Genomic DNA, 115,343 nt, shown 5'->3' on the forward strand with positions numbered 1-115,343 from the left:
AGGTCATGAACACGCTGTCCGCGACGTTCAATAAAGACGTCGTCATCGCGGAGACATCCTACGGCTTCACGACCGAAGACGCGGCGAACAACGGCCCGCCCGGCCAAGTATTCAACGCGGAGCTGGCTGAAGCGGGGGGCTATATCGCCAGCGTAACGGGGCAAGCGTCGGCCGTTCGCGACGTTATCGCCGCCGTCGCCGAAGTGCCGAACGGCAAAGGGCTCGGCATCTTCTACTGGGAGCCGGCCTGGCTGCCGGGCGTCGACACCGGCTGGGCGACGAAATACGCGTCGTCTTACAGCAGCCAGGAGATCGCCGAAGACGGCGGCAGCGGCTGGGCCAATCAAGGCATGTTCAATTACTTCGGCGAAGCGCTTCCGTCCATTCAGGTATTCCATCTCGTGCGGGCTTCCGACGAATCCTACCATCAACCTGCGATCGTTGAAGTGCCGGACGTGACGATCACGACCAGCGAAGGCACGAATGTTCCGCTCCCGGCGACGGCGAGGGTGTTAATGGCGGACGATGCATACCGGCCCGTCCCGGTAACCGCTTGGACGCCAAATACTTACGATTACACTAAAGCAGGAACGTACGAAGCGGTCGGTACGCTGCAAGGCGGGGCAACGGTTAAGGCGATCATTGCGGTCGGCCCGAAAAACTATGTCGTTAACCCGAGCATCGAAAGCGCCGACATGAGTGCGTGGATGCTGCAGAACGGCAATCGAAGCCCCGAGGCGGCGAGCGCGGGAACGTACGCGATTCATTTCTGGAATCAAGCGTCGGTATCGGTCAAGCAGACCGTATCGAACTTGCCGGAGGGCAAATACCGGTTGTCGATGCATTCCCGCATCGGCGCCAACGCCGATCCGATCGGCGAAATCTATATGTACGCCGCCGCGGACGGAACACGCAAGCAAACGGACTTGACGGCCTCGGGCTGGAGCGCGTGGAACTTAAACGTAATTCCCGACATCGAGGTGCGGAACGGCACGGCGGAGATCGGCGTCGTCGTGAAGGATGCCTTTGAAGCGGGCGGCGACTTCGACGAATGGGAACTGGTCCGGACAGGCGACCTGCCGAACACCGATACGCCGGGCAACCCGGACTCGGGTCAGACGTCGCCTTATCCGGCGCAGCAGCCGGATCGAAAAATCGTAACGAATCCGCAGGCGAATGCGGAAGGCAAGATCGCCGTCTCGATCGAGAACGGCGAGAAACAAGTATGGCTTCCGGCGAACGCGGCGGCGATTGACGGGAAGAACGCGCTCCTCGTGGCGTACAAAGACGTTGCTGTCGAAATTCCGGGCGTCCTACTTGCGAAGCTGAAGACGCTCGCAGGCGGCAACCTCGAAGGTGCGCAGATCGCGCTCAGCGTGTCTGCGCTCTCGCCGGAGCAATCCGCGGCCTTGCTTAATGAGGCGAAGCGCAAAAGCGGCGCGGAATTGACGGCTGCCGGCGATACGTTCAATTTCGAACTGGCGCTTGTGGACAAGAACGGCAAGTCGACCCCGCTGCGGCAGTTCGACACGCCGATTACGCTTCGGTTGAACGTCGGCAAGGCTACAAATCCGGATTTGCTCGGCTTGTACTACATCGCGGACGACGGGGCGCTGGAATACGTCGGCGGCACGCTCGCGGACGGCGCGCTGAAGGCGCAAGTCGGCCACTTCAGTACGTATGCGGTATTGGAATACGACAGGTCGTTCGACGACGTGGCCGCGAACCATTGGGCTTATGAGGCCATCAGATCGTTAGCGGCGAAGCTCGTCGTGAAAGGGGACGACGGCGCATTATTCGCTCCGGAACGGGAAGTGACGCGTGCCGAATTCACCGCGCTGCTCGTTCGGTCGCTCGGCTTGAAGGCGGCGGGAACGTCGCCGTTCAAGGATGTGGATCCGAACGCTTGGTACGCCGGAGAAGTAACGGCGGGTAACGAAGCGGGTATTGCTAAAGGACGCGGCGAGGACCGGTTTGCGCCGAACGCTCCCATCACCCGGCAAGAGATGGCTGCGATGATCGTTAGGGCTTACGAACTTCACGCCGGGAAAACAGCCTCTTCTGCCGGAGCGGCGGGGTTCGTAGACGCGTACGCGATCGATGCGTGGGCACTGCCGGCCGTACAGGCGGCACAGGCGCTTGGTCTAGTCAACGGCAAAACGCAAGGCAAGTTCGACCCGCATGGCATGGCGACTCGCGCGGAATGCGCAAAGGTCGTCGCGCTCATGCTGAAGCGTTAAACCTTCTTGGGCCAGCCGATTAGTTACGAATAATCTCCGCGATATGGCGACCACGTTAGAAAAAAAACGAAAAGCCTCGCCCTTGCGCTATGGGCGAGGCTATTTCTATTCGGCGAACTGTCCGTTATCCATCTTGGTGAACAATCCTTTGGCTTGCGAAGAATAGGCGAAAAGCGGAAGTCCGGTCTCCGCAAGAAGACGGTACATCGACTCGTCCAATACGACGATGGTCGGGTCTCCGATATGCGCCGGACCGGCCTTGCGAGACTTCCAGCTTGGCGCCCCATTTTCCCGCGACGACGCCGATGTACAGCTTAGAAGCGCGGACGGCCATGTCCGAATAATACCGCATCCCCCTCGTCAAGTGCTTCTAATCGGAAGCACTTTGGGAAGGCGGCAGCCCAAGTGCGCCCATGTGCTTCTAATCGAAAGCACTTTCAGCCCGCAGCAACTTAAGTGCGTTCACGCGGCCATGGGACTTCCCACTCTTTTCTTCGCCAGCGCGCAGCGCAAAGCGTAAATTGATTTTGGAAAGCGTTCTCAACTTAAGGAGGTCATACCATGAGAAAAAAGACACCGTTCCTTCTAGGCCTGTCGGCAACGTTTTTCGTTTTCTCCGCTTTTTCTTCCGCGCAAGCCGCGATCCCCGATCCGAAGGTCGCTCCGTTTCCCATCGGAATCTTTTGGTCCCTGGGCCCTCAAGACACGACGTTTAATCATTACAAACAGATCAAGGACATGAACGCGACTTACGTACTCTTAACGAATGGCGTCATCAACCAAACCCTGAACGATGCCGCATTGACGCAGTGCGCCGCGAACGGCTTAAAATGCGTCGTGCAGGAAGAAAGACTGGACTCGTATAAGTTTAACGAATTGCAAAACCTGGGCGACCGGGGGAGATTTCCTCAACTACGGCCATTCGTTCGGGCAAACGTTCACGACGCCGAATACGCCGGATATCGCGATCGACACCGTGGAGCTGTTCATGGATCAGAATCTGCCGGCGAGCGGTCAGAAGATGACGTTGAAGCTCTACGATTCGCCAAGTAAAACGACCCTGATCGGGAGCTCGTCGATTACCGGACCGGCGGGTACGATCCATCCCGTCTTCTATTTTTATAAATGGCTCACGCCGAACACGACATATTACATGGAGCTGACCGCCGACGGGCCATCGGCGCAAAGCTACGTGATCTATCATAATTCCGACGCGTATAGCGGGGGAACGGCTTACACGAGCCATAATCAGGGAGCGCGAATAAAAGAGAGGAAGAGACGGCGGCCGAAGAGGTCCGCCGTCTTCGCGCCGAAGCTTTGCGTGGTCTAGAATCCGCCGTCGTCCCCCTCGTTCCGGTAGGCGACCGGCGTTTTCCCCGTTTTTTTGCGGAACAGCTCATGGAAAAACTTCAAATCGCGATAGCCCGACCGCGCGGCGACCTCCTTGACGGGCAGCGCCGTCCGGCGCAATAGTTCGCAGCTCTTGCGGATGCGCAGGTTTTGCACGTACTCGGTGAACGATTGTCCCGTCGCTCGTTTCAGCATGCGCTGCAAGTAGCTCGCGCTTACCGGGAGAAGGGCGGCGGCTTCGGCGAGCGTCACCGGGCGTTCGATATGGCGTTCGAGAAAATCGAGCACGACGGTCATGCGCGAGCCTGTCGTAGCGGAAGCGCCTCCTGCCGTCTCCAGGCGGTGCAGGCAGACGAGAAGCTCGGTCAGGCGCGCATACACAACGGCTTCGTAGCCGGGCAATTGCGAGCTATATTCCCGGTAGAGCGCCTCCATGCACATTTTTCCCTCATGATAGAGATCCTTGAACCGGCGGTAAGGCCGGTCATCCCCCTTTAGCAGCAATGCTGACTCCGGCAGCGGGTACGCGGACGCAAGAATATTCGGCACGGAAGGATCGAACAGGCAGTTGTAGACGATCAGCTCGTCCTTGGGCGCTTCCGATGCGGGGCGATAGACGTGACGGGTGCCGACCGGAATGATGAACAGATCGCCCTTCTCTACGTAAATCCGTTCGTCCGCGATATAATGGAAGCCTTTGCCCTCGGCAACGAATTGAATTTCCACAAAATCGTGAATATGGATCGGCAGCGTGAATCGCTCGCGCTCCCGCGTGACCGCAATCGGAAATTCGGGCTGCCAGAAGATCTTGCCTTCGAGCATAAACGGAGTAGCGGGCACAAAGGGCAACCCCTTTCAATCAGGATGCGATTGCCCTATTCATATCATATGCCCCCCTCTACAAGCAACCGGTTTGCTCTTGTATGCTAGGAACAAAGAAACGGAGAGGATGGCGGCATCGTGAACGTACGCGATCAAGAGCCGGGAACGGCAACGAGGCATCGGCCGGATCTGGAGGTCGAATGGGAGGCGGATTGGATATGGCGCTCGCGCCGTGTCCGGTTCAACGATTTCGCTTATTTCCGCAAGGAATTCACGGTGCGCGGGGCGCTCGCCTCGGCGAAGCTATTTTACTCCGCGCACCATACGGCAAAAGTCTACGTGAACGGGACGAAATTGGGGGGATTCGTCTCTCCCGCGCCTACGAATCCGGACAAAAGAAAAGCATACCTGGCCTACGACGTAACGGAGCTGGTGGCGAACGGTACGAACTGTCTGACGGCGGACGCCCATTACCTCGGCGGCAGCGGCCAGAACTATTGCGACGGATTGCCGGGTTTCAGGCTGCAGCTCCATCTGGCCTACGCGGACGGCACGGAAGCAGTCGTCGGGACCGACGCCTCTTGGCGGGTTCTGAAGGAAATGCCCCACGAGACGGGGACGCCGTATCAGCAAAATCGCCGGATATCCGCGATCGAGAAGTACGATGCGCGCAAGCTGGATTCCAAATGGCGCATCGCAGGCTATTTGGCAGGGGTGACGCTGAAAGCGAAGGTCGCCAAGATCGATCGCGATCAGTGGCCGATGGCGGTCCAGCAGATTCCGGAGGGCGCGATCGAGGAGGACATCGTCTGCGAGAAGCTGCCACCGCCTGCGGGGAGCGACGTCGACGGGGAGCGGCCGCAGGTGTTCGATCCCGGGCGCATTGTCTCGGGCTGGCCGAAGTTCAAGCTCAAGGGAATCGCTGGCGCGACGGTCCGGCTCCGGATGTCGGAGGATCTCGACGAGAACGGCCGGGTCAAGCATAACGTGACGAACGAGCATTCGGATCACTATTACGACGAATATACGATGTGCGGTGAGGGGACGGAGACCTGGCAGCCGGATTTTTCCTTCAAGGCGTTCCGGTACGTCGAGGTGACCGGATACCCGGATGAGATTACGCCCGGCGAAGTGACCGTCTGCTGGGCGCATACCGATATGGCGTACGTCGGCCGGTTCTCCTCCTCGGACGGGCATCTGAACGCGCTGTACGAAGCGGCCATCCGGACGCAGAAGAACAACACGCTGGGCCAGACGGTCGATTGTCCGCACCGCGAGCAAGCTCAATATACGGCGGATACGGATTTGCAGGCGGAGACGCTGCTCTACAACTTCGAGGCGATCGACATTGTCGACAAGACGCTCTCTGACTTCACGGACGCGCAGCTGGCCGACGGCACGTTCCCTTTCGTTGCGCCGGTCAACTACGAACACAAGGACTTCCGCATCCAGATTCCGGAGTGGGATTTGCACTACGCGACGCTGATGTGGAAGTTATACGAAGCTTCGGGCCATACCGAGGTGCTAGAGAAGCATTATGAGACGGCGCGCCGGATGGCCGACTACTTCGTCGGCATCCGCGACCCGAAGACGGGACTCGTGCCGCTCGACAAAGGCTGGCATATCAGCGACTGGCCGTATCCGACGGTCGAACACGCCGGATCGCACTTGACCGTGCAGCAGATCAAGCTTGTTCTGGCGCTCCGGATCGTGAGCCGCTCGGCGGAGTTGCTCGGACGGAAAGAAGAGGCGGGCGCCTATGCGAGCCTTGCTTCCGAAATGTCGGGAGCGATCGTCGGACAATTGTACGACCCGAAGGCCAAGCGATTCCGGGACAGCTCGGACGCGTCCGCGACCCATCAGGGCGTGACGGCCATCGCGCTGCTGGCGGACCTCGTGCCGGCCGAAGACCGCGAGGCGGCGATCGATTCCGTGGCGCGTCAGCCCTGGGAATGCCGCACCGTGCTCTCGCTGCCGCTGCTGCGCATGCTGTTCGAGAACGGACGGGAGGCCGCAGCGTTCGCGCTGCTGGACCGGCGGGCGTATCCCGGCTGGGGATATATGCTTGCCCAAGGGGCGAAAACGATGTGGGAGGGCTGGGAGGATATCGAGAGCCACTCTCATGCGTGGAACGGTTATCCGGCCCGGCTGCTGCAAGAGTTCGTCGTCGGCATCCGGTCGGAAGCGCCGGGCTTCGCGAAGGCGGTCATCCGTCCGTACCTGCCGGACGGGCTTACGTTCGCCGAAGCCGACGTCCGCACGCCGCTCGGCGTCATCCAGGCGGGCTGGTACCGGGAAGAAAGCGGAGCCATCCGCGTGCGTGCCCGAATTCCGGCGGGCATGGAAGCCCGACTGTCGCTTCGCGCGGGCGGAAGGACGCTCGATCGCGAGCTTAAGCCGGGAGACAACGAATGGTCGACGGACGACTGACGGCGGGACGAAGGCGTTCTCCCCATTTATGCAAGTAAACAAGCTCTCGCGAAAGACCGCGAGGGCTTGTTTTTCTTAAAAGATAGGAAAGTATAAATTTAGGCGGCCATTTGCGGAAAGGTAAGCGCGATTTCAAAGTACCGGAGCTTTATGGATGTTTGGCGGGCAAAAAAACCTGCATTTATACAGGTGTTTTCTGCCGACATGCGCCGCTGGATAAAATGCCTGCAAATATGCAGGTAAATGCAAAGCGCAAGCCGGAAATGGGGCCGATGAAGGAAAATAACTGCACTTTAGCAGCTATCCTGCTGAAAAGGACCGACATCGGCATAAAAAGATGTATATTTGCAGGCATTGCGGGGCATTACGGCGAAAGAACGACGCAGGCGATCGCGGCCGTTTATTTCACTTGTTGTTCAAGTGCGTGCGGTAATAGGCTCTGCGGAATTCCGTCGGCGTCAGGCCTTGGAGCCGCTTGAACAGCTTCATGAAATATTTCTCGTCCTGAAAGCCCAGCGCAAAGGCGATTTCCTTAATGCTTGCGGAGGACTGGTACAGCATATTTTTGGCTTTGGCGATTTTCAGGCTGTGAATATACTCCTGCATGCTCATGCCCATATGTTTTTTGAAAAAACGAATCAAGTAGTCTTTATTGTAAGTGAAGTGCATGGCGACATCCTGGACCGATATATTCTCCGCGCTGTGGATGCGAATCCACTCCAGCATCTTCATCAGCTTCTTTTCCGCCGGATCGGCCGCTTCGTCCGTCCGGGATTGGCTCTTCAGCTGCGAGAGCGTCTGCTCGGACAATTCGATCAACAAGAGCGTAACGAGGTAGTTCAGGCTGTGTCCGGTGTAATAGCCGGATTCCATGGTGTGCAGAAGCTGATGGAACAAAATATTCACGCGCTCGATCTCCGGCGGGCAAGAGAAGACGGGGATATACACATAATCGGCCAGTCGGTGGAGATACGGGTTGTTGTCCAGCATGATAAGGTCGGCGTACAATTCCTTTTCGTCTATAAGCTCGTAATCGCTCTCGCATTGAAAATGAAACCAGTGGAAGGAGCAGTTCTTGTTCGACCAGTCATAGCCGCAATGCGGTTGATTGGGCAGGATAAGCAAGGTTTCCTTTGGCTGCAGCGCGTATGGCTCATGGCCGAGCTCCAGGTAGACGGTATCGCGCACAACGATGATGAGCTCAAAACTCGTGATGGTTCGCTTCGTATGAATCCAGGGCTCGTCGGCCACGAAATTGCCGGCGGACACGAAGGAGAGCGGGCGACTAATGTTCAATTTGAGAAATTTCAAGTCAGTATTCACCACCTAATCTACCGGAATTTTCCCTTCGCACGTTTACATGCCGCGAATAAGCCCGGCTATCGCCGATACGAGTGAATTTATCTGGCGTACGATAGAATCAGCTTCAGTTTATCAGAAAATATAAAGCGTTTACAGAAGGTCGGTTTCAGCCACCTATTCTGTTTTTTCGTATACCGACAAGGCCATGCCCGGATGTTATTCTGGGCGTAGGTCACATTCCATACGAAAAAGACGGAGGGCTGGGAAATGGTCAAAACGAGAAAGAAATCAATCGCGTGGATCGCCATGCTGCTGCTTCTGGCAATGGCCGCAGGCTGCGCGAACGGGGAAAAGAAGGGTGACACCGCCCAAAGTCCCGAAGGGAGCGCGAAGGCGAACGACGAGGTGGTCAAGCTCAAGTTTTCCTTCTGGGGAGGACCGGAGGAGAAGGCGTCGATGCTGGCGCAGCTGGATCAGTTCAACAAGCTCCATCCGAACATTCAGGTGGAAGGCATGCACGTCGCGGACGATTATATGGCGAAGATGAACACAATGGCGTCCTCGAATACGCTGCCGGATCTCGGCTACTTTCCTTCCGGCGCCGTGGCGTCATGGACGCAAAACGGCAAGTTGGCGGATCTGACCGAGCTGTATGAGAGCGACCGGATCGGCAAGAAGCTGGAGTCCGTCATTTTTCGGAATAGCGGCGGTTCCATCATCGGAGCGGGCGTCGCGAACGAAATTCTGGTGCTCAATTACAACAAGGAACTGTTCGACGAAGCGAACGTGCCTTATCCGCCGGCTTCCGCGGACGAGGCCTGGACCTGGGCGCAGTTCGTGGATGCGGCCAAGAAGCTGACGAAGGACCGCGCCGGCAAGCATCCGGGGGAAGCGGGCTTCGACGCTAACAACGTGCAGACGTTCGGCGTCAATATTCAAAGTCTCGGGCAGTATTATCCGGCAGCGCTGTTCAGCAACGGAACCGGGATCGTGAGCGACGACGCCACCGCCTTCACGATCGGCAGCGACGCATCCGTGGAAGCGCTTCAGTCGATCGCCGATCTGATGTACGTGGACAAAGTCATGCCCAAGCCGTCTCAAATGTCCACCATCCCCGCAGAGGATACGGCGCTGCTCACCAAACGGATCGCCATGTCGATCAGCGGTCAATGGTCGCTGCAGACGCTCGGAAAAGCCAAAAACGAGAAAAACCTGCAGCTTGGCATCGGTGTGCTGCCCAAGTTCAAGACGCCGCTGACGACCAACTTCGGCGAACCGGTCATCATATTCAACACCGAGCGGACGCAGAAATACAAGGCGCAGGTCGAGACGGTCTATGCCTATATCATGAACCCCGAAAATAGCATCAGTCTGATCAACAGCGGCTTGTGGATGCCCAACGAGGAGCAATGGTACACGGACGAAGCGTTAATCAAAAAGTGGACCGATACGCCGGTGCATCCGCCGGAATACCGCAAGGCCGTCGTCGAGTACGCATTAAATCACACGAAGCAGAACCCTTCCTACTACTGGGAGGACACCGAGGCGTTCGTCATCATCAATCCGGAGCTCGACCAGCTGTGGCAGGGCAAAAAGACGGCCGAGGATGTCGTGCGCAACGATATATTGCCGAAGCTGAAGGCCAAATACGGGGACAAGTACCGGTATGAGTAAGCCTGCATCGAAAAGAAAGCTGCTAAAAACGAAGGAAGAGATCGCCGGTTATCTGTTCGCGCTGCCTGCGATTCTGGGCCTGCTGATCTGGACGATCGGGCCGATGGTGGCGAGCCTTGGCATCAGCTTGACCGATTGGCAAATTCTGAGCGCGGCAAAATGGGTCGGCTTCGATAATTACCGAACCATTTTCGCCGAAGACCTGTTTTTTAAAAAATCGCTGCTGGTTACCTTTTATTTCGCCATCGGGAGTGTCGTGTTTACGATGCTGGCCTCCATCGTCGTGGCGTTGTTCATGAATTACGGCGTCAAGGGACAAGCGGCGTTCCGCACGGTATTTTACCTGCCGACAATCGTGCCGGTCGTGGCCTCGAGCATGCTGTGGGTGTGGCTGTTCAATCCCGACTTCGGGTTGCTTAACACCGTGCTGAAGAGCGTGGGCCTTCCGACCTTGATGTGGATTTACGATGAAGCGACCGTGATTCCGTCGCTGATCCTGATGAGCATGTGGGGCTGCGGAAGCGCGGCCCTCATCATCCTTGCGGGGCTGCAGGACGTGCCCAAGCATCTGCTCGAAGCGGTGGAGATCGACGGCGGGAACGGCTGGCACAAATTCCGGTATGTGACGATACCGCTGATTACGCCGGTTATTTTCTTTAATCTGGTCATGGGGCTGATCGGGTCGCTGCAGGCGTTCGCCCAGGCTTATGTCATGACCGGCGGAGGACCGAACAACGGGACGCTGTTCTATGTATATCTCATCTACCGGGAAGCGTTCCAGTTCAATCACTTCGGCTATGCCAGCGCGTTGTCGTGGATTTTGTTCGTATTGATCGCGGCATTGACGGCAGGGGTCTTCAAGAGCTCGAGCGCTTGGGTGCATTACGGAGGTGGCAAGTAACATGCGAATTCGCAAGACGGCCAGCTTCGCGGTTCTGCTCGTTTGCGCGGCGCTTGCGGCCGTGCCTTTCCTGTGGCTCGTCCGCAGCTCGCTGATGCGAACCGACGAGCTGTTCATTTTCCCGCCCCGCATCTGGCCGGAGAAGCTGCTCTGGCAAAATTACGCGGACGTGTTCGACATCATTCCGTTTGCCCGTTATTTGTTCAACACCTTGCTGATCCTGATCCCGGTCCTGATCGGCGTGGTCCTGACGAGCAGCATGTGCGGATACGCGTTTGCGAGATTGCGGTTCCGGTTCCGCAACGCCTGGTTCGCGCTGATTCTGTCGACGATGATGCTGCCCTCGGCCGTAACGCTCATTCCGACCTTCATCATGTGGTCGGAGCTGCGGGCCGTCAATACGTTCTGGCCGCTCATTCTGCCGGCCTGGTTCGGCGGCGGCGCGTTCAACATCTTTCTGATGCGCCAGTTTTTCATGAACATTCCGCGGGACCTGGACGAGTCCGCCGTCATCGACGGCGCAAGCTTTCTGCAGATTTATATACGCATTATGCTGCCGCTGGTCAAGCCGGCCCTGACGGTAGTCGCCTTCTTTACCTTTATGAACGTCTGGAACGATTTCTTCGGGCCGCTCATTTTTCTTAACGAGGATTCCAAGTTTACGCTGGCGCTCGGATTGCTTCAGCTAAAAGGCATGTACGCCACGGACTGGAACCTGCTGATGGCCGGCTCCGCCATCATGGTGCTGCCCGCCATCGCCATGTTCTTCGCAGGCCAAAAATACTTTATTGAAGGCATCAGTCTGACGGGCATCAAAGGCTAGCGCGGGTCGGCGATAAAATTCGCGGATCGCAGCGACGGCGATTCAGGAGGAAGATGCGGTTGTATACGATTGGTTACGATTTTAAAGACACCTTTGTCCGGTTGGACGAATTGCAGTTCGCCGTCCGTTTGTTCACGGTGAATAATGTATACGCACCCGATCCGCAGCGCGTCGAAGTGCGCAGGGAAGCGGACCGCGTATCGCTTACGGCGAGCGGGTTGTCCTGGGCGGGCAACCAGCGGCGGGCGGAAGGCGCGATCGGGCTTGAAATCGCACGTGGAGCGGATGGGCGTTACATCGTAACGGCCAGAGGGAGTCATGCCTCTGAGGTATGTAAATCGATCATGCTCGAGGTGCTGGGACTGGAAGTAACGGCGCTCACCTACGATCAGAACAGGCGCGAGACGCTTGGGTCCGGCGGCTGCATCGCAGCCAAGCCATATCCCGGCTTTATCATGAAAATGCCGCTGGTTTTCGTCGAGAACGGAAAGGGACAAACCTGGTACGCCTTGTCGAAGGATCGCGCCGTCCGGGGCAAAAGCTTCGCCGTGCATGAAGATCCGTACCTGGAAGGCAACGTGCTCGACTTGGTCCATCAGGAAGACGCCAGACGCCATACGTTCGAGATCGATGCGCCGCCCTGGCACATCGGGCGCTGCGAGGAGCCGGCCGACATCGTGCGGGAGCGATGCGCCGACCTGGAGTCGCACTTTAATATCGTGCCGTACGGGCGGCGGTCCGACGTCCCGGCTTGGCTGGACGAGATCAAGCTGGTGACGATCCTGCACGGCGAGCACTGGACAGGGCATGTATACCAGACGTTCGCGGAGATGGAAGGCAGTCTGGAATGGATTGCGGAGCGGATGCCTGCCCGTCAGGCAATGGCTTTTCTCCCGGCTTGGGACGGCCGCTACTATCATCGTTATCCGATTTACGAGCCGAGCGAGGCGATGGGCGGAGCCGAGGGGTTCGCGAATTTAGTCGCGACGGCGCATCGCCTCGGCTTCCGGATCGTGCCGATGCTCGGCGCCAACGGACTGAACCTGCAATATGCCGAACAGCTCGGTTTGCAGGACGTTGCGGCGCGAGACCGTTGGGGAACGGAGAGCCGCATCAATTGGGTGGATTGGGATTACGACCTGTCCGTGGAAAGCAACAGCGTGCTGGCTAATCTTGGCCATCCGGCCTTTCGCGAGCATATGATCGAGCGGGCGGCGCATCTGGTGGACACCTACCGGGTGGACGGCATTTTCCTGGACGTGTCGAGCTACTGGATCAACGACCCGATCCATTCGCCGTACGAAGGCACGTTGGCGTGGACGGCGGCCATGAAGAGCCGTTATCCCGACCTGCTGCTGTTCGGCGAGAATAGCTATGATGCGCTATGGGGCGCATTCAGCCTGTTCCATGAAGGACGCGCCCCGGGTGCATACGAATACGCGCTATACCGTTATGCCAGGCAAACGCATTATTTGGCCCATCCGGCGCCGGGCCGAGGCTCGGGCGGCGTGCACGAATGGGCGTGGCCTTCCGGCGGGCAGCTCCCGTCCGGCGATACGCCGGAGGTGATTCCGACGCTGTCGATCGTGGCGGATACGCTGACTCGGCACGCGGACGAGGCGGAAGCGCAAATCGCCAAGGCCAAGGCGTGGCGCATGCATTTGCCGGGCCTCGCAGGCGTATCATTTTGACCATTGGAGGGATGGGAATGACAGCTGCGACTAGGGCGCCGAATGAGGCGGGGATCGGCATCGGACTGACGTTTCGTCCAAATCCGGACAACGGAGAGATCGCTTTTCTGGGCTATGCCGGCGATCCAAGGCAGGAAAATTATGTAGCCGGACCTATGGAACTGCCGTTGATCGGATCCGACGCCCCGAACAAAGTAGAAGGCTACTCGGCCATCCTGCTCGGTTACCGATTGCCGGAGGACCGTCCGCCGGAAGCGCCTGCTTATTACCGGCAGTGGCTGGCTTTCCGGCGGGAGCCGGGAGAGGCGGAAACCTACGCATACGAAAACGAGCATGTTAGGGTCGTCAAGTCGTTCCGCATCGAGGCCGATACCTTGACGATCGAACTAGCCGTAACGGCCGGCGAACGCGGGCTCGAAGCCGCCGAGCTGGCGCTGTCGGCGCCGATTAACAATTACTATTGTCCATGGCGCTACGACCAGCGCTACCTGTACGGGCACTTGCACTACGAGCATGTCCATCCTGGCGGCGCGCACGGCTATCAGCTGGTGGAAAGCCTGAGCGGAAACGAACCGTTGCTGTACTGCATCCCGCTCGGGGATACCCGATTCGAGCACGTCTCCCGGTTCCCGGGCACGATCGATCTCGAAAGGCCGGGCATTCCCAACCACGCCTGGCCGGGCAGCAGCCTGCTGTTCCTTCACGCCGAAGGCTATTTGGCCGCGAACGGATTGAAGCCCCTGCTGCCCGGCCTGACAGCAAGCGGGATTCGTCTGGGGCCGGGAGAGACCGCCGTCCGGCGTCTCCGGCTGGGCTTCGTCGAGCGGCGGAGCGGCCTGGCCGAGGTGCTGGTCAACAGCGGCAAAATCGATGCGTACGCGGTGCCCGCAATGACCGGGCCGATCGACGCCGAGTTCCGGATCGTCGCCAAGGGCCGCGGCAAGCTCTCGCTCCTGGACGCGAACAAGCTTGACGCAGTGTCCGAACGGGAGAGCACGGATGGCCGCGTCTGGACGTTCAAATTCCGCGAGCCGGGCGAGCAGCTGGTGCGGATTGCCGGCGACGGCGCAGCCGAGCCCGCGGCGCTGCTTTTTCGCGTGACCGCGCCGCTGCCCGAGTTGTTCGAGCGCCGCGCGGACTTTATTGTCGATCGTCAAGTACTGCACGACGCGAGCAGCGTCCTGAACGGTGCCATTCTCCTGTATTCGCTCGGCGACTTCGAGGCATTCAAGGGCGAAGGACTGTATGCCAAGGAGGACAGCCTGTGGGGCAACGGTTCCTATGAAGGCGGCATCACCGACGGCATGTTCGTCGCGGAGAAAAACGCGTTGTATCCGAATCGGGGACAAATCGCCAAATTGGAGCGGTATATCGTCGATTATGTCCGCCGCTACCTGCAAAATCCGGACAACGATGAAGTGAAGTGGTGGCTTTTCCAATTCGATACGACCCGCTCCTACAATTACATGCACGTCGCCAATCTTTACTATTCGATGTACCGCATCGCCAAGCGATACGGCATGACGGAAGCGTACACAGCCGAGCAATACCTGGACTTCGCATACCGGACGCTGATGAAAATGTTCGACGCTTCGCGTCCGATGGACCTGATCACCGGGTTGATGGGCGGACAGCGGATATTCGACTTGCTTAGCAGCTTGCAAGAGGAAGAAAAGGTGGAGATGTACTACAACCTGCTCATCCGGGTTCGTCGGCACGCGGACGAGCTGTTCCGGGGCGATGTGTCCTACGGCTCGGAATGCCCGTACGACAATACCGGCTACGAATGTATCGCTTATTACGCCGACTATTTTAAGGAAGTGGAATGCCTTGGGGCGATTGGCAAAGCGATGCAGGCCGTGCGCGGCGAACAGCCGGTCTGGTGGTGGCAGGGCAGCGACATCCGCTGGTGGGATGCGGGGACCGACTTTGCGGAGGTATGCCATCATTATACCAGCCCGCTCAATTCCAGCGCGCTTCTGATGATGGTCCGGCAAGGCGTTCTGCAGCCCGATCCGGCGCTGCTGTCCCTCATCTATGGCGGCTTGCTCGGCTCCACGGCCAAGATTCACGGGGACGGGCGGGCCAGCATGAGCTATTGCTGGGAGCAGGAATCTCCCAACTTCGGCGATCATGTATGCACGGGCGATGTCGGGCTGAGCCTGTACGGAACGCTTCTGGGCCTGCAGGCCTTCGCCTACGCCTCGCCCCGGCACGGAGAAATCGGGTATCTTGGCGAGCTGGCGCGGCAGCCGTCCGGCGCCGGCCTTCGGTTCGTGCCGCTTGCAGGCGCGGGGAGACGGGTGTCCTGGCATTTCGAGGGCGAGAACGGGCGTGTCGAGCGGGGCGATGCGCGCTGCTCGTCCGGCACCATCGGCGAGATCGTCTTCGACGGCGAGACAGGGGGACTGCGGATCGTGATCCGAGGCAGCGGAAAGAACGGCGTTCGCATCGGCATGGGCGAAGACGTCGGCTGCAGCGTCTCGGCCGGCGAACTGCGGCTTCGGCTGCCCGTCAAGCCGAGCGGTGCCGCCGTCGACGGAACGGCCGTCCGGCTCCGACCGGTTGCAGAGGAGGAATATGCCGTCGACTATCCGACCGTCTTATCAGTCGGCGGCGAATTCGGCATCGATATCGCGATGGCCCATTCACTTTAGAACGGCTAACGTTTGAATCGATGATTACTTTACAGCTTATCCTGGAAATCGAGGTTTTCAGGATAAGTTTATTTAGCGATCCCCTTTCATTTTTGGAATGACGCTTTTAAATGCTTTTAAATCGATGAATCGAGAGGAATGAGAATGATAAATGAGTCCCAAAAAAGCGATAGGCATCCTTCTGCTAGCGTTATTATTGGTCGCGTACTCCGGCCTCGGCACCCATGGAATGCTTGCGCCTCAAGTCGCTTTCGCCTCCAGCCCGAATCTGGCCTTGAACAAATCCGTAACCGCTTCGGCCGGCAGCATTACCCCCGAACTGGCCGTCGACGGCAGCTACGGAACGGGCTGGTACAACACCGGTACCGGGGATCGTTGGCTCCGTATCGATTTAGGTGCGGCATCGACGTTTAACCGTTGGCGAATCAAGCATGCCCAGGCCAGCAACGATAATCCGGCCTACAATACGAAGGACTTCGTTCTTCAGATCAGCAATGACGGAAGCGTCTTCACGAACGTCGATACCGTCTCCGGGAATACGCAGGGAATCACGAACAGACTCCTTTCGCCGCAGACGGCCCGGTATGTACGAATACTTATTACCGCCCCCAATCAGGGAATGGACTCAATCGTAAGAATACTGGAAGTGGAACTGTTTAACGATACGCATCCAAGCTCCAACAATTATTACTATTTCGATATGCAAAGCTATATCAACAGCGACCCGAAATCCTTTTATCCCGGCAGGGCCACGGAATATTTGGCGGAATCCGCCATCCCTTCCGGTCGTTACATTAAATTAAATATTAGCAGACCTTCAAGCGACGCGTTCAACACGACGGCGAGGGTGCCCGAATTCGAGCTCTATTACAATCTGGCGCAGGCCAAAAGCGTCGCGGCATCGAGCTATCTGAATGCAACGACAAGGCCGGAGGCCGCGGTGGACGGCGGATCGTCCATCGTCGGCGCGCCCGAGACCAAATGGGTGAGCAGCGGCGCGTCGGCAAACAGCAATCTCACGGTGGATCTGGGGCAAACGAAAACGATCAAGAGATGGGCGGTCAGACATGCTGAGGCGGGGGGAGAGCCGGCTTCGTTAAATACGCGGGATTTCGCACTTCAAGTCAGCACGGACGGGGTGAACTTTACGAATGCGGACAGCGTGTCCGGGAATACCGGCGCGGTAACCGAAAGATCGATAACCGGCGCAACCGGCAGGTACTTCAGACTGAATATAACGACGCCCAGCCAGAACGGGGACTTGCATGCGAATATTTACGAGTTTGAACTGTACGACCAGGGAAATCTCCTGACGAACAAAACGGTCATCGCAAGCTCGGGTCACGACGGGGCGAATGTTCCGGGAAGAGCGATCGACGGGAATGCCGCGACAAGCTGGGTGAGCACCGGCACGCCTGCAAGCTGGCTCAAGATCGATCTGGGCAGCGTGATGAAATTCAACAGGGTCGTTTTAAAGAACGACGGATATACAGGAGGAGTGCAAACCAACAACACCGTGGCCTTCGAAGTGCTGGCGAGCGCTGCGGATGTCGATGCGAGCTATAAAGGATTTATCGGCGCAGGCAGTTATACGAACACCACGTATCCGAACGCCTTCGACAGGTCGTTCAGTACGCAGCTCTACAAGAAATACGCTTACGATATGATTACATTGCTAACGGCCTTGCAAGGCGTCGTTAACAGGGATACCGGGGGCCCAAAAGTTTTATATAAATATTTCTCGACGAACCTTGAATATCTGTCCGGCTATAATTCGGCCGATTACTGGCTGGACGACCTGACGGACCCGGGCAATCTGTTAGCCGGCAAGACCAAAATAACCGTTACCGATCCGTTCGTGCTGATCGATGCCTTCGCCTACAAGTTCGGCGGGCTTGTATTGTGGGACGAAGCCGTACCTTCGACCTCGAACGTAGCGAACACGATTGCAGGCATCGAGGATCTGCTGCCGGTCAGATACGATGCGTCCGCCAACAGCCTCTATAGCGATATCATAGGCAGAAGCTCGTTCGGACTCACCCCGTCGGTCTATTTGAACGGCAAATTTACAGGGAGCGGCACGATCTGGAATTCATCCGCGCCGTCTACCGGAAGCAAAAAAAATGATGCCTATATATGGGCCAAAGAGAAGTATATCGACACCGGCAAGGCGAACGCCCGGCTGCTGGCCTACTATATCGATGCCTGGACGACAAACACGGATAAAAGCGGGAATATCGCCTATCCCAACAGTACCGAGGGCGAGGGCGAACTCAACGACCGCGGGCTGATCGTCAAGGATTATTTCATCCGAAATAAAGCCTTTTTCCTGGACCTGCAGCCCGAGCGCAATCCCGGCACCGTCTTGCATAAGCCGAACGATGACCCCAATCAGCCGTTGGGGACCGATTATAACACGTTATCCGCGATACTCGATGCTGCGAGAGCACAGTCGGGCACCGACCCGATAACGGCCGGCGGCTACTTGCCCTGGAAATATAAATATACCGATTTCGTCGATGCGTCTGCGGATACGGTAAGCTCCGTGGAAATCGCCCAAGGCCATATGTTTTCCCAAAGACTCATCCAGTTCGATGCGGATGCGATCGGAATGGAATCGTTAGCCAATGCATCCGTGTACCAGGACATACTGCTGGACGGCAATTTGCATCAGTCGAACGACGGGGATTCGAGCGTGACATACGATCCCGCCAAAAAATATATCATGCTCTATATGGGAGATTACGATAACGCCGCATGGGCCGGCAGTCTGCTGCCGGGCATCTGGGACAAGACGAACGGAAGAGGCAGAATTCCTCTCTCGTGGCCCGTATCGCCCGTCGTCTCCAAACGGGTGCCTATGGTATTTAATAAGCTGTATGCAGAAGCGACGCAAAAGGACTATTTTACGGGCAGCGATTCAAGCGGCGCCTATATTTATCTGCAGAAGATACCAAGCGCCTATTTGCAATCCTATAAGACGTATCTTGCGGGCGAATTAAACAAGTTCGACATCGATAGTACGGGGCTTTTGTTTGTTACCGAAGACGCGCCTATGACTACGGAAACGTATGACGCTCTGAGCGAGCTTGTTCCAAACGGCGCAGGCTGGACAAGCGCTGAAAAAAAGCTCGTACAGGGCGTACCCTACGTGCCGGTCATCAGTCCTTTTATTAATGAGTCCGCCAGCTTCGTGGAAAAAACCTTTCACGACTACATGTCCGCCATTCTTCCGAACGAACAATTTTATTTCTTCCGAACGGTGATCCAGGACCCCAAGCAGCTTGCGGATGCCATTGACGCCCTGCATGCCGATTTTCCGGCGTTAAATTTCGAGGTCGTCGACCAATACGCTTTTTTCAGATTATACAGGCAGTCCCTGATTGCGAACTTGTCCAACTTGAGCTTCCCCGCAAACGGCAAAGGAACGGAGGGCTCCGTGCTGTTCGAGGACCATGGGAGCGCCGTCATGGACGGCAATTCCAGATATGCAAGCGCGGCAAATTCCTGGACCTACAAGTTCGACCTGGACGATGCCGTATCCGATGCGACCGCCTATCTGGATATCGGCGGGGATTATATCGTGAGCGGCTCCCGCGACAACGCGACTTGGACGGTGCTGGCCGACCCGGGGAACGTTATGCCGAGAGCGGACGTCACTGTGGATCTGAACGCTTTGTTGTCCAACAATCCAGGCAAGCAGATCTACTTGAAATTTACGGACGGAGCGGCGGATAGTAATATGGGGGCGAGGTTGTACCATGCGGAGATCGATACGAACAGGCACAATATCGTATTGAACAAGCCGGCGACGGCGAGCGGCCAGGTGAATGCCGAATCTGCGGCGGCAAAGGCTGTGGACGGGTCTATAGACAATCAATGGTGCAGTATCGACAACGCGCCGCACTGGCTGACAGTGGACCTGGGCCAAAATTACAGCATTTCGAGATGGGTGGTCAAGCATGCGCATTCGGCCGGGGATAATGCCCTATTTAATACGAGGGATTTTAAGCTGCAGGTAAGCAGCGACGGCGTAAATTTTACGGATGCGGATACCGTAACCGGCAATGCGGCGGATATAACGGACAGGAATGTCGCCGTTAGCGGAAGGTACGTAAGGCTCTATATTACCCAAGGCGCGCAGAACGGACAGTCGAATTTCGCGAGAATAAGGGACTTTGAGGTTTACGGTGCTATCCAGAAAAATGTGACTTTAGGCAAAACGGCGACGGCGAGCGGGCAAGTGGACGCGAGCAGCGGTCCCGCGAATGCGGTAGACGGCTTGCTGACCAATCACTGGTGCAGCATCGACGCAGCCCCGCATTGGTTAAGCGTTGATCTTGGCCGGGTATACAATCTTTCCAGATGGGTGGTCAAGCATGCCCATTCGGGAGGCGATGCGGCGGCATACAATACGAAAAACTTCAAACTCCAGGTGAGCAATGACGGAACCAACTTTACGGACGTGGATTCGGTGACAGGGAACACCGCGGACATCACCAATCGAAACATCGCGGCCAGCGGACGGTATGTAAGGCTGTATATAACGCAGGGGGCGCAGGACGGGCAAGCGAATTATGCGAGAATCAGAGATTTTGAGGTTTACGGGAAGTAGGAGGGAGGAAGTAGGACGGCGCACCTGCCGACCGGGAACCGCGTCCAACCGAACGAAGACCAATTATTTCCTTTGCTTCAGCTTCGAGCGAGGCGTATAATCCGTTCAGACATCGGAGAGAGAAGCGGGGAAATCGGTTATGAACAACGGGTTGGTCAACGCCGTAATCGCATATATCATGTGGGGCGTTCTCCCGCTTTATTGGAAGCTGTTTAACGACGTGCCGGCGGGGGAGATTTTGTCTCATCGCGTGGTCTGGTCGTTCGTATTTATGGGCATTCTCGTTGCCTTTCAGCGCCGCTGGGGCGATATCAAGCGAATTGCGACCAGCCGCGCGCTCTTGCTTCCACTCGCTGCAAGCGGACTGTTGATCGCCGCGAATTGGCTTATTTTCATATGGGCGGTTAACAACGGCCACGTCGTCGAGACCAGTCTCGGCTACTATTTGAATCCGCTGCTGAACGTGCTGCTGGCTGTCGCCTTCCTTCGCGAGAAGCCGAACCGCGGCCAGTGGCTCGCCATTGCCATCGCCGGCGCCGCAGTGCTCATCATCGCGATCGATTACGGGCGGTTCCCTTGGGTCGCTATCTCGCTGGCCGCGTCGTTCGGTTTGTACGGCTTCGCGAAGAAAAAAATCCGGCAAGACGCTTCGGTAGGCTTGCTGTCGGAGACGGCCGTCGTCCTGCCCGTAGCGCTCGGCTATTGGATCTACTTAGCCGCGGCGGGCAAGACGACGGCCTGGACGCTGCCTGCGGCTACATTCGTCGAGCTGCTATTGTCCGGCGTGGTCACTGCATTGCCGCTGCTCTTCTTTGCGCGGGCAGCCGCCCGGATGTCGCTGTCCACGCTAGGCTTCGTCCAATACATCGGACCGACGATCATGCTGCTGCTGAGCGTGTCCGTATTTAAGGAATCGGTCTCGCCGGTGCTGCTCGTCGGCTTCGCGTTGATCTGGACGGCGCTATTCGTTTACGCTGCGGCGTCGATGCGCGGCGCAAGGCTTGCGAAGGCGAGCTAGGGGGCTGATTTATTCCGGTTTCATGAAAACGGCCATTTCCATTTTACGGGTGATGGTCGTTTTCGTTTGCTGCGGTAACTTTGAAATACGACGGAGCGGTTTAGCGGAGACAAGCATTATTAGCTTCCGAGAACAATGAGCCTATAGCATGATCATTTGTTACCTCATGCGCCGTCAATTGTATTTTGTTTATGAATTGAAGTGGAAGTAGGATACACCGACCATTTTCTGTTATGGAAAAATTTTTAATCATGCAACTATTTTGCCAGTTGATAAGTCTTCTATATTTGGGGACACATCCCAAATATTTCGAAAGAGGTGCGCAAATTGAAAAAGAGAAGAATTGTACTTTTGATGGCAACTTGTATGATGGCTTTCGGCGCACAATCGGCATTCGCTACATCAGGGCAATACGACACGCCGCAGACGGCCAATCCGATTGCTAAAGGAGCGGTATTATCAGGGTATATTGATGCCGGAAGCGACCAAGATTGGTATGTTGTCCAAAACAACACATCAAGCGGTCAAATTGTTACCCCAAGGCTCCTAAGCCCTATTAGTGTTAATCTAGATTTTGATGTAATCAGAATTTCGTCTTCCGGGACTTATAGCAATGAGAGATTTGCCGATCAAGGTGCTGGTGGTTTGGAAGGTGGATTTTTCGGTTTTACACTAAACCCGGGGGATCTCGTATATATAAGAGTATTCCCCCACACCTCCTCGGACTACAGTTCCACCAACTCATATATTCTACAAGTAAATTAATAGGATAAACCCGCGGCCAAAACTGCGGGTTTTTATATTAAATAGCATTTATTGAATCCCCCGCCAACCTCTTCCGATACTGCCCCGGTGTCACTCCTTCAATGCGCTTGAACACGCTCGTGAACGACTGGGTGTCCCGATAACCGACCATGCCCGAGATGGCGTCGAGCTTCAGGCGCGCATCGCGAAGCAGTTGGCATGCGGTCATGACGCGCTGACGCTGAACGAACGTATGGAAGGTCTGCCCGGTATGACGTACGAACAGACGCTGGAAGTGCCGTTCGCTCAGTCCGAATCGCTCGGCGGCCTGTCGCTGCGTCAAGGGCTCGAGCGCCTGCTCGCGGACGTAAGCGACCGCTTCGCCGAAGTCAAAGGCGGCGGCCGCAGGGGAACCGGCGCCGTTCGCCATTTCGCGCAGCCGCGTCCATTCGATCAAGATCTGCGTCAGCAACGCGGTCAGCATCGCGGAGGCGCCGGGACGAAGGGCGGCGTGCTCCTCGTGGATCCGCTCGAAGAGCGGCTCGAGTCCGAGCCGTTTATCCCTTGCAATGCCCGCTTCGGTCGTATCCTCGGACAGCGCTGCCAGGATGTCGTCGAGCATGAGCTCGGGGGCGGTCCGGGCGATCTCCAACAATAGGGAAGTCGAAAACACGACATTGTAGACGACTAGCTTGCTTCGCTTGTCCGCGGAGTAGGGGCGAAATACGTGCGAGCAGCCGACGGGGAGGACGAACAGATCGCCGCGTGTCGCGGGCAGCGCCTGCTCGCCGATATACTGATACCCCGTGCCTTCGGCAACGTAGTTCAGTTCGATAAAATCGTGTTCGTGCAATTGAGAATCGAAAAAGTTTTCCTCGATACGATTCACGAATATGCGCAGGCCGCCGCGGAACAGATTTTTGCCCTTCAACGTATATTGCGACTTCTTCATTACACGCCCCCGTTTTACGTTCTAATGTCCATTTTACCATGGGAAATTGTCCGATTCACCAATGTATTTGCCGACTGAAGCGCTTTAAACTGCAATCAGGATCGGTAATTCATCGACGGTATGGGGGCATGAACGAATGGCGGAGATCGAAGTTTACGGACTGTCTTGCAACACCAGGTTGAACCCGTTGGGCATAGACGACAAGGCGCCGCGGCTGGGCTGGAAGCTGCGTTCGGAACGGCGCGGGATCGCTCAGGAGGCGTACCGCATTCAGGTCGCGGAGGATGGCTCGTTTGAAGGCGGGCTCGCATGGGATACAGGGCGGGTGACCGACGGGCGTTCGGTCGCGATAACTTATGAAGGCGAGACGCTGCGTTCGCGCACGCGGTATTTTTATCGTGTGAAAGTATGGGTTAATCAGGGCGAAGCATCCGAGTGGAGCCCAGCCGCTTATTTTGAGACGGGGCTGTTGTCCGAGGAGGAATGGGCGGGAGCCGATTGGATCTCTCACGCGCTGCCCGCGATTGAAGACGGACATGAACCTGTCGCTTATTTGCGCAAGGCTTTTAGCCTGGACCGTCCGGTTGCCTCCGCCCGCATATACGCAACGGCGCTCGGCATGTACCGGCTGTTCGTCAACGGCGAGGCTGCAGACGACTCCTGCCTGAACCCCGGATGGACCAGTTATACGAAGCGCTTGCAGTATCAGACCTATGATGTCACGGCCTTGCTGAACGAAGGGGATAATGCGATCGGCTTCATGCTTGGCAACGGCTGGTACCGGGGCGGACTGGGCTGGGAGAAAAAGAGATACTACGGCGATACCAGAGCCGCGCTTGTCTTGCTGCAGGTGCGTTATACCGACGGCACCGAGTCCATCGTCGGCTCGGACGGAAGCTGGCGGGGCAGTGACGGCGCGCTTCGCTGGTCCGAGCTTTATGACGGCGAGCACTACGACGCCAGGCTGGAGTGCAAATCGTGGTCGCAGCCGGCATTCGACGATTCGGAATGGGGAAGCGTCTCGCCGTATTCGCATCCGAAGTCGGCGCTTGTCGCGCAGGAGAGCGAGCCGGTACGAATCGTGAATACGATCGTGCCGATCTCCGTGGTGACGACGCCGAGCGGAGAGACGCTGCTCGACATGGGGCAGAACATGGTCGGCTGGGTCCGGTTCACTGTACAGGCCAAGGCGGGAACGGTCGTGACCGTGCGCCATGCGGAGGTGCTGGACAAGCACGGCAACTTCTACACGGGCAATCTGCGCGCCGCCAAGCAAACCGTCACCTACGTTTGCTCGGGCGAAGGCGAGGAGACGTTCGAGCCGTCCTTATCGTTCCAGGGGTTCCGTTACGTCAAGATTGAAGGCATTCCACCCGAGCAGCTGCCGGGCCGATTCGTCGGCTGCGTGCTGACCAGCGATCTGCAGGCTGCGGGGCAATTCCGCTGCTCCGATCCGCTTATTAACAAGCTGGCGGACAATATCGTATGGGGCCAGATCGGCAACTTCGTCGACGTGCCGACGGACTGCCCGCAGCGGGACGAGCGGCTCGGCTGGACTGGGGACGCGCAGGCGTTCGTGCGGGCATCGACGTATAACCGCAATGTCCAGACCTTTTTTGCGAAATGGCTCCGCGATCTGGCCGCCGACCAGCAGCCGGACGGCGGCGTACCGCACGTCATTCCGGACGTCCCGATTGCCGGCGCGAATTCGACGGCTTGGGGCGATGCCGCTACGATCGTTCCGTGGGTGCTGTACGAGCGCTATGGCGACGAGCGCGTGCTGCGGGAGCAGTACGCGAGCATGAAGGGCTGGGTCGAATACATCCGTGCCCAAGGCGAGAGCGAATTTTTGTGGGACACGGGCTTCCACTTCGGCGACTGGCTCGGCCTCGATGCCAAGGAAAACAGCTATATCGGCGCGACGCCGCGGGAGCTGATCGCGACGGCCTTTTATGCGCACTCGGCGGGGCTGCTGGCGAAGTCCGCGGGCGTGCTCGGATTCGCGGACGACGCGGCCAAGTACGCGGAGCTGCGCGACAACGTCGCGCGCGCCTTCCGCGCGGAATACGTTACGCCTAGCGGGCGGCTCGCTTCTCCGACGCAGACCGCCTATGCGGTGGCGCTCATGTTCGACCTCCTGGAGGAGGGCACGCGGCATCAAGCGGCTGACCGGCTTGCCAAGCTCATTGAGGAAGCGGGCAGCCAGCTGACCACGGGATTCGTCGGCACGCCTTACCTTTGTCATGTGCTGTCTAGGTTCGGACACGCCGACCTGGCTTACAAGCTGCTCGAGCGGCGCGAATACCCGTCGTGGCTGTACCCGGTCGTCAAAGGCGCGACGACGATCTGGGAGCACTGGGACGGCATCAAGCCGGACGGCAGCTTCTGGAGCGACGATATGAACTCGTACAACCATTACGCATACGGCGCGATCGGCGACTGGCTGTTCGGATCGGTTGCGGGCATCGACGCGGACGCCTCCGAACCCGGATACAAGCGAATTCAGATTCGTCCGGTGCCGGGCGGTTCGCTCCAGTTCGCTGACGCGACGCTTGAGTCGCCGTACGGCGAGATCCGGTCGGCCTGGCATCGCAGACCTGATGGCGGGATCGACTACGAGATCGCGGTGCCGGCCAACGCCGCCGCGAACGTCCTGCTGCCGGGTGCGAGCAAGGCGAATGCGACGGAATCGCAACAGCCGCTTGAGGATGTGCAGGGTATCTCGAACGTTGCGGAGACAGCGGAGGGACTAGCGCTGAACGTGGGTTCGGGAACGTATCGGTTTACGGTTAAAAAATAAATAAAAGATTAGACAAGTCGGGAGGTTCTCAAAAGCCTCTATAATTTAATAGCTGGTATACGCAAAAAGGATGAAGCAAAGGTATCTCTGGCTTCATCCTTTTTTGCGTTTTAGTGTATGACAGCTTGATTGAGCGGATTTTGAGGATAATAAATGGTGGGCATAAAGCTGCATAGTGAGACTTTTAACAAACCAAGGCGAAGAGGCTCTATATAGAGCGGCTCGATAAAGAGCCACATAGCCAGTTACGCCCCATCCGGTTGGCGGCGAGATCCCCCAAGAGCGCTGTACAGCGTCTCTTTGCCGCGGTTGGCGGCGATGCCCTCGAAGAAGCGCCGTACAGCGTCTCTTTGCCGTGATTGGCGGCGAGATTCCCCGAAGAGGCGCTGTACAGCGTCTCTTTGCTACGATTGGCTTCAGCGGCCAGCCATGTAACGCTGTGCAGTGTCTCTTGGCCGAAGCTAGCGCCAAGGTCCGGCCAAGCTTCAACGTTAGAAGGGCTTTCAGGTCAGTCTCTTCTTTTTTTATAGGCAAACCAATCGTCCAATGCAGCGAAAATCAAACTCGGGCCGTCTAATAGGGTGGAGGTGACGATCGCATGAAGCCGGCCGGCTTAAGCTCCAAAGAAAGCTTTTCGAAAGATCCAGCCGAGGCGCTGGAGCAGCTTATGGAAGCGCTCGGGACAGTCGTTATGCGTACCGCTTATTTTTATACAAGGGATCGGCATCTTGCGGAGGATATCAGCCAGGAGGTATTCCTGCGGGCTTACCGGAATTGGACGTCCTTCCGGGGAGACAGTGCCGTGAAGACCTGGCTGACGACGATCGCCGTCAATGTATGCCGGGACAAGACGGGCGTACGGATGTATACCGAACAGCCGACCGATCCGATCCGATTGGAACAAGGCAGAACTTTTAACGTAGAGGACGAGGCGCTTGAAAGGCTGGAGAAGAGCGAGGTGCTGCAGCACGTGCTGCGCTTGCCTATTCCATTCCAAGAAGCGTTGTACCTGTACTACTATCTGGAGCTCACGACCAAGGAGATTGCGGAGGCGACGGCAGCTCCGGAAGGAACGATACGCAACAGGCTGCATCGGGCGCGCGAGGCGCTGGCTCGGGCGATGAACAAGGAGGAGACCAAACATGACGGATATGGATCGTGAATTGCGTATGCATATGGCCAAGGAGACCGACGATGTGCTTTTTTCCAACTTGGAATTGACGGACCGGCTTAAACAGAACATTCGGCAAAAGGCGGCTTCTTCGCAAGCGGGCCGCAGACGCGTCTCCAGGAATGTATGGGCGGCAGGCGTGGCGGCAGCGGCATTGGCGGTATTTCTGATGGTGGGGATGCCGACGCTTCAGCATACATCCGCGCCGGCGCCAGCGCAGAGCCCGATCGGAGCCTCGCCTTCGAGCGACGCAGGCAATGCAGGCAATGCAGGCAATGCAGGCAGCACAGGAAATGCAGGAAATGCAGGCGCTGCCGGCTCCGAGCTGTCGCAGCTCATCTCGACGTCCTTCGCCACCGCCGAAGAAGCAAAAGCTTCGTTCGGCGCGAATATGCTCGCACCGGAGGCCGTGCCGGAGGGATTCACGCTCACCGGCATTCAGGGGGCGGGGATGGCAGGAGAACCGCTTAGGGACGTGATCTTCACCTACGCTTCCGCATCGGGAGAGAAGACGATCACGTTCACCGCAAGCCGCATGACTGCCGTATTCCCGGCGGAGATGTTTACGGCGACGCAGGTTAACGGCGAAGACGGCTTCGTATTCGCACAGCCCGAGCTCACCGAATTGTACTGGATGGAGGACGGCATCCAATACGGCATCGTCGGTCACATTACGTCCGAAGAAGCGATGAAGATCGCCGAGTCGGCGAAGCCGTAAGGTGAGACCGCAAACCCGAACACGCCATTGCGAAAAACCGCGAAGCAAACTGCTTCGCGGTTTTAAACGTTTTGCGACCTTTAGAGATCCGAGTAAAATCAATCGATTTCAAACCGATGCTTGTTCTCCTCGACCCACTCCGCAAAAGACTTAAGCGCAACGCCGTACTGCCTGGTTTCCTGAATATCGAATCCGTAGCCCGGCACGGCCTCGAGCCATTCCATAAAGTAAACCGTTCCTTCCAGCATGCCGCGCTTTCGGGTTTCCTCGCTGCTTGTCCTTTCATAAGCTACTTTTTTACCGAGAACGCGGCTTAACGTCTGCGCGATCTCCGTCATTGTCAGCTCGTCGCTTGCGACATTAATGTCTTTACCGTGAAACTTCTGCGGATTTTCAAATGCGGCGCGGGCGAATTGGGTCGTATCTTCCCCCGAATTCAGCTTTAAGGGCGTGTCCTCCTGCAGCGTACCGAACAAAACGCCGTCTTTTAATTCCGGTGCCATGATGACGGAATGGGGCGCCACGAAATTCTCCATGAACCAGACCGGGTGCAGGATGGTCCAATACTTGAAACCGCCGTTTCGGATGAGCGCTTCAATATTGTATTTATTTTCCCAAGTCTGCACCAAATACTTGTGTTTGTCCCATCGTGGAAAAAGATCGCTGCCGGCAACCGAGGTATGCACGACTTGTTCGATGCCGGCTTTTTGGGCGGCCTGCACCATGTTGGCGGCATTTCGCGGCTCGATCGTCTGATCATACGGATCGGCGTACTGAACGGAAAAAATGGCCGACACATTTTGCATGGCAGGCTCAAGCGAGGCCGGGTCGGCCAGGTCGCCCTGGATCATTTCCGCTCCCTTGGCTGCCATGGCTTGCGAAGCCGCCGACGCCAGGTTCCGGGTTAGGATCCGTACGCGATGACCGTGCTTTAACAATTCGCGGGCCACATGGCCGCCTTGCGTACCCGTGCCGCCTATGACCAGTATTAATCTTGAATGGTTGAACTCCAAATCCGATCACTCCAATCTGATGAAGGAATAATCGGATTATATTACCGCGGTAAAGTTAAGTCAATACATAGGTAATGTTAAGCTCGTTTATTTCTCATTGACGACCAGTAAGATTTCAAATCGCTTCCTGGTCTCCGCCAGCACATCGAAGCTGCCGCCCATAATTGCCCAGTTTAGAATGACCCCGCTGGCGATGTTGCACATCGATTCGAGCAAATCTTCGGCATTCGCCGGATTTTTGACTTGACCTGCGTCTTTCGCCCGTTGGATCAGCGTTGGAATCACGCTGCCGAGCAAAGCGGATTGGCTCTTATCGAGCGGAGGCACTTGGCTGCGAAGGTGGATCCTGTAATTTTCTTTGGTCATTTCAACGCCCAGACGAACGATGTGCTTGACGAAAATCTCCATAGCCTTCATGGCCTGATCGGCAAAATCCGTGACGGAGAGAATGTCCAGCAAATCGTCGTTTGAGACCATGTTTTCAAACGAGAAAAAATCCGAGATCAATTCGTCTTTCGATTTGAAGTGGTAGTAGAACGCAGTCTTCGTCACATTGATCTCTTTGCAAATCTGGTTGATCGTAACCTGTTCGAAGCCATATTTATTGAATAGCTCGATACTTTTAGACAAAATCGCCTCTTTGGTTGCACCTCTCGTACTCATCCAAGCGCCAACTCCTTTGCGATTATTATAAAACATTTAACCTCTAAATAGCATTTCATTACCGTAGTAATGTTTATTGTTAACGAAGTATTGACAATGCATTTCCTTGGTAATAATATGATTTCTAGAATTGCAATTCGCTATGCGCTCATGAGCAAGGAAGTCGTTCGTCGTTAAAACCAAGTAAGAAAGGTTGAACACTAAGACTATACGAAACATGGAGGAGTTTAGAAAATGAAGAGATGGATGAGTCTCGCGCTTACGATTGTCATCTTCCTAACCGTCACCGCTTGCGGAAATAACAAAAGTACATCCGATGCTGCCGAACAGGATAGGGAAGCATCCGAGCCGGAGACGATTACGGTAGGTCTTGTCAATGGTATACCTAAAATCAGCGTCCTGGATGAAAGCGGAAAATGGACGGGCTACGATTATGAGACGCTTGTCAAAATCGATGATCTTCTGCCGCAATACGTTTTCAAATACGAGCCCATCACCGATTTTCAGGCCGCTTTTGTCGGTCTGGATACGAAGTCCTTCGATATCCTTGCCGTTCACGCCAGCTGGACGGAAGAGCGAGCGGCAAAGTACCTTTACGGCGAGGCAAGCAACTATGAGAATGCCGGCTATACGTTAAAGGTCAAGAAAGGTTCGGGGATCGTCGTCAAAAGCGAGGCGGACCTTGGGGGCTTAAAAATAGCATTGGCGCCTGGCGCTGCCGTTGCCGGCGACGTAGAAAAATATAACGAGCAGCATCCGGACCGTAAGATCGAGGTGGTCTGGGACACCGGAACGGTCGAGCAGCAGCTGGCCAATTTGAAAAGCGGCGCGATCGATGCGCTCTTCGGAGAGCCGTTGAACGATAAAGCGCTGCTGGAAGCATACGGCGCGGATGCATTCGATATTGCGGGAAGTCATTTGTTCTACGACGCCGGCAAGAAAAACGGCACGTATCTCCTGTTCAACTATGGCAGCGAGCCGCTGCAGAAGGATATCGATGAGGCGATCAACCATTTGCTCAAAGATGGAACGCTCAGTAATCTCTCCAAAGAAATATTGGGTATTGACGTTACCGTCAAACCGGATTGACCGGAAGCACGGATGGACAGCGATTTTTTCTCGTTTGAACGCTTAGTCGAGTACTTCCCAAAAATATTGTCCAAGTTCCCGGTGTCGCTGTATGTCGTCGTCGTGTCGACGGCATTGGCGCTGGCGCTCGGAACGGTATTGGCGATCATCCGCATTCGAAAGATTCCGGTGCTGCATCAATTGGCCGTCGTGTATATCTCCTTTGTTAGAGGCACCCCGATCTTGATTCATTTATTTCTCGTTTATTACGGACTGCCGCTGCTATTTAACGCCCTTTTCGGTTACAACATCGCTTCAGGCTGGAATAAACTGATCTTCGTGTTTTTGGCGTACGGGCTTAATGAAGCGGGATTCCTTGCCGAACACATTCGAGCCGCCATTCTATCCGTTCCGCGCGGCCAGACCGAAGCGGGGCATATGGTAGGTCTTACCGGATTTCAAACGTTTCGAAGGATCGTGATGCCGCAAGCATTCCGCGTGCTGCTGCCGGGACTAAGCGCCATGGTCGTGGGCATGCTCCCGGCAACCGGACTCGCCTATTTGCTTGGCGTCACCGATATGATGGGCATGATTACGACGATCAGCTACAGCTCGCAGCATTCGCTGGAAGGCTATGCGGACGCCGCCCTCATTTTTATTTCAGCCAGTTTTATTCTGGAAAGGCTCTCCGCGGTCCTCATTAAGAAGTCGAGCAATGGAAGGAAATCGGTGGGCGGATCGATATGAACATACAACCGGTACTGATTTGGCAAGCCTTCAAGAGCGCCGTATCGTATATCCCCATTACGCTTCTTATCACGTCGGCGGTTGTCGTTATCGGATTGTTTTTCGGCGTCATGGTCGCGGCCGTTCGTACCTATCGCATTCCGGTCCTATCGCATCTGGCAGACGGATTCGTCATTGCGTTCAAGGCGATTCCGATCAACTTGATATTAGTCGTATCCAGCCTTTTGTTCGTCACGCATTTTAACGGCATCGCAAGCCTCTTGCATTTGACCGTTACCATCAGGGATGTCAGCCGCATTTACGTCGGTATTTTCGCCCTGTCATTCCCTGCGATCGCTCAGATGAGCGAGTTTATACGAGGTTCTCTCCTTTCGGTAGACAGAGGACAGTATGAGGCCGGATATTCGGTCGGATTAACTTTTTGGCAGACTTTTCGGCGTATCGTTTTGCCGCAGATGATGCTTGTATTCGTGCCGTCGTTGACCGGTATCGTCATTGCGCTCATGAAGGCGACGTCCCTTGTCATCCTGATCGGGGTCGTTGACGTGATGAACGGCGCCTTGAAGTACGCCAACCTTTATTTCAGCTATTTCGAAGCTTACTTGGCCGCCGCCCTCGTTTACTGGGGACTCAGTCTCTGTATCGAGTTTCTCGGAAAAGCATTGGAAAAGCGCATCGGAAAATACAGGGGGGCGCTGCATGATTGAAATTAAAAACATCCATAAAGCCTTCGGGAAAAACAAAATCCTGAACGGCGTGGACGTTCATGTCGACGATGGCGAGGTGGTCGTAATCCTGGGCGCTAGCGGCTCCGGCAAAACGACGCTGCTGAGAAGCATCTGCTTCCTTGAAAATGCCGATCGGGGCACGCTCACCATCGGCGAAAAGACCGTCGAGCTAAATAAGGCGAAAAGGCGGGACATCGTCGCGTTAAGGAAGAAGATGGCGTTTGTTTTCCAGAATCACAATCTTTTCAACAATAAGACGGCTTTGGAAAACGTTGCCGAAGGTTTGATCGTCGGGAGAAAAATGCCTAAAACGCAAGCTATCGAAATCGCTAAAAACGCGTTGGCAAAGGTGGGACTGGCGGATCGGCACGACTATTATCCGTCCCAGCTTTCAGGCGGGCAGCAGCAGCGGGTCGGCATCGCCAGAGCGGTGGCGCTGAACCCGGAAGTGATCCTTTTTGACGAGCCGACATCCGCGTTGGATCCGGAATTGATCGGGGAGGCATTGTCGCTCATCAAAAAAATCGCTGAAGAAGGCATTACGATGATGATCGTGACGCACGAGATCTCGTTCGCTCGGGATGTGGCGAGCAAAGTGATTTTTATGGATGGCGGCGTCATTGTAGAGGAAGGCAAGCCTGACGAAGTATTGGTCCGGCCGAAGGAAGAACGAACCCGGCAATTTTTGAAACGAATACTGAAGCCGGTTGAATTTAACATCTGAGGAGCCGTCAAATGAGCGATCATACCCATGCGATCGGAAAGCCGTTTGCTTTTGTCCCCCAGTTGAAAGCGGCCGATCTGATTGAAGCAGCGCATCAGGCCCATCGTTATATTGAGCAATTCGGCGTGTCCGATCCGGACGGATATTATTGGACGGGTACGCCTGACGCGAATATCGACCTCGGATTCGAGAACGGGGCAGCAGGCCTTTCCTACTTCTACCTCGAGCTGTTTAAGACGACCGGGAACGGCGAATATTTGCGAATCGCTCAAGAAGGCTTCCGATATCTTTGCCGACACTGGCGCAAGCAATTGCGCATCCAGAACCCGAATGCAAAAGGTTATGAGCTGAACGTCAATTCAGGCGTTGGGAGTATAGGCGTTGCGCTTCTTGCGTATTACAAAGAAACGCGGGACACCGGGAGCTTCATCGCTTTGCAGGAGATTGCGGAATACTTGTCCGAATCGGCCGAACGCGGCAACGGCGATGTAAGCTGGACGGGGTTGCCCTACTATGCCATTGGAGACGCCGGCATTGCACTTCTATTGCTGAGGACGGCAATCGTACGAAACGACGAGAAGCTGCATGCTTTGGCCGTGGCGTCGGCGAAAACGATTTTGAAGAGCCAGCGGCCGCATCCTCGAGGCGGCCAAGCGTGGGATGTCAAGCCGCCCGGTTATCCGCACAACTTCCCCAATTTTGTCATCGGTACGTCCGGAATCGGCTATGCGATGTCCGTATTTTACGAACATACGAAAGACGAGGATTTCCTGTCTTCTGCTGCAGCGGCAGCGGAACATCTGCGTGCCATCTCTGTTCCCCTGTCGGAAGGAAGGCTTGTTCCACTGACGGATGACCCGGAGGAACGTACGCTGTATTTGGGCTCATGCCACGGAGCCGGCGGGACGTCAAAGATCTTTTATCAGCTCTACCGTATGACGGGAGACGATCGTTACAAGCGCGAGATCGAAGAGATGAGCAAGGGCATGCTCAGTCTCGATGCGCCGGAATTACAATCCTCCGGCTACTGGAATAATACATGCATTTGCTGCGGCACGGCGTCCATTCTTCAATTTCATGTGGCGCTATACGCGGCCTTCGGGAATCGAAAGAATCTGGAGGTGGCGAAGCGCTGCGCCCAAGTCCTTCTTGGCGAAGCGCGGGAAACGGGTAACGGCGCGATCGCTTGGCCCCTTGCGGAGACAAGGCTTGAGCCGGACAACATCACCTTGAATAAAGGGTATATGCACGGCGCTGCGGGAATCGCCAGCGCGCTGCTTCAACTTTTTCAAATGCTGAAAGGAGCGTTTGAATGGAATCGCCTGATTGACGATCCCTATCCGGCGCATGGCGAGCTCAACCCAAACGAGGTGCAAGCATGAATACGTTGATTAAAAACGCCAACGTTTTCGACGGTAAAAATGCCGCTTTGCAAGAAAACGTCCATATCGTTATTGAGGAAAATCTTGTGAAAGAGATTATTCGCGGCGCTGTTACGGAAGAAAACTTTGAGGCCGTGTATGATGCGGCGCGCCATACCGTCATACCGGGACTTACGGACGCGCATGTTCATTTATCCATAACCGGCCATTCGCTGTCCGACGGCTGGCGGATCGACGAGAAGGCTGTCCGATCTGTCCGTTTCGCCAAGGAAATGCTCCTGCGCGGATTTACGACCGTGCGCGATGCGGGCGGCATCACCTTTGGCTTAAAGAAAAACATCGACAATGGCTTTCTGGACGGCCCCAGGATTCTGCCCTCCAATGCGATGATCTCACAGACGAGCGGGCACGGCGATATCCGGGCCAACCATGCGGAGGTACGGATCGCGGACAGCATTTATGCTTCCGCCGATTTGAACAGCAAGCTGTCGGTCCTTGCAGATGGCGTCGACGAGGTGATTCGCGCCGTCAGAGAGCAGCTTTTTTTGGGAGCGTCCCAGATCAAGCTGATGGCCGGGGGCGGGTTCAGCTCCGCTTACGATCCGATTTGGACCGTACAGTTCAGCTTCGAGGAAATGAAAGCCGCCGTGGACGCTGCGGCTGACTACGGCACCTATGTTATGGCGCATTTGTATACGCCGCCATCCATGCAGCGAGCGGCCCGAGCGGGCGTAAAGTGCTTCGAGCACGCCACGCTGCTCGACGAAGAAACAGCCAGGATCGTTGCCGACCAAGGCATTTGGATCACGCCCGGCCCCCAGTTGGGCAGAGAATATCCCACGACAGGATTGCCGAAATCGACGGTCAAGCTGATTGAAGATTTTCGCGATGGCGAAAGACGCGCAACCGAATGGATCGACAAATACAACCTTCCCATCTTATACGGAACCGACGCCTTTGGCGACATTGACAGGGCGGCAGAAATACAATTAGACGATTTCAGATTATTCAAGTCGCGGTTCGGCAGTTTTCGCGGCATCGTGGCGGCGACCGGAAATATTTACGAACTCATTCAATTATCTACTTTTCAGAATCCGTATCCGGAGGGCAAAATAGGCGTTTTAGAGGAAGGTTCCTTTGCGGACCTGCTCATCGTCAACGGCAATCCGGTCGAGGATTTGGATATCCTGGCGGATCAAAGCAACATACGGTTCATTATGAAAGATGCCGTGGTTTATAAAAATACACTCTGATTCTGATTCGCTGCCCCAAATTCCCAACCGCCCAACCGCCCAACCGCCCCGGTCCTATGGATTCGGGGCTTATTCCCGCCGAAAGAGGGTGGATTTCCACAGCATCCCGCACCGAGGGGGAGCAAACCTCAAGACACCCCGCCCCTAAACAACTTCCGATACTGCTGCGGGGAGATCCCCTGCCACTTTTTGAACACATGGCTGAAGTTGTGCAGGTCGTCGTAGCCGACCAACACGCCGATTCGCTCGATTTTTTCGTCCGTCTCGAGCAGGTAGCGCTTGGCCGCTTGATGGCGGAGCCTTTGCAAATATTTCTGGGGCGATTCGCCGAACAGCTGCTTGAACAGGCGGATAAAGTAATCCTCGCTGACGTTAAGCGCGCGAGCCAGCGTCTTGTTCGTATGCGGCAAATGGAGGCTCTGCTGCAGATCCGCCTTCAGTTCAAGCAGCCGCTTTTGATAGGCAGTGACGTTTTGGCGCTGCGGCTCCAGCGAGAGGCCGACGAGCGTGGACAGGACGAGCTGCATATAACCGCGGCAGGCGAGTGAAGCGGCGGTGCGGGTGGCGTGGAAGGCTTCCGCTGCTTGCTCCAGCCAGGTCACGAGCTCCTGGGGAACGGAACGATAGCGGCGAGCGAACACAAGACTTCCGTCCGCAGCGACGGGCCAATAACAGATCCGATCTCCCTGCTCGTTCCCATCCTGGATAACCAATTGGTGCTCGAAGGCGATGTCCAGTTCGTCGTACAGGTCAAAGTGGAGACCGAGCAAGCGGGTGTCCGGTATGCCTGCCAGCTCGATCCGGTGGCGGACGGCCGGAGGCAGCACGAGCAGATCTCCGGCGAAAAAGGGAAGCGGAGACGCTTCGTCCTCGAAATGGACACGGATGCTGCCGGCGTATACGTACATCAGCTCACTGTCGTACAAGCGGCGCATGCTGCCCGGCATAGGCGGAATGCGTTGATATTCGGCATAGTGTACGCTGGGCGCAAAGGCGCGGACGTCCAACGGTCTCGTATGGGGCTGCTTGAAGCCGGTCGGCATGGTTCTCATCTCTCCTGATAGAACGGAAATTCACAACGCGAATGCGAAGAACGACAAATACAAGCTATCAGGCTCATGATAGCATAAACGTGTCAAACAGGAATTCACAATTTTCGAAGGAGAGATGGATACATGCCAGCTTCGTCGGCGAAGGTCCGGATCGGCGTCATCGGATTGGGACATCGGGGTAGAAGTCTGTTCGAGCTGCTTCACGGTATGGATGATGTCGAGGTCGCAGCGGTAAGCGATCTCCATGAAGATAGACTTCAATTAACCGCGGAGGCGGCGCAAGCCGCTTCGAAGCCGACACCTGCTCTCTATCGGAACTATAAAGAGCTGCTCGCGCGGGACGACATCGAAGCCGTCATCGTGGCGTCTAATTGGACGAGCCATGCGGAGATCGCCATCGCGGCGATGAGGGCCGGGAAATATGTCGGCTCGGAAGTCGGCGGCGCGGCATCCATCGAGGAGTGCTGGGAGCTGGTGCGGACCTCCGAAGCGACCGGCGTACCGTGCATGCTGCTGGAAAACTGCTGTTATGGACGCAACGAGATGGCCGTGCTGAACATGGTCAGGCAGGGGCTGTTCGGCGAATTGATCCATTGCCGAGGGGGCTATCTGCACGATCTGCGCGAGGAAGTGGCGACGGGCATCGAGAACCGTCATTATCGCATTCATAACTATTTGAACCGCAACGGCGATCTGTATCCGACGCACGGCTTGGGCTTGCCAGCGGCCTGCCTGAACATCAATCGCGGCAACCGCATCGTGAGCGTCACCTCGATCGCATCCAAGTCGCGGGGAATTAACGAATGGGCCAGCGAGCACCTCGGACCGGCGCATCCCGCAGCGCGTTCGCCGATCGAGCTCGGCGACATCGTCACCACGATGATGAAGTGCGCGCACGGCGAGACGATCCTGCTGACGCACGATACTACCTTGCCCAGACCGTATTCCAGGGCCGGCCAGATTCAAGGCACGAAGGGCGTCTGGATGGAGGACGGCAACTCAATCTATATTGAAGGCACCAGCCCTGCGCATGAATGGGAGAAATTTGATCCGTACCTGGAACAATACGAGCATCCGGTGTGGAAGCAATTTTTAAACGATGGCGTCAAGGGCGGACATGGCGGAATGGACTATTTGGTCCTGCGCGACTTTGTCGCGTGCGTTGCTGCACGAACGAACCCGCCGATCGATGTCTACGACATGGCGACTTGGATGGCGGTGACGGTACTGTCCGAGCAGTCGGTTCACGCCGGCGGGGCGCCGGTGGCTTTCCCGGACTTTACGAACGGCAAATGGATCGAGCGCAGCGAGCCGATGTTGGCTTCCACGTTTGCTTCACAAGCTTGACCTATTTGACTGGAGCACCTCAGGGTGCTCCTTTTCGTTTTTTATTTAGATTACAAAAATTATACTAGTATTATAGGGTAATAAAATATTTCTATACTTCTGACATTTTATTACACTAGGAGGAGATTTAAACTATATGAATCAGTTACACCCATTTATAATTATGAGTAGACCTAGCTGCGACAGAATCCGCGGCATAAACTTAAACAGCAAAGGTGAGTGACGAAAATTAAACGCTTTTTGTCTATTTTACTTGTATTTAGTCTTCTGTTGGTAGGCGCGGTTCCCGTCATGGCAGATCCGGCAAGTCCTCCGCCTCCGGAGGCTGAAGTGCCAGGAACTTGGCAAAGCCCGCTGCCAGGATTGAATGCAGTAGCCAGCGATGGAACGACTGTTGTAGCCGTGGGGGCGGATGGAACGATTGTTTCGTCGAGCGGCGGAACGTGGGAGTATCACAATTCGGAAGTTGTTACGGACTTGAACGATATTGTTTATGAAGATGACAGGTTTGTTGCAGTTGGCGGAGACGGCACAATTGTAACGTCCAGCGACGGCACGGACTGGGCTTCTAAGAGCTTGCAGACAAACCAAAGTGTGAACGGCATTGTGTATGGCAATGATACGTATGTTGCAATTGGCGATGGCGGAAGTATTTTTGTATCAAACGACGGGATGGATAGCTGGACTGATAAATCAGATTCTGCTATCCATGAGAATTTGAATGCGATCGTTTACGACGGTGACAATTTTGTTGCCGTTGGCGACGGCGGTATGATTGTCAGTTCTACTGATGGTCAGACCTGGAATTCACAAATGATTACTTCTGGATTAAATTCAAACTCAGAATTAAATTTAAACGGCATCAGCTATGGCGCCGATTTATTGGTAGCAGTTGGAGCTGACGGGGAAATATTAACCGCGTCAAAAGAGTTGGATGAATGGACAAACCAAGGCAGCTTTGGGGCTAATTTTAATCGTGTTATCTACGGCGACGACGGATTTATCGCAGTAGGCAATGCGGGCAAGCTGCTTATATCAGCCGATGGAATGGATTGGGCTGATCATTCTAGCGTACTGAGCGGCACGACTGACGATCTGTTGGGAATTATATATACCGGTACGATTTACTGTATCGTTAGTTCCGAAGGCAACATTTTTGCGAGCTTGGATGGAACCGAATGGTTGCAAAGCAGCTTAATCACCCCTAGCAGGCTAAATACGATTGTTTATGCTAATGGTACCTATCTTACCGGAGGTGCGGACGGTTACATCGGTACTTCCACCGATGGCCGCATTTGGTCGAAGGCGAATATCTCCACCGTTATGGATGTGTATAGCATTGCTTACGGCAAGATTGACGACAATACCCGCTTATTCACCGCTGTTGGTTCCAGCGGCGGCGTTGTGACTTCCGACGACAATGGGGCTACATGGTCAGAGCCGTCACTGACACCTGGAGATACGGATGCACTTCACGGCGTCGTTTACGGCGACCAATTCTTAGCAGTAGGCGATAACGGAAACATTATAACGTCTTCGGATGGCGACAGCTGGGAGAAGGTCACTGTAGCTACAGATAAATCCCTGTATGCTGTTGCATACGGCGGAAAAGACTCACAAAGCTCTATTTATGTGGCAGTAGGCGAGGAAGGAACCATTTTGACCTCTGCCGATGGCACCGACTGGTCTGAACCAACGCCTGAAATAACGTCTGGAACAACTGAAGACTTGAAAAGCGTCAGCTTCGGCAGCGGCACATTCGTCGCGGTCGGCACGTCTGGCACGGTTCTTTCCTCTACGGACGGCGAGGAGTGGACAACTCAAACTTCCAAAACGACCGTAGACCTGAATGCCGTATCGTTCGGAGACGGCGTATTCTTGGCCGCAGGCGCTAATGGCAACGTGATCTATTCCGTCGATTTGGGCAAAACGTGGGTTGAGCAAGATTCCACGCATACGAATTCGAACCAGTCGCTTAACGGGATTGGGTATAATGCGGATACGTATCGTCAAATTGCAGTCGGCGACGCCGGGACGATGATTGCCTCCAACGCGTTTTATAGTAGTCCTCTGGTTGTCAGCTTTTCGCCGGCATTTTCGGCCACTGAAGTAGATCTGGATGCGAACCTGGTTCTCACCTTTAACCAGAATGTGAAGCCGGGCGAGGATGCCAGCATTTCCATTTATGACGCTGATGAGATCGATCCGGAATCAGAAGACAATTTTCCACTGCTCTTTGAAGATTTCGCGCCAAACAGCTCACGGATAAAGATATCCGGTAATGTAGTGACCATCGATCCTGAAAAAGAATTTGACGCGAATAAAACTTATATTGTCACCATTGAAAGTAATATGTTTCAAAATAGTAAGGGTAAAGAAAGCGAAAGAATGGAGAATGATAACTGGAAGTTTACGACCCAGTCCGTTCCCGATACAGAGCCGCCGACAGTGAAAGAGTATGCACCTGGGAATGAGGACACCGATGTGCCCATCGGAACCGATTTGAAGCTTACCTTCAGTGAGAATGTATTTGCGAAAGACGGCAACATCGAGATTTACGATAGCACGAATGACGATGAACTAATTCAAACGATTGCCGTTGGCTCCCCTAAAGTGGATGTCACGGGAAAAGTGGTGACGATCGACCCGTCTGATTTGGATTTCAAAAAAAGCTATTATGTAAAAATCGATAGTGGGGCGTTTGAAGATGAGGCGGGCAACGCTTATGCCGGAATCTCAGACAGCGAGACCTGGCATTTTACGACAGCCGAAAAACCGGATACGAATGCGCCTACTTTATTGAGCCATTCGCCTACGGGTAACAATGTTCTTGCTGATTCCAAGCTGGAGCTGTCCTTCAGCGAGAATGTGAAGGCAAACAGCGGCAACGGCAACATCGTGATTTACAAGAGCGCGGACCAGACACCGGTTCAAACCATTCCCGCTAACTCCGGTGATGTGTTGATCGTAGGAACGGAAGTAACAATTACGTTGAATAAACTGGCCTATGATACGAGCTATTTTGTAAAAATCGATAGTGGGGCATTTGTAGATGAGGCAGCCACTCCTAACGCATATGCGGGCATCAACGACAACACCACCTGGACCTTCAAAACCGAGAATGAGCCCGACACGACGCCGCCGGCTGTGACCAGCTATTCGCCTACTAATGGGGCATTCGGCGTAGGTATCGGCACCGACTTGACGCTTACATTTACCGAAAATGTAACGGCAACTGACTTCGACATCGAGATTTACAAAAGCACGGATGTAGAAACGCCAGTACAGTCTATCGACGCTACGAAATCGACAATCCAGGGCAATGTGGTGACGATCCATCCATCCGCCGCTCTGGCGTATAATACTAGCTATTTTGTGAAAATTGTTAACGGAACGTTCAAAGACGCTGCAGGCAATAAGTATGCGGGCATCTCAGAGTCGAACGTCTGGCAGTTTACCACGACAACTGAGCCGGATACGAAGGCGCCGACGGTCATCAGCTACTCGCCTGCGAAAGAGGCTACCGGTGTAGCAATCGATACCAATCTGCAACTGACCTTTAGCGAGAACGTAAAGGCTTCGGATGCCGATATTAAGATTTACAAGAGCACCAATGCTGAGAACGCGGCAGAGACCATTTTAGCCATTTCCAATAAGGTCTCAATTACGGGCAACGTGGTAACCATTAATCCGTCTGCCGATTTAGAGTATAACACCATCTATTATGTAAAGATTGACGCCGGAGCCTTCAAAGATCTGGCAAACAACAACTATGCCGGCATCGAAGGTAGCGCGTGGAGCTTCAAAACCGAAAGTGCGCCAATTGCGCCGGATACGACCGCTCCAACGGTAACGTCTGTCAGCCCGGCGGACAATGCAACAAATGTATCCGCAACTACGAATCTCTCGATTGTATTCAGTGAGAATGTTGTAGCGAAAAACTTTAACATTATCGTTAAGAACGAGAAGGACGATGCAGTCGTAGCGACGATCAAAGCCAACAATACGGCGCTCGTCACCGTTGCGGACAAGACCGTCACGATCAAGACTAGCGATCTTCTGAAGAAGGGTATCAGCTATTACGTGCTAATCGAAGCCGGCGCGTTTGCAGATGCGTCCGACAACAGCTTTGCGGGCATTACGGATAAGACGGCGTGGAACTTTGCGACCGAATCCGAGCCGGTAACGCCGCCTTCCGGCGGAGGCGCGCCTTCGGGTCCGGTGACGGAGACGATTCCTGCGAACGTCGAGAACGGCGCAGCGCAAGGTTCGACGGTATCGAATGTCTCTATCAAACGTACGACGGATTCGAACGGCGTTAAGAAAGACGACATTACGTTTACCGTGGACCAAGCATCCCAAACGGTTAGCCAGCTGAAGGCAGCCGGCTCTCATTCGGCCAAGATCATCGTACCGGACGAGAAGGATGAGGTTGCGGAAACGAAGCTGACGCTCCCGAAGGCTACCACGCAGCAATTTGCCGAAAACCAGATCGATCTGGACTTCTTCACCGTCAATGCCGAAGTGAAGGTGCCGAGCAGATCGTTGACCGGCTTCGGTGACGACATTTACTTCAACCTGGTGCCGCTCAAAGCGCAGCAGCTGCGTACGGATGCCGAAGCTCGCGCGAAAGCGCAGGTTCAGCTCGTATCCGGCGATGCGAAGGCCACGCTGGTCGGTCGTCCGATCACGATCGACACCAACCTGCAAAACCGCGAAGTGACGCTCGCACTGCCGCTTGACGCTTCGTTGACGGCAGAGCAGCTGCTGGACCTGGCGATCTTCATCGAACACAGCGACGGCACCAAAGAACTGGTCAAGGGTCAAATCGTTCCTTACGGCCAGACCGGCAAGTCCGGCATCAGCTTCACGGTCAACAAATTCAGTACCTTTACCGTCGTTCGCGTAGAAGGACTGAATCCGGCCGTAGAAGTGAAGGCCTACATGACCGGATATGCGGACGGTACCTTTGGACCGGGCAAGAGCATTACCCGCGCCGAAGCGGCAACGATTATCGCCCGTACCTTCAAGCAAACGGCAACCGGCGCTGCTGCGGCTTACACCGATGTCGCTGCCGATCATTGGGCGGCTGACGCCATCGGCCAAGTATCTCAAAGCGGCATCATGAAGGGTTACGCGGACGGCAGCTTCAAGCCGAACCAAACGATCACCCGCGCCGAAATGGCGACCATGCTGGCCCGCTTGATCACAGGCGTCGCAGGCAATGCAGCCAGCTTCAGCGATATCGCGGGACACTGGGCGCAAGCGGCGATCGAATCGACGGCCAAGGCGGGCATCGTCTCCGGTTATGAAGACGGAACCTTCCGTCCGAGCCAAACGCTGACCCGTGCGGAAGCCGTCACGATAATTAACCGTGCCCTGGGCATCGCCCCGCTGACCACTGCGGCGCAAAAGTGGACGGACGTCCCTGCCCAGCACTGGGCATACGGCAACATCCAAGCGGCGTCTGTGGACCACACCGTAAATTAACTTCTGACCTAAATAAGCCCTCTTCCATAGGGCGAACCCCGCATATATGGTTAACCCCCCTTGCCGCGCAAGGGGGTTTTTCTATCCGCCGCGCAGGCGGGCGGGCGAAGTCCCATCGATCGCCATACGGATCGCGGAAAGCTCGCATATTCGTAGATCCGGGCCTCCTGTACATTGATGGTGGAGGGGGGACAAAATGAATAAGACGATTTGGAGGATCTATCATGCGGGCTGCGATCGGACAATCGAATTCGCGGCGCAAGAACTGCAGCGTTATCTTGGCCTTTTACTGCTCGACGCGATAGTGGAGATCGGGATCGCAGACTCGGCAGTTCCCAGTGCACCGTTTGATCTAACTGCTCCATCTAATTTAGATGCTTCTGATCCAACTGCTCTATCTCAGATCAATGATATCTATTTAGCGGTTACGCCATACAGCGGCCCGCTCTCCGAGCAGGTCTGCGCGTTCGACGACGAGATTTGCATTGAAGCGACGGATCGGCACGCGACGCTCGGCGGCTGCAACCCGAGGAGCGTCTTGTTAGCGGTCTATCGCTATTTAAGAGAACAAGGCTTCCGCTGGCTTCGTCCGGGTCCGGAGGGGGAATATGCTCCAATCCGGGTCGCTGCGCCAAGGCCCGTATCGCTTCGCGAGCGGCCGTCCTACCGGCATCGGGGAATCTGCATCGAAGGTTCGGTGAGCTACGAGAATCTACGCGACATGATCGATTGGATGCCGAAGGCCGGGTTCAACGGCTATTTCATCCAGTTCCGCGAAGCGTATACCTTTTTCGACCGCTGGTATTCGCATTTACACAATCCGACGCTGCCGCCCGAGCCGTTCAGCATCGAGCAGGCACGCGAGCTCGTCCGTCAGGCGGTGCACGAGATTCAAAAGAGAAATTTGATCTATCATGCGGTCGGACATGGCTGGACGTGCGAGCCCCTCGGCATTCCGGGCCTGTCCTGGGATCCGCAGGTGGTCGACATCAAGCCGGAGATCCGCTCCTATCTGGCGGAAGTCAACGGCGAACGTGCACTTTGGCAGAACATTGCCCTGAATACGAACCTCTGCTACGCCAACCCGACCGTCCAGGACATGATGGTAAAGGAGATCGTCGATTATGTGGCGCAACACCGGCATATTGACGTTCTGCATTTCTGGCTGGCCGATATGTTCAACAACCAATGCGAATGCAGCCGCTGCAGCGAGGCGCTGCCCTCGGACTTCTACGTCGCGATGCTGAACGAGCTGGACCGCAGGCTTACGGATCGGGGCCTTGACGTCAAGATCGTCTTCCTGATCTACTTTGAGCTGCTGTGGCCGCCGCTTGCGCAGCGGATCGCGCATCCCGAGCGGTTTATCCTGATGTTCGCGCCGATCACGCGCACCTATACCCGCGCTTTTTCGGCGGACGGACCGGCGGTTCCGGTCCCGCCCTTCGCGCGCAACAACCTTGCCTTCTCCAGCGGCGTCGAGAACAACCTCGCTTTCTTGCGTGCATGGCAAGACGTTTTCCAGGGCGATAGTTTCGACTTCGATTACCATGTATTCACCGATCATTTTAACGATCCGGGGAATGATGGCACTGCGAAAATTTTGCATGAAGATATTCGAAATTTGCGTTCCATCGGTATGAACGGTTATATGAGCTGTCAGGTGCAGCGGGCTTTCTTCCCGACCGGTCTGCTGATGCAGGTGCTCGGGTCGACGCTATGGAACGCTGATTTGGCATTTGACGAGATTGCCGACGATTATTATCGTCACGCCTTCGGGGACGACGGCGCCCTGTGCAAGCCATACTTGCAGGCATTGTCCGAGCTGTTCCACCCGCCGTATCTGAGGGAAGAAGAGGAGAGAACGAATCCGCCGCTGGCCGCGAAGTTCGCGGAAATTCCAGCGTTGGTCGAAAGCTTTAAATCCGTGGTTGACAGAAACCTTGCCGCAGCTCTGCCTCCCGTACAGGCAAAGTCGTGGGTATACCTGCAGATCCATGGCCCGTTCGCGCGTTTGTTCTCGCAGACGTTGGCTGCAAAAGCGCGCGGCGACGAACGAGGCATGCACGAAGCGTGGCGGCAGCTTGAAGCGTACTTGCAGAAAAACGAAACGCGAATCCAGCCGGTATTCGACGTATTTGAGTTTATCCACGAGATGAATACGATCCTGCTCGAGACCTCGAAGCCGGTACAGCCTTAGATCATATGGATTCTCATATAGATCGCGGAAAACTGATATTTCATCCCTGCGGCGTCCCGCCTAAACTAAGAACAAGACATAACGAAAGACATAATTGAAGCTATTGGGGGATGGAGCCATGAAAAAAGCAACCTGCATGCTGGCCGTCGCCGTATCGCTGACCTCGCTCGCGCTGGCGGGCTGCTCGGGCAACGACGGCGGCAACGCTTCAGCATCGTCGCAATCGTCGCAGTCGTCATCCGCAACGTCTGTTGCAAGCGCTTCATCTGCATCGAGCCCTGCTGCGGAAAATACCGACCCGCTGGGCAAGTACGATCCGCCGATCAAGATGACGGCTGTCAACACGCTGATCGCGGGCAATGCCAAGTTTCTGCCCGGCGAATCGCCGAGCAACAATATCTGGATCAAGACGTACGCGGATGCGCTCGGCATCGACGTCAACGTACTATGGGGCAGCGACAGCGTCGACAAGCTGACGCTGATGGTCGCTTCCGGCGATCTGCCCGACCTGTTCGCCCTCCCGGGCGATTCGCCGATGTTCGATCAGCTCGTCGATCAAGGGCAGCTGGAGGACCTGACGGACGTGTACGAGAAGTACGCCTCGCCGCTCGTCAAAGACTTGATGACGCGCGACGGCGGACGCACGCTGGAAGGCAGCAAGCGCGACGGGAAAATCTACTCCATTCCGCGCTGGCACGACCCGATCGACGCATCGCTGGTGCTTTGGGTTCGCGAGGACTGGCGCACGAAGCTGGGCCTGCCCGAGCCGAAGACGATGGACGACGTCAAGGCGATCGCGACGGCGTTCGCGACCCAGGATCCGGACGGCAACAAAAAAGCCGATACGACGGGCTTGTATGTGTCCGGAGACGGCACGGAGCCCGACGGCTACTACAACCTGGATCCGGTTTTCTACGGCTTCCATGCCTACCCGAATTCCTGGGTGGAAGACGCGAGCGGCAAGCTGGTCTACGGCAAAGCCCAGGCAGACGTCATGAAGCCCGCGCTGAAGCTGCTCCAGGAGATGTACAAAGACAAATTGATACCGAAGGACTTTGCCCTGAAAAAAGGCGAGCAGCTCGAGGAAGACACCGCGCAAGGCAAGTACGGTTTGATCTACGGCGAGTATTACTTTCCCGACTACCCGCTGCGGTCGCTCAAGCAGGCGGATCCGAAGTCGGACTGGAAAGCGTATTCGATCGTATCCGCCGACGCGCAGCCCGCGATGATGCCGGTTCCCGGCCTGGAGATTCTGAACCGGTTCGTCGTCAAGAAAGGCGCGGCGCATCCGGAAGCGGTCATCAAGATGCTGAACCTGGCGACCGAGAAGCTGTACGGGCCTAACGCGGACTATGCCAAGTACAATATCGACACCGCGACAAACCGCAGCATCTGGAAGTATACGGTGGTGGGGCAGCTGCTGCCGCGTCAGGAAGACAACAAGTACGTGAACATCAACAAGGCGCTGGAGACGAAGGATACGTCGTCCCTGACGACGATTGAGAAGGACGCGTACGACAAGGTCGTCGACTTTATGAATAACGGCACGATCGACAACTGGCCGTTCTTCGCCATGTACGGTCCGGGCGGATCGATCAGGCACCACCTGGAATACGAGAAGGAAGGCCGTCTACTCTACGATAAATTCACGGGCACGCCGACCCCTGCCATGACCGAATACAAGGACGCGCTCGACGTTCGCTTCAACGACGTGATGGTGAAGATCATCATGGGCGCGAACGTGGACGAATACGACAAGTTCGTGGGCGAATGGTACAAACAAGGCGGTCAGAAAATGACCGACGAGGCGAACGCCTGGTACGCCGATAATAAAAAATAAGCTTGCGGAATGAATCGGCGAGGCAAGGCGTGGCATTCATGCTTTGCCTCGAGCCGTTCGCGGAGGTGACCGACATGAATCGCAGAATCGACATCAGGCGGAACTTCCCCCTGCACCTGATGCTGCTGCCGGGCGTCGCGCTCGTGATCGTTTACAGCTATTGGCCAATGGCGGGTCTGATGCTTGCCTTTCAAAAATTCAATATTGCCAGCTTCTCGCACGGCGGATACTTCGCATCCCCTTTCGTCGGCTTCGACAACTTCAAGTATGTGTTCGGCATGCCGGAATTCCCCCGCGTCTTATGGAATACGATCTTTATCGCGTCGATGAAAATCGTGGCGGGCACGATCGTGCCGATTCTGTTCGCCCTGCTGCTGAACGAGGTCGCCAAGATCTGGCTAAAGCGGGTCGTCCAGACGGTGACCTACCTTCCTTACTTTCTGTCCTGGGTCATCCTGGGCGGCATCATCAGCGATATCCTCGCTTCCGACGGTCTCGTCAATCAATTTCTGATCTGGCTGCACCTCGAGCCCGTTTTCTTTATGGGCGACAACCGGATTTTTCCCTATATGCTGGTCGCTACGGATCTGTGGAAGTCCACCGGATTTAACACGATCATCTACCTGGCCGCCTTGACCGCGATTAATCCGTCCTTGTACGAGGCTGCCGTCATAGACGGTGCGAACCGCTGGAAGCAGACGCTGCATGTCACGCTGCCCGGCATGATGCCGATTATCGTGCTGCTCGGCACGTTAAGCCTGGGCGATATTCTCAACGCCGGCTTTGAACAAATCTTCGTACTGTACAACCCGGTCGTATTCCAAAGCGGGGATATCATCGATACGTTTAACTACCGGATCGGGCTGCTGGGCGCCAAGTACGATATCGGAACGGCGATCGGATTGTTCAAATCGTGCGTATCGCTGGTGATGGTATCCGTGTCGTACGCGCTGGCTTCGAAATTTGCCAATTATCGAATCTTCTAAGCGAACGAAGGTGCAGAGCATGCCGATTAAAAGATCAGCCGGAAAAGCGGCGTTCGATTATTTAAATATGACTATACTGTTGGTCGTATCCTTGCTATGCTTATTTCCGTATATACACATTCTGGCAGTCTCGCTCAGTTCGAGCGCGGCCGTGGCCGAAGGGCAAGTATCGTTCTGGCCGGTCGATTTTACGATCAATTCCTACAGCTTTGTTGTAAGCGGTTCCCAGTTCATGAAGGCCTTCGGCATCTCCGTGCAGCGGGTGTTGCTCGGGGTCGTCATCTACATGGCTATCACCGCGTTCACCGCCTACCCGTTGTCGAAGGAAGACCGCCGGTTTCGATCGCGTACCGTTTACGTCTGGTTTTTTGTCGTCACGATGTTCGTCAGCGGCGGACTGATCCCGACCTTTCTCGTCGTCCGGTCGACGGGACTCATCAACAGCATGTGGGCGCTCATCCTGCCAGGCGCCGTGCAGATTTTCAACATCGTTATCTTGTTGAATTTCTTCCGGAACCTGCCCAAGGAGCTGGAGGAATGCGCGTTTTTGGACGGCGGGGGACACTTGACGTATTTCCTGCGCATCGCGCTGCCGTTGTCCGTTCCCAGCCTCATGACGCTGACATTGTTTACGATCGTGTACCACTGGAACGCCTGGTTCGACGGGCTCATTTATATCAACCGGCCGGACCATTACCCGCTACAAACCTATATTCAGATGAACGTGATCGAGCCCGGGCGCCGGGTGAGGGATATCACCGACCTGGATGTCCTCAAGACCGTATCGCAAAATACGCTCAGGGCCGCGGAAGTGCTCGTGACCTCGATTCCCGTCCTGCTTGCGTATCCGTTTATTCAAAAATATTTTATCGCGGGAATCACGCTCGGAAGCGTCAAAGAATAAACTTCTGGTCCGGGAGGCGCGGCATGCACAAGATTCTAGTCGTGGATGATCAGAGAATCGAGAGAACGGGAATCCAATTCCTGATTCGCGAGTATCGTCTCGAGCTGGAAGTCGTCGAGGCTGAAAACGGAGAAGCGGCGCTGGACTATATCCGTCATCACGATCTGGACATTTTGTTTACGGATATACGCATGCCCTTCATGGACGGCCTGTCGCTGGCCGAGCAGACCCGCAAGCTCAAGCCGGACGTGAAAATCGTCATTTTCAGCGCTTACGGCGAGTTCGAGTATGCCAAAAAAGCGATGGAACTGCACGTGCACCATTATGTGCTGAAGCCGGTGCAGGACGAGGAGTTTTTGAATGCGATGCGCAGCGTCCTCGAGCTTTGCGAGAAAGAAAAGCAGGAGAAGGCGCGCACGCATCGCTTGATGACAGAATACCGCAATGCGTTAATGCGCGGCGAAGCGGAGAAGGCTCTGGCGTCTCCCGGACAGGCGTCCGTCGGACATGCGTCTGATGTGGATGCGACGGCCGATCCGCTCGCCTTGTCGCGGGCGCCGGAGACGGAGTCGGACCATGGACTGAACCTCAAGCTGCCCGACGGGGAGATTAGCAAAGCGGTCATGCTCGCGATCCGCTTCATCCACGAGCATTATATGAAGCCGATCGGCGTGGAGGCGGTGGCGGCCGAGGTATACTTGTCCGCTGATTACTTGAACAGCCAATTCAAGGAGCAAACCGGCTACAGCCTGATGAAATATATCACCGCCTGCAGGCTGAAAAAGGCGGAGGAGCTGCTCAAGCGCACCAACCGCAAAATAGCGGATATCGGCAAAAGCGTCGGCTACCAGGATACGTCCTATTTTTGCATGATCTTCAAAAACGGGTACGGGGAAAGTCCGGCCAAATACCGGGAAAAGGTCGAATAGCATGCAGCCTTTCATGCGCTTTTTTAAAAGCCTGCGCTTCAAGCACAAGCTTTTTCTCTCTTATTCGCTCGTCGTCATCATTCCGATCTTGATCCTGGGCATCTATTCGTTCGAGCGATCCAAGTTCGCGCTCGAGGCGCAGGTGGAAAACAAGTGGCGCATCGCGCTCACGCAATCGGCCGGCAATATCGACGGCAAGCTCAGGCAGGCGGAGAACGTGGCCGATTTTATCGGCATCAACAAGCGAATTCAGCAGATTCTGAAAAATCAATATTCGGATATGTACGCGCTGTACGACGACATGACGCACTATCTCGGTCCGACGCTCTCAGAGATTTTGTATTTGAACGGCGACATCAACAAAATCATCATTTACAGCGACAAGGATATTCCCGAGTTCGGCCAGTTCACGCGCTCGAGCGCTCGCGTCAGCGATGCGTTCTGGTACAAGGAAGCGCGCACAAAACCCGCTTTGTTCGATGACGAAGAGCGGATTTTTGCCGTACGCAAAATCGTCAACATCAACAATAACGCTACGGCGCTTGGCGTGCTTTATGTCGAGATCGACAAAAACAGATTGTTCCAGGGGATGGCCGATTCGCTCATGGATCAATACGGCGTCGCGGTCATGGACAACAACCGGAAGCTCCTTTATTCGCGCAATACGTTCGGCGATTCGCGGAACGCCTTGACGGTCGACCAGCTGCCGGATTCGCATGTGCCCAAGTTGAAGGTCGACGGCGAAACTTACCGCTTCATCCGGATCGACATGGCCGAAGCGGGCTGGTCGATTTTCTTTTATACGCCGCAGAAGCTGATGCCGGTGCATCAGAGCGACATTATCGAAGCGACCGTCCTCATCGCCGGCATCTGCCTGCTCGTGCTCGCGCTGATCATTTGGCTGTTCTCGCGTTCCTTCGTCAAACGGATCGAGTGGCTCAACCGGACGATGCTGCGCGTGCAGAACGGCGACTTGCATGTCGAAGTGTTCAGCGACTCGACGGACGAGATCGGCGAGCTGATCAACCGGTTCAGAGTCATGCTGAAGCGGATCAACAACCTGATCGACGACGTGTATCGCAGCGAGATCACGCAAAAAGAAGCGGAGTTTAAGGCGCTGCAGGCGCAGATCAACCCGCACTTTCTGTACAACGCGCTCTCCTTGATCAACTGGAAAGCGAAGATGATCCATGCCAAAGACATCAGCGAGATCGCAGGCGCGATCTCCCGCTTTTACCGGACGACGCTGAACAGCGGAAAAAACGTCATTTCGATCCGCGACGAGATTCAGAATACGAAGGCTTATCTGGAAATCCAAAGCGTCATGCACGACGAAGGCTTCGACGTGGTCTACGACCTGGCGGAGGATATTTATGCGTACGACATGATCAAGCTCATTCTGCAGCCGATCGTCGAGAATGCCATTCACCACGGTATCGAGCGGAAGAAGGAGGGACGGGGGCGGATTGCCGTGACCGGCCGCCTTGCGGACAGCCGGATCGCGTTTCGGGTGGAGGACAACGGACCCGGCATGGCGCAGGACGTGATCGACGGCATCTTCGTCAAGCAGTCCGTCGGATACGGGCTGTTGAACGTGCACAACCGGTTAAGGCTTTTTTTCGGCAATGACTCCGGCATTGCCATAACGAGCAGCGTCGGCGAAGGGACGGTCGTGCAGCTGCTGTTGCCGGCCTTCAATAACGATGCTGCCGATCCTGAACAACGGATACGGAGGAAAGCGGATGAAACGGATTAAAATCGGCGTCGTAGGACTCAACTTCGGTGCGGATATGGTCGAGGAGCTGGCGTCGAAAGCCGGCGCGGACCGGTTCGAGCTGGCTGGCGTTTGCGATTTGAACGCGGCCAAGGCCGCAAGCTTTGCGGAAAGGTACGGCGTGCGGGCTTATGCAGACCTGGATGAGCTGCTCGGCGACGACGAGATTCGCGCCGTCGGCTTGTTCACGCCGCCCGTCGGGCGCGCTGCGCTGATCGACAAGATCGTCGACGCCGGCAAAGACGTCATGACGACCAAGCCGTTCGAGCGGGATGCGGAGCAGGGCCTGGCCGTATTAAAGAAAGCGGAACGTCTCGGCAGAGTCGTGCATTTGAATTCGCCAACGCCCCTGCTGTCCGACGAGCTGCAGGTGCTGAAGCGCTGGCATGAACAGCATGAATTGGGACAGCCCGTCGGTTGCCGGGCCGAAGTATGGTGCGATTACCGGGAGACCTATACAGCGTCCTGGTACGACGATCCGGCGCTTTGTCCTGTCGCGCCCATCTATCGGATCGGCATTTATTTGATCAACGATCTCGTCAGATTGTTCGGGGAAGCGGAGCAAGTGCAGGTGATGCATTCGAAGCTGTTCACCGGCCGCCCTACGCCGGACAACGCCCAGCTCGGCATTCTTTTCAAAAACGGCGCGCTCGGCAACATTTTTGCTTCCTTCTGTATCGAGGACGGACAGGCCTACAAATTTGCGCTGACCGTCAATTACGAGAAGGGGACGATTCACCGCAACCTGCATCCCAAGCCGTTCGACGAAGCTGTGGGCCACGTCGGAAGCGCGATGACGCTGATCACGCAAGACGCGGACGGGCACATGTACGTAGAAGAGGCTGTCCTGCGCAGCGCAGTCGGACAATACCAATGGGAAGCCTTCTACCGGGCGATCCGGGGAGAGCGCCTGGCGCTGGCGGTGACGCCGGAGGAGATCGCGGCAGGCATCAACATTATCAAGGCGATGAGCAGAGCCGAAAAGTCGGGCATGACGGAACGGGTCTAACCGCATGTCCGCTGAATCGCCATACAGATCGGGGAAAACTCATATATCGGATTTTCCGCGCCTTGTCTTACACTGTTGGCGTGAGGCGGCGGACCGATCATCTTCTCCAGGCGGTGACGAGCCCCCGCATCCCCATTCCGAACAAGGGAGAGTGTGTTAATGTACACGGGATTCAGTTCGGTCAGTCTTGGCAGCGGCAAGCGCGGCGCGTCGTTTTATGCGGCAGCGGTTATGGTCTTAACGCTCTTATTGTCTCTGTTGGCCGGCATCGTCGACGTTCCGAGCTCCAAGGCGGCGCCGACCGTGCCGGCGTTTCCGGGAGCGCAGGGCGGGGGCGCCATTTCCACGGGAGGTCGTGGAGGCGCAATCATCAAAGTGACCAATTTGAACGACGCCGGAGCGGGGAGCCTGCGGGCATGCGCGACCGCATCGGGTCCGCGCACTTGCGTCTTCACGGTAGGCGGCACGATTAACCTGCTGAGCACGATTCTGATCACGAACCCGAACCTTACGATCGCGGGCCAGACGGCGCCCGGCGGCGGCATTCTGCTCAAAGGCACCGGCATATCGGAAAATATGCTCATGGTCGGCGTCGTCGGTCAGGATGCCAACGTCGTCATTCGCTATTTGCGGCTTCGCAAGGGTTACAATCCGGCGGGCGACGACAGCGGCGGCGCAATTGAAATTTATAACGGCAACAATATCATGCTCGACCATCTGTCCATCAGCTGGAATCAGGACGAAGGCATCGGCGTCTGGAAGAGCGCCGACATCTCCACCAAAAACGTGACCAGCTCCTACAACATCATGGCCGAAGGTCTCTACCCGCACTCGACGGGTCTTCTGGCAGGCGGAGAAGGCGGCCAGGACACCGAGACCGATATCGACATGCATCATAATCTGATCATGAACGATACGCACCGCAACCCGCTGCTCAAGACCAAATCGAGCCGCGTCGTCAACAACATCACGTACAATCAGAGCTTCTATCTCGCGCAGGTCGGCGGCGGCATCTCGGTCGACTTCATCGGCAACAAGTACAAGAAAGGTCCGTTGTACGGCGTGACGACGTACGAGAGCAACTTTTTCCCGCACGAGATCCAAGCATTCCCGCAAGCCGTGCCTTACGACAACAATACTGCGCACGGGGATCCTTCGATCTATCTGTCCGGCAACGTCGGCTGGAATCAGACGAGCCCGACAGGCGATCAGTGGCTGCTGACGAGCAAGATCGCGGGAGAAAACGAGACGGAGACCGGCGCTGCCATCCCGGCGGCCTGGAAGCGGACGACGCCGCTGGCCAATACTACGTATCCGATCGTCGCGGAGTCGGTCGGCAATATCGAGAACAGCATCCTGCCGACCGCGGGGGCATCGCAGCGCATCTCCTGCGAGGGCGCATGGATCGCCGCCAGAGACAGCGTCGATACCCGGCTGATCAATCAGTACCAGACGAACACCGGCATTAACTTCATCATCACGAACGAGAGCCAGGTCGGCGGTTATCCGACGATCGCCGGCGGCACGGCCTGCACGGACACGGACAACGACGGCATGCCGGACGTTTGGGAGATGGGCAACTTCGGCAGCTTGAGCCAGACGAGCAGCGGCGATTACAACAACGACGGTTATACGAATATCGAAGAGTATTTCAATGGTACTTCGCCTGTCGCCGCTTCGACGGCGCTCGTCAGCAACCTGACGGTGAACGATACGGCGAATGCGGCGAACTGGTCGATCCGCACCAATATTCAAAGCGGCAACCAGGTCTACGGCGATCGCACCACGCTCTTTACGGCGATTCCCGCCGCCGTGGCCGGCAGCGACTGGATCCGTCCGGCCAACGAATCCAAGGCGTATACGGGGACGACGCTGGCAAGCTTCAAGGTGAACGCCGCTGCCGACGTATACGTCGCGCACAACGATGCGATCGCAACCAAGCCGTCCTGGATGTCGACGTGGACGGACACGGGACTGGACGCGACGAGCGACGCCGGACTGACCTACAGTCTGTACAAGAAAAACTTCGCGAGCGGCGCCACCGTATCGCTCGGCAGCAACGGTGACGCTTCGGGGCCGAGCACCTATTTCGTCATCGTGAAAAATGCGGCGGCCACGCCGCTGGTCAGCAACCTGACGGTGAACGACACGGCCAATGCAGCTAACTGGTCGATCCGCGGTAATATTCAAAACGGCGACTTGGTCTACGGCGACCGTACGACGCTGTTTAATTCGGTGCCAGCCGCATTGGCCGGCAGCAGTTGGATCCGCCCGGCCAACGAATCCAAAGCCTATACGGGCACGACGCTTGCCAGCTTCAAGGTGAACGCCGCGAGCGACGTATATATCGCTCACAACGACGTCATCGCGACCAAGCCGTCCTGGATGTCGACGTGGACGGATACGGGACTCGACGCGACGAGCGACGCCGGACTGACCTACAGCCTGTACAAGAAAAGCTTCGCAAGCGGCTCCACCGTATCGCTCGGCAACAACGGGGACGCTACGGGACCGAGCACTTATTTTGTCATCGTTAGATAAAGCAAGCTTTCAGAAACGCATGGCGCCTAAGGCTGTATGAAACCGGCGGCCTGCGCTCGGCTTGGTCCGAACGCGGGCCGCTTTTCCGTTCTCCTGCTGCGTGTTCTGCTTTTTTCCGTTTTCCAGTTGCGCGGGCCGCTTTTTCCGCTCTCCTGCCGTGCGTTCCGCCTCTTCAGCTCTCAGATTGCACGTTCTGCTTTTTCCGCTCTCCTGCTGTGCGTTCTGCTTTTTCCACTCTCCTGCTGTGCGTTCTGCTTTTTCCACTCTCCTGCTGTGCGTTCCGCGTCTTCGGCTCTCCAGTTGCACGGGCCTCAAACCTGCATTTATACATGTATTTTTTGCCGACCAGCCCCACGTGATGAAATACCTGCAAATATGCAGGTAAATTCATAACAAAAACCGGGAATCAGGCTGATTGCGAAAAATGCCTGCGTATTTGCATCTTTTCCTCTCAAAAGGGTCGACATCGGCAAAATTAGATGTATATTTGCAGGCATTACGCAAAAGCGGGATGCGGGCGACGGTTGGCCGGCCCAATGTACGGCTATCGGATGAGCCATCGCCAGGCGTTCCGCGCGATTCGAGTTTGCATATTCGTCAAAACAAAAGGAACCGGCAGGGTGATCTGCGATTTCGCTTGACGGTTTCTTATTCTGCGAAATGAACGCAACATTGCGTTTCTCGCAAATACATCGATAATATAGGAGGGATTGGAAACAATTCATTTTGTCGCGATTATGCGACGAGCGATGCGGAGGGATTTCAGTGGAAGCTTTTTCCGAGTATTTAGTGCGCATCGACAACCCGTCCCATCGGGCGAGAGTCGAGGAGGTCTTCGAGTGGATCCTCGGAAAATTCCCGGGCCTTGTGCCCAAGATCGCCTGGAACCAGCCGATGTTCACCGATCACGGCACGTTTATCGTCGGGTTCAGCGTCGCCAAGCCGCATATGGCCGTCGCGCCGGAGAAGGCGGGCATGCTGCGGTTTGCGGACGATATCGTCCAAGCCGGCTATGAACATACCAAAGAGCTTGTGAAGATCCGTTGGGACAGCCCGGTGGATTACGCGTTACTTGAGAAAATGATCGCGTTTAATATGGCGGATAAAGCGGATTGCGAGACTTTTTGGCGTAAATAAAAAAGCCCGGGCGTACGTGCGCTGCGGGCTTCTTCTATTATCTTACCATTCCCATCCGAATGTTGCAGGCTTGAAGAGGCTTCCAGTTTTCGTATATGCTGATAGAGTAACATAACGAAACGATAGAAGGAGGTGAAGGAATCATGGAAAAAATGATGATGAACATGATGATGATGACCTGCATGGAAGACATGACGGCCAAGATGAAGTCCATGCAAATGATGATGGACGAGATGACCAAAGCGGACATGATGGGCATGATGGACAAGGAAATGGTGATGTCCCGCCTTCAACAATGCGACGAGATGATGACGATGATGATGGGCATGATGAACGCAGTCTCTTCCGCTAAGTAAGCGTCGCGCTGAAGCGGCCATCCGACAATGGCCGTCCCGAACGATTCTTATGGCGGGCCGAGCAGACGGCTGCAGGCCTGCTTTTATTTTGTCTATTTACGAACGCAACGCTTCCTTGAACGCCCTCATTTTTTTCCCGATCTCCACTCTGATCCGCTTCAACGTCCAGATCTGCACCCACAATTGCTCGCGGCTTGCTTGTTCGCTCTCGCCTTGCAGCTTGCGATAGAGGTATATAAGCGTCTGATTGACATCGTTAAAATACGCGATGAGCTCGTCGCGCTGCTGCCTGCGAAGCTCGGTCCGTTCGTCTCGTGCCGGAGCGCTCAGCTCGGCCAGTATCGCCTGCTGCCATTGTTCGTCCTTAATGGAGACCGCATAATTATACAGATCCAGATAATCGTCGATCCGCTTTTCGCGCTGCGCTTGGAAGTTGTGACTCATGACCGAAAACTCCTGACGTTTTTCATTTTGTTTTTATACCGACAATTATACTCGGATAAATTGGTATTTCAAGTGCATTTTTCAATTCCGGTTTTTTCGTTTGAAAAAAAACACTCCGCCGGATTAACCGGAGGAGTGCTGGATCAATGTTGTGCGAGCTTATACCCCTTGCGCAAGCATGGCGTCAGCCACTCTGACGAAGCCGGCGATGTTGGCGCCGATGACGAGGTTGCCTGGAACGCCGTATTGCTCGGCAGCCTTGATGCATTCGCGGTAAATATTGTGCATAATCGTCTGCAGTCTGGTATCGACTTCTTCCATCGTCCAGGACAATCTGGCGCTGTTCTGGGCCATTTCCAGCGCGGAGACGGCTACGCCGCCCGCATTGGCGGCTTTGGCCGGCGCGAAGAGCACGTTGTTGTCGAGGAAGACGTCGATCGCTTCCAGGGTGGAAGGCATGTTGGCGCCTTCGCCGACGGCTTTGACGCCGCCTTGCACCAGCAGCTTGGCGGAGGCTTGATCGATTTCGTTTTGCGTGGCGCAAGGCAGCGCGATGTCGCAAGGAATCGACCAGATGCCGGCGCAGCCTTCGACGTAGACGGCGTCCGGATGCTCGAGGACGTAGTCTTTGCAGCGCTTGTTTTCAACTTCCTTGAGCCGCTTGACCGTCTCGAGGTTGATGCCTTCCGCATGATAGATGTAGCCGCCGGAATCGCTGCAGGCCACGACCGTGGCGCCGAGCTGGATCGCTTTTTCCATCGCGTAGATCGATACGTTGCCGGAGCCGGAGACGACGACTTTGCTTCCCTTGAAGCTAGAACCCGCGTCTTGCAGCATTTCCTCTACGAAGTAGACCGCGCCGTAGCCGGTCGCTTCCTTGCGGCCCAGGCTGCCGCCGTAGCCGATGCCCTTGCCGGTAAGCACGCCGGCTTCGTATGCGCCGACCAGCTTCTTGTATTGACCGAACATGAAGCCGATCTCACGCGCGCCGACGCCGATATCGCCCGCCGGAACGTCCTTGTCCGGTCCGATATGCTTGCTGAGCTCGGTCATGAAGCTTTGACAGAAGCGCATGATCTCGAGGTCCGATTTGCCTTTGGGATCGAAGTCGGAGCCGCCCTTGCCGCCGCCGATCGCTTGGCCGGTCAGCGCGTTCTTCAGGATTTGCTCGAAGCCGAGGAACTTGATGATGCTGGCGTTAACGGAAGGATGGAAGCGCAGGCCGCCCTTGTACGGGCCGATCGCGTTGCTGAATTGGACGCGGAAACCGCGGTTGACTTGAACCTTGCCTGCATCGTCGACCCACGGTACCCGGAAAGACAGGATGCGGTCGGGCTCGACCAGGCGATCGAGGACGGCGTTCGCGATGTACGCAGGGTTCTGGGAGAGCACCGGAATCAGGGAAAGGAAGACCTCTTTGACGGCCTGATGGAACTCGGGCTCGTTCGGATTGCGCTTCTTGACGGTCTCGAACAAACCGTCGACATATTCGTGCGCTTGCGTCGCGTGCGTTTGTTCGATTTTTTCGAGGATGCTCATGCGTCCAAAACTCCTTTAGGTGCAATGGCCAAAAGCCATTTCCGTTTTTATAGATCGTAGTTTAATATTATGATCGAAGTCATTGATCGCTCCAATATTCAGTTCAGATGAAGTTCATGCGTTTTAAGCATAAAGGAGGGGCGGGCATGCTGGAAATCAGACAGATGCGGTACTTCATGGAAGTGGCCAAGCGCGAGCATGTGACGGAGGCGGCCGATGCCCTGCATGTCGCGCAGTCGTCGGTAAGCAGGCAGCTTATGCAGTTGGAGAGCGAGCTTGGCGTGGATCTGTTCGTCCGCGAGGGGCGCCGCGTGAAGCTCACGCCGACCGGAAGGATGTTCCTGGCGCGCGTAGAGCAGATCATGAACATGATCGGGGAGGCGGAGCGCGAGGTGCAGGAATGCTTGGAGCCGGAGAAGGGAACGGTCCGCATCGCTTTTCCGATCAGCCTGGCCGCCCATGTGATGCCGACGGCCATCTACGCTTTTCGCCAGCGGTATCCGGAAGCGAAGTTTCAAATGCGGCAAGGACTCTACCGCGACCTGATTGACGGCGTCATACACGGCGAATACAATCTCGCCTTAATCGCGCCCTTGCCGGCGGCGGAAAAAAAGATTCGCTCCCAATTGCTTTTCACCGAAAACATCGTCGTCCTGCTGCCGGTTCACCACCCGCTTGCCCGTCAATCCGGCATACGGCTGTCGGAGCTGAAGGACGCTCCGTTCGTCACGTTGCCGGAAGGAACGATTTTTCGGGAGATCGTGCTGAACGCATGCCGGGAGATCGGCATCGTGCCGCACATTGCGTTCGAGGGCGACGATATCGATGCGTTAAAGGGACTGGTCTCCGCCGGTCTCGGCGTGGCGCTCATGCCGGAGGTGACGCTGGTGGACAATATTCCGCCTTCCACGGTAAAAATCCCTTTGATCGATCCTCTTGTAACGCGAACGGTGGGCGTAATCTCTCCGACGCAGCGCAAGCTGCTGCCGACAGAGCAGCTTTTTGTCCGATTTCTCTCTGATTTTTTCGTCGAGCCTTTTGGAAAACGAACGATTGAGGGCATAACGCCATAAAAGGATGGCCGATTAATTGGCATAGGATTCCATCATCCCGAATTCTGGATTAAGATAGGGCATAGCGCAACGATTGGAATCCGTGCAATTCGGGAGGTGGCACGCTTGTTTCGTAAGATGCGGCATTCGCTGCAATGGAAGCTCGTTGTCTTGATTACGGCTATAATCATGATCGTGACCGCGGTGATCGGGACGGTGAACTATCGCAAAAGCATCGATGCGATCGATTCGGACGTGACCCGGTTCAGCAATCAAATCTTGACGCAAGCCAACTTCAACTTAAGCCGATATATCGAGGACAACGAGCATTTTTTTCGGATGCTGGGAACAACGGTCGATTTCCGCGATTGGTCCATGGCGCCGAATGCAAACGCTTACCATATTTACAGAACCTACAGGAACATGGAAATCAAATATATCGAGCCCTTCATCGCCTATCATCCGGAGTTGCTCGCCATCGTGTTCTATAGCGGCGACGGCTACCAGAGCGCGTACCGGAATCCGGACAGCGGGGACGCGATGCTGAAGACCGGATATGCGATGGAGCGGGAGCCGTGGTTCGGACATCTTCCGTTCAAAGGCGAGATCACGAGATCGGTTAACCTGAATACTACCTATGTGAACCACAACGGCGCTGCCGAAAAGCTCCCCGTACTGACGTACTTGCAGCAGTACAGCTATGGCAAGACGTCCTCCTACTTACAGATGGATATCTCCCTGAAGTCCACGCAGGCCATTCTGGACGCCGTCAAGCTCGGCGACACGGGCAGCACGTTTATCGTAGACGGCAGCGGCGCCATCATCACCGCCCATGATCAGAGCTCGGTGGGCAGTCTTATCGACGACCGGCTGCAAAGCGTGCTGAACCGAAGCGATTCGGGTTCCTACTATGAGAAGCAGACGAAGCGAATGATCGTGTACCAGACCATCCCGCAGACCGGCTGGAAGATCGTATCGCTCATCCCGTACCGCGAGTTGGCCAAAAGCATCATCAGCATACGCAACTGGACGACCGTCATGACGCTCGGCGGCATCGTCATTGCCAGCTTGCTGGTGTTCGGAGTCGCTTCCTCGATCACGGCGCGGCTGAAGGCACTCCGGAAAACGATCGGCTTGACCCGCATGGGACGATTGGACGTTCGCGTGGACGCGAAAGGGAGCGATGAAGTGGCCGAGCTGGGCATGGCCTACAATCATTTGCTCGACCGGATCGATGCATCCATCGAGCAGCTTGCGGAATCCCGGATCGTGCAGCAGCAAGCGATATTGTCGGCCCTGCAGTCGCAGATCAACTCCCACTTTTTGTTCAACGCGATGGAGTCGATCAATGCCATGGCGAATCTCGCCCGGCACCGCGGGATTATGGATACGGCGGTTGCCTTGTCCAATATGCTGCGGTATACGTCCAACTATCAGCAATCTTTGGTATTGCTGGAGGACGAGCTGAAGCATGTATCCGATTATATGCATATTATCGGCATCCTCTATCGGGATGACGTGAAGTTTTGCATCGAAATGGATGAAGAAGTCAAAGAGGCGCGATCCCTAAAGGCGATCCTCCAGCCGTTCGTAGAGAACAGCATCAAGCACGGCTACGAGACGACGGCTGAACCGATGTTGATCCGAATATCGGCGCGGCGGGACGGAGAGGCGTACGTGCGCATCGAGATCGAGGACAACGGCAGCGGATTCACCGAGGAGAAGCTGGCGGAGCTGCAAGAGGCGCTGGCGCTCGAACAGCCGGCGCAGGCGTTTATGCAGCTCTCGCGGATCGGCGTGCTGAACGTTCATTATCGGCTGCGCACCTTTTACAAGGACAGCCGGTCCGGCGTCTCCCTGTCCGTGACGGATCAAGGCGCAACGCAGATCGCCATTGTATTTCCTTATTACTCAAAGGATGTGTATCCGCTATGATCCGTATATTGCTCGTGGACGACTCGCCGCTCATTCGGGAGAGCTTGACCCAGTCCGTCGAGGAGATCGGCGCTTCTACGGTCGTAGCCGGGACCGCATCCAACGGAGAGAAAGCGTTGGCCTGGCTGGACGATCATTATGCCGACCTGTGCATCACCGACATTCGGATGCCGGTCATGGACGGTCTTGCCTTAATCGACCGCATCAATGGTCTATATCCCTGGATGGCGTGCATGGTCGTATCCAGCTATGACGACTTTGAATATGCCAAGACAAGCATTCAGCTGAAGGCGCTGGACTACATCCTGAAGCCGGTAGACACGCGCTTGCTCGACCGTTCGCTGCATGCGGCTGCCGACCGTCTCCGCCAGGAGCGGCTTCGGGACGCAGCCTCCGTCATGCTTCGCAAGCTGCCGCATCACCGGGCTTTCCTGGACCGCTGGCTGAACCAGATCCGTACGCTTCATACGGAGACCTTGCCGCTGCTCATCGTCGACACGCTGGAATTGCTGGAGTCATGGGTCGGCGAAAAGTACTACCTCTTAAACGCGTTGTCCCATGTCTGGATTCAGACGCTGATCGAAGAGCTGGCGGAGGACAAGCTGCGCCTGGAGCTGGAGGAGGATGGGGATCCGGAGCTCGGCGGCCGGACGCTCCCGCTATCCGACGTTCGCAGCCACTTCCGCATCTGCGCCGTGCATCGGCTGGAAGAAGGCTCGAGCCGATTGGTGGAAGCGATGCGCGGCGTCCGGGATACCCAGTCGATCCGGAAGATCGAGTCGGTAAAAAGCTACATTCAGGCGCATTTGTCCAAAGACATCAATTTGCAGGAGCTGGCGGATCGGGTCGAGATGAACAAGACGTACATGTGCACCCTATTCAAGCAAGAGACCGGGATCACGGTCTGGAGCTACCTCGTCGCGGAACGGATGCGCAAAGCGCGCAGTCTGCTGCTCGAGACCTCCGCCAAGGTGTACGAGATCGCCGGCGAGATAGGGTACGAGGATGTTCCTTATTTTTCCCAGACCTTCAAGAAGTTCTATGGCATGACCCCGCTGGATTACAAGAAACGGATGAAATCTTAGTCTCGATCCGAATATAACCCCTATAAATCGAAAGATAGACTTCTACTGCCCGGTTTCCCCATTCCTTATAATTGGCCTTAAGGAGGTGGGGATCGCAATGAGCGGTAGAAAAATGTCGTATGCCGGCGTACGACAAAAGCTTCCGGCCGTCAGCCGATCGATCGTCATCGAACGCCCCGCGAGGGAATCGCTCGCGAAGTTCATAAAGAAGAATTGGCCGCTGTACGTCATGATCGTTCCCATGTTTGTCTATTTTCTCACGTTCAAGTATCTTCCCCTGCTGGGGATCGTAATCGCTTTCAAGGATTACAACATCTTCGAAGGGTTCCTCGGAAGCGAGTGGGTCGGGTTCCAGTGGTTCGAGACGTTAGTGACGCAGCCAAGAATGCTGAATGTCTTCAAGAACACGGTGATTTTCTCGTTCTACCAGATCGTGTTCGCCTTCCCGGCTCCGATCATTCTGGCCCTTCTGCTCAACGAGATTCGCCGAACCGCCTATAAGCGCACGATCCAGACCCTCGTCTATCTTCCGCACTTCTTGTCTTGGGCGCTGGTGTACGGATTGGCTTATATGATGTTCTCGATCCAGACGGGCTTGGTGACCCAATTGCTGGCTCGCTTCGGCTTCGAGCCCATTGCGCTGCTTCAGGCTCCGGAATACTTCCGTGCGCTTGTCGTCGGAGCGGGAGTGTGGAAGGAGATGGGCTGGAGCACCATCATCTTCCTGGCCGCGCTGACCGGAATCTCTCCTTCGCTCTATGAAGCGGCGCAGGTGGACGGAGCCAACCGCTGGAGACAGTTCGTGCACATTACCTTTCCCGGATTGCTTCCCGCCATCGTCATCCTGATGCTGCTTAAGATCGGGAACGTGCTCGACGTCGGCTTCGAGCAAATCTACGTGTTCTTGAGTCCCATGACGTATTCGGTCGGAGAAGTGTTGGACACGTACGCCTATCGCTCGGGCATCGTGAACGGCCAATTCAGCATCACGACGGCGATCGGGCTGTCCAAGTCGCTGATCGGCTTCGTTCTGCTGGTCAGCGTCAACAGGCTAAGCAATAAAATAACGGGCGAAGGCTTGTACTGAGGAGGCTGTCATGCGTATCCGATCTTCCCGCGGGGAGCGGGCGTTCGACGTGATGAACTATCTGCTGCTCGCGTTCATCGCCTTCGTTTCCCTGGTTCCCATCTTGCATGTCATTGCCGGCGCCTTCAGCTCTTCTCAGGCGATCATCCACAACCGCGTGCTCCTCTGGCCGGTGGAGCCGACGATGGAAAACATCCAGATGGTCGTTCAGACCCCTACCTTCTGGAGGGCGGCTTGGATGACCGTCAAGGTGGTCTTCATCGCTACGGCGTTCAATATGTTCTTTACCGTCCTCGGCGCTTATCCCTTATCTAAGAGCTGGCTGCGCGGACGCCGATTCCTCATGCTGTTCATCGTCTTCACGATGGTGTTCCAGGCGCCGATGATCCCCTCCTATCTGGTCGTCAAATCGCTGGGCCTGATCAACTCCATGTGGGCGCTGGTCATCCCGGGCGCGATCTCCGCGTTCAACTTGATTCTCTGCCTGACCTTCTTCCGATCGCTTCCCGAAGAACTGTTCGACGCGGCCAAGGTGGACGGGATGGGCGAGTTCCGGGTGGTGGCCCGCATCGTCGTCCCGCTGTCCATGCCGATTATCGTCACGCTGCTCTTGTTCTATGCCGTCGGCCATTGGAACTCGTATATGGGGCCGTTGATGTTCTTGAACGACCGCAATATGCAAACGCTCCAAATGTACATCTTCTCGCTGATCTCCATGGGCAACAGCAACGATATCGTCGCCGCGGCGAACGGCGAGGCTTCGATCACGCTCGTTCCGGCCGCTATCGAGATGGCTACCATCGTCTTGGCCACGGCGCCGATCGTCCTCATCTATCCGTTCATCCAAAGCTACTTCATCAAGGGAGCCACGCTGGGCTCCGTCAAGGGATAATCGTCAAAACGTTATGAGGACGCTGTCTTCATATAGATGCCAAATGAACTGGGAGGCCACTAAACGATGGTCAACAAACAAAAGGGGTTGTTAGGTGTCGTCGCCGCAACGTTAGTCGTTGCGATGACCGCCTGCGGGTCGGGGAATAACGAGAATAAGGTTGCGTCGCCTTCGGCCGCGACAGAAACCGCGAAAGCATCGGCGGGAGCCTCGGCAAGTCCGAGCGCCGCCACCGAACCGGTGCCGCTCCGCATCTTCACGTCCGACTTCAGCCAGCCGGTTCCCGGCGGCGCTACGATGGACAATCCGACGCTTAAGTATTTGGCGGAGAAGACGAATACGAAGCTGGACGTCGTTTTCTTTCCGCATACCCAGATGGACGGGCAGCTCAGCACCAAGTATGCGGCAGGCGATATTCCGGACGTCGTCATGGGCTGGAATGCGGGAGGCGAGCTGTACAACAACAACCAACTGCTCGAGCTCAATGATTATATCGATAAATACGGTCCTAATCTCAAGAAAGTCATTCCCCAAGCCGCATGGGACGCGGTGACGATCGACGGCAAGATCATGGGCATTCCGGAACCCGCCGGCGGCAACGTCACGGAGAACAGCATCATCTACGTTCGCAAGGACTGGATGGATAAAGTGGGCATCACGGAAGCGCCCAAGACGCCGGATGAACTGCTTACGTTGCTCCGGGCATTCCGGGACAAGGACCCGAACGGCAACGGACAGAAGGACGAGATTCCGTTCTCCTCCCGCGAGAATATGACCTGGGTGAACAATCTCTTCGGCATGTACGGTCAGAATCATACCACGGCCAAGTACGAGAATAACGAGCTGCTGCCGGGCTTCATAACGAGCAACCACAAGGAAGGTCTCGCATTTATGCGGACGATGTACGAGGAGAAGCTGATCGACAGCGAGTTCACGACGAACAAGCGCAACGTCTGGGAGCAGAAGATTCAGCAAGGCATCGTCGGCATGTGGAACCATGACCCGGCTCTGGCGTGGGATTGGCAGGACCGCCTGAACAAGTCGTTGCCGAACGAACATCCGGACGTCATCGCGATCCCTACGCCGAAGGCGCCCGGCGTGACGGATGTCGGTTCTTTAAGAACCTCCACCAACAAAGTCTATCTCATCACCAAAAAAGTGAAGGATCCGGCCGCGGCCGTTAAGTTCTTCGACTGGCTGGCATCGGAAGAAGGGCAGGAATTCGTCAACTTCGGCATTCCGGGAGACACGTACACCAAGGACGGCGGGAAAATCGTCTACGACCAGCAGAAGGACGTCGACGCGAAGACCAGCACGTGGCGGTCGATCGTCTTCAACATCGTCGGCTACAACGAAGAGCTGCTCAAGACCAAGCTGGGGAACGACGAGGCTTTCGAGAAGCAGAAGCTCGCTTACGAGGTCGCCCGCAACGAATCGATTCCGAATTTAATGACGGGCATGCCGGCGATCAAGACCAACTCGCCTGAAGTGCCGGGCTTCGGCTATACGGGCATGCCTCTCTATCTGGAGACGGCCACGCAGATCATTTTGGGAGAGAAGCCGCTCGATTACTTCGATGAATTCGTGAAGGAATACAAGTCTCTGGGAGGAGCCGACGCGATCAAGCAAGCTTCGGATTGGTATAACGCCACTAAAAAATAGAAGAGGGGAGTGAAAGGTTAAGCGCGCAGGAGATTGCAGCGATTGAAGCAAAACCTCCTGCGCTTTTTCTATGGCTTCGCCTACAGGCATTAAAATCCAGAAACGGGGTGTAAACGTGATGAACATGAAAAGCAAGATCAGCATGCTGTTAGTCGCGGCTTTAATCGTAGCCTTGTTGGGTGCCTTTTCGCCATCAAAAGTAAGCGCTTCCTCGGATGAATTCGATACCATGCGTCTTAAATGGAGAGACAGCTTAATCGGCGGCAACGGCTACGACGTTAACGATCCGGTCATTGCCCGTAAGCTAAACCTGTTAAGTCAGACCACCTGGAGCACGATGAACAAGAGCGCCAGCCGAGCTTACTTGTGGAGCGATCTGGCGAGCGCTGCCGTATCCGGGCAGGTCACCCAAGCGTATCAGCGAATCAAGGACATGGCCATTGCCTACGCGACGGTCGGCTCGAGCGTCTACGGCAACCAGCAGCTGAAGACAGATATTATAGGTGCGCTGGATTGGATGTATGCCAACCGGTACAACGAAACGAGGGCGTATTACGACAATTGGTGGGATTGGGAGATCGGCTCTCCGCTGCAGCTGAACGACGCCGTCGTCATTATGTACGATGACTTGACGCCGACGCAGATCGCGAATTACATGAAGCCGATCGACAGGTTCTCCCCCGTTCCGGAGGAAGTGAATTATAAACAAGGGGTCAACACCGGGGCCAATCTCGTTTGGAAATGCAATATCATCGCCTTGCGCGGCATTCTGGTCAAGTCGGCGGCCAAGCTCGTTCTGGCCAGGGACGGACTCAGCCCGGTGTTCGACTACGTGACCGTAGGCGACGGCTTCTACGAGGACGGTTCGTTCGTCCAGCATGAGGTGTATGCTTACACGGGCGGATATGGCGCAAGCTTGTTGCAAGAACTCGGGAATGTCTTGTACATGCTGGATGGTTCCTCCTGGGAGCCGATCGATCCGGATGCGAGCCGGGTTTACCAATGGGTGTACGACGCCTACGAGCCGCTGATCTACAATGGCGCGTTTATGGACATGACGCGGGGAAGAGCCGTCTCGAGGAGCTACGATCAGGCTCATAATACGGGGCACCGAACGATCGCGGCAATCGTGCGATTGGCGCAGATGGCTCCCGCGGAGCACGTCGGAAGGTTGAAGTCCATGGTCAAAGCCTGGCTGCTGGCGGATACCGAATTCGATTATTACAATGACGTTAGCTTAACCTCCGCGATCGAGACTTTGGCTATTATAAACGATGCGTCCATCCAGCCTAGAGACGAATTGACGCTGAGCAATGTGTATGCCGGAATGGACCGGGCAGTCCATCTGCGGCCCGGCTTCGGCTTCGGGGTCAGCATGTCCTCCAATCGGATCGGGACGTATGAAACGACGAATGGCGAGAACCTGACGGGCTGGTATACCGGCTCCGGCATGACTTACCTGTACAACGGAGATCAGCGGCAGTATTACGATTACTGGCCTACGGTGAACAAGTACCGGCTTCCCGGAACGACGGTCGATACGATGGCGAGAACGGACAGCGAAGGAGCCGGATATCGAAGCCCGAAAACCTTCGCGGGCGGTTCGGAGCTCCAGGGGCAGGACGCGACTGTCGGCATGGACTACAAGGCATACGGAAGCTCGTTAACGGCCAAGAAGTCGTGGTTTATGTTCGACGACGAAGTGGTAGCGCTAGGCGCGGGAATCAACAGCACCGATAACCGGACGATCGAGACGACGATCGATAATCGGATGCTGAACGCGGAGAGATCGACGCAAGGCATCGATCCGGGCTCTCCGGCAACGGAGCCGATCGGCTCCGAACCGCTGCGCCACAAGGTGGCTGCCGTTACCGACAGCGGCAACGACGGCAACCTTCCCGGCAATACGTACGATAACAATATAGGGACGCGATGGTCGTCTTCAGGAACCGGCCAATGGATTCAGTTCGATCTCGGCAAGACGCAGCCAATTGGCTATGTCGGCATAAGCTTCTTTGTTCAAAATACGAGAACGTCCGCATTCGATATCCTGGTCTCGGAAGATAACGTTAATTGGAATACGGTATTCAGCGGCAATTCCAGCATCGTAAGCGACGATACGGTGATTCAAACGTTCGATTTCCCGGACGTTCAGGCCAGGTACGTGAAGATTCTCGGATACGGGAATTCTTTAAACTTATGGAACAGCTACAGCGAGGTGCAGATTTATGCGCCGAGTTCGGCCGGCAATGCGATGATCCCGCCTTCCGTCAAACCGCTCAGCGCAACGAGCGTGACAGACGCGACCTATGGATCCGGCATTGACGAAGTCAACGATTTCGATATCGCGACCTCCTGGACGGCCGGAGCCGAAGGGCAATCGTTGGTATTGGATATGGGCAGCAACGTTCAGCTGGGTTACGCAGGCATTGGCTTCCCGGATGGCCACAATCGGGAATACAGCTTCGATATCGAGGCTTCCGCGGATCAATCGGTATGGTCGGCGGTTTATAGCGGCAGCAGCGCGGGGCAGACCTCGGAGATCCGCGCGTACGATTTTGACGATACGACGGCCAGATACGTCAAATTCACCTTGCACGAGGACGGAGAAGGGCATCCGGGCCGGGTATCGGAGATTCAGCTGTACGCACCGAATGCGCTGGGACCCGTCCTGGATCCGCTGCACAATACGCGAGTGGCCAAAGGGGATGAAACGTTCATCGTCAACGGCGTCTCCAAGCCGGTCGGATTAGGCTGGCAAGAGGAGATGAGCAACGTCTCCTACGCGTATCTGGAGGGAACGGGCGGCTACTACTTCCCGCAGCCGGCCACGATCAAAGCCGGCCGTGCCGCATCCGTAGGCAAGTATTCGCAGCTGACGACCGCGGGAGCGACGACGGACATCAGTCGAAATTACTTGACGATGTGGTACGATCATGGTAAAAGTCCGGTTAACAAGGATTATTCGTATGTCGTCCTGCCTAACAAGACGGCCGCGGAGACGGCGTCCTACAGCTCGAATCCCGATGTCGAGATCGTCGCGAACAACCGGAACATCCAGGCCGTGCGGGAAAAGACGACAAACCTATTCGGCGCCAACTTCTGGCAACCCGGCACGGTGGGCAGGGTAACCGCATCGAACGCCTCTTCGATCACGATGAAGGACGAGGCGGGAGAGCTGGATGTCGCTGTGTCCGATCCTACGCAGCTCCAGACCAAGCTTACATTCGAGATCGCGAGGGAAGGGCTGTCCGTGCTGGAGCAGGATTCGACCGTTACGGTGCTTCAGCTGAGCCCGACGATCAAATTCGAAGTGAACACGAATCAGAAGAACGGACGTTCCCACTCGGTCCGCTTCCAGTACGACGCAAGCGTGTCGACTCCGCTGCCGACGCCTTCGCCGATTCCTCCGGTTATTCCTCCGACGGAGCCGGAGCCCGAGGTTTTGACGACGGTGGACGTATTGGACGATTACACGCAAGTTTACGCGCGGAGCGCCAACTTGGACTTTGAACGGGGAACGCCGCCGTACTTCAACGGCGACACCTCCCGCGCCATTCGGACGACGAAGGGGACGACGGGCGAGTATCTCATCTACAAGGCCGCCGACAACAGGGAGATGACAGACTTCGACGTCACGACCTGGTTCTATCCTTACGAGACCAAGACGGATTACGCGATCTACACTTCGCCGGACGACTTGACTTACACCCTGTATACCCCTACCAAGGCGACGGAGCTGCTGAGGTGGACGAAGGTTAATTATAGCGGCACGCTGCCCGCGGGCACGAAGTTCCTGAAGATCGTCTTCCAGCAGAATTCGGCCTACGTCTGGAATTCGCAGATCGGAGAGGTCAGGATCACGAGCAAGCTTGCGACCGCTTCACCTCCGGCGATGAGGGAATATACGCTGAACGATCCGCTGAACGACTTCAGCAAAGTACTGGCGCGCAGCACCAATCTCACATTTGAATCCGGCAGCCCGCCTTACTTTAACGACGATGCGTTTCGCGTTATCCGGAAGACAGTCAGTACCGATGCGGGAGAGTACCTGGTCTACAAAGCTCCGTACAGCATGGATATGACGGACTTCGAAGTCACGACCTGGTTCTATCCTTATGAAGCCCGGACGGATTTCGAGATCTATACTTCGCCGGACAATGCCGTCTATACCCTGTATACGCCTACCCAAACAACGGAGCTGCTGAGGTGGACGAAGGTCAGTTACAGCGGATCGTTGCCTCAAGGCACCAAGTATCTCAAGATCGTCTTCCGGTTAAATTCCGCTTACTCTTGGAATCCGCAGATCGGCGATGTCCGTATCACGAGCAAGGTTCCGAGCATCACGGTGACGGACGACTTGAACGACTTCAGTCATGTGTTCGCCCGCAGTGCACGTCTGGTGCTCACCGGCTCCAACTCGGGACAAATCGGCAACGATACCTCGAGACTGATGAGAACGTCGAATGCGGAGGAATATGTGGTTTACCAAGCGGAGCCAGACATGGATTTGTCCCGGTTCACGGCTAAATCCTGGGTTTGGCCTTACGAGGCGGTGGATGATCTCGAATTGTACGTCTCTTCAGACAACGTGACGTACGCCTTGTTCACGCCGACCAAAGATACGGTGGCGAAGTCCGGAAGCTGGAGCGAACGGAACTACAGCGGGGACTTGCCGGCCGGCACCAAGTATCTGAAGATTGTATTCAAGCCGTCGCCGACGAACGGTTGGAATCCGCAGATCGGCACGCTCAGCCTGACTAGCCATATTACTTATCCCTAACGCCAAACGCTGCCAAACAACAAAAAGCACGTCCAACCGGACGTGCTTTTTGTTGTTTAGACGTGTCCGGCGAACCGGAATAAAGGAATCCGTCACATCCCGCTTGGAATGCATCATGCCGTTCGGAGCAGCCGCTGCGCAGATATTTTCGGTAGCGACTATCATAGATTTCTTGCCACGCCATCGATTGCCGATAGATTTGTAATCTATCATTCATACAATGTTCATATAACCCCTCTAATCTGAAGGAAGTCCGCCATTTAATAATTATACGTTGATAATGAGAATCAATATCGTTTAATATAAAAGAGATCTCATCTATTGGGAGGAAAGAGGCGTTTGGGGCATGACCGTTAACGTATACGATTGCGGGCGGGTGAAGACGAGTTTATGAAGCAATTGCTGGTTACGGACGACGACATCCATCACCGGTCGCTGCTGAATCACTTCATGACGCGTCAGGGCTATCGCGTGATCGAGGCGCAGGACGGCGAGCAGGCGATCGAGGTGCTCAGGGAGCAGGCGATCGATCTGGCGATCGTCGACGTCATGATGCCGAAGGTCGATGGCTGGACCCTATGCGAGCATATCCGCGACAGCTACGATATACCGATCATCATGCTTACGGCCAGGGATCAGCTGGCGGACAAGGAGCGCGGGTTTCTTAGCGGTACAGACGACTATATCACCAAGCCCTACGAGCTTCAGGAGCTGCTGTTTCGCGTCAAGGCGCTCTTCCGGCGTTATCTGGTCCCGTCGAGCGGGAAGATCAGGCTGGGCGAATTCGTGATCGACCTGCAAAATTATGAAGTCATCGACGGAGACAGCGTGATCGTATTGCCGCTCAAGGAGTTCGAGCTGCTGGCGCAGATGGCGCAGTATCCCGGCCGCCTCTTTTCCCGCGACGATCTGATCCGCCTCGTTTGGGGACAGGACTACGTGGGCGACGAACGGACGGTGGACGTACATATCAAGCGCCTGCGCAAAAGGTTCGTCGGCAGCGAGCGGCATTTTTCCATCCATACGGTCCGGGGGATCGGCTACAAGATCGAGGCTGCCGGCTCATGAAGTCGCTGTATTTCCGCGTTTTCGTCATTATTCTGTATACGGTGGCGCTGAGCAGCGTGCTCGGATTTTCCGTATCGAACGCGTATTATCATTGGAAGCTCAAGCCGCTGCACGACGCCAAGATGATCGGCATTGCGGAGGACGCGCGGACGTTCGTCGAGCAATACCCCGAGGCGGTCGGAGATTATATGCGCAATGCGTCCTCGCTCGGCTACCAGATTTATTTGACCGATCGTACCGGGCGCGAGTTTTATTTCGGGCATTCTTTTCGCAAAAAGAATCTGGCCTTGGACGTGCGCGAGCAGGTGCTGGCGGGGAACGTCTATCACGGCATCGCCCATTATCCAGATTCGCCGTTTTTGACGGGATACTTCGAGAACGGCTTAAGCAACACCGTAGGCGTCCCGCTTCAAATCTCCGGGATGAACTATGCGATGTTTTTGCGGCCCGACGTCCGTCTTCAGTTTGGGGAGCTGCGCGTCTTTTTCGCGCTTATTTTCGTATTTACGGTCGCGTTCAGCATTCCGAGCTTCCTGCTCAGCACGCGCTACCTGGTTCAGCCTGTCACGCAATTGACCGAAGCGACCAAGCGCCTCGCGCAGGGCGAATACAAGATTCGGCTCAACACGAACCGAAGAGATGAGATCGGCCAATTGGCGCGTCACTTCGAGACGATGAGCCGGGAGCTGGAGCGGTCGGACCTCGCCAAGCGGGACTTCGTCGCGAACGTATCGCACGAGATTCATACGCCGCTATCCTCGATCCAGGGCTTCGCGGATATTTTGCAGCAGCCGGAGCTGGACGCCGCTACGCGAATCGAATATGCGTACATCGTAGGCCAAGAAGCGCGGAGGCTGGCGGAGATGAGCCGGCAGCTGCTGCTGTTGTCCACGCTCGACCGTGCCGACGGCGAGCGTCTGGACAAGCGGGAGCACCCGCTGAGACGGCAGCTTCAGCATGCGCTGCGGCTGATGCAGTGGCAGCTGTCGGAAAAGCAGCTGTCGGTCAAGCTATCGGTGCCGCCAAGCCTTACGATACGCGGCGACGAGGCGCTGCTTCACCAGGTCTGGACAAACCTGCTGTTCAACGCGATCCGTCACATTCCGGACGAGCGGTCGATCGCGGTTCGCGCGCTGGAGGCGGGCGGAGCCTGCGTCGTAGAGGTGTCCGATACCGGCGACGGCATACCCGAGGACCAGCTGCCTTATATCTACGACCGCTTCTATCGGGGAGACGGCTCTCGCTCCCGGTCTTCGGGCGGCACGGGGCTTGGACTGTCGATCGTGCAGGCCATCGTCCACAGGCACGGCGGGACGATCCAGGCGTTCAGCCGCATCGGCGAGGGGACGACGTTTCGAGTGACGATACCCGGTTAGCGAGCGGAAGCGGCTGACGCGTTCGCCAAATTTGTAATTTATTGTTCATTGTCCATTCATAATTCAAAGATAGGCTAGCACTAGCATGGGGAAGTATGTCCAATAGGAAAATTAAAACATAAGTTCAAAAATATTGTTAAAAAATAGGTTGACAGCTTGGATTTTATTGGGTTAGTATCAAACTCGTAACTGATAATGATAATCGTTATCATATTTGGAAAACGGGAGGGATGCCTCAAACTCACTGCTGATGCAACGTCGTCCAGGTTCGCAACAACGAAGCAAAAGCAATCATCCAAACTTTTAAGGAGCGTGCAAATGATGACAAAAACAATGAAACGTTCGGTATCCTTCCTGCTGATGATGGTGTTCGCGCTGGTCATGGTCGTTCCGGCCTTCGCGGCGACGCACACGCATGCCTATGAGTTCTACTACGACGGCGAGTACCACGAGCACTCGAGCGGCTACATTTCGGGCGACGCGTCGATCGACGACACGGCAGGTACGGTCACGCTGAAGCTGCAAGGCGGCAACTACTTCCCGCAGATTCAAGTCGGCTCTACGTATTACAACGGTTCTTATAACGCGACGACCGGCCTGACGACGTTCGTACTTCCTGGCTCCGACGCTGCGAACTTCGATATCTCGCTGCACGTTCTGGTTACGATCCTGGGCATTCCGGTTCACAACACTTGGTACGACCTGGAAGTTCACTGGCTGTAAGTTCAATAAGAACGCATTCGGGCAAAAACGGTCTGAGTCTCAGACCGTTTTTGCCGGTCAATACCATTCATTCAAAACTAGCAATTCCGACTATGAAAAAAACGCGGCGCGATGATCGGCCGCATTTAATAAACGGGGTACCGGCTATTCTAAATTTGAAGATAGATAGGAGATCGTACAGTTGAAAACGTGGATTAGAAAATGGGCGCTGGTCGCAATAGCGGCATTAATGCTGCTAAGCCTGCCTAACCTGGGAACTGCTGCCGACAGTACGGGCGGCGGGGCTATCGTCGACGGTGAATACACGAATGTGTCATACACTTATCTGGTGGATGGTACGAACGAAGTATCGGCCGCTAACAATTTCATGCAAGTCATCGGCTCGGGGCGATTGGTTGTGACGAACGGACACGCCGTTTTTTATCACAAAATTCCCGGAACTTCAGCCGATTGGATTAAGTTTTTGGCTTATCGTAAGCCCGGACAACCCAAGGCAACGATCGTTGGCGATGTTGTCTCCAATGACGGAGGCTACGAAGCGTTTGGTAGAACCGTATCTAACGCATCGAGCGGCGAAGTTGAAGTGTCTCTTCCCGTGGAAGAAGATCCGACGGCCAGCATCGACATCTTGATGCATGTCGCCGTTCCGCCGGAGATCGTTAAAAATTACGATCATTGGTACAACGTGCAATTGAAACTCGACACGAGCAAGATTGTCACGAATCCGGGCGGCGGTTCGGGCGGAGAAACGACCGAGTACACGCTTACGCAGTTAAACGAACTGATCTCGGCTTCGCAGGCCGTGTACGACGCGGCAGTCGTTGGCGATGCCTATGGGCAGTACCCTGAGATTTCGAAGGCGTTGTTCAAGCATCAGATTAACGCCGCTCGCGACGCGGCGGACAAGGGGGAATCGAATCCTAGCGGCATTACGCCGGCCTATAAGGCGTTGACGGACGCGTTGAACAGCTTTAAAACGTCCGTCAGACAGGCAGACAAAACGGCGCTTAAAGAAGCAATGGCAAAAGTACAGGCCTTGTACGACAAAATACAGGCTGCCGGAGAATTGGGAAGCGCGGACGCAGCAGCACGCGCCGCGTTGAACGGAGACGCAGACGCTAGCAACGACGTGGAAACGTATTTGCTTAAAGCAGTGACCAATGGCGAATACAATTCGGGCATAGCGTCCTCGCTAAAAAGCGCGCTGAGCTCCGCGCAGACTGCGCTCGACAATCCGACGACGCCGGACACGACCGTGGCGACGAGAACGAACACGCTGAACAGCAGATATGAGAGCAACAAAGAGTATTACTACCGTTTAGCGTCTGAAACGCTTCCGATCTACATCTTGGACAATGCCACCTCCGCCAGCGCGCAGTCCGAATACGCTTCGGATTTTGCCGGCGTCGCCTATCGTCTGACGAACGGCAAGGACAGCACGGAATATGCCAATCTGCCGATGAACGTCGCCAACGTCAGCGAGGCATACGCATCGGCGCCTGCAACCGATGGAAGCTTTGAGCTTCCACAGGAAGGCTTGCCGGGATATAAAGCGATTAAACTCGTATCCTTTGGTGATTATAAGCAGCCGGTTTATCAAGTAAGAAGTCAATTTACGCCTCAAACGAATGGTCTCTCGTACCTCAGCTACAAGGTGGGGGAACAGAAGCGGACGGTCTATATCAGCTACAACTATAACGAACTGCAGCGCTTAAACAATCGCATCGCTGCGGCTCAGAACTTGCACGAAAAGGCGCAAAGTGCGGGGACGAGCAAGCTGAAAGCGACGTCGCTCGCAGCTGAGCCGCTGGATGCGCTCGAATCGGCAATCGACGATGCGAAGCAGACCGGCGACAATCTGGCCGCCTCGCGGCAGCAGATTACGCAAGCGAACGTCACGCTGAAAACGGCCGTTGCGAGCTTTATCGAGAACGTACCTTTTACCGCGTTCTTCACGGCCGCTGCCGCCGCTTCGGAAGACTTTTCTGACGTAGGCGCGAATCTGGGAGAACAAGCCGACATCAGTGCGGCGAACGAGATGACATATGCCGAATTCACGGTTAAAAGCAGCTCTAAGGTAACGGCCGTACGCGTAAATAACGGAACAAGCCTTGTCGATGCTGAAGTGATCAGCAACGATGCGCAGAACGATACCCGCCGCGTCAAGATCGCGATCCCGGATCTGGCTGCGCTGACGACCGTCCAGATCGTCGCGGACGGCACGACCTACGATGCGCGCCTAAATTTCAACGACATCGACAACAAGGCGCTCGTCGCCAAGGTTGCCGCCGCGAAGAGCGAGCTCGCCGCCGCAGTCGTCGGCACCGCTGCCGGCCAATATCCGGCAAGCGCGAAGACGGCGTTGGAGCAAGCTGTCGGAACGGCCGGTAAGGAAGCGACAAGGCTTGCGAGCACGCAGGCGCTGAGCGATGCCGCCGTGCAGAAGCTGGACGATGCGATCAAGACGTTCCGGGCGGCGGTTCATGTATCCGGCGGCAATCCGGGTACGGGTACAGGCACGGAACTGACGGACGGCAAGTATCAGATCAGTTTCACCATTCTGAAGCAAGGAACGACGCAAGCGTCCGTTATGGACGAATATGTCGCTCACCCGGGACGGATGCTCGTGGAGAACGGCTCGAAGTATGTTTATATCTGGCTGAATAAGAGCAAGGAAATTACGGCCTTCACCGTGAACGGCTCGTCTACGGAGACCGTGACGAGCGATACCGCGGGCAATACAAGATGGGTGCGGTTCCCGGTAAGCGATCTGACTGCCCTGCAAAGCGGGTGGGTCAAGATCGATTGGCCGGAAGTGAATTACTTCCACCAGTATGACGTTCAAATCAAATTTGGCAGCTACACGAAGGTAGCCGAATGGAGCGGAGAAGGCTTCGGCTCGGTGACGCCGCGACCGAATCCGGACGGAGAAGAGGAGGAGTCCGAAACGGATGGAGAAGGCGGTGCAAACGGCGGCAGCAGCTCCGGCGGCACGGATGAAAATCTCGGCGCGGAGTTCTTCGATACAGCGAAGCACTGGGCCGTGGCTTCGATCAGCCGCGCGGTCAAGCTCGGCATCGTCAACGGCTATTCGGACGGCAACTTCCGGCCGAACGCAGCGATCAGCCGCGTCGAGTTCGCGGTACTGCTCGGCAGAGCGCTGGACCTGCAAGGCGAGGAAGCCGAGCTGAGCTTCAAGGATGCGGCAGATATCCGGCCATGGGCGCAATCGTTCATTAAGCAAGCGGTCGCGGCAGGCATCATCGGCGGCTTCGAGGACGGCACGTTCCGTCCGGCGAAGGAGATCAGCCGTCCCGAGCTCGCTGTCATGATCGTCAGGGCGCTCGGCATCGCGCCTGAAGCGAATGCGTCGCTCACGTTCGGGGACGCTTCGCAAATTCCGGCGTATGCCCGCCCTTACGTGGCGGCGGCCGTCAAGCTGGGACTGATCCAGGGCGGCAGCAACAATCTCTTTGGCGCGAAGTCTCCGGCGACGAGAGCCGAGGCGATCACGCTCGTGCTGCGGGCGCTGGACCACGCAGAAGCGGACGCAAAGGCGAAGAAGGAAGCTGAGGCTGCCGGCGCCAAGGCGGAGAGCGAAGCCGCCAAAGCATAAGGCAAGCAGCTTGACCGCGGCGGTTAACCGAGGCAGGTATGCCCCGCGCATTCACTCATAGCAACGGACAGAGGACCCTTGACGGTGTCCTCTGCCGTGTTTTAATCGGGAGGAATTATGAACGCGACAAAACATGGAATGACCGGCATCGCCTTGCTGTTGGTCTGGATGGTACTGTTGGCCGGCTGCGGCGGCGCAAACGCTGCAAAATCAGGCACGCCCGCGAGCCCTGCGGCGAGCGCGACTGCAAGCGGGTCCGCAAGCGGCTCCGAAGAAGCGGATCCGTCAAAGAGCGCGGAGGCGCCGGATTATCGAATCGTCTCGACGACGGTGGCCGTGACGCAGATGCTGGATGCGCTCGGCGTCGATCTGGTCGGCATTCCGACGAGCGCGAAGACGCTGCCGGAGCGATATGCCAAGGTGACCAAGGTCGGCAATCCGATGAGTCCGGACATGGAGCTGGTCAAGTCGCTTCGGCCGACCGACGTACTGTCGGTCACGACGCTTCAGTATGACCTCGAGCCCACTTTTAAGCAGATCGGCTTGAACGCTTCCTTCCTGGATCTGACCAGCCTGTCGAGCATGCAGAAGGAGATCCGGGGGCTAGGGACCAAGTTCGGGCGCGAAGCGGAGGCCGAAAAGCTGGCGAACAGCTACAACGATACGCTGGCGAAGCTCCAGGGGGAAGCGGCCGGCAAGGAGAAGCCGTCGGTGCTGATCCTGCTGGGCGTTCCGGGCAGTTATCTGGTGGCGACCGAGCATTCGTACATCGGCGACCTCGTCCGGCTGCTCGGCGGCGTCAACATCGTGCAAGGGGAAAAAGTAGAATACCTGGCTTCCAACACGGAATATTTGCAGCAGGCGAATCCCGACGTCATCCTGCGCGCGGCGCACGGCATGCCGGTGGAAGTGGTCAAGATGTTTGACGAGGAATTCAAGAAAAACGATATCTGGAAGCACTTCAAGGCCGTCCAGAACGGGCGCGTATACGACCTCGAGGAGGAGCTGTTCGGCACGACGGGCAACATCGCGGCGAACGAAGCGCTGGAGGCGCTGTACAAGAGGCTTTATCCGTAATCGCCGTTTTTGAAAGGAAAGAGGAAATCGATCATGTCGAAAAAGACGCTTTATTTTGCCATCGTTACCGTCCTGCTGATCGCCGTCGTCGCGGCTTCCATGATGCTGGGCAGCATCAAGGTCGGATTTATCGAGCTTGTGCAGGGTCTCGCGCGCGGGGATAACGAGAATGTCAATGTCATTCGCGATTTGCGCTTGCCGCGTATATTCGTATCGATCTTTACGGGAGCGGCGCTTGCGGTATCGGGCGTGCTGCTGCAGGCGGTCATGCGCAATCCGCTCGCCGACGCGGGTGTGATCGGCATCTCGTCGGGCGCCGGCGTCGTGTCGCTCGCGATGGTGACGATTTTCCCGAATTTATTTTTTTGGATGCCCTTCTTTTCCTTCCTCGGCGGCGCGCTCGCCTGCGTGCTCGTCTATGCGCTGTCGTGGCGCTCTGGACTTAATCCGATGCGGCTTATCCTGGTCGGCGTTGCGATCAATGCGACATTCACCGGCCTTGGGCAATCTTTTAACTACCGGGGCAGCTACGCCGTTACGTCGGTCAACCAAGCCGTCAGTTCGATTTTCACGATGAAAACGTGGGAGGACGTCCGCATCTTGGGCGTGTACGGCTCAGTCGGGCTGGTGCTGGCGCTGCTCGTATGCGGCTGGTGCAATACGCTGGCGCTGAACGACCGGACGGCGGGCAATCTCGGCTTCCGCGTCGTGCGGGCGAGACTGATCATCTCCGCAATCGCGGTGCTGCTCGCCTCGGTGGCGACGGCCGTCGGCGGCCTCATCGTTTTCGTCGGCTTGCTCATCCCGCATATCGCGCGGCTGCTGGTCGGTTCGGATCACCGGGTGCTGATCCCGTTTTCCATGCTGTCGGGCGCCCTGCTGATTCTGGCCGCCGATACGCTCGGACGCACCGTGCTGGCGCCGATTGAGATTCCCGCTTCGATCATTATGACCGTCATCGGCGGACCCTTTTTGATTTTCATGCTGAGAAAGAGTGATCGCGCCTATGGAGCTTGACCGGATTAAATATTCGTACGACCGCAAGACGGATCAGCTAAAGGAAGTGACGGCGACGATCGACGCCGGACGAATGACCGGCATCATCGGTCCCAACGGCAGCGGCAAGTCGACGCTGCTCGGCGTGATGGCCCGCAGCATCGCGCCGCAGAGCGGCTCGGCCGTGCTCGACGGCAAAGCGCTGGCCGCTTATAAGCCGCGGGAGCTGGCGCGCAAGCTGGCGGCCGTGCATCAGCACAACGGTGCGCCCGCAGACCTCACGGTCGAGCGAATCGTCGCCTACGGCCGTCTGCCGCACCGCAAGCTGCTCGGACAGCGCGACGCGGAGGACGAGCAGGCGGTGGATTGGGCGATCGGCTGCACCGGGCTGGCCGAGAAGCGCAAGCAGCGCATCGGCGAGCTGTCCGGCGGAGAACGGCAGCGCGTATGGATCGCGATGGCGCTGGCGCAGAAGACGCAGGTGCTGCTGCTGGACGAACCGACGACATTCCTGGATATGTATTACCAGATCGAGCTGATGGAATTGATTCGCGGATTAAACGTCGACCATGGTCTGACCATCGTCGTCGTGCTGCACGACATGAATCAGGCGGTACGCTACTGCGACCGGATCATCGCGATGAAGGAAGGACGCGTCGTGCTGCAGGGACCTCCCGAGGAAGCCGTGACGGCGCAAACGATCAAGGACATCTACGGCGTGGAAGCGCTGGTTCGGCGCGACGAGGAGGCAGGCATGTACATCGTGCCGCTGCGCGCGGGCAGCGCCGCTTCCGGACAACGCCGGCAAACGATAGAGGAGGCTATAACTTGAATTCGGCAATGAAAAAGAAAGCAGCATGGACATGGATCGTCGCGCTCCTGTTGGCGCTTGGCCTGCCGTACTCGGCAGGACGAGCCGAAGCGGCGCAGACGGACGGCACTTATACGGTAGACTACCAGATTCTGCAAGCGGAAAACGATTCGGTGTCGATGGCCAACGATTATTGGGAAAAGCCGGCTACCGTCATCATCGACAACGGCAACGTTCAAATTCAAATGACGATCAATCACAGTCAGTGGGTGACGGAGTTCAAGGTGCCGGGAAGCGGCGGCGGCTACGTCAATACGCGCATTTTGAGCAAGGATACGAAGGCCGATACCAGAAAGGTCGTCTTCGCGGTGTCCGAGCTGCCGTCGTCGCCAATGCTGTCGAAGATACACGTGACGGTGCCGGACATCGACTACGACCACGACTATACGATTCGGTTCGAATTTAAGGCGAATTCGCTGAAATTGGTGAAGGCGGCGGCAGGCAAGCCTGCTGCGTCGACGCCGACCGCGACGGCGAAGCCGCAGGCAAGCGCAGCAGCGACGGCGAAGCCGCAGGCAAGCGCAGCAGCGACGGCTAAGCCGCAGGCAAGCGCAGCAGCGACGGCTAAGCCGCAGGCGGGCGCGGCAGCGACGGCGACGCCGCAGGCGAGCGCGGCAGCGACGGCGACGCCGCAAGCGAGCGCGGCAGCGACGGCAACGCCGCAGGCCAGCGCGACCGCGACGGCAACGCCGGACGCGAATGCCGCAAGCGGCGGCGAGCAGGCGTCGCCGGCAGAGCCGGCCGCAACGGCTTCGGCAGGCGCGGCGCCTGGCGGCGATGGCGCCGCGGAATCGCCGTCGGCGGAGACATCTGCCAGCGCGTCTGCGCAAGCGGCTGACGTCGAAGCGAGCGCCGATGCCGCGGCAGCCGATCCAGGCCAAGGGGACGCTTCGGCCGAAGCCGTGTCGGCACAAGCAGGAGCCAGCGCCGAGACGGCAGCGGGAGAGACCTCCGGCACGCAGCCGCTGGCTTCGGCAAAAAAAGAGAATAACGGACTGATCATTGGATTGGCGGCCGCGATCGTGGTATTAGCAGCAGGAGGCGTATGGTGGTGGAGAAGAAGTCGGCTACAGAAGCGTTAAGCATGCGTAGATCAAGCCGTCTGCGGCGGCAAATCGCCTGGGCGGCGCTCTTCCTGGCGATTCCGCTCGCGTTGGGTGGCTGCGGCGGACAGCCGCAGCAGGCAGCAACAGCGGCAGACGCCGGTCAAGGGAAGCTGGTCGTCACGGACTTTGCCGGGCGGGAGGTCGCGCTAAAAGGCGTGCCGCAGCGCATCGTGACGCTGGGCAACGGCGAGACGGACATCGTCTACGCGCTCGGGGGCCAGGTGGCGGGGCGTCCGGATTCGGACGTGCCGCTCCCTTACGAAGGCGCGGAGCAAGCGGCCCGCATCGGCACGGCGCACGAAGTCGATCTGGAGCGGATCGCGCTGCTTCATCCGGACGTGGTGCTCGGCAACGATCCGATGAACGTCAAGGATATTCCGACGCTTGAAGGCATCGGCGCGAAGATGGTGCTGACCAGCGCCAACTCCATCGACGAGATCGAGCGGCAGATTGAGCTCATCGGGCAGCTGCTCGAGCGCTCGTCGCGGGCCGACGAGCTGATCGCCGGCATCGAAGAGAAGCGGGCCGCCCTCGCCTCGAAGGCCGAGGAAGGCCGTCCGCGGGCGCTGCTCGTCTACGGCGCGCCGGGCACGTTCATGGCGGCGCTGCCCACCTCGCTCGGGGGCAATCTGCTCGAAGCGGCGGGCGGCTACAATATCGCGTCGGATTATCCGCGGCTGCAGAGCTATCCGCAATACGCGCAGCTGAATGCCGAGCGGATCGTCGACTCCGATCCCGAGGCGATCTTCATCATGACGCACGGCAACCCGGAGGAAGTGGCGGACAGCTTCGTGGCCGAGATGCGCAAAAACGCGGCCTGGAACAACGTCGCAGCCGTGCGCGACGGCCGTGTGGAGGTGCTGCCGGCCGAGCTGTTCGGCACGAATCCCGGCACGCGCGTCGTCGAAGCGCTCGAGCTGCTGCGCGGCAAGCTGGATACATACGCCGCCGAGCTGTCCGGCACCGACGCCGCAGGCAAAGGCGGTTCGTCATGAGCAAAGCGGACCGGACGCGCAGGCGGCGGATCGTCTTGCCGCTGGCGCCGCTGCTGCTGTTGGCTGGCATCGTATTCGGCCTGGCGGTCGGCTCGGTGCCGATAGCGCTGCGGGATATAATCGATATTTTGCTGGGCAGCTCCCATTCGCGGTACGAGGTCATCCTTATGGACGTCCGGCTGCCACGCGTGCTCGTGGGCGTGCTCGTCGGCGCTTGCCTGGCCGCTTCCGGCGCGCTGCTGCAGGGAATCATGCGCAACCCGCTGGCAGATCCAGGCATCATCGGCGTCTCCGCCGGCGGCGGCCTGGCGGCGGTCGTGACGCTCGTGTTGCTGCCGCAGCTCAGCTATTTGCTGCCGCCCGCCGCGTTCGCCGGTTCGCTGGTTGCGGCGCTGCTCATTTATACGCTGTCTTGGGACAACGGCGCTTCGCCGGTCAAGATCGTGCTGGCGGGCGTCGCGGTGAGCGCACTGCTCGGTGCGGTCATGAACGGCATCATGGTCGTGCACAGCGACCGGATCCAGGCGGTCATCCCATGGCTGGCCGGCGGGCTGAACGGACGCAGCTGGCATCATCTGTCCTTCATGCTGCCCTATGCGCTCGCCGGGCTCGCGCTGACCGTGCCGGCGATCAAGCCTGCCAACGTGCTCATGCTGGGCGATAAGACGGCCAGGCTTCTCGGCCAGCGGGTGGAGCTGCAGCGGCTGCTGCTGCTCGCGCTCGCGGCGCTGCTAGCGGGCACGGCCGTCAGCGTGGCGGGGCTCGTCGGCTTCGTCGGTCTCGTCGTGCCGCATGCGGTCCGCCTGCTCATCGGCGACGACTACCGCTATCTGATGCCGGTATCGATCGCCGGCGGCGGCGCGCTGGTCGTCATCGCGGACACGATCGCCCGTACCTGGTTCGATCCGGCGGAGATGCCGGTCGGCATCCTGCTCGCCTGCATCGGCGCGCCGTTTTTTCTTTATTTGCTGCGAAAAAGGAGCGGTGTGCGATGAAAGCCATCGAGACGAAGGCGCTGCGCTTCGAAGCGGGGCCGTATTGTCAGCTCGAAGTGGATGCGGGCGTACTTGAAGGCAAAGTAACGGCGATCGTCGGTCCGAACGGCTCGGGCAAGTCGACGCTGCTGCACCTGATCGCCGGCCTCCTGAAGCCGGCCGGCGGTACGGTCGTCGTCCGCGGCCGGCCGGCTGCCGAGTATACGCGGCTCGAGCTCGCGACCGAGCTTGCGATGCTGCCGCAATCGCGCGAGGCGTTGCCGGAGCTGACCGTGCGCGAGCTGGTCGCCTTCGGCCGGACGCCGCGGCTCGGCCGCTTCAGGCAGCGGCTCGGCGAAGAAGACGAGCGGGAGATCGACTGGGCGCTCCGGCAGATGAGCATGCGGAGCTACGAGGACCGTATGGTCCACACGCTGTCCGGCGGCGAACGCCAGAAGGCGCTGATCGCGATGGCGCTCGCGCAGAAGACGGGCATCCTGCTGCTCGACGAGCCGACGACCTATTTGGACATCGCCCATCAGCTTGAGCTGATGCGGGTGCTGAAGAGGCTGAACCGGGAGGCGGGGCTGACGATCGTGATGGTGCTGCACGACCTGCAGCAGGCGGCGGCCTTCTGCGATGAGCTGATCGCGCTCAAGTCGGGCAGCATTGCGGCCCGCGGCGTGCCGCGCCGCGTTATCACGTCAGCCTTCCTCCGCGACGTCTACGAGATCGAGGCCGAGGTGCGCTTCGACGAGCCTTACCCGCTGATTATCCCGCTGCCCGAGCCGCCCGCCGAAGAGGAAGCGGTCATGGTGGCGACGGATACATACCGGGTGGCAAGCGGCGAAGGCGAGCGGTTGGTCGCGTACTGGAGCGTCCGCGAAGACTTGCCTGCCATGCCCGGCTTCCTCGGCATGGAATTGCTGCAGTCGGAGAAGAAGTCGGTAGGCGACGAGATCTCGGTCATCACGCGTTGGCGAACTGCCGGAGATGCCGACGCTTGGCGCGAGGCGGCAGCCGATTATGCGGCGGACGCCGCTTATCCCGCTGAGATCGCGATCCGGTCGCACTCGTCCTCTCTCCGGCTGGTCAAAGTTCGCCGCATGCCCTTTCAGCGGAGATAATCCGGGACATGCGCCCGCGTTTGTAATTTGTTGTTCATGCGCCATTCACACTTGGAACTTACATTTATAGCAGGAAAAGCATTTCATCGAGCTAAACTTTCAAAGGAGGAAAAAATAATGGTTATCGTAACGAACGTCTCTCATATCACGAAGGGCAACGGCGACAAGCTGATCGAGCGCTTCAACAAAGTCGGCAAGGTGGAGGGAATGGACGGCTTCCTCGGACTCGAGGTTATGCTGACCGAAAATACGAAGGAATACGACGAAGTGACCGTGAGCACCCGCTGGGAAAACAAAGAGTCCTTCCAGGCCTGGACAAAGAGCGAAGCCTTCCGGGAATCGCACAGCCACCGCGAAAAGCCGGCATACATCATCTCCAACAAGATCAATTTTTACGAGGTCAAGGTCGTCAGGCATCCGCTGCCGGAAGCCGCTCAGGCGTCCGCCTCCTAAAGCAGGCATCCATAACCTGATCAGGCAAGTCCAAGCGAAGCCCGGCCCCGTGCCGGGTTTTTTATATCCTTGCAAGCAGCTAAGCTGCCAATCCGCGTCAAGCATCGAAGCGCAGACAAATTGTTTCGGCGGGCAGGGAAACCGCTTACCGTTTCCAGGCGTCCGAGGTAAACTAGACGGGGGAGGTGGAGCGGGATGATCGAGCTTACGAGAAGAAGAGGGACCGGAATCCTCTTCGCAGGGAAAGCGCTAGCGCTGCTTCTCGCAGCCTGCCAGGATGGGCGTTCGCAGTCCGCAACGTTGCCTTCGAATGACAATGCGGCATCTCGTGTGCAAGCGTCTCGTTCGCCTGCTTACGGCGGCGATCCGAAATATGCCGAGCACGTCAATCTTCAATTTTATATGCTGGGCATCGCGCCGCCGGACATGCCTCAGATCCAAAATGCCGTCAACGAGATGGCCGAAGCGGAGCTGAACGCATCGGTCACCTTCAATTTTATCGCATGGACGGACTACGATCTCAAATACAAGCAGCTGCTGTCGTCGGGTCAGTCCGTCGATTTGCTGTTCACGGCGGACTGGGTGCAGTATCAGACGTACGCCAAGCGGGGCGCATTTGTGCCGCTCGACGATCTGCTGCCTGCGGCATCGCCGGAGCTGGCGCGTTTCGTCCCCGAGGAGATGTGGGATGCGGTCCGGATCGACGGAAGGATTTATACCGTGCCGTCGACCTTCAAGGAATACGTGACCGGGGGCTTCGTATGGCGGGAGGATCTGCGCGAGAAATACGGACTGCCGAAGCCGGTCGATATCGCCACCTTCGAAGCGTATCTGGCGGGAATCAAGCGGCATGAGCCCAATATCCAGCCGGTGGCGATCGGCGCCGAGGTGCAGAACGCGCTGGCTTTTTCGCAGCTGGACGTGACTCGACATTCGATCGGCGCGATGCCGTACGGCATGCTGGCCACCTATGCGAATTCGGCGGATATCCGGTCGTACTGGGGATCTCCGGAGCAGCTGGCGGATCTCAAGCTGTTCAAGCGGTGGTCGGATCACGGTTACTTTTCCGATAATGAACTGAATACGTCCGAGTTCAATCAAAACCGAATCATCGACGGCTCCGCCGCTGCGATGTTCGGCGACAATCCGATGCGCTACTATGAAATGCAGAGCAATATGCAGGCCGCTCATCCGGACTGGCGGCTGGGCTACTATCCTTTTCCGATGGCCAAGGGCTATTCGACGCCGGTCCATCCGACGCACAACGGCTTCGCGATCCCCAAAAGCGCGAAGCATCCGGAGCGTGCGCTTGCGTTCTACGAAAAGCTGGTTACCGACGAGCGTTATAACCGTCTGACCGAATACGGGATCAAAGGCGTCCATTATACGATCGAAGACGGCTACTATCGCATGATCGGCGATCCGTCTACCAACGGCTTCCCGCGCGAGGCGATGAACGGCTGGGCGTGGCGCAACCCCAAGTATATGCTGTTCACGCCGAGCTACGACGAGATTCAAGCGACGTTCCGCCAGCTTGACCGCATTCAGAAGCCTGACGTCTACACCGGATTCGTCGAAGACGATACGGACTATCAAGCCGAGAAAGCGGCACTGGATCGGGTGCAGAAGCTGTACTTGTACCCGCTGCTGGCCGGACGGGTAGACGACGTGGACGCCGGCCTGGCGACATTTATGCGAGAAGCCGGGGAGGCGGGGCTTGAGAAGGTGCAGACGGCGTACAAAAAGCAGTGGCTGGCGTATTTGACGGAGCAAGGTTTGGCAGGAAGCTGAGGGTCCCAATAGGAAGTCCAAGCATGCGATGTCTGCGATCGCATGCTTTTTTTGGATGTCGCCTGGTTGGCGGAACGAAGAAGCTGCAGATATACAGGTATTTTCTACCGACTCACGACACCTGATGAAATTCCTGCAAATGTGCAGGTAAATTCAATGAACAAGCCGGAAATTTCGCTGATGGAGGAAATTAGATGCACATTTGCATCCTTTGTGCCCAAAAGGGTCGATCTCGGCGAAATAAGATGTATATTTGCAGGCATTGCGGCGAAAGAACGACACGGGCGACGATCGGCCAGCCTATTAGAACGGCGCTCGGCCGACCATCGACGGTCGGACGAGCCATCGACGGTCGGCCGAGCCATCGGCAGGCGTTCCACGCAAATCGTAAATCCGGTTTCGGCTATCCGCCACCCTCGCCGCCACCAACCCAAAGAACCGTCAGGGCGATCTACGATCTTCCCTGGCGGTTTTTTTGCGCGAAATGCTGCATTTGTGCAGAAAAGTCACAAACGTTCACTGAACAAACCGCACGATCCTTCAGCAGTGAACCGGATTGTCACTATGGCGGCGGCCGCACGTCCCCTATAGTTGGTATCAATCCGGAAGGCATCGCCCTTCGCGGAGTTCACGAACGATACGGACGCTATAAGGCGTAAAGGGAGGGGCTGGACGCCGTGACGAAAAAATACGGCTTCATGCATGAGCTGGTCAAAAATCGAACCTTGTTTCTGATGCTGCTGCCGGTCCTCGCATACTTTCTCGTGAACAATTATGTACCGATGATCGGCATCTATTACGCGTTCGTCCGGTTCGATTTCAACACCCCGCTCTTTCGAATGGACTTCATCGGGCTTAAAAACTTCGAGTTTCTATGGAAGTCCGGCAAGCTGACGGAGCTGACGTACAACACGATCGGCTACAACCTGATTTTCATCGGGCTCGGCAATGCGCTATCCGTGACCGTGGCCATCCTCGTCAGCGAGGTGAAAAGCAAGTGGTTTAAAAAAATTACGCAGTCCGTGCTGTTCCTGCCGTACTTCGTTTCCTTCGTTATCTTGAGCGTCATCGTTTTTAACATCTTCAACTTCGAACACGGCGTGCTCAACACCGTCCTCAAGGCGCTCGGCGCGGATCCGGTCGACGTGTACAGCAAGCCGAAGGTCTGGATTCTGCTCATCGTCGTGTTCTACCTATGGAAAAGCTTCGGCTACAGCATGGTCATCTATTTGGCCGCGATTACCGGCATCGGCGAGGACTACTACGAGGCGGCCAAGATCGACGGCGCGAATACCTTCCAGCGGGCCTGGCACATTACGCTTCCGATGCTGAAAAATACGTTCGTGATTCTGCTGCTCTTCTCGCTCGGCACGATTATGAAGGGACAATTCGACTTGTTCTATCAGATGGTGGGCAATAACGGCCTGCTGTACAGCACGACAGACATCCTGGATACGTATGTGTACCGCTCGCTCAAGGTGACGTTTGACATGGGCATGGCGACGGCGGCGGGCGTTTATCAATCGCTGTTCGGCTTTACGCTGATCATGGTCGTCAACGGCATCATCCGCAAAATCAACAAGGAATACGCGCTGTTCTAGGAGGAATCTCGCATGAAAATCAAGGAAGACCGCTCGTCCGTCTGGTTCCAGCTCATCGCGCACGCCGTCGTCGTCGCCGGGAGCATTGTGTGCATCCTGCCGTTCCTCTTGATCGTGTCGGCCTCCTTTACGAGCAACGCCTCGATCATTCGCGACGGCTATAATTTGTGGCCTAAGGATTTTTCCTGGGAAGGCTACAAGGTCATCTTTCAGGTGCCGGACGAGGTGCTGCGCGCCTACGGCGTGACGTCGATGGTCACCGTCGCCGGTACGGCGATCGGCCTGCTGCTCATGACGATGGCGGGCTACGTGCTGCAGCGCAAGGACTTCAAGTACCGAAACTTTTTCTCCTTCTTTATTTACTTCACGACGCTGTTCGGCGGCGGACTCGTGCCTTATTACATGCTGGTCACCAACTATTTGAAGTTTACCGACTCGTATTACGCGCTTATCTGGCCTTCGCTCATGACGCCGTTTCTCATCATTTTGATGCGGAGCTTCATCGGCTCGGCCGTGCCGGACGAGGTCGTCGAGTCGGCGAAGATCGACGGCGCGGGCGACTTCCTGATTTACTGGCGCATCGTGATGCCGCTGGCGGTGCCGGGTCTTGCGACCATCGGGCTGTTTCTCGCGCTTCACTATTGGAACGACTGGTTCTCGTCCGCCCTTTTTATCAACGATGCCGCCAAGTACCAGCTGCAATTTTACCTGTACAACATCATCAATACGTCGTCATTCCTGACGAGCATCGGCGCAGGCGCAGGCATCGTTCTCTCGGAGGGCATCCCTTCGGAGACGATGAAGATGTCGATGGCGGTCGTCGTCACGGGACCGATCCTGCTCCTGTACCCGTTCGTGCAGCGGTACTTCGTCAAAGGGCTCACGATCGGCGCGGTCAAAGGCTAGCCGGAATGTAAAGATGTAAGCGATTAGAAGCGGTTAGAACCGGCATGCGCGCATGTCCGGCTAACATAGATCATTCATGGAACAGGGAGGATTCATATGCCAACAAACGCAAAGAAAAAAGCGGCGGTCGCGCTGTCGATGGCACTGATGGCGTCGGTATTCGCGGGCTGCAGCGGCAGCGACAAAGGGGAAGCCGGCGCTTCGTCAGCGCCTGCCAAGGCGTCCGCGTCCGCGTCGCCATCGTCTTCCGCTTCGGCTTCGTCATCCGCCTCATCCTCCGCTTCCGCGTCGCCGGCCGGCATCGACACCTCCAAGAAGGTGCATCTCCAGTTCTACATGCTCGGCAACGCGCCGAAGGACCTGCCGAAGGTCGAGGCCGAGATCAACAAAATGGCGCAGCAGGACTTGAATGCGACCGTCACGTTTAACTTCACGACCTGGACGGATTGGGACCAGAAGTACAAGCTGCTGCTGTCTACGGGGCAGGATGTCGATCTCATTTTCACGGCCGACTGGACGCAGTATCAGCAGTATGCCAAGAAGGGCGCCTTTCTGCCGCTGGACGATCTGCTGCCGACGGCGGCGCCGGGGCTGAACGACTTCGTGCCGAAGAACATGTGGGACGCGGTCAAAATCAACGGCAAAATTTACACGGTACCGGCGACCTATCAGGAGTACGTCACCAACGGCTTCGTCTGGCGCGAGGATCTTCGCAAAAAGTATAATTTGCCCACGCCGGTCGACATCCCGACCTTTGAAGCCTATATGGACGGCATCAAGAAAAACGAGCCGAGCCTGCAGCCGCTCGCGATCGGATCTGATGTTCGGGGGTCACTGAGCGACACGTACCTCGACGTCTTCCGCAAGAAGGTCGGCGCCTTGCCGTACGGCATGTTCGCCACGTACGACAAGCCGGCCGAGATCACGTCTTACTGGGGATCGCCGGAGCAGCTCGAGGATCTGAAGCGGTTCAAGAGTTGGGCGGACAAAGGCTACTTCTCCAAAAACGAGCTCAACGAGAAAGCGACCAACCAGGAGAAGCTCGTGAACGGCACGGCGGCGGCGATGCTCGGCGACAATCCGACGCGCTACAATCAGACGAACGGCAATATGAAATCGCTTCATCCGGACTGGGAGCTCGGCTACACGCCGTTCGCCGTCGCGACGGGCTATGCGACGCCGGTGCACCCAATTCACAACGGCTTCGCCATTCCGGCCAGCAGCAAAAACGCAGAGCGCGCGCTCGCTTTCTATGAGAAGATGGTGCTGGACAAACGCTACAACCTGCTGACCCAGTACGGCTTCGAGGGTACGAACTATACGGTCGACGGCGGCTACTACAAAATGGTCGGCGACGCCAACACGAACGGCTTCCCGCGCGAGGGCATGCAGGGCTGGGCGTGGCGCAATCCCGAGTTCATGCTGTTCGAACCGAGCTACGACGGCGTCAAAGCGATCTTCGACCAGCTCGACAAGGTTCAAAAGCCCGACATTTACACAGGCTTCGCCGAAGACTATACGGATTATCAGGCGGAGCGGTCGGCGCTTGAGCAGGTCGAGAAGCAGTATCTGTTCCCGCTGCTGGCCGGCCAGGTCAAAGACGTCGAAGGCGGCCTGCAGACGTTCATGGACAAGGCGAAAAAGGCGGGTCTCGACAAAATCCAGGAATCGTACAAGAAGCAATGGCTCGACTATCTGAGCGAATCGGGCATCCAGTAAGACCGGCCGAAATGGGAAGATGACAGAAGAAAACCTGCAGGGAACCGCTGGACGGCGGTCTCCTGCAGGTTTTTGCGTGATAGCGTGAGGGGCGTGCCAACTGTCGATCTACGTTCACACTTCTAGCGCTGGAGCCCGGTTCGTCCGCCGGCTATAAATCTGCCTGCACGCTCCCGCCCTGCGCCTTGCGGAATTCCACCGGCGTCACGCCCGTGAGCTTCTTGAACATACGGTGAAAGTAGGAGCTGTTCGTGAAGCCGGTCCGCTCCGCCACCTCGGCGACGGGATCGTCGGACGACATGAGGATCGCCTTCGCCCTTTCGATGCGGACATTATTGATCATGTCGACGATGGTCGTAAACGTATGCTGCCGGTAGACGCGGCTCACATGGTAAGTCGACATTTTCAGTTCCTCGGAGATCGAATTCAGGCTCAGGTTTGAATCGCCGTAACGCGTTTCGATAAGGGCGTTGATCTTGCGGATCAGATCCTCCTGCTTGTTGCTTCGCTTCTCGAATACTTTGGCGCTCAGTTGGCCGAAGAAGCGTCCCATCGCTTCCGTCAGCCCGTCGAGCGTCTCGTATTGATCGATGCCGGGAATGCTCAGATCCGCGCCGATGCCGAGCTGCAGCGAGCCGTTCCGCTCGATCTCCGCCAGCATGTTGCCGAGCGTGACGGCCACATGGTTGGCCGCGGATTGGGTCACGCTGAAGGGAGAGTCTGCAGTCTCCAGAAGGATATCCCGATACAAGACAGCCGCTTCCTCCGCTTTGCCTGCAACCAGGGCGTCCAGCATCTTTTTTTCTTTGCCGACGGAGAAGGCGTAGCGGTCGCCGGAGCCGGGCGCTGCCTGGATGACAGCGCCGCAGCCTCGGAAGAAGCGGCGGTCGGTCGCTTCCCGGGCCAGCTTGTACATGGCGTGCAGCTCGTGCGGGCTCTTGGTTGCCGGCGTCAGCGAGATCGTAAGGCCAATGCGCAGAAACTCCGCGCAAGCATCCTGGATCTCCTTAAGCATGGCGAGCAGCGCAGCCTCGTCCTGCTCTTGTCCCCCGGCATTGATCAGCATCAGAATGCCGTCGTCCTCCAGATCCACCGTATCTGCGCCGTACAGCTTCGACGAGATCTCCGCGGCGATGTTCATGATCGCGAATTTATAGGTGAGCAGATCCTTGGCGCTCTGGCTGCGAATACGGTCGAAGCCGTCGATCCGCAGGAACGCCAGCTGGTACGGCTCCGTGAAGTCGAAGGCGATGCCGGCGCTGCGCAGCTTTTCCAGCTGGAAGGCCGGATCGAAGTCCTGGATCTGAATGAGCTTGCGCAGCGTATTCTGGCGCAGCGTGTAGCTGCTGTTGCGCTTTTCGGACTCGAGGTCGGACATGCGCCTCTCAATCCGGTTGATCGGTACGTACAAATAACGGGACATGAGCCAAGAGAGCAGCAGCCCGACGGCAAGGATCGCGCCGGCCACCTGCAGCGTTTTGCCGCGAATGTCCTTCGTCTTGTGCGTGATCTCTCCGTAAGGCATGATCCGGACGTAGTGCCATTCGTACGGCGTAGGCGCCGTGTATGTAATGAGCGACTTGGCGCCCTCGAACTCGGCGACGGCGAAGCCGGATTCCGGCTTGGCTACGAAGCTTTGCAGAAGCGCAAGATCCGGCGGACCGAGCTTCACGCTCATGAGATTATCGACGGACCGTACGACATCGTGATCGTCGAGCAGGTACGTGCGTCCCGCGCTCGCGGTCTCGGCTTTGCCGAGCTCCCGGTTGATCCAGGATGCCGACAAGTTGACGATGACGGCGGAGTTGATCTCCCGGTTGAAGTTGATGGCATCGTAGCACAAATACGTATAAACGCCGAGATCCGGCGCGTTGGCCGATGCCGACTTGATCGTCCGCGGGATCGGCGTGAACGGCTTGTAATCCCTGTACCGTCCCAGAATATCGAGGATGCCCGCGTCCTGCACCTCCGACTCTCGCCATATGCCTTCCTGCCCGTTTTGCGCCGCGATGTAGTAGTAGCCGGAGGCGGGATTGTAAACGTAGATCGATTGAATGAAGGGCATCGTCGACAAATAATTGCGCAGGTCCAGCATGGCCGCTTGCGTATCGAAGGCGTCGGGCTTGCTGTAATAGAGCATCTTGGTGATCGCGCTGTTGCGATAAATCTGGAAGGCGACGGTCTGTGCGCTCTCGGTCGTGTTGGCGACGGCCTTACCCGTCTGCTGCAGGTTGGCGAGATCGTTTTCGACGGCTTCGTCCTGCATCACGCCCGTGAAAATCAAATAAAAGATGAAATTGCTCGCGATCAGGACGAGGACGATGCTCAAGGTAAGTCCCAGTAAAATTCTCACGTACAGCTTGCCGTTGCGGCGGATCCGGTTTAGGCGCATCGATGGGCTCCCTTCGGGTTTCTGGGCACTGATCGGATCGAAGGTGTTGGTATCATTATATATTCGCGATGTGAACGCATACAGTGGCTGAATTCCCCAGTTGTGAACGAAAGGGGGATTGAACGGTGAACAATACGGGCATCAGTGAACGATTTTGCTTGCGGCAGTGACGTTTCGAGCGATTTGCGCGGGGAATTGACAGCATCTGGGTTTATCGACTAAGCTTTATTTATTCCGACTGATCAGTATAAATAAAAACGGGAGGCGCATCCATGCCCAAGGTCGGAGCGGAGCCGAAGCGCCGGGCCGACGTCGTCAACGCGACGCTCGCTTGCATCAGCAGGTTCGGCATCGACGGCATGACGTTGGACAAGGTTGCGGAGCAGGCGGGTTGTTCAAAAGGCGTCGTCACCTATTATTACAAAAACAAAGACGAACTGACGATCGAAGCGTTCAAGTCGTTCATGGCCTATTATGGCGCCAAGATCGAAGCGGAACTCTCGGGCGGCATGACGGCAGGGGCGATGCTCGAGATCGCCCTCAAGCATATGCTGCCTTCTTCCGGGCAGGCTGCGGGAGCGGACATCAACGTGTCGCAGCTGGACGGGATCGAGAGGATGCGCATTCCGTACGAAGACCAGGGCCGGCTGTTCGTGCAATTTTTTGCGCGGGCGGCGGTGGACGCGAGGTTGCGCGATGTCGTATCGGGCAGCTACGAGCGGGATCTGGCGGGCATCGCGCGTATATTCGAGTTGGGCAACCGGACGGAGGAGATGGCGGCGCCGGACGCGCACAGCGCGGCGTACGGCTTGATGGCGATGGTCGTGGGCCTCAGCTTTTTCCGCGTGACGGACGTGGCGCCTGCCGGTGGCGAGGACAACCGATACATTGGCGAGGATTATGCGAAAAAATGGATGAAGCCGCGATAAGTTGATAAGAGGAGATGAAGGGGCATGTGGAAAATAACGAAGGTCGAGACGGACGGGCGCGAGCCTGTGGCCGTCGTGAGCGGGGACGTCATCGGGGACGTTCAATCCGCGCTGGATATGATGGCGACCGTGCGGTACGAGACGGGGATCGACCGCATCGCGATCGACGGGTCGATGCTCGCCGCCGGGTTTTACGACCTGAAGACGGGATTGGCCGGCGAGATCGCGCAAAAGTTCGTCAACTATCACGTGAAGCTTGCGATCGTCGGCGACTTCTCCGGGTATACGAGCAAGAGCTTGCGCGATTTCATTTATGAATGCAATCAAGGCAAGGATATCTTTTTCTTGCCGACAGAGCCGCAGGCGATCGAAAAGTTGAGCGCGACGCGCTAATGCGCATGAGCAAGATCCGACCGGTTCCGTATCCGATGGTGCAAATTCCCGAGGGAAGCGTCCGTTTGAGAGACGACCGTAAACAAAGAGCATTATACATTTGACTGTCTGAACGGTCACGGCGAACGCCCGCTTTTCATACCTTATCAAAAGCGTTAAAAACTGACCGATGAGGTAACTGCCATGCCCTCAATAATTGGAAAAGTGAAAATTCTCAACGTCAACCAAGGCTCGAACGTCCAATTCGGCGACACGGGTTTCATATCATTGACCAGCACATCCAAAAATTACGGCGGAGCGGCTTCATTTTCGCCAGGGGACGCTTTCGGCAGCGTCAGCAACAACCAGCTGAGCAAGACCAATACGGTCGATACGGATGCGGTCGACAACTCCAACGTTGTTTAACCTGCACGCGGGTAATAAGAAACGAGGCGGAAGGCACTAGTTGCGGAGTAAGAAGCCTGAAGCGACCCATCCATATCGGGAGGATGAACGATGAAGCCACGCATTACAGTGTTGACGTTAGGCGTCGAAGACCTGGAGAGATCGCTGGCCTTTTACAGGGACGGATTGGGCTTGCCTACCGAAGGCATCGTCGGAACGGAGTTCGAGCACGGCGCGGTCGCTTTTTTTGACCTGCAAGCGGGCATGAAGCTGGCGATCTGGCGCCGCCGGGACCTCGCGCACGAGGCTAAGGTCGCCCAGGCGCCGCCCAGCTCGACGGAAATGACGATCGGACATAACGTGGCGAGCAAAGAAGAGGTTGACCGGGTCATCGATCAAGCGCGACAGGCGGGGGCCGTCATTACCGATCCTGCACACGATACGTTCTGGGGCGGATATTCCGGACACTTCATGGACCCGGACGGCCACTTGTGGGAGATCGTATGGAATCCGGCTTGGGATACGGGCTTGCTTTAACGCCCCGCCGAGGCTATCATGGGCATACAAAGTTCATCATCGAGGTGTGCCAATGAAGTTTTCGCAGGCGACGGATTACGCGCTCCATGCCATGATGTTTCTGATGAGCCAGGCGCCGGACAAGCCCGTAGGGGTGCAGATGCTAGCCGACAGACTCGGCGTTTCCCAGACGTATCTGTCCAAAATGCTGAGCAAGCTGGTCAAAGCGGGGCTGATCGGCTCCGTGTCGGGAGCCAACGGCGGCTACCGGCTTAAGGCCCATTACGAACGAATATCTTTTCTGGACGTCATCCATGCGATCGAAGGGACAGCATCGATTTTTGAATGCGGCCTGAGTCACGGGGAAGATTGCATGATTCAGAAGGTCGTCATGGCAGCCGAGCAGCAGATGGAGCAATACCTGAGCGACAAAAAGATCGTCGATGTCGCCAGACAGCTTACGTTGTAACGAAAGAGGCCGAGGAGGCCTTTTTTTCGTTATTCCGCTTCCTTTTTTTCATAGGCGATCAGTGTGACCGCATGCCCGCTCGCAGTCGTCAGTTCCTGCTCCAGCCGCTTCAGTTCGTCAAGCTGCTCATCCTCGAGTGCCGCGAACGCATACCGGGAATCGTCCATCGCCATGCCTCCTCGCTTTTATGCCGCGCTCCTTATTATGGTCGAACCCGCTTGCGCTTATGAGCTTTTCAGCACCGCGAGCACGGTTCATATTCAATTCACATTCGCGCCTTAGTATCCGTATTAATCAGTTCAACAGGAGGAATGACGATGAACGCAATACACGCAAAGGATAAGGCGGCGTACGGCGGCGAATGGGCTGTCGAAGCGTCGGGGCTCGTCAAAACGTTCGGCAGCAATCGCGCAGTGGACGGCGTAAGCCTGCACGTGCGCGCAGGTTCGATCTACGGCGTGCTCGGTCCCAACGGCGCCGGCAAGACGACGACGATCCGGATGCTCGCGACGCTGCTTAAGCCCGATGGAGGCTCGGCGCGAATTTTCGGACACGACGTGACCAAGGAATCCCAGATCGTCAGGCAATTGATCGGCGTGACCGGCCAGTATGCCTCGGTCGACGAGTCGCTTAGCGCCACGGAAAATCTCATTATTTTTTCCCGGCTGCTCGGACTTGGCCGTGCAGAATCGAGGCAAAAAGCCGCGGAGCTGCTGGAGGAATTCGGCTTGACGGAGGCGGCCAAGCGACCGCTCAAAAACTTCTCGGGCGGCATGCGGCGGCGGCTGGACCTTGCAGCGAGCCTGATCGCGCAGCCGCCGCTCATCTTCCTGGATGAGCCGACGACGGGACTCGACCCGCGGACGCGCGCCCAGATGTGGGAGACGATCCGCAGGCTGGTGAAGACGGGCTCGACCGTCCTGCTCACGACGCAGTACTTGGACGAAGCGGATCAGCTGGCCGACCGGATAGCGGTTATCGACCGCGGCATCGTCGTCGCCGAAGGCACCGTCGACGAGTTGAAGGCATCGGTCGGCACTTCATCGCTTCACTTGCGCGTGCAGGATCAGCCGGCGATCGCGGAAGCAAGGCGGATCGTCGAGCGAGTGCTCCAGGTAACCTCCAGCGTGACGTCGGAGGCCGGCAAGATTACGGCGCCGATGGCGGACGCCGATCGCGTGACCGACCTGCTCGTCGCGCTGCGCGAGTCGGGGATCCGGCTCTCCGAGATCAGCGTGCAGAAGCCGACGCTTGACGAAGTGTTCTTGACGATTACCGGCCATGGCGCGCAGGAAGAGCCTGCCCCGGATGCGCCAGCATCCCGCCGCAAACAGGAGGTCACGCTATGAAAAGCACGACTGCCGTCCACCCCGGCCCCCGACTCAAAAACCGCACGAGCTTCGGCCAATCCGTCCGCCACTCGCTGACGATGGCCTATCGCGGCCTGCTTAAGATTCGCCGCACGCCCGAGCAGCTGTTCGACGTCACCTTGCAGCCGATCATCTTTACGCTCATGTTCACCTATATTTTCGGCGGGGCGATCTCGGGTGATGTCATCAGCTATTTGCCCGTCATCATTCCGGGCATTCTCGTGCAGACCGTCATCACGACCTCGATTGTTACCGGCGTACAGCTGCGCGAGGATATGGACAAAGGCGTGTTCGACCGCTTCAAGTCGCTGCCGATCGCGCGCATCGCGCCGCTCGCGGGGGCGCTGCTCGCGGATACGATTCGGTATACAATCGCCACCGTACTGACCTTCGGCATGGGCTACGTGATGGGTTATCGTCCGGAGGGCGGCCTCGGCCATGTCGCGATCGCAGCGCTGCTCGTTATCTTCTGCTCGTGGGCGATCAGCTGGATCTTCGCTTTCTTCGGCGTCATCGCCCGGACGGCATCGAGCGTTCAGGGCATCTCCATGATCGTGCTGTTTCCGCTCACCTTCCTCTCCAATGCCTTCGTGCCGACGAAGACGATGCCCCAGTGGCTGCAATGGTTCGCCGACATCAATCCGATCTCGCACCTGGTGACGGCCGTCCGCGACCTTGCGAACTCGGGCACCGTCGGCTGGGATCTCGGCATCTCGCTGATCGGTGCGGCCGTCATCGTGGCGATCTTCGCGCCGATCACGGTGCGGGCTTATATGCGCAGGACGTAGGAGAGCGTGGTCGAGAGCGACGGCGGCTGGGGCGTTGTTGCCGATGCACAATGCTCCGGGGCCGGCCAGCGACTGAATGCACGCCATCGCAAAATAAAATGGCGGTATCCGCACCTCCGCACAACAAAGACCCCGAGCGCTCTGAGGCTCGGGGTCTTGTCACAACGCAAACGCTTAGTTACTTAGCTTAGTTACTTAATAGAAGCTTCGTATATATTGCGGATCGACTCTGACAGCAACGCGTCAAAGGCTTCGTCCGATTGACCGGCGCTGAGGCCTTCGGACAGCGCGCGCGAGAAGCTTGCAATCAGGCCGTTGTTGCGTGCGAGACGCTCGTTCGCTTCGGTCTGAGCGTAGCCGCCGGACAGCGCGACGACACGCACCACATGCGGCTCCTCGATCAGCTCGGCGTAGAAGTTGTCCTCCGTCGGAATGGACAGCTTGAGCATGACCTTAACGTCCGGTCCGAGCGCGGCCAGCTGCGAGAGAATCTCGGCTTTGAGCAGCTTTTCCGACTCGGCCTTATCCGCGCTGGCGATGTCCACCTCGGGCTCGATGATCGGCACGAGGCCTGCCGCCGCGATCTGCTTGCCGATGGCGAACTGTTGCTCCACGACTTGCCGAATTCCCGCCGGATTCGCCTCTTTGATGAGGGAGCGCATCTTGGTCCCGAAGATTCGTCTCTCGACGGCACGCGCGAGCAGCGCGTCGAGTCCGTCGATCGGCTTGAGCAGCTGAACGCCGTCCGACTGCTCGGCAAGACCCTTGTCCACTTTGAGGAAGGGCACGATCCCTTTCTTTTCCCACAAGTAGTCGGCGGTCAGGAGGCCGTCGATCTCCCGGTCCATCGTATTCTCGAATAGAATGGCCCCGAGAATGTGCTGCGAATCAAACGCCGGGCTCTTGATGATGCGTGTCCGCATCTCGTGAACGACCGCATACATCTCTTCCTCGCCCGAATAGCTGTTCTCCGGTACCCCATACTGCAGCAGCGCCTTCGGCGTACTTCCGCCGCTCTGATCCAGGGCCGCGACGAAGCCCTTCCCCGTGCGAATCCGTTCCAGTTGTTCCGCGTTCATCGATGTTGCTCCTTCCCGAATTTAGCGTATTCTTAGCGATTGGCAGCATTGTCCATCTCATCATAGCATTTTATGCCTCGGTTGCATAAGCGGGGAAATTCGCAGCAGCTGCCTTTTCGCCGCCGATTGCAAACCATTTCGCAGGCTGACCGACTGGTCGAGCGAGGGCCGTTGTGCTATTATCGATGGGCAATTAAAGGGAAAGCGCTCTTACGAAATGCGCGTACAAGCGCGGTGCAAGGCGCTTACAACGAGAAATCGCATCCGGCAGGGGGGAAGCGCATGTTCAGGTCGCTGGATCGGAAAATGAAGATGATCCTGTTCACGGTCATTGTCGCTTACGTCGTCCTGTCCAGCGTGCTCGTCTTCGGCACGATCGACCGCCGGAGCGCGGACATGCAGCGGCAGCTCTCTCTCCAATATACGGGCCAGCAGCACAAGAATGCGCAGCTCTTCATGACGTGGATGGAGGAAATGGCGAGCCTCGTCACGAACAATGCAGTCGTGCGCGAAGCGCTGTCCGCAGGCGAATACGACGACACGATTCCGCCGATCCTCGACGGGATGATCTCGTCCAACCTTTATATTTTGGAAATGGCCGTTTACGGCAACGATGGCATCGCCTATGCCTCTAATAACATACCGGCCGTTCGTCCGCTCGACCAGATTGAGAAGGTTCCCGAATACGCGGCATTCCTGTCATCCGATCTGGCGTCCGAGTGGATGATTCAAGCGCCTGGCGCGCTCGCTTACGCCAATACCGATCCGCGCCGCAAGTGGATCTACGCAGCCAAGATCAAGGACGCGTCGGAGCGCACCGGGGGCTTGCTGCTGATGACTGTCGACATGAAAAAGCTGAACAGCTTTTACCACGCCGACGATCCCGACCTGTACGGCCGGAACCCGACGTATATATTAACGCACGATCAAGCGATCCTGAACGCAAGCGGATGGGAAGAGGAGCCGGACGATCCGGTGTGGGATACGCTGCGGGCGACGCCGCCCGTCCAGGAGATGACCGTGAACCGGACGAGCAAGGGCATCGTTATCCTGTACAGGCTGTACCACTCCGACGACCGCATGGCGATTCTCATTTCCGATGCGCCGGTCAAGAGCGAGCTTCGGCTGCTGCGCTATACGCTGATCGGCGTCGGGCTGTTCATTCTAGCGCTTTTCTACGTGCTTATCCGCCGATTATCCCGCAGCATCCTCGATCCGCTTAAGGCGCTGTACAAAAAAATGCGCAGGCATCACGAGCTCTGATCCGCTGCCAGACGAATCCGGATGAGAGCCATTGTGCCTTTGCCCGGCTCGCTTGTCACGGTAAGTCCGGATTCCGGGCCGTATTCGAGCTTGATGCGCTCGTCCACATTGCGAAGGCCGTAGCCGCTCCGGAACAGCGCGTTCCGGTCCGCATCCTGTACGGGAGACGTCGACCGGAAGCCGACGCCGTCGTCCTTCACTTCGAGGAAGAGCGCGGCGCCGTCCCGCCAGCCCTTTACCTCGATCAGCCCCTTTTCCAGCTTTTCGCTCATGCCGTGCTTGATCGCGTTTTCCACGAGCGGCTGCAGGATCAGCTTCAGAATGCGAAGCTTGCGCAGCGGCTCCGGGATGTCGTAGACGACGTCGTATTTGTCGGGAAATCGCATCAGCTCGACGGTGACGAAGCTCTGCACGAGGCGGATCTCGTCCTCGAGCGGGATATGCTTGTCGCCCTTGTGGAGGCTGATCCTAAAAAACGTTGCCAGCGCCGAAATCATGCGCTCGATTTCCGGCTGCTTTTTGAGCCGCGCGGTCCAGGTGATCGCATCGAGCGTATTGTACAGAAAATGCGGATTGATCTGCGATTGCAGCGCGGTAAGCTCCATGTCGCGCTGCTTTTCTTTTTCTTCGTTGTTTTCGTGAATCAGGTGATTGATGCGCTCGATCATCGAATAGTAGCTGTTTTCGAGCTCGCTGATTTCGTCGTTCGGATTTTTGCGGTCGGCCAGCAGGTCCAGGCCAGACTGGCCGAGCGCGCCGAGCTTCTTGGTCAGATTGAAGACAGGCGCCGTGATTTTGGCGGCCAAGTAGAACGACAAGCCCAGCAGTCCGACAAAAGCGAGCAAGGCGAAGTACAGCGCGTTCCGGTTGCCCTCGTTGATCGCGCCGAACAGTTCCGGCTTCGAGACGACGGACACCAGCTTCCAGTGAACGCCGAAGCGGCTCATCCGTTCGCTGAGCGGATACGTGCTCAGCACGTAGTCCTGTCCGCCGGCCGACACGTTGCGGTAGCCCGCCGTCTCGCCGGGATGGAACGCGTCGGAGGCCAGCAGCGTGTTGCCGACAATCTGCTTGTCCGGGTGCGAGACGACCTCGTTGTCGTCCGACGCAATGTACGAGTAGCCGAGACCTTCGAACGCGGACTTGTATAAGTTGAAGAGCGCCGATTCCTTGACATAGATCATGAGCAGCCCGATATTTTGCCCCGTATTGAAGTTGCGGTATTTTTGACCGAACACGACGTACGCCTGGCCTTCGGCATCATGTTTGACTTTGCCGACGACAGGAAGCACGGACTGCTTGACTTTGGCGATCAGCAGGTCGTCCGGATCCTCGAACGGCGCGTCGTCCGGGACGTACCGGTAGCGCGTGCCTTCGTCCGTGATGATGACGATATCGCCGATCAGCTCGTTTTGGGCGGCGATGCCTTCCATAAGCGTGCGAATGCGCGTTTTTTTGTCAATCTCCGTCATGTCCGGATCGCCCGCGACGCGGTAAATGTCCGGATTGACGAGAAACCGGAGGGACAGCATCTGGATGTCGTCCACGATCAGCTCGAGGCTGAGTCCGATTTCCTTCTGAATGTTGCCGATGTGATGGTACAGATTGTTTTTCAGGTACGTGTGGGCGTAAACGTTGAATACGCCGAGCACCAGCGCGAGATGCAGCGCGAGGCCGGCGACGATGACGAATACGATCCGCGCCCGGATCCTCAGCTTGCGCAGCAGGGAGGACGACGGATGGCCGCGATCCTGCTTATTGATGAGATTTGGCATATTCGCTCGGAGACAAGCCGGTCATTTTCCGGAAAATCTGGCTGAAATATTTGGAGTCGCCGAATCCGACCTGCAGTCCGACCTCGTAGACGCGGTAAGAGGAATGGCGCAGCAGCCGCTTGGCCTCGCCGATGCGGAATTCCGTCAGGCACTCGTAGAACGTCTTGTTCAGGTCCTTGCGGAACAAGTGCATGAGATGGGTGGCGCTGACGTGCACCTGCTCGGCGACCATGTCCGCCGTGATGTTCTCGGCGAAGTGAAGGCGGATATAAGCGAGCGCGTCCCGGATCTCGCGCCGCATCCCCGCGCGCTCGTCCTCCGAATCGAACAGGACGCCGCCCAGGCCCGAGATCGACTTGCGGGCGGCATCCCGCGCGCGGACGGAGGCGGGATGGATGCCGGCGTAGGGATCGGCCGCTTGTGCAAAGCCGGCGGTTACCTGCAGGCCGGCTCCGTCCTGTATGTCCCGGATCAACCGGTACCCGAAGCCGTACAGCGCGGATGCCGCGTCGGAGAGGGAATCGCCGAGCGCGGCGATCAGCGCCCATTCCGTCGTCGCGCTGCGCACAATCGCGATCGTCGGCAGCTCAAGGTCTTCCGAAGCCAGGCGGATAAGCTTTTCGGCGGCATCCCATTTTCCGCCGTCCGCGAAGTCGCCTTGCGACAGCGTGTCGGGCACGACCGCAATCGCGCCGACGAACAGCGCCTCCCCGGGCGGGATCGCGATGCCGAGCCAATCGTACTTATCCTGAATGTGTCCGGGATCGGACGTCCTGCCGAATAACAAATCGAGCCAAAATTGCGTCGCGATGGCGTTTTCCTCATCCTTAAGCTTACGGAAATGCAAGCGCTCGGCTGCCTGCTCCGCCGACCGCTTGCCGATGCGTACGACCGCGTTCGCGAGCTCTTCCGTATCGACCGGCTTCAGCAGATAGGTGTCCGCGCCGTGTCGGATCGCTTCCTGGGCGTACTGGAATTCGTCGTAGCCGCTCAGCACGATCACGCCGCAGGACAGACCGTGCTCCCGGATTTTCTCCAGAAACTCCAGTCCGTTCATGAACGGCATCCGGACGTCGGTGATGATGACGTCGGGACAATGACGCAAGGCCATATCGAGCCCTTCGAGGCCGTTGCTCGCATCGCCTACAATCTCGACGCCGTATGCCGGCCAGTCGACCGTCTCGCGGATGCCTGCACGAACCAAATATTCATCATCTACGATAAGCGCTTTCAACATGATGTCCGACCCCTCTGTTCCGCATGGTACGTTTTAAGCCCATTATAATCGATCGGATACGGTCGGCAAATGCCGGCGTCCGCTTCGGACAGCATCGTCCGCCCTTTTCGCAGGATTCTCGACTATGCGGTATTCGGGTTATCCGCTACGATGGGCAGCAGCGATGCTCATGCGAGGCAAGGGGGAAAAAACGATGATACATGCATGTCCGGAACCCATCCAAGCGTATCTGGACCGGCTGCTCGAGGAAAATATCGCAAGCGGCTACGCCCTGGCCTTCTCTTGGCAAGGCCAAGGATACGAGACTGCGGGGGGTGCAGTCCTGACCTCGTCCGACGGTCTGATCCACATTCAGCCGAACACGCCGTTTAACGTCGGCTCCGTCACCAAGATCGTGACGGCCGCGCTCGCCGTCAAGCTCGCCGAGCGCGGCCGGCTCTCGCTGGCGGACCCGGTCGCGAAGCATGTCCCGGCTTACCGGTACGATCATTCGATTCTGCAGCTTATGCTGCATACGGCCGGCTTTCTGCCGCCCGAGGGGCTGGATTGGCCGAAGCCGGAGGGGATGGCGGCGTTCCGCGAGCGAATTTACGCGCATCAGGCGGCAGAAGAAGCGGACCGGATCGCGACCTACTATACGCAGGGATACGTCGTGCTGATGGACGTGCTGGAAGCGGCGAGCGGCATGCGTCTCGCGCAGCTGGCGCGATGGGAATTGTTCGAGCCGCTCGGCATGAACGACAGCGCCTTCGATACGCAGGCTTGGACGCCTGGAACGTATACGCTGCCTTACGACGCGGATAACGGCGGACCGCTGACAGCGCTCGAGGGATTGGCGGTCACGGGAGACAGCGGGCTTTACAGCACGGCGCCGGACCTGCTGCGCTTCGGACGGATGCTGCTGGACGGCGGCCGCCATGAAGGCCGGCAAGTCTTCTCCGGTGCGGCGGCCGGGCTGCTCATGCGCGAGGTCACGAACGGCCGGTTCTATAAGACACCGGCGATGTGGATGCGGGGGCCTGCGGACGGCTACGGCTGCTTCGGAGACTTGCTGTCGCCTGCCGCGGTCGGGCATACAGCGTTCAGCGGCTGTATGCTGGTCGCGGACCCGGGCACTGGCTTCGCGGGCGCGCTCGTGACGAACAGCCAGAAGCTTCACGCGGACTGGTCGAACTACCGCAAGCTGTGGAATGTCGCGCTTGCCCATCTAACCGGCCTTTAGGCCGCATCATTGTATTCCACGACATTTAGACCGCATCATGGCTGCCGCTCTGCGGCGGTTCGGCCATCGCCGAGCCGTCATGGGGCGGCTTTTTTGCGATTAAACTTTTCTTCCTGACTTGGGCGGCGGCGAATCGCGGATATGCAAGCGCATTTTCGGTGTGCCGGGGCTTAACGGATGTTTGGCGGATCGTAAAACCTGCATCTGTACATGTATTTTCCACCAACGCGTGACTCGGGAGGAAAAACCTGCAAATATGCAGGCAATTTCAAGGCATGAGCCGTAAATCGGGCAAAGCGAGGAAAATACCTGCGTATTTGCATCAATCCTGTCCAAAAGGGGCGACTTCGGCTAAAAAAGATGTATATTTGCAGGCTTTGCAGGCTTTGCAGGCTTTGCTGGCTTTACGTCATTGCGGCATTGCGGCGAATGAACGACGAGGGCGACGATCGGCCAAACTTGGGCACCTCGCGCAGTTCCCCGCGAGAGATACGGCGGCGCGTGTCGGCTGTCAACCCCATTTGGAACCGCCGATAAAGTGAATCGCATATTAAACGATTTCGCAGGGTTGACGGATGTCGCGCACCAAGGGGAAGCGTTATCATGTGATACAAATCCAACAATCAGGGAAGGAATTCGTGCATGAACGCTAACCCGGCAACACACACGTATCCACGGAAACGAAAGAGAAAAGGCCTGCTGCTCTACTGGATGAAGGAATGGTCCTCCTGGCTGTTAATCGTTCCCACGCTGTTCTTTTTCTTCTTTTTCTCCTGGCAGCCGCTGCTGAAAGGCGTCTGGCTGTCCTTTTTCGAGACGAAGGGCTTCGAGGCCGGAGACTTCGTCGGACTGCAAAATTATATCGACGTCGTCACGAGCTCGGTCTTTCAACAGACGCTGATCAATACGTTCCTCTACGTCCTCTGGTCGCTGGTCATCGGGTTCGCCTTCCCGATCGTCGTCGCGGTGATGATCAACGAGCTCAAGCATTTCAATTCCTTTTTCCGTTTTTCCGCGTTTTTCCCGAGCATGATTCCCGGCATCGCCGCTTCGATGCTCTGGATGTTCCTGTTCGAGCCGAGCGAGAACGGACTGATCAACCGGATCATCGGGACGCTCGGCATTCACCCGCTCGGATGGCTGCAGGATCCGAAGCTGACGATCGTCACCGTCGTCCTGACGATCACGTGGCGGAACTTCGGGGCCACCATGCTGCTGTATCTCGCGGGCCTGCAAGGCGTCAACCAGGAGCTGTACGAGGCCGCGTCCATGGATGGCGCCGGCATCTGGCGCAAGTTCTGGAATATTACGCTGCCCCAGATCGCGCCGCTCGTCGGTTTGACCCTCATTTTGCAGGTCAGCGGCGTCTTCCAAATTTTTAACGAGCCGCTCGTCCTGACGGAAGGCGGACCGAACAATGCGTCCATGACCCTGCAGCTGCAAAGCTATTTTTACGCGTTCCGCTACTTCGAAGCCGGTCATTCGGTCGCGCTTGGCGTTATTACGTTCATCATTTTGATGATCATGACCGTGTTTTATTTCAAATTGCAAAAGAGATGGGAAAGGGAGTAGGCATACACGATGAAATCCTCCGCCAAGTCAACCGGTCTGATCGGAGACCTGGAGTACAAGCTCCCCGGCGTCAAAACGATCTACTGGCTGTTTTTTACGCTCATGGTTCTGATCTCGCTCGTCTGCCTGCTGCCGCCGATCTGGGTCATTCTGTCGAGCTTCAAGGATATTCAGGAGTTTTACGAAATTCCGCCGACGATCGTGCCGCGCTCGTTCCACATCGAGAAGCTGCGTGATACGTGGAACGAGTTCAAATTTTTGCGTTATTATGTGAATACGTCCTATGTGACGCTCGGCACGGTCGGCTTCACCGTATTTTTCAACGGCTTGGCCGGTTACTTTTTTTCCAAGCTGAAGCCGAGCGGGAGCGCCTTTATTTTTATGCTCGTCCTGTGGACCGTGCTGCTGCCCAATACGGTCGGCATCGTGCCATTGTTCGGCAACATCGTCGATTTCCCGCTACTGCACATCAACTTTACGAACACGTACTGGCCTTTATGGTTTTTGGCGGCGGTCAATCCGGTCGCGATCCTGATCTTCAAAAACTTCTTCGACACGATCCCGGCCTCTCTCGTCGAGGCGGCCCATATCGACGGCGCGACCAAGCTCGGCATCTTCTTGCGGATCATCATTCCGCTTAGCTTGCCGGTGCTGATCACGATCACGATTATTACGATCAACGGCGTCTGGAACGACTTTTTCTGGCCGTACATGATTTTGAAGGATCAAACGCACTGGACCGTCATCGTGGCGATTTTTAATCTCAAGGCCACTTTGCCGGCAGACATTCAGTTCATCGCGCTGACCTATGCGATCGTCCCGCCCGTGCTGCTTTTTATCGTATTCCAGCGTTATATCATGCAGGGATATTCGGTCGCCGGCGGCGTGAAGGGATAAGGAAGCGCGCAGTATATTAAACCGTTTCGCAGAGTTGTGCCCTACTGAGCGCAAACGCGATTGTGATAGCATGAAAGGGCCGGCAGCAAGAAAGCGCTTCATCGAAAACGACGATTTTTTGAAAACGGGGGATATGGAAATGGAAGCAACGAATAAAAAAAGCTGGAAGCTGGCGGGTATCGCGCTGTGCGCGCTCGCCGTGGCGCTCGCCGGATGCGGCAACAACAACGGCAACAACGGGGACGCGTCCGCGTCCGCAAGCGGCAGCCCTTCGGGCAGCGCGAGCGCATCGGGCAGCGCTTCCGCGGAGACGAAACCGGTTACGATCAAGGTGAGCAACTGGCCGAAGCCGAACGAGGAAGCCCAGGTCAAAATTTCCGAGCAATACCTTTCCAAGATGAATTCGACCTACCCGAACGTCACCGTAGAGAAGGACGAATGGGGCTACGATGTCAACTCGTTTCTGCCGAAGGCGGCAAGCGGCGAGCTTCCGACCGTCTACGAGACGTTTTTCACCGAAGCGGACAAGATCATCAAGGCCAACTACGCCGCCGACATTACGGATATCATGACGAAAAACGGCTTCGACAAGGCGATCAATCCGGATCTGCTAAAGCTGGTCCAAAAGGACGGCAAGATCTACGGCATCCCGAAGGACGGCTACGTCATGGGTCTGATGTACAACGTCGACCTGTTCAAACAGGCCGGGTTGACGGACGACAAGGGCATTCCGAAGTATCCGAAAACGTACGACGAACTCGCGCAAACCGCGCAGGTCATCAAGCAGAAAACAGGCAAATCGGGCTTCTTCTTCCCGACGAAAAACAACCAGGGCGGCTGGATGTTCATGAATATCGCATGGGCATACGGCGCCGAATTCGAACAGCAGGTCGACGGCAAATGGAAGGCCGTGTTCAACTCGCCCGAAGCGACGGCCGCCCTGCAATACGTCAAGGACCTGAAGTGGAAGTACGACGTGCTCCCGGCGAACAACCTGGTCGACGTCGGCACGGACCTGTTCCAGATGTTCGGCACGAACCAAGTCGCTATGAGCTTTGGCATTCCGGACTGGGCATACGCGATCGTTCAAAACCTCAAGATGTCCAAAGACAACCTGTCGATCTCCGCGCTGCCTGCAGGACCGAAGGGGAACGCTGCGCTGCTCGGCGGCGGCCTCTACATGTTCGCGCCGGATTCGACGCCGGAGCAGCTGGACGCCGCGTTCAAGTGGCTGGACGTGAAGGGCTTCTCCCCGCAAACGACACAGGAGTCGCTTAACGGTCTCGAGACGCTGTCCAAGACGGCGAACGAGCAGGGCCTGATCGTCGGTCCGCACGGCCTTCGCGTATGGGTCAACGAAGACCGGATCAACGCGGAGCAGCAGATCATCGACAAGTACACCAACGTGAACATGGACTTGTTCAACGACTACATGAACAACGGCTCGAACGGCCTTCGTCCGGAAGTCGCCATCAACGCGCAAGAGCTTTACAAGCAACTGGACGTCGTAATCCAGGCGGTATTGACGAACAAGAACGCCGATCCGAAGACGCTGCTCGACAAGGCGGCCGCCGCCTTCCAGAAGGATTACCTGGACAAGGTGCAATAAGCGAAGCGACTGGATAGATCTGATCGTTCTGCATCGGCACGAAACACCCCAAGGCGAAGGCCTTGGGGTGTTTCCATCCAAGAGGAGGCGTTGGCGCGGTGGTCAAGCAATCGGCAATCGGCATGCAGCCCCGGAAGCGCAAAGGAGGAAGACGTTATGCCATCGCCGCGACAGTCCTTGCGCTCGGTGCGTGCGCGTGGCTAATCGCAGCGGCAATCCGGGGAGACGCGGGAGCAGAGCCCGTCCCGATGACGGTGAACGGGCAGGATATTCCCGCAGCCGAATTCAAGATGGCGCTCGATCAGAATCGCGCGCTCGTCGCGGACAAGTACATGCAGGCGTACGGTGCCGAATACGGCGCGGCGTTCTGGACGACGCGGTACGAAGGCGGCACGCCGCTCGCGGAGCTGGCCTCGGCCGCCCGCAAGCAACTGATCCGTTCGGCGGTCGCGCAGTCGCTGGCACAGCGCGCCGGGGTTATCCCGGCTGCCGGCTATGCAGCGTTCCTAGAGGGTATGGCGGCGGAGAACGACAGGCGGGCGAAGGCGTCTGCGAACGGCGAGGTCGTATACGGTCCGCTGTCTTTTGAAGCGCAGTCATACTACAGCTACTACATGAGCAATCTCGAAAACGCGACGGTCGAGGCGATGCGAAAATCGGGCGAGATCGTCGTCGACGAAGCAAAATTAAAGCGGCAGTACGAGGCGGACAAAAGAGACAAATACACGCAGGCGGGCGACCGATCGCTGATGTGGGCGACGGCGGCTTATGGCGAAGGCACCGCTTACGGGCGGCGCGACGACGCGCTGGCGGCGCTAACGGCCCTCCGGGAAGCCGCGGCAGGGGGCATGGACTTCGCCAAGGCTGCCCAAGGCCTGGGCATCGAAGCTTCCGCGGCGACGCTGACTGCGTCATCCCGCCGCTCTGCCGCGCTGGAGAAGCCGTTGGCGCTGCAGCAGGCGGAGACGCTCTCTCCCGGCGGCTTGACCGATATTTTCGAAGAGAACGGCGCGCTCCAGTTGATCTATTGCAGATCGGTCGGCGAGGCGCAAATCGTGCCGTACGAGGAAGCGAAGGAGGCCATCACTCGAAGCCTGGCAACGGAGGCCTACGTGGAGCGGGTCGCGCGCGAAGTCGGGGAGGCGACCGTCGCCTGGAACGATAAGGCGGCGATGAAGATCGCGGAGGCCTGGACGAACGGGAGATGAAGCAAACGCTTGCAAGATGCGCGACGGACAACCCGTTTCACAGGATCGTCGCCTATCGTCGGCTTCGGCGCCGAAGGTATGATGCTTAAGGAATGATCGAAAGCGCTTTATAGAGAGCGCTTTCCAAACTATTGGCCAGGGGGAGATCGGCAATGTTAAGAAAAAGCATCGGTTCGTTTATGGCGGTTATCCTGCTCTGCCTGCTGGCGTTACCGGCCGCGGGCGCCGCGGAAGATCCCGTTTCCGCGATCGAGGACGAGCTCGCGGACGCATCCAAGCTGTCGGCGCACTCGGCGCAGTGGTCGTTCGACAATACCAATCCGTCCTTCTTCGGCGGCGATACGTCCCGTCTCGTCAGGATGGATGTCACGACGGAATCGATCGCATACCGTCTCGAAGGCATTCGGGATTTCGTCGTTCGCTTGCATGTATTCGCGGGCTCGACCGGCTCGATCAAGTTCTACGGATCGGGCGACGGCGAAGCGTGGACCGAGATCTCGGCCGTGCACGACGCGCCCGCATCGAGCGGGGACGGGGCATGGTCCGGCACGAATTATACGCCGGCGGCCCCGCTGCCGGACGGCATCGATTATTTGAAAGTGGAGCTTAGCGGAGACTTGGCCGGTTGGCTGATGCAGATCGGCTCGGTCGCGCTCACAAACGCAGCGCCTGGCGGCGGGGGCACGGGCGGCGCCGGCGATTATTATGTCGACGCCGCAGGCGGCAGCGATGCGGGCGACGGCAGGACGCCGGGCACGGCCTGGAAGACGTTCGCCAAAGTCAACCGGACGACGTTCGCGCCCGGCGACCGGATCTTGCTGAAAAAGGGCGGGGTATGGAACGGCCAGCTGTCTCCGAAGGGGAGCGGCACGGCGGAATCGCCGATCGTCTTGTCCGCCTACGGCATCGGGGGCAAGCCGGTTATTAACGGCGGCGGCATCGCAGGAGCCGCGGTCTACCTGCGGAACGCTTCGAACTGGATCATTCAAGGCCTGGAAGTGACCAACGCCGCCGCCGAGCGCGGCGACATTTACCGCGAAGGCATCATGGTGGAAAACGCGAACGGCGGCACGCTGAGCCATATCAAGATTCTCGACAATTACGTGCATGACGTGTCGAGCAGCTTCCGTTATCCGGCCGGCGCAGGCTTCGACGGCGGTCCGCATGCGTTCGGCGGCATCTCGGTCTATACCGGCGGCGCGGAGCCGGCCGACAAGTTCGAAGACGTGCTGATCCAGGGCAATACCGTCGAACGGATCGGGCGCACCGGCATCGTCGTCTGGGACCAGCGCTGGGACGGCGACGGCTACGCGACGACGGGCGTGCAGATCCGGCAAAATTACGTCAGGCAGGCCGACAGCGACGGCATTCTGACGTTCGGCGCGGACGGCGCGTTGATCGAGCACAACGTGGCGGAGGGCGGCGGCAACTACTCGGAGGTCGGCCAATTCAACGGCTCGGCCGCCATCTGGCCGACCCGGGGCCAGAACAACGTCGTGCAATTCAACGAATCGTTCAATACGAACAAGCCTGAAGGCGACGGCCAGGGCTTCAATCTGGATATCGATACGCAGGACAGCATCGTCCAATACAACTACAGCCACGACAACAAGGGCGGATTCATCCTCTTCGTCGACGCGCGGCTGACGCCGGGCGTACTGACCGGTTCTTCGAACAACATCGTGCGCTATAACGTAAGCCAGAACGATCTGACCCACACGTTTAACTTCGCGGGCGGCGTATCGCCCGGCACGCAGATTTACAACAACACCGTCTACATCGGCACCGGACAAAATACGAAAATTATCGATCACGAATGGAACGAAGCGGGCGACCTGAACGCCGCCTATTCGTTCAAGAACAACCTGATCTACAATCTCGGAACGGGCGGCTACAGCTTGCCGGGCATCGGCGGCGTGTTCGACCACAACCTGTTCTACGGCATTCACCCGACCGACGAGCCGGAGGACGCGAACAAGCTCACGGCCAATCCGCTGCTGGCGTATCAGGGGGGCGGCGGCACGGGCCGGGACACGGTCCAAGGCTACCAACTGCGCGAAGGTTCGCCGGCCCTTGGCGCGGGCACGCCGATCGCGGGCAACGGCGGCTTCGATTATTGGGGCAATCCGGTGAGCGCGACCGAGGCGCCGAACATCGGTGCGTACAGCGGACCGGGGCTCGACCCGTCCACGCTGCCGGAGCAGCCTGTCGACGACTTAAGGCTCTATTATCACGGGCTGACGGTCGTGCCGCATGTGGCGGACGACGCGACCGGCGCCAAGACGCTTCGGCTGTCGTTCGCGAACGGCTCCGAAACGGACAGCCTGGCGATCGGCAGCATTTCCTGGAAGGTCGGCACAGGCGACGAAGCGCTGAGCGGCACAAAGACGGAAGTTCCGCCGGTCGCGCCGGCCGGGACTTCGATCGTCGAGATCCCGCTGCCCGGACTCGAGGAAGGCGTATTGTACCCGCTTGAATTAACGGCACTGCTGCCCGGCTACGAGCCGGTTCAACTGACGCGCGCGATCGACTTCAACCGCGTGCTGCAGCAGACGGACGAGCGGGAGCCGATCACGTTCGATCTGGCGGACGGAACGAATCTCGTCAACGGCTACAACGGGGCGGACGATCTTGGCGGCACCTTGAAGCTGCGTTGGGACGAGACGAATTTGTACCTCTCGGCCGATATCAAAGATGACGTGGACACGCACGAAGCAGCCGGCGCGAACATCTGGCAGAACGACGGCATCCAGTTCAGCGTGGCGCCGGGCGTGCCGGGCGACAGTGCGAACTGGTACGAGTACGGCATTTCCCAGACGCCCGAAGGCCCGCAGGTCTATCGCTGGCTGACGATGCAGGGGGCGGCAACGGGCGCGGTAACGAACGGCAAGCTTACGGTCCAGCGCGATGAAGCGGCGAAGACAACCTCTTATCGATTGGCGCTGCCGTGGAGCGAGCTGTCACCGATGCTGGGCGCCGCGCATCGCACGCTCAGCTTCTCGCTGCTCGTAAACGACAACGACGGCGCAGGTCGCAAAGGTTATATCGAATGGGGCTCCGGCATCGGCGGGGCCAAGGATTCTGCGTTGTTCCGTACCATTCAGCTGATGAGTCCGCTCGGGGAGACGACGTCGCCGCCTTCGGGAACGGCGACCGGCAGCGTTGTTGCGCAGCCGAATATGGTAGATCAAGGTACGATCACGGCTGCCGGAACAGGCGCGCAAAACGGTATCGTGCAAGCGGAAATCGGCGTTGCGGATCTGAATAAGGCGATCGACGGCGCGCGGGACGGCCGGTTGACCATTCGCGTCGTGCCGGGCGATACGGGCGGTAGCGGCGCCTCGGTCAAGGTGCCGGCGGATGCGTTGGCAGCGGCAGGCGACAAGGTCGAGTCGATCACGGTGGAGGCGTTCGGCGCGTCCGTGACGCTGCCGGCGAAGACGCTTGCGGGCTTGCTGCCAAAGGGCGCTAAGGTGCTCGACCTTGTCATCGTCAAGGCGGATGCCGCTTCGCTCCCGGTTAAGTGGCAGGGCTATCCCGTCTACGATTTCGATTTGAAGGTCGACGGGACCGCCGTACTCGCGCTCGAGGGCGGCGAACCGGTCGCGGTACGCCTGGCCTACACGCCGAAGCCGGAGGAGAAGGCGCATCAGCTCGTCGTATACGCGATCGGCGAGGACGGACAGACCGAGATCGTCAAGCAGACGGGGTACGATGCTGCTGGGGGACAGCTTGAATTCAAGCCCAAGCACTTCGGCCGCTACGGCGCGGCTTATGCGGATGTCCGGTTCGCCGACGTCGCGACGGGCAGCAAGACGGGGACGATCGTCGAAACGCTGGCCGCGCGCGAGATCGTCCAAGGCACGGGCGACGGCAAGTTCGAGCCGAACCGCAAGATTACGCGCAGCGAATTCGTCCAGCTGCTGATCGGCGCGCTGGACCTGAAGGCGGACGGCTCTGCGGCCGGCAGTTCCGCGGCCGGCAGCGGAGGCGGCGCTTTCCCGGACGTGCTGCCCGGCGCCTGGAACAATGCGGCCGTGAGCGCAGCCAGATCGCTTGGCATCGCGAGCGGCAGGGGCGACGGCACGTTCGGCGGCTCGGACGCGATCACGCGCGAAGAGATGGCTGCGATGGCTTATCGCGCATGGCGCCTCACGCCGGCCGGCTCTGCCGGCGGTAAGGCGACGAACGCCGTGCCCGCTGCCGCCTTCAAGGATCAAGCGCGGATCGGGTCGTATGCGTTGGAGGCGATCGACCGCTTGCAGACTGCAGGCGTGCTGCAGGGCTATGCGGACGGCACGTTCTCGCCGCGGG

Annotated in this window: 82 protein-coding genes (2 of these 82 only partly in view); 69 read left to right on the forward strand and 13 right to left on the reverse strand. The window is 57.2% G+C overall.

The features are described from left to right. Both ACFSR7_RS02275 and ACFSR7_RS02280 read left to right on the forward strand, forming a co-directional pair. Window positions 1–2,240 carry the 3' portion of a glycosyl hydrolase 53 family protein gene (locus tag ACFSR7_RS02275; RefSeq protein ID WP_378158773.1) on the forward strand. Its footprint begins 1,993 nt before the window's first position, so the window shows 2,240 of its 4,233 coding nt (coding positions 1,994–4,233); the start codon falls outside the window, past its left edge; the stop codon is at window positions 2,238–2,240. Between the two features lie 862 nt (window positions 2,241–3,102). Next, on the forward strand, window positions 3,103–3,570 hold the full coding sequence (locus ACFSR7_RS02280; RefSeq protein WP_378159062.1) for a choice-of-anchor R domain-containing protein: 468 nt from the start codon (window positions 3,103–3,105) through the stop codon (window positions 3,568–3,570). On the opposite strand, the gene ACFSR7_RS02285 is transcribed toward ACFSR7_RS02280, so the two are convergent. Beyond that, the gene (locus tag ACFSR7_RS02285) at window positions 3,567–4,430 is read right to left on the reverse strand and encodes a helix-turn-helix domain-containing protein (RefSeq protein WP_378158774.1); all 864 of its coding nucleotides are present in this window, start codon (window positions 4,428–4,430) and stop codon (window positions 3,567–3,569) included. The two genes, ACFSR7_RS02280 and ACFSR7_RS02285, sit on opposite strands and share 4 nt — an antisense overlap. A 120-nt stretch (window positions 4,431–4,550) precedes the next feature. On the opposite strand from ACFSR7_RS02285, the gene ACFSR7_RS02290 reads away from it, so the two are divergent. Continuing rightward, the gene (locus ACFSR7_RS02290) at window positions 4,551–6,842 is read left to right on the forward strand and encodes a family 78 glycoside hydrolase catalytic domain (RefSeq protein ID WP_378158775.1); all 2,292 of its coding nucleotides are present in this window, start codon (window positions 4,551–4,553) and stop codon (window positions 6,840–6,842) included. A 405-nt stretch (window positions 6,843–7,247) separates the two neighbouring features. Here the strand turns inward: ACFSR7_RS02290 and ACFSR7_RS02295 are convergent, their stop codons facing one another. Next, entirely contained in the window at window positions 7,248–8,153 is a 906-nt protein-coding gene (locus ACFSR7_RS02295) for an AraC family transcriptional regulator (protein ID WP_378158777.1), read from the reverse strand. A gap of 258 nt (window positions 8,154–8,411) precedes the next feature. Here ACFSR7_RS02295 and ACFSR7_RS02300 point away from each other — a divergent pair, with 258 nt between their 5' ends. From ACFSR7_RS02300 to ACFSR7_RS02335, 8 genes are all read left to right on the forward strand, one after another. Then, window positions 8,412–9,818 carry an extracellular solute-binding protein gene (locus ACFSR7_RS02300; RefSeq protein ID WP_378158778.1) on the forward strand — a complete coding sequence of 469 codons (1,407 nt, stop codon included), beginning with the start codon at window positions 8,412–8,414 and terminating at the stop codon, window positions 9,816–9,818. Continuing rightward, on the forward strand, window positions 9,811–10,719 hold the full coding sequence (locus ACFSR7_RS02305) for a carbohydrate ABC transporter permease (protein ID WP_378158779.1): 909 nt from the start codon (window positions 9,811–9,813) through the stop codon (window positions 10,717–10,719). Before ACFSR7_RS02300 ends, ACFSR7_RS02305 begins: the two co-directional genes overlap by 8 nt. 1 nt (window position 10,720) lies before the next feature. Next, a complete protein-coding gene (locus tag ACFSR7_RS02310; RefSeq protein ID WP_378158780.1) occupies window positions 10,721–11,542 on the forward strand; it encodes a carbohydrate ABC transporter permease in 822 nt (273 codons plus the stop codon). A gap of 59 nt (window positions 11,543–11,601) precedes the next feature. Next, window positions 11,602–13,233, forward strand: a complete 1,632-nt coding sequence (locus ACFSR7_RS02315; RefSeq protein WP_378158781.1) for a hypothetical protein — start codon at window positions 11,602–11,604, stop codon at window positions 13,231–13,233. A 17-nt stretch (window positions 13,234–13,250) separates the two neighbouring features. Continuing rightward, on the forward strand, window positions 13,251–15,890 hold the full coding sequence (locus ACFSR7_RS02320; protein WP_378158782.1) for a DUF5695 domain-containing protein: 2,640 nt from the start codon (window positions 13,251–13,253) through the stop codon (window positions 15,888–15,890). 151 nt (window positions 15,891–16,041) lie between these two features. Then, window positions 16,042–20,505, forward strand: coding sequence for a discoidin domain-containing protein (locus ACFSR7_RS02325; protein WP_378158783.1), 4,464 nt, complete (start codon window positions 16,042–16,044; stop codon window positions 20,503–20,505). Window positions 20,506–20,644: 139 nt separating this feature from the next. Next, on the forward strand, window positions 20,645–21,523 hold the full coding sequence (rarD, locus tag ACFSR7_RS02330) for an EamA family transporter RarD (RefSeq protein WP_378158784.1): 879 nt from the start codon (window positions 20,645–20,647) through the stop codon (window positions 21,521–21,523). A gap of 327 nt (window positions 21,524–21,850) precedes the next feature. Continuing rightward, window positions 21,851–22,288, forward strand: a complete 438-nt coding sequence (locus ACFSR7_RS02335) for a hypothetical protein (protein WP_378158786.1) — start codon at window positions 21,851–21,853, stop codon at window positions 22,286–22,288. Window positions 22,289–22,325: 37 nt separating this feature from the next. Here ACFSR7_RS02335 and ACFSR7_RS02340 read toward each other — a convergent pair whose 3' ends face one another. Next, window positions 22,326–23,219, reverse strand: coding sequence for a helix-turn-helix domain-containing protein (locus ACFSR7_RS02340; protein WP_378158787.1), 894 nt, complete (start codon window positions 23,217–23,219; stop codon window positions 22,326–22,328). 136 nt (window positions 23,220–23,355) lie between these two features. Here ACFSR7_RS02340 and ACFSR7_RS02345 point away from each other — a divergent pair, with 136 nt between their 5' ends. From ACFSR7_RS02345 to ACFSR7_RS02355, 3 genes are all read left to right on the forward strand, one after another. Continuing rightward, a complete protein-coding gene (locus ACFSR7_RS02345) occupies window positions 23,356–26,019 on the forward strand; it encodes a family 78 glycoside hydrolase catalytic domain (RefSeq protein ID WP_378158788.1) in 2,664 nt (887 codons plus the stop codon). A gap of 598 nt (window positions 26,020–26,617) precedes the next feature. Continuing rightward, window positions 26,618–27,181: a sigma-70 family RNA polymerase sigma factor gene (locus ACFSR7_RS02350; protein WP_378158790.1), complete on the forward strand. Its 564-nt coding sequence runs from the start codon at window positions 26,618–26,620 to the stop codon at window positions 27,179–27,181. Beyond that, entirely contained in the window at window positions 27,162–27,908 is a 747-nt protein-coding gene (locus ACFSR7_RS02355) for a DUF4367 domain-containing protein (protein WP_378158792.1), read from the forward strand. The genes ACFSR7_RS02350 and ACFSR7_RS02355 overlap by 20 nt, the downstream gene beginning before the upstream one ends. A 98-nt stretch (window positions 27,909–28,006) precedes the next feature. On the opposite strand, the gene ACFSR7_RS02360 is transcribed toward ACFSR7_RS02355, so the two are convergent. Then, window positions 28,007–28,921, reverse strand: coding sequence for an NmrA/HSCARG family protein (locus ACFSR7_RS02360; RefSeq protein ID WP_378158794.1), 915 nt, complete (start codon window positions 28,919–28,921; stop codon window positions 28,007–28,009). Window positions 28,922–29,008: 87 nt separating this feature from the next. After that, on the reverse strand, window positions 29,009–29,584 hold the full coding sequence (locus ACFSR7_RS02365; RefSeq protein WP_378158796.1) for a TetR/AcrR family transcriptional regulator: 576 nt from the start codon (window positions 29,582–29,584) through the stop codon (window positions 29,009–29,011). Between the two features lie 234 nt (window positions 29,585–29,818). Here ACFSR7_RS02365 and ACFSR7_RS02370 point away from each other — a divergent pair, with 234 nt between their 5' ends. From ACFSR7_RS02370 to ACFSR7_RS02395, 6 genes are read left to right on the forward strand one after another with little or no spacing between them, the layout of a single operon-like run. Beyond that, a complete protein-coding gene (locus ACFSR7_RS02370; RefSeq protein ID WP_378158797.1) occupies window positions 29,819–30,673 on the forward strand; it encodes a transporter substrate-binding domain-containing protein in 855 nt (284 codons plus the stop codon). A gap of 12 nt (window positions 30,674–30,685) precedes the next feature. Next, complete coding sequence (locus ACFSR7_RS02375; protein WP_378158799.1) at window positions 30,686–31,399, forward strand: amino acid ABC transporter permease; 714 nt, start codon at window positions 30,686–30,688, stop codon at window positions 31,397–31,399. Continuing rightward, window positions 31,396–32,106 carry an amino acid ABC transporter permease gene (locus ACFSR7_RS02380; protein ID WP_378158800.1) on the forward strand — a complete coding sequence of 237 codons (711 nt, stop codon included), beginning with the start codon at window positions 31,396–31,398 and terminating at the stop codon, window positions 32,104–32,106. Before ACFSR7_RS02375 ends, ACFSR7_RS02380 begins: the two co-directional genes overlap by 4 nt. Next, the gene (locus tag ACFSR7_RS02385) at window positions 32,099–32,851 is read left to right on the forward strand and encodes an amino acid ABC transporter ATP-binding protein (RefSeq protein WP_378158801.1); all 753 of its coding nucleotides are present in this window, start codon (window positions 32,099–32,101) and stop codon (window positions 32,849–32,851) included. Before ACFSR7_RS02380 ends, ACFSR7_RS02385 begins: the two co-directional genes overlap by 8 nt. 11 nt (window positions 32,852–32,862) lie before the next feature. After that, the gene (locus tag ACFSR7_RS02390; RefSeq protein ID WP_378158802.1) at window positions 32,863–34,233 is read left to right on the forward strand and encodes a lanthionine synthetase LanC family protein; all 1,371 of its coding nucleotides are present in this window, start codon (window positions 32,863–32,865) and stop codon (window positions 34,231–34,233) included. After that, a complete protein-coding gene (locus tag ACFSR7_RS02395) occupies window positions 34,230–35,486 on the forward strand; it encodes a metal-dependent hydrolase family protein (protein WP_378158803.1) in 1,257 nt (418 codons plus the stop codon). Before ACFSR7_RS02390 ends, ACFSR7_RS02395 begins: the two co-directional genes overlap by 4 nt. A gap of 128 nt (window positions 35,487–35,614) precedes the next feature. On the opposite strand, the gene ACFSR7_RS02400 is transcribed toward ACFSR7_RS02395, so the two are convergent. Continuing rightward, a complete protein-coding gene (locus ACFSR7_RS02400) occupies window positions 35,615–36,529 on the reverse strand; it encodes a helix-turn-helix transcriptional regulator (RefSeq protein ID WP_378158805.1) in 915 nt (304 codons plus the stop codon). Window positions 36,530–36,661: 132 nt separating this feature from the next. Between ACFSR7_RS02400 and ACFSR7_RS02405 the strand changes: the two genes are divergently transcribed. The 12 genes from ACFSR7_RS02405 to ACFSR7_RS02460 all read left to right on the forward strand — a co-directional run bounded on the left by ACFSR7_RS02405 (window position 36,662) and on the right by ACFSR7_RS02460 (window position 57,048). After that, on the forward strand, window positions 36,662–37,885 hold the full coding sequence (locus ACFSR7_RS02405; RefSeq protein ID WP_378158806.1) for a Gfo/Idh/MocA family protein: 1,224 nt from the start codon (window positions 36,662–36,664) through the stop codon (window positions 37,883–37,885). A gap of 219 nt (window positions 37,886–38,104) precedes the next feature. Next, on the forward strand, window positions 38,105–43,375 hold the full coding sequence (locus ACFSR7_RS02410; RefSeq protein WP_378158807.1) for an Ig-like domain-containing protein: 5,271 nt from the start codon (window positions 38,105–38,107) through the stop codon (window positions 43,373–43,375). Window positions 43,376–43,571: 196 nt separating this feature from the next. Next, window positions 43,572–45,572, forward strand: a complete 2,001-nt coding sequence (locus ACFSR7_RS02415) for a DUF4838 domain-containing protein (protein ID WP_378158808.1) — start codon at window positions 43,572–43,574, stop codon at window positions 45,570–45,572. 118 nt (window positions 45,573–45,690) lie between these two features. After that, entirely contained in the window at window positions 45,691–47,412 is a 1,722-nt protein-coding gene (locus ACFSR7_RS02420; protein ID WP_378158809.1) for an extracellular solute-binding protein, read from the forward strand. 74 nt (window positions 47,413–47,486) lie between these two features. Beyond that, window positions 47,487–48,398, forward strand: coding sequence for an ABC transporter permease (locus tag ACFSR7_RS02425; protein WP_378158810.1), 912 nt, complete (start codon window positions 47,487–47,489; stop codon window positions 48,396–48,398). A gap of 19 nt (window positions 48,399–48,417) precedes the next feature. Further along, a complete protein-coding gene (locus ACFSR7_RS02430; RefSeq protein WP_378158811.1) occupies window positions 48,418–49,302 on the forward strand; it encodes a carbohydrate ABC transporter permease in 885 nt (294 codons plus the stop codon). A gap of 23 nt (window positions 49,303–49,325) precedes the next feature. Next, window positions 49,326–50,231 (forward strand): response regulator transcription factor, encoded by a 906-nt coding sequence (locus ACFSR7_RS02435; RefSeq protein ID WP_378158813.1) that lies wholly within the window; start codon window positions 49,326–49,328, stop codon window positions 50,229–50,231. Window position 50,232: 1 nt separating this feature from the next. Beyond that, window positions 50,233–51,987: a sensor histidine kinase gene (locus tag ACFSR7_RS02440; RefSeq protein ID WP_378158814.1), complete on the forward strand. Its 1,755-nt coding sequence runs from the start codon at window positions 50,233–50,235 to the stop codon at window positions 51,985–51,987. Next, entirely contained in the window at window positions 51,974–53,014 is a 1,041-nt protein-coding gene (locus ACFSR7_RS02445) for a Gfo/Idh/MocA family protein (RefSeq protein WP_378158815.1), read from the forward strand. The genes ACFSR7_RS02440 and ACFSR7_RS02445 overlap by 14 nt, the downstream gene beginning before the upstream one ends. 159 nt (window positions 53,015–53,173) lie before the next feature. Continuing rightward, window positions 53,174–55,555: a hypothetical protein gene (locus ACFSR7_RS02450; RefSeq protein ID WP_378158817.1), complete on the forward strand. Its 2,382-nt coding sequence runs from the start codon at window positions 53,174–53,176 to the stop codon at window positions 55,553–55,555. A 765-nt stretch (window positions 55,556–56,320) separates the two neighbouring features. Then, a complete protein-coding gene (locus ACFSR7_RS02455) occupies window positions 56,321–56,692 on the forward strand; it encodes an iron chaperone (RefSeq protein ID WP_378158818.1) in 372 nt (123 codons plus the stop codon). 143 nt (window positions 56,693–56,835) lie between these two features. Then, window positions 56,836–57,048 carry a hypothetical protein gene (locus ACFSR7_RS02460; RefSeq protein WP_378158820.1) on the forward strand — a complete coding sequence of 71 codons (213 nt, stop codon included), beginning with the start codon at window positions 56,836–56,838 and terminating at the stop codon, window positions 57,046–57,048. Between the two features lie 96 nt (window positions 57,049–57,144). Here ACFSR7_RS02460 and ACFSR7_RS02465 read toward each other — a convergent pair whose 3' ends face one another. Then, window positions 57,145–57,492, reverse strand: a complete 348-nt coding sequence (locus ACFSR7_RS02465; RefSeq protein ID WP_378158821.1) for a hypothetical protein — start codon at window positions 57,490–57,492, stop codon at window positions 57,145–57,147. Between the two features lie 159 nt (window positions 57,493–57,651). Further along, a complete protein-coding gene (gene gdhA, locus ACFSR7_RS02470) occupies window positions 57,652–59,031 on the reverse strand; it encodes an NADP-specific glutamate dehydrogenase (protein WP_378158822.1) in 1,380 nt (459 codons plus the stop codon). A 149-nt stretch (window positions 59,032–59,180) separates the two neighbouring features. Between gdhA and gltC the strand changes: the two genes are divergently transcribed. The 23 genes from gltC to ACFSR7_RS02585 all read left to right on the forward strand — a co-directional run bounded on the left by gltC (window position 59,181) and on the right by ACFSR7_RS02585 (window position 91,926). Further along, on the forward strand, window positions 59,181–60,104 hold the full coding sequence (gene gltC, locus ACFSR7_RS02475) for a glutamate biosynthesis transcriptional regulator GltC (protein WP_378159063.1): 924 nt from the start codon (window positions 59,181–59,183) through the stop codon (window positions 60,102–60,104). Window positions 60,105–60,209: 105 nt separating this feature from the next. Next, entirely contained in the window at window positions 60,210–62,018 is a 1,809-nt protein-coding gene (locus tag ACFSR7_RS02480; protein ID WP_378158824.1) for a cache domain-containing sensor histidine kinase, read from the forward strand. Next, window positions 62,015–63,103 carry a response regulator gene (locus ACFSR7_RS02485; RefSeq protein WP_378158825.1) on the forward strand — a complete coding sequence of 363 codons (1,089 nt, stop codon included), beginning with the start codon at window positions 62,015–62,017 and terminating at the stop codon, window positions 63,101–63,103. The genes ACFSR7_RS02480 and ACFSR7_RS02485 overlap by 4 nt, the downstream gene beginning before the upstream one ends. Window positions 63,104–63,200: 97 nt before the next feature. Next, the gene (locus ACFSR7_RS02490; RefSeq protein WP_378158827.1) at window positions 63,201–64,190 is read left to right on the forward strand and encodes an ABC transporter permease; all 990 of its coding nucleotides are present in this window, start codon (window positions 63,201–63,203) and stop codon (window positions 64,188–64,190) included. 10 nt (window positions 64,191–64,200) lie between these two features. Beyond that, the gene (locus ACFSR7_RS02495) at window positions 64,201–65,082 is read left to right on the forward strand and encodes a carbohydrate ABC transporter permease (protein WP_378158828.1); all 882 of its coding nucleotides are present in this window, start codon (window positions 64,201–64,203) and stop codon (window positions 65,080–65,082) included. A 66-nt stretch (window positions 65,083–65,148) separates the two neighbouring features. Next, window positions 65,149–66,744: an extracellular solute-binding protein gene (locus ACFSR7_RS02500; RefSeq protein ID WP_378158830.1), complete on the forward strand. Its 1,596-nt coding sequence runs from the start codon at window positions 65,149–65,151 to the stop codon at window positions 66,742–66,744. Between the two features lie 118 nt (window positions 66,745–66,862). Then, window positions 66,863–71,527 carry a polysaccharide lyase family 8 super-sandwich domain-containing protein gene (locus ACFSR7_RS02505; protein WP_378159064.1) on the forward strand — a complete coding sequence of 1,555 codons (4,665 nt, stop codon included), beginning with the start codon at window positions 66,863–66,865 and terminating at the stop codon, window positions 71,525–71,527. A 390-nt stretch (window positions 71,528–71,917) separates the two neighbouring features. Further along, a complete protein-coding gene (locus ACFSR7_RS02510) occupies window positions 71,918–72,595 on the forward strand; it encodes a response regulator transcription factor (RefSeq protein ID WP_378158831.1) in 678 nt (225 codons plus the stop codon). Next, a complete protein-coding gene (locus ACFSR7_RS02515) occupies window positions 72,592–73,971 on the forward strand; it encodes a sensor histidine kinase (protein ID WP_378158832.1) in 1,380 nt (459 codons plus the stop codon). Before ACFSR7_RS02510 ends, ACFSR7_RS02515 begins: the two co-directional genes overlap by 4 nt. Before the next feature lie 321 nt (window positions 73,972–74,292). After that, the gene (locus tag ACFSR7_RS02520; RefSeq protein WP_378158833.1) at window positions 74,293–74,694 is read left to right on the forward strand and encodes a hypothetical protein; all 402 of its coding nucleotides are present in this window, start codon (window positions 74,293–74,295) and stop codon (window positions 74,692–74,694) included. Between the two features lie 181 nt (window positions 74,695–74,875). Continuing rightward, the gene (locus ACFSR7_RS02525) at window positions 74,876–78,310 is read left to right on the forward strand and encodes an NEAT domain-containing protein (protein WP_378158834.1); all 3,435 of its coding nucleotides are present in this window, start codon (window positions 74,876–74,878) and stop codon (window positions 78,308–78,310) included. Window positions 78,311–78,427: 117 nt separating this feature from the next. Next, the gene (gene isdE, locus ACFSR7_RS02530) at window positions 78,428–79,387 is read left to right on the forward strand and encodes a heme ABC transporter substrate-binding protein IsdE (RefSeq protein ID WP_378158836.1); all 960 of its coding nucleotides are present in this window, start codon (window positions 78,428–78,430) and stop codon (window positions 79,385–79,387) included. A gap of 33 nt (window positions 79,388–79,420) precedes the next feature. Further along, window positions 79,421–80,404 (forward strand): FecCD family ABC transporter permease, encoded by a 984-nt coding sequence (locus ACFSR7_RS02535; protein ID WP_378158837.1) that lies wholly within the window; start codon window positions 79,421–79,423, stop codon window positions 80,402–80,404. Beyond that, window positions 80,394–81,215, forward strand: coding sequence for an ABC transporter ATP-binding protein (locus ACFSR7_RS02540; protein ID WP_378158838.1), 822 nt, complete (start codon window positions 80,394–80,396; stop codon window positions 81,213–81,215). The genes ACFSR7_RS02535 and ACFSR7_RS02540 overlap by 11 nt, the downstream gene beginning before the upstream one ends. Beyond that, entirely contained in the window at window positions 81,212–82,336 is a 1,125-nt protein-coding gene (gene isdC, locus ACFSR7_RS02545; RefSeq protein ID WP_378158840.1) for a heme uptake protein IsdC, read from the forward strand. The genes ACFSR7_RS02540 and isdC overlap by 4 nt, the downstream gene beginning before the upstream one ends. A gap of 20 nt (window positions 82,337–82,356) precedes the next feature. Beyond that, window positions 82,357–83,355 (forward strand): ABC transporter substrate-binding protein, encoded by a 999-nt coding sequence (locus ACFSR7_RS02550; RefSeq protein WP_378159066.1) that lies wholly within the window; start codon window positions 82,357–82,359, stop codon window positions 83,353–83,355. After that, the gene (locus ACFSR7_RS02555; RefSeq protein ID WP_378158841.1) at window positions 83,352–84,350 is read left to right on the forward strand and encodes a FecCD family ABC transporter permease; all 999 of its coding nucleotides are present in this window, start codon (window positions 83,352–83,354) and stop codon (window positions 84,348–84,350) included. The genes ACFSR7_RS02550 and ACFSR7_RS02555 overlap by 4 nt, the downstream gene beginning before the upstream one ends. Continuing rightward, window positions 84,347–85,456, forward strand: coding sequence for an ATP-binding cassette domain-containing protein (locus ACFSR7_RS02560; RefSeq protein WP_378158842.1), 1,110 nt, complete (start codon window positions 84,347–84,349; stop codon window positions 85,454–85,456). The genes ACFSR7_RS02555 and ACFSR7_RS02560 overlap by 4 nt, the downstream gene beginning before the upstream one ends. Window positions 85,457–85,573: 117 nt before the next feature. Further along, a complete protein-coding gene (isdG, locus tag ACFSR7_RS02565) occupies window positions 85,574–85,909 on the forward strand; it encodes a heme oxygenase (protein ID WP_378158843.1) in 336 nt (111 codons plus the stop codon). A 195-nt stretch (window positions 85,910–86,104) separates the two neighbouring features. After that, the gene (locus ACFSR7_RS02570; RefSeq protein ID WP_378158845.1) at window positions 86,105–87,700 is read left to right on the forward strand and encodes an ABC transporter substrate-binding protein; all 1,596 of its coding nucleotides are present in this window, start codon (window positions 86,105–86,107) and stop codon (window positions 87,698–87,700) included. A 698-nt stretch (window positions 87,701–88,398) separates the two neighbouring features. Next, a complete protein-coding gene (locus ACFSR7_RS02575) occupies window positions 88,399–89,301 on the forward strand; it encodes an ABC transporter permease (protein ID WP_378159067.1) in 903 nt (300 codons plus the stop codon). A gap of 12 nt (window positions 89,302–89,313) precedes the next feature. Further along, a complete protein-coding gene (locus ACFSR7_RS02580; RefSeq protein ID WP_378158846.1) occupies window positions 89,314–90,207 on the forward strand; it encodes a carbohydrate ABC transporter permease in 894 nt (297 codons plus the stop codon). Window positions 90,208–90,303: 96 nt separating this feature from the next. Then, a complete protein-coding gene (locus tag ACFSR7_RS02585) occupies window positions 90,304–91,926 on the forward strand; it encodes an extracellular solute-binding protein (RefSeq protein ID WP_378158847.1) in 1,623 nt (540 codons plus the stop codon). 151 nt (window positions 91,927–92,077) lie between these two features. Here the strand turns inward: ACFSR7_RS02585 and ACFSR7_RS02590 are convergent, their stop codons facing one another. Continuing rightward, a complete protein-coding gene (locus ACFSR7_RS02590; protein WP_378158848.1) occupies window positions 92,078–94,318 on the reverse strand; it encodes an AraC family transcriptional regulator in 2,241 nt (746 codons plus the stop codon). Window positions 94,319–94,590: 272 nt separating this feature from the next. Between ACFSR7_RS02590 and ACFSR7_RS02595 the strand changes: the two genes are divergently transcribed. From ACFSR7_RS02595 to ACFSR7_RS02615, 5 genes are all read left to right on the forward strand, one after another. Further along, complete coding sequence (locus ACFSR7_RS02595; RefSeq protein ID WP_378158849.1) at window positions 94,591–95,247, forward strand: TetR/AcrR family transcriptional regulator; 657 nt, start codon at window positions 94,591–94,593, stop codon at window positions 95,245–95,247. 24 nt (window positions 95,248–95,271) lie between these two features. After that, entirely contained in the window at window positions 95,272–95,640 is a 369-nt protein-coding gene (locus ACFSR7_RS02600; protein WP_378158850.1) for a DUF4180 domain-containing protein, read from the forward strand. A gap of 183 nt (window positions 95,641–95,823) precedes the next feature. Beyond that, complete coding sequence (locus tag ACFSR7_RS02605; RefSeq protein WP_277528376.1) at window positions 95,824–96,045, forward strand: spore germination protein; 222 nt, start codon at window positions 95,824–95,826, stop codon at window positions 96,043–96,045. A 90-nt stretch (window positions 96,046–96,135) separates the two neighbouring features. Further along, complete coding sequence (locus tag ACFSR7_RS02610) at window positions 96,136–96,561, forward strand: VOC family protein (protein ID WP_378158851.1); 426 nt, start codon at window positions 96,136–96,138, stop codon at window positions 96,559–96,561. 52 nt (window positions 96,562–96,613) lie between these two features. Beyond that, window positions 96,614–97,009: an RrF2 family transcriptional regulator gene (locus ACFSR7_RS02615; protein ID WP_378158852.1), complete on the forward strand. Its 396-nt coding sequence runs from the start codon at window positions 96,614–96,616 to the stop codon at window positions 97,007–97,009. Window positions 97,010–97,038: 29 nt separating this feature from the next. Here the strand turns inward: ACFSR7_RS02615 and ACFSR7_RS02620 are convergent, their stop codons facing one another. Further along, window positions 97,039–97,176: a hypothetical protein gene (locus ACFSR7_RS02620; protein WP_378121645.1), complete on the reverse strand. Its 138-nt coding sequence runs from the start codon at window positions 97,174–97,176 to the stop codon at window positions 97,039–97,041. 150 nt (window positions 97,177–97,326) lie between these two features. Here ACFSR7_RS02620 and ACFSR7_RS02625 point away from each other — a divergent pair, with 150 nt between their 5' ends. Continuing rightward, window positions 97,327–98,358, forward strand: a complete 1,032-nt coding sequence (locus ACFSR7_RS02625) for an ATP-binding cassette domain-containing protein (protein WP_378158854.1) — start codon at window positions 97,327–97,329, stop codon at window positions 98,356–98,358. After that, the gene (locus ACFSR7_RS02630) at window positions 98,355–99,167 is read left to right on the forward strand and encodes an ABC transporter permease (protein ID WP_378158856.1); all 813 of its coding nucleotides are present in this window, start codon (window positions 98,355–98,357) and stop codon (window positions 99,165–99,167) included. The genes ACFSR7_RS02625 and ACFSR7_RS02630 overlap by 4 nt, the downstream gene beginning before the upstream one ends. A 191-nt stretch (window positions 99,168–99,358) precedes the next feature. Here the strand turns inward: ACFSR7_RS02630 and ACFSR7_RS02635 are convergent, their stop codons facing one another. Next, window positions 99,359–100,246 (reverse strand): fructose bisphosphate aldolase, encoded by an 888-nt coding sequence (locus ACFSR7_RS02635; protein WP_378158857.1) that lies wholly within the window; start codon window positions 100,244–100,246, stop codon window positions 99,359–99,361. A gap of 282 nt (window positions 100,247–100,528) precedes the next feature. Between ACFSR7_RS02635 and ACFSR7_RS02640 the strand changes: the two genes are divergently transcribed. Further along, window positions 100,529–101,509, forward strand: coding sequence for a cache domain-containing protein (locus ACFSR7_RS02640; protein WP_378158858.1), 981 nt, complete (start codon window positions 100,529–100,531; stop codon window positions 101,507–101,509). Here the strand turns inward: ACFSR7_RS02640 and ACFSR7_RS02645 are convergent. Then, window positions 101,497–103,284 (reverse strand): cache domain-containing sensor histidine kinase, encoded by a 1,788-nt coding sequence (locus ACFSR7_RS02645; RefSeq protein WP_378158859.1) that lies wholly within the window; start codon window positions 103,282–103,284, stop codon window positions 101,497–101,499. The two genes, ACFSR7_RS02640 and ACFSR7_RS02645, sit on opposite strands and share 13 nt — an antisense overlap. Beyond that, window positions 103,265–104,521, reverse strand: coding sequence for a response regulator transcription factor (locus tag ACFSR7_RS02650; RefSeq protein ID WP_378158860.1), 1,257 nt, complete (start codon window positions 104,519–104,521; stop codon window positions 103,265–103,267). The genes ACFSR7_RS02645 and ACFSR7_RS02650 overlap by 20 nt, the downstream gene beginning before the upstream one ends. A 193-nt stretch (window positions 104,522–104,714) precedes the next feature. On the opposite strand from ACFSR7_RS02650, the gene ACFSR7_RS02655 reads away from it, so the two are divergent. From ACFSR7_RS02655 to ACFSR7_RS02680, 6 genes are all read left to right on the forward strand, one after another. Then, window positions 104,715–105,743, forward strand: a complete 1,029-nt coding sequence (locus ACFSR7_RS02655) for a serine hydrolase domain-containing protein (protein ID WP_378158861.1) — start codon at window positions 104,715–104,717, stop codon at window positions 105,741–105,743. 642 nt (window positions 105,744–106,385) lie between these two features. Next, window positions 106,386–107,315 carry a carbohydrate ABC transporter permease gene (locus tag ACFSR7_RS02660; RefSeq protein WP_378158864.1) on the forward strand — a complete coding sequence of 310 codons (930 nt, stop codon included), beginning with the start codon at window positions 106,386–106,388 and terminating at the stop codon, window positions 107,313–107,315. A 9-nt stretch (window positions 107,316–107,324) separates the two neighbouring features. Then, the gene (locus tag ACFSR7_RS02665; protein ID WP_378158865.1) at window positions 107,325–108,212 is read left to right on the forward strand and encodes a carbohydrate ABC transporter permease; all 888 of its coding nucleotides are present in this window, start codon (window positions 107,325–107,327) and stop codon (window positions 108,210–108,212) included. Window positions 108,213–108,351: 139 nt separating this feature from the next. After that, a complete protein-coding gene (locus ACFSR7_RS02670; protein ID WP_378158866.1) occupies window positions 108,352–109,821 on the forward strand; it encodes a hypothetical protein in 1,470 nt (489 codons plus the stop codon). Window positions 109,822–109,919: 98 nt separating this feature from the next. After that, window positions 109,920–111,029 carry a peptidylprolyl isomerase gene (locus ACFSR7_RS02675; protein ID WP_378158868.1) on the forward strand — a complete coding sequence of 370 codons (1,110 nt, stop codon included), beginning with the start codon at window positions 109,920–109,922 and terminating at the stop codon, window positions 111,027–111,029. A 152-nt stretch (window positions 111,030–111,181) separates the two neighbouring features. Next, a protein-coding gene (locus ACFSR7_RS02680; protein WP_378158870.1) for an S-layer homology domain-containing protein crosses the window boundary here: on the forward strand, window positions 111,182–115,343 show its 5' portion. 56 nt of this gene lie beyond the right edge of the window; the window shows 4,162 of its 4,218 coding nt (coding positions 1–4,162); the start codon lies at window positions 111,182–111,184; its stop codon lies beyond the right edge, outside the window.

Source organism: Cohnella sp. GCM10020058, assembly GCF_042683485.1.
In the GTDB taxonomy this organism is placed as follows: Bacteria; Bacillota; Bacilli; order Paenibacillales; family Paenibacillaceae; genus Cohnella.

Bases quoted from the DNA above. Each gene is read 5' to 3' on its own strand.
- ACFSR7_RS02300 (WP_378158778.1), top strand. From the start codon at position 8,412: ATGGTCAAAACGAGAAAGAAATCAATCGCGTGGATCGCCATGCTGCTG.
- ACFSR7_RS02305 (WP_378158779.1), top strand. From the start codon at position 9,811: ATGAGTAAGCCTGCATCGAAAAGAAAGCTGCTAAAAACGAAGGAAGAG.
- ACFSR7_RS02310 (WP_378158780.1), top strand. From the start codon at position 10,721: ATGCGAATTCGCAAGACGGCCAGCTTCGCGGTTCTGCTCGTTTGCGCG.
- ACFSR7_RS02320 (WP_378158782.1), top strand. From the start codon at position 13,251: ATGACAGCTGCGACTAGGGCGCCGAATGAGGCGGGGATCGGCATCGGA.
- ACFSR7_RS02325 (WP_378158783.1), top strand. From the start codon at position 16,042: ATGAGTCCCAAAAAAGCGATAGGCATCCTTCTGCTAGCGTTATTATTG.
- rarD (WP_378158784.1), top strand. From the start codon at position 20,645: ATGAACAACGGGTTGGTCAACGCCGTAATCGCATATATCATGTGGGGC.
- ACFSR7_RS02340 (WP_378158787.1), bottom strand. From the start codon at position 23,219: ATGAAGAAGTCGCAATATACGTTGAAGGGCAAAAATCTGTTCCGCGGC.
- ACFSR7_RS02345 (WP_378158788.1), top strand. From the start codon at position 23,356: ATGGCGGAGATCGAAGTTTACGGACTGTCTTGCAACACCAGGTTGAAC.
- ACFSR7_RS02350 (WP_378158790.1), top strand. From the start codon at position 26,618: ATGAAGCCGGCCGGCTTAAGCTCCAAAGAAAGCTTTTCGAAAGATCCA.
- ACFSR7_RS02355 (WP_378158792.1), top strand. From the start codon at position 27,162: ATGACGGATATGGATCGTGAATTGCGTATGCATATGGCCAAGGAGACC.
- ACFSR7_RS02365 (WP_378158796.1), bottom strand. From the start codon at position 29,584: ATGAGTACGAGAGGTGCAACCAAAGAGGCGATTTTGTCTAAAAGTATC.
- ACFSR7_RS02370 (WP_378158797.1), top strand. From the start codon at position 29,819: ATGAAGAGATGGATGAGTCTCGCGCTTACGATTGTCATCTTCCTAACC.
- ACFSR7_RS02375 (WP_378158799.1), top strand. From the start codon at position 30,686: ATGGACAGCGATTTTTTCTCGTTTGAACGCTTAGTCGAGTACTTCCCA.
- ACFSR7_RS02380 (WP_378158800.1), top strand. From the start codon at position 31,396: ATGAACATACAACCGGTACTGATTTGGCAAGCCTTCAAGAGCGCCGTA.
- ACFSR7_RS02385 (WP_378158801.1), top strand. From the start codon at position 32,099: ATGATTGAAATTAAAAACATCCATAAAGCCTTCGGGAAAAACAAAATC.
- ACFSR7_RS02390 (WP_378158802.1), top strand. From the start codon at position 32,863: ATGAGCGATCATACCCATGCGATCGGAAAGCCGTTTGCTTTTGTCCCC.
- ACFSR7_RS02395 (WP_378158803.1), top strand. From the start codon at position 34,230: ATGAATACGTTGATTAAAAACGCCAACGTTTTCGACGGTAAAAATGCC.
- ACFSR7_RS02400 (WP_378158805.1), bottom strand. From the start codon at position 36,529: ATGCCGACCGGCTTCAAGCAGCCCCATACGAGACCGTTGGACGTCCGC.
- ACFSR7_RS02405 (WP_378158806.1), top strand. From the start codon at position 36,662: ATGCCAGCTTCGTCGGCGAAGGTCCGGATCGGCGTCATCGGATTGGGA.
- ACFSR7_RS02415 (WP_378158808.1), top strand. From the start codon at position 43,572: ATGAATAAGACGATTTGGAGGATCTATCATGCGGGCTGCGATCGGACA.
- ACFSR7_RS02420 (WP_378158809.1), top strand. From the start codon at position 45,691: ATGAAAAAAGCAACCTGCATGCTGGCCGTCGCCGTATCGCTGACCTCG.
- ACFSR7_RS02425 (WP_378158810.1), top strand. From the start codon at position 47,487: ATGAATCGCAGAATCGACATCAGGCGGAACTTCCCCCTGCACCTGATG.
- ACFSR7_RS02430 (WP_378158811.1), top strand. From the start codon at position 48,418: ATGCCGATTAAAAGATCAGCCGGAAAAGCGGCGTTCGATTATTTAAAT.
- ACFSR7_RS02435 (WP_378158813.1), top strand. From the start codon at position 49,326: ATGCACAAGATTCTAGTCGTGGATGATCAGAGAATCGAGAGAACGGGA.
- ACFSR7_RS02440 (WP_378158814.1), top strand. From the start codon at position 50,233: ATGCAGCCTTTCATGCGCTTTTTTAAAAGCCTGCGCTTCAAGCACAAG.
- ACFSR7_RS02445 (WP_378158815.1), top strand. From the start codon at position 51,974: ATGAAACGGATTAAAATCGGCGTCGTAGGACTCAACTTCGGTGCGGAT.
- ACFSR7_RS02450 (WP_378158817.1), top strand. From the start codon at position 53,174: ATGTACACGGGATTCAGTTCGGTCAGTCTTGGCAGCGGCAAGCGCGGC.
- ACFSR7_RS02460 (WP_378158820.1), top strand. From the start codon at position 56,836: ATGGAAAAAATGATGATGAACATGATGATGATGACCTGCATGGAAGAC.
- ACFSR7_RS02465 (WP_378158821.1), bottom strand. From the start codon at position 57,492: ATGAGTCACAACTTCCAAGCGCAGCGCGAAAAGCGGATCGACGATTAT.
- gdhA (WP_378158822.1), bottom strand. From the start codon at position 59,031: ATGAGCATCCTCGAAAAAATCGAACAAACGCACGCGACGCAAGCGCAC.
- ACFSR7_RS02485 (WP_378158825.1), top strand. From the start codon at position 62,015: ATGATCCGTATATTGCTCGTGGACGACTCGCCGCTCATTCGGGAGAGC.
- ACFSR7_RS02490 (WP_378158827.1), top strand. From the start codon at position 63,201: ATGAGCGGTAGAAAAATGTCGTATGCCGGCGTACGACAAAAGCTTCCG.
- ACFSR7_RS02495 (WP_378158828.1), top strand. From the start codon at position 64,201: ATGCGTATCCGATCTTCCCGCGGGGAGCGGGCGTTCGACGTGATGAAC.
- ACFSR7_RS02500 (WP_378158830.1), top strand. From the start codon at position 65,149: ATGGTCAACAAACAAAAGGGGTTGTTAGGTGTCGTCGCCGCAACGTTA.
- ACFSR7_RS02505 (WP_378159064.1), top strand. From the start codon at position 66,863: ATGAACATGAAAAGCAAGATCAGCATGCTGTTAGTCGCGGCTTTAATC.
- ACFSR7_RS02510 (WP_378158831.1), top strand. From the start codon at position 71,918: ATGAAGCAATTGCTGGTTACGGACGACGACATCCATCACCGGTCGCTG.
- ACFSR7_RS02515 (WP_378158832.1), top strand. From the start codon at position 72,592: ATGAAGTCGCTGTATTTCCGCGTTTTCGTCATTATTCTGTATACGGTG.
- ACFSR7_RS02520 (WP_378158833.1), top strand. From the start codon at position 74,293: ATGACAAAAACAATGAAACGTTCGGTATCCTTCCTGCTGATGATGGTG.
- isdE (WP_378158836.1), top strand. From the start codon at position 78,428: ATGAACGCGACAAAACATGGAATGACCGGCATCGCCTTGCTGTTGGTC.
- ACFSR7_RS02535 (WP_378158837.1), top strand. From the start codon at position 79,421: ATGTCGAAAAAGACGCTTTATTTTGCCATCGTTACCGTCCTGCTGATC.
- ACFSR7_RS02540 (WP_378158838.1), top strand. From the start codon at position 80,394: ATGGAGCTTGACCGGATTAAATATTCGTACGACCGCAAGACGGATCAG.
- ACFSR7_RS02555 (WP_378158841.1), top strand. From the start codon at position 83,352: ATGAGCAAAGCGGACCGGACGCGCAGGCGGCGGATCGTCTTGCCGCTG.
- ACFSR7_RS02560 (WP_378158842.1), top strand. From the start codon at position 84,347: ATGAAAGCCATCGAGACGAAGGCGCTGCGCTTCGAAGCGGGGCCGTAT.
- isdG (WP_378158843.1), top strand. From the start codon at position 85,574: ATGGTTATCGTAACGAACGTCTCTCATATCACGAAGGGCAACGGCGAC.
- ACFSR7_RS02570 (WP_378158845.1), top strand. From the start codon at position 86,105: ATGATCGAGCTTACGAGAAGAAGAGGGACCGGAATCCTCTTCGCAGGG.
- ACFSR7_RS02575 (WP_378159067.1), top strand. From the start codon at position 88,399: ATGCATGAGCTGGTCAAAAATCGAACCTTGTTTCTGATGCTGCTGCCG.
- ACFSR7_RS02580 (WP_378158846.1), top strand. From the start codon at position 89,314: ATGAAAATCAAGGAAGACCGCTCGTCCGTCTGGTTCCAGCTCATCGCG.
- ACFSR7_RS02585 (WP_378158847.1), top strand. From the start codon at position 90,304: ATGCCAACAAACGCAAAGAAAAAAGCGGCGGTCGCGCTGTCGATGGCA.
- ACFSR7_RS02590 (WP_378158848.1), bottom strand. From the start codon at position 94,318: ATGCGCCTAAACCGGATCCGCCGCAACGGCAAGCTGTACGTGAGAATT.
- ACFSR7_RS02595 (WP_378158849.1), top strand. From the start codon at position 94,591: ATGCCCAAGGTCGGAGCGGAGCCGAAGCGCCGGGCCGACGTCGTCAAC.
- ACFSR7_RS02600 (WP_378158850.1), top strand. From the start codon at position 95,272: ATGTGGAAAATAACGAAGGTCGAGACGGACGGGCGCGAGCCTGTGGCC.
- ACFSR7_RS02605 (WP_277528376.1), top strand. From the start codon at position 95,824: ATGCCCTCAATAATTGGAAAAGTGAAAATTCTCAACGTCAACCAAGGC.
- ACFSR7_RS02610 (WP_378158851.1), top strand. From the start codon at position 96,136: ATGAAGCCACGCATTACAGTGTTGACGTTAGGCGTCGAAGACCTGGAG.
- ACFSR7_RS02615 (WP_378158852.1), top strand. From the start codon at position 96,614: ATGAAGTTTTCGCAGGCGACGGATTACGCGCTCCATGCCATGATGTTT.
- ACFSR7_RS02620 (WP_378121645.1), bottom strand. From the start codon at position 97,176: ATGGACGATTCCCGGTATGCGTTCGCGGCACTCGAGGATGAGCAGCTT.
- ACFSR7_RS02625 (WP_378158854.1), top strand. From the start codon at position 97,327: ATGAACGCAATACACGCAAAGGATAAGGCGGCGTACGGCGGCGAATGG.
- ACFSR7_RS02630 (WP_378158856.1), top strand. From the start codon at position 98,355: ATGAAAAGCACGACTGCCGTCCACCCCGGCCCCCGACTCAAAAACCGC.
- ACFSR7_RS02635 (WP_378158857.1), bottom strand. From the start codon at position 100,246: ATGAACGCGGAACAACTGGAACGGATTCGCACGGGGAAGGGCTTCGTC.
- ACFSR7_RS02640 (WP_378158858.1), top strand. From the start codon at position 100,529: ATGTTCAGGTCGCTGGATCGGAAAATGAAGATGATCCTGTTCACGGTC.
- ACFSR7_RS02645 (WP_378158859.1), bottom strand. From the start codon at position 103,284: ATGCCAAATCTCATCAATAAGCAGGATCGCGGCCATCCGTCGTCCTCC.
- ACFSR7_RS02650 (WP_378158860.1), bottom strand. From the start codon at position 104,521: ATGTTGAAAGCGCTTATCGTAGATGATGAATATTTGGTTCGTGCAGGC.
- ACFSR7_RS02655 (WP_378158861.1), top strand. From the start codon at position 104,715: ATGATACATGCATGTCCGGAACCCATCCAAGCGTATCTGGACCGGCTG.
- ACFSR7_RS02660 (WP_378158864.1), top strand. From the start codon at position 106,386: ATGAACGCTAACCCGGCAACACACACGTATCCACGGAAACGAAAGAGA.
- ACFSR7_RS02665 (WP_378158865.1), top strand. From the start codon at position 107,325: ATGAAATCCTCCGCCAAGTCAACCGGTCTGATCGGAGACCTGGAGTAC.
- ACFSR7_RS02670 (WP_378158866.1), top strand. From the start codon at position 108,352: ATGGAAGCAACGAATAAAAAAAGCTGGAAGCTGGCGGGTATCGCGCTG.